Below are 115,343 nucleotides of genomic sequence, written 5' to 3'. Positions count from 1 at the left end.
ATGGTCTAGGTGAAATGGTTGTACAGGGCGCAGTAAACCCTGATGAATTTTATGTTCATAAACCAACACTTGCTAAAGGTAAGCCATCTGTAGTGCGCCGTAATATTGGCTCAAAAGCGATTCAAATGATTTACTCTGCCGATCAAGCGCATGGTAAACAAGTAGAAATCGTAGATGTAGATGCAGCCCTTTCAAATAAATTCTCAATTACCGATGCCGAAGTTCAAGAGCTTGCAAAGCAAGCTGTGATCATCGAAAAACATTATGGCCGCGCGATGGATATCGAGTGGGCAAAAGACGGTAATGACGGCAAGCTATACATTGTACAAGCTCGCCCTGAAACAGTTCGTTCAAACGAAGATACGAATGTTATGGAGCGTTTTCAACTAAATGGCAGCAGTGCTGTTGTCGTTGAAGGACGTGCCATCGGTCATAAAATTGGCTCAGGTGTTGTTCGTGTACTTGATTCGATTAAAGAAATGGATCAAGTTCAACAAGGTGACATTTTAGTAACCGACATGACTGATCCAGATTGGGAACCTATCATGAAACGTGCTGCAGCGATTGTAACTAATCGTGGTGGTCGTACATGTCACGCGGCAATTATTGCCCGTGAGTTAGGTATTCCAGCAGTTGTAGGCTGTGGTAATGCAACTGACCTGATTAAAGCAGGCCAAGAAGTAACCGTATCATGTGCTGAAGGCGACACTGGCTTTATTTATGAAGGTATTTTAGATTTTGAAATCCTCACTTCACGTGTCGATAAAATGCCTGAACTACCAATGAAAATCATGATGAACGTTGGTAACCCAGATCGTGCATTTGATTTTGCACGCTTACCACACTCAGGTGTTGGTCTTGCTCGCGTTGAATTTATTATCAACCGTATGATTGGTGTGCATCCTAAAGCATTGCTAAATTTTGATGCTCAAACAGATGAGTTAAAAGCTGAAATCACACAGATGATTGCAGGTTATGAATCACCGGTTGAATTCTATATTGCTAAATTAGTTGAAGGTATTTCGACCTTAGGCTGTGCATTTGCACCAGAGCGTGTAATTGTTCGTATGTCTGATTTTAAATCAAATGAATATGCTAACTTAGTTGGCGGACAACAATACGAGCCTGAAGAAGAAAACCCAATGATTGGTTTCCGTGGCGCAGCACGTTATATTTCGGAAGATTTCCGTGACTGTTTCGCACTAGAGTGTGAAGCAATCAAACGTGTTCGTAACGACATGGATATGGCCAACATTGAAATCATGATCCCATTCGTACGTACCCTTGAAGAAGGTAAACGTGTTATTGAATTACTTGAAGAACATGGTCTTAAACGTGGCGAAAATGGCTTAAAAGTAATCATGATGTGTGAACTTCCATCAAATGCATTACTTGCTGATGAATTTTTAGAACATTTTGATGGCTTTTCAATCGGTTCAAACGATTTAACGCAACTTACGCTTGGTTTAGACCGTGACTCAGGATTAATTGCCCATTTATTTGATGAGCGTAACCCTGCAATCAAAAAACTACTTTCTATGGCAATTCAAACTGCCAAAGCAAAAGGAAAGTATGTTGGTATTTGTGGTCAAGGTCCATCAGATCATGAAGACTTTGCTGCGTGGTTAGTAGAGCAGGGCATTGATTCTGTTTCACTAAACCCAGATACAGTACTTGAAACTTGGTTATACCTTGCTAAAAAATTAGCAAAATAATCGTTAAAGTATAAAAAATGCCAGCGTTATTGCTGGCATTTTTGTTTACTCAATATGTTATAGCCTATTTATAACTTTTATCGGGCTAACTTCTTATCTAAGAACGCGCAAGATTTTGTCAGCGCTTTTTGGCAAATTGCTAAATAATGGCGTGCTTTAGGGTAATAAAAAGAGAAACACATAAGCCCTGCAATAAAAAAGATCAAAGAAGGGCCTGGTACAATAGCAAAAAATAATCCCAGCAACATAAATAAACTGCCGACTAAAACTAATACACATTTTTTCATTTCAATTCCCTCGCAATTAAGCATCTACTATGAGTATAAGTAATCACAGTCTTTTTACGATAAAAAGAGTGTTACAAACTGTAAAATCTTCAATTTCTATTGCTCTTTAGCATGATATAATCGAACAAATGCCTTAATTTACTACCGTCATGATAGCAACTATTAGCCAACAAGATGCCGCGACCGATTTAGTCGCAAGTTACTTAAAAACTATAATTAAACAAGGGTTTACTGGCGACACTGATGCAAGTTATGCCACTCGTATAACTGCATCAACTGATAACAGTATTTACCAGCAGTTACCGCAAAGTGTTATTTTTCCTAAAACTGAAAAAGATATTCAAATTGCCCTGCAAACTGCTGCACAAGACCCTTATCTATCGCTGACTTTTGGACCTCGCGGCGGTGGTACAGGCACCAACGGTCAATCATTAACTCCCGGGATCGTAGTCGATTTATCACGTTATATGCGAGAAATCCTCGAAATTAATCCTGAAGAAGGTTGGGTTAGAGTGCAAACGGGCGTGATTAAAGATCAACTAAATGATTTTTTACGCCCTTATGGATTTTTCTTTGCACCTGATTTATCAACGAGTAATCGCGCAACAATCGGCGGAATGGTTAATACCGATGCATCAGGACAAGGCTCACTGGTGTATGGTAAAACTAGCGATCATGTTTTAGGACTTACCACTTATTTAGTCGATGGCACACAAATGTCAACGACACCAATAGACATTGATAAAGCCAAACTAATTGCTGAACAAAACACTACAATCGGTAAACTGTACGCAACAGTGCTTGATATTTGTTTGTCTGAGCGTGATGCAATTTTAGCCAAGTTTCCACGTTTAAATCGCTTTTTAACCGGATATGACTTAGAACATGTGCTAAGTGATGACTTACAAACCTTTGATATGAGTAGGCTAATAACAGGCTCAGAAGGTTCGCTTGGTATTGTTACTGAGGCTAAATTAAACATCACACCTATTGCTGAATTCAAAACCTTAATCAACATCAAGTATGATAGCTTTGATTCGGCACTGCGGCATTCACCGTTTTTGGTCGATGCTCGTGCTACCTCAGTTGAAACCGTTGACAGCAAAGTTTTAAATCTTGCACGTGAAGATATAATTTGGCATTCAGTATCGGACTTAATAACCGATGTGCCAAATAAGGATATGCAAGGGCTTAACATGGTTGAGTTTAATGCTGTATCGCCTGATGACATAAAAGACAAAGTTGAATCGCTATGTGCATTACTCGATGATTGCGTTGCACAACAAAAAAATGGCGTAATTGGTTATCAACTTACCAGCAGTAAGGCTGATATTTTAAAAATTTATGCCATGCGTAAGAAATCAGTTGGCTTGTTAGGTAATGTTAAAGGCGCACAAAAACCTTTGGCGTTTGCTGAAGACACCGCCGTACCACCTGAGAATCTTGCAGATTATATTGTTGAATTTAGAGCTTTGCTCGATAGCCATAATTTACAATATGGCATGTTTGGTCATGTTGATGCCGGTGTATTACATGTTAGACCGGCACTTGATATGTGTGATCCCGAACAAGAAAAATTACTGCGAGTGATCTCTGATGAAGTTGTTAAACTCACAGCTAAATACGGTGGTTTAATGTGGGGCGAGCACGGCAAAGGGTATAGAAGTGAATATGGCCCTGAGTTTTTTGGTGAGCATTTATTTAAGCAATTACGACTTATAAAATCAGCTTTTGATCCTAACAATAGGATTAATCCCGGTAAAATATGTACTCCAATTGAAAGTAAGGACTCACTAGTTAGCGTTGACGATCAAAAGCGTTCGTGGTTCGACAGACAAATTTCGGTTGATGTTAAAACTAGTTTTAATAATGCAATGACATGCAATGGTAATGGTATTTGCTTTAACTATGATGAAAACTCTCCAATGTGCCCATCATATAAAGTAACCGGTGATCGTCGTAATTCACCTAAAGGTCGCGCAAGTTTAATGCGCGAATGGTTACGATTACAAGAAGCAAAAGAGATTGATTTAATTGAGGTTGAAAAAGAACTTAATAAAGGTGAAGTGATCACCTGGTGGGAACGTTTTCAACATAGCCGCGATAAAAAGAAAGGCGTATATGATTTTTCTCATGAAGTTAAAGCCTCAATGGATGAGTGTTTAGCGTGTAAAGCATGTACCACAGCGTGCCCAATAAAAGTTGATGTACCTACTTTTAGGTCACGTTTTTTAAATTATTATCACAGTTACTACGCGCGCCCACTTAAAGATTATCTAGTCGGTAATATTGAAGCCAGTGCACCATTAATGGCCAAATTTTCAAATGTAATAAATCCAATTGTAAAAACTAAATTAGTCAGCTCATTAATAAAAAAATCTGTTGGCTATGTTGATACACCCGTGCTTAGTTCACCACGTTTAACAAAACGGATTAATAAAACACACGAATTTAATTTTGCACAACTTTCAGGCTTATCTCCCGAGCAACAAAGTGAGTATGTACTAATTGTGCAAGATCCGTTTACCAGTTTTTATGAAGCTGAGCTGGTAGAAAGTTTTATAAAAATAATTTCCGCACTAGGTAAGAAGCCAATACTGTTACCGTTTAAGCCAAATGGAAAACCGCAACACGTTAAAGGTTTTTTAAATGAATTTAAGATCACAGCAAAAAATGCAGCAACATTTTTAAATTCATTATCTGAAATAAATGCACCACTTGTAGGTTTAGATGCATCATTAGTAATGTGTTATCGGGATGAATATAATTCTATTTTAGGTGATGAACGTGGTGAATTTGAAGTGCTACTTGCTCATGAATGGTTAGCAACACAATCTTTTAAATCATTAGCTAACAAAGTTGATAGCAATATAACATTTACGTTATTAAGTCATTGTACTGAAACAACCGCATTACCAAAAGCGGCGAATGTATGGCAAACAATTTTTACTGACTTAGGCCTAAAACTTAATACAACAGCAACAGGGTGTTGCGGTATGGCAGGTACATATGGCCATGAAGCGCAAAACCAAAAAAACTCTCGAGCATTATATGAAATGAGTTGGCAAGGTGTTGTAGAGAAAAATAAACCTGAGCAATTATTAGCAACCGGTTTTTCTTGTCGTAGCCAAGTTAAACGCTATGAAAAATTCAAACCAAAACACCCAATAGAACTACTAGCAGATAAGCTAAGCAATAACATTTAATATAAAAATGCCGCACGCTTTTAAAAAGGATTGCGGCATTTTTTATATCGTTTTTTTATTTTAAATAACTATCAGCAATAGGCTTGGTGCTCATACCATGAATAAAAACACTAAATAAAATAGTTGTCATAGCAATCGTAGCTATAAGGTATTTATTTTCGATGCCGCTATCGATCACCATTAAAGTAAATACAATAGATGCTAAGCCTCTCGGGCCAAACCAAGCAAAAGTAAAACGTTCTTTCATTTTTAATTTAGTAAATTGTAATGACAACATCACAGGGATAATTCGAATAAGCGTTGTACTCAGTAGTGCAAATACAGTAAGTGCCCATGATAATTCTGGCAAAACTAAATAGCTGCATACAAAACCAAATAAACACCAGATCAACAAACCAGTAAAGTCCGCGATGTGTTCACTATCTTCAACGAGTTTTAAGCGTAAAGCCTGATCGGTAAATCTATCAAAAATTAATCCAGCAACAAACACCGCAATAAAACCACTGCTATGCAAACTTTGTGCGATTGAAAAAATGGCCATTGCCATACCAACCACTAAAAATGGGCTACTATTATTTGAAAAATAATGACGTTGCATGGCAAATTTAATCGAGGGAATGATCAATCCCATTGCAGCAACTGCAACCAGAATAGCCACACCTAATTCACGCGCAAAAACAACGACCGTATCAAAAACCGAAAATGTAGATGCAGGCTCTTTTGCTAACAACATCAAGACTAAAAATATTGGCACACATAAACCATCGTTTAAACCACTTTCAGTATTGATCCCTTCACGAATTTTTTCAGGCACCGCGCTGCTATTTAATAATCCTTTACTAAGCGCTGCATCTGTCGGCGTTAATATTATTGCAACTAGTGCAGCTTGAATAAGTGTCAGCTGGGTAAACATTAAACTCGCAATAATAATTCCAGCAAACAAAGTAAGTGGTAAAGCAATAAAAAGTAATAGGCTAGGGTATTGAAAACTGTGTTTTAAAACCATCAGTTTGGTTTTTGCCGCATCAGTAAATAAAAATATGCTCAGTGTTAATTCTATTAAAGGTAATAAGTGATCTAAGTCTCTGGTTAAATATGCCGTTTTACTTGGTAGCATAAACCCGATCAACGCACCGATAATAACAAAAAACATAGGTCCGGTAATTTCAGCTCGCTCTAATTGATGCATAGATAATGAATAAATTAAAAAGGCTAAACCCACTGCAGCTAATACAACATATTCCATTTAGATTTTCCTTTTAAGTCCAGATTTTGCTCGTTCTTTGATATTTGTCTGAATATATATTTGATCGGTGGTGGCAATTTTTGCATGTCCTAAATCTTCTGATAAATGTTTTAAAGGGCGAGTTTGTGCATCATGCGTAGCACCAGTATGTCTGAGCCAATGCGCTGTTGCCGATTCTAGTTGCTCGGCATCATCAGTAAAGCCATCATCAAGTAAAGATTGTTTGGCTAAATCAAAACTTTGTTGAACTAAGCGACGAATTTGTCGAACGGTCATTCCGCCTTGACCACGAATTTTATGCACCAATGGATCAGATTCATCAACGCGGGGCAGGGCTGGTAAACCTCGGTACAACCTATAACGTTTTAAATAAGTTACAAAATCTTCACTGAGTGTGACATCACGTAATTTATTTCCTTTACCCATAATTCTTAAAAACCAAAAGCCATCATTATCTTGCCAAAAATGAGACATAACAGGCGACCATTGTGGTCGCTCTGATAGTTCAGAGATCCGTAAATAAAGACCTTTTAAACACGCTAAGGTAAATAAATTTCTTTCAAGATCAGGTTGTTGCTCACACTTATCACGTGTGACACCAAATACATATTCCCATTGAATATCACTCAAGGTATCAGGAATTTTTATTTGTGATTGCACAACTAAATAAGGGCTATTCTTTTTTACAACCGGTACAAAGTTAGCAAAGGTTTTTTCTTCTAAAATAGCAAACTTGTAAAATACATTTAAAGCAGTAAACATGGCAGCTAATGTTTGTTGGCTAGCAATAGATTCTTTGAGCATAAAAGGGCGCCAATTTTCGTTTAATCTACGGATCCCTTGCTCATCTTTATAGCGCCATTGCACTGAAGTCATCGCCCAGCTTTTATCGGGTTCGACCATAAAATCGACATAGGCTTCTATGTCTTCACGTTTTAATTCAAATACTGATTTTTCTGCGACTAACCAAGACCATAGGTAAAAGCGTTCGAGTTCGTTCCGAAAACGATTATATGTCGCTTCTGATTTTCGACCATAAACATATAAAAATTGATACAAAAATACTAATTCTTGCTTAGATTCAGCGACAGTCAAGCCAACTTGCTGTATAAAGGTGGCAAGTTCTGGGTATTCTGATTGCATTGTATCATCTTCAAGATGGGCAATTTGATACCGTAATTGTTTTAATGTATCGACCAAAGCAACAAGCATAATATAGTTATTTCTAATAAAATAAAGTAGTTACAGTTTAACTTTAAAGTCCGATACTGTCTAGTATTGGACTTAGTGGATGATTATATTGTTAAGCTGATCAGATAATATCAAAGCAATGTTGCTGGTTTAAGGAAGGCATATGAAAAAGTTAATAGTTTTAAGTTTAGTTGCACTAACATTAGTCCTGTCTGGTTGTGCTACAACAGGTAGTGCTTCTCCAACTGAAAAGCGTAATCTAGTGCAAAATATGCGAGCAGATACACTAAGTAAATTATACAAAGAAAAACCAGATGTTAAAGAGCAAATTAAAAATGCCGCTGGTTATGCAGTATTTGATAATGCTAATGTCAATGTTGTTTTAGCCAGCTTTGGTGGCGGCTATGGTGTGGTTAAAAATAATTTGACGGGTAAATCCACTTATATGAATATGGGTGAAGCTGGTTTAGGACTTGGTTTAGGTGTTAAAGACTTTAACGTTGTAATGGTTTTTCATAATCAAGCTGCGTTAAATCGTTTTATTGAAAATGGTTGGGCCTTCGGTGGCAATGCCGATGCAGCGGCAAAATACCAAGATAAAGGCGGTGCACTTGTTGCCGAAGCCATTGCAGACCAAGTAACTGTTTATTCATTAACCGAAAATGGCCTTGCATTACAAGCCGTACTAAAAGGCACTAAATTCTGGGTAGATTCAGAGCTAAATTAAGACCTCAAAACCCTTCTAAAAGTGGGCTAGTTCGTATGATTACGCCCACTTTAATTTATTTCAGCCTGTTTAACATAACGTAATTTATGGGATATCGCTATTACGCAAATGCGTCCTCAGTTGGAGCGTTTGCTAGTCCTGCAACTAGTGTTAGCGCTACACATGCTGCACTAATCTTTTTTACAATATCAGACCAGATTTGACCTTCTTCCTTCGATTTTGATTTTTCGATAGCAAGTTTCAACAATGCTTCTTTTTGATCCATACCAATCGTATTGGCCATAAAAATACACTGATTCGCGGTTAGATGACGCGTTCCCTTTTTAATTTGGGACATATTACCTGAGTTAAATTCTTCAAAATCAGAAATGACTTGTTTATCCTGACTATAACCCATGAAATTTTTATATTTTTCAATTAGTTCGTAACTAAAGTTCATAGCATTTCTCCTCGCTAAGTTAATTATAACTGTCAATCTTGATAAATAAAAAGTTGACAACTGTCAAGCGTGAAAGCTAGACTCCAAAACATTCAAGAATGACAGTTTGTCACCTTTATGGGATTAAGGATATGACTTTAGAAATAATCCAAGAATTGGATTCCACGTTATCAATGTATCTTTTAGATAATTTTTCTATCTCAATTGCTGACCCTGTGACTATGGTGATTTTTTCTGGCTCATATCTTTTTATGGTTCTAATGGCTTTGTTAGTGATAAACATAATAACTAAAGATACCTATTGTGATGAGGTTTCAAAATGAACTCATTATCTAACGCCCAATATGCTCAAGTTTTCCCACTAAATACAGCAATGAATTTAACGGCAAACTTACACCCTGCGAACACTGCAAAAGACGTTTTTGAGAACCTTTCTAAGCCAATGAAAGAACGTTTTTTTGACTTTGAATCGTGGCGAAATCGTATTTTTGAGCGTCATTCAAACCTTGCTCATATGCTTAGCACCGGTTACTTTTTGGCTGAAAAATTCAACAATTTAGCTGAAGCAAACAAGCGTTTAAAATCTGCTGATACCGCTTTAACTCTAGGAAGTTTTGAATACGGGCATATTAATTTATCATGTTCAGACGATGAATTATGCGAAATTGCTGAGCAAAAAGCGCGTTATTGTGAGCTGAAAATAAGCAAAAATGGCCACACTTTATCTTTATTTAACATCCTGGTTAAATACTTAAATTCCTTTGATATTCAAGAGCCTGAATTAGTTGCACCGTATTGCACACACTTTGCAGCTGACTCTTTAACAGGTATTTTAAATCGCTTTGCTGACCCAATTTTCTGGCGTCGGAAATTACGTAAAATCCAAGCATTTACCATCGAGCAGCTAGCCCGAGATTTAAGGCTCGTACATAAAAAAGCAAGTGCTTATGTATCACAACCAACCATTCAGAACCGCCGAGAACGTAAGCGCAAATCAGCTGAAATAATGTCTGATTTATTTGTTGTTCCAAACGATGCAAACCCGTTTGATGAATTTGAAACATTACAATCAATTATTGAACGTTCCCACACATCAGGCAAACAACAAGCGGCTGAATTAATGGTACGTATTCGAGGTTTTGAAGAACTAGCAGACATGCACGGCCATCGTGGCGAGTTCTATACCTTATCTGCGCCTAGTCGTTTTCATGCAGTTCACCATACTGGTAGACCTAATAATAAATATGATGGTTCAACCCCTCAGGATGCACAGGAATATTTTAACGGTATTTGGAAACGTGCCCGCGCCCTATTCTCAAAACAAAATTTACGCCCGTATGGATTCCGTGTTGTTGAACCACATCATGACGGTTGCCCACACTGGCACATGCTTTTATTCATGGAGAAAGGCGATGCGATACAAGTTCGCGCAATCATGAAAAAGCTGTGTACTGAAGATACACCCACGGAATTTAAAACAAGCACTACCCGCTTTAAGGCCATTACGATTAATAAAAGTAAAGGCTCTGCTGCTGGTTACATTGCTAAGTACATCACAAAAGCGGTGACTGGTGACAGCATAGACAAAGTTATTTGCTCGCAAGCTGGTGAAATGAAAATACTTCCAGCGGATGCCGCAGAACGCGCATCTACTTGGGCGAGCACGTTTGATATTAGACGTTTTCAGCAAATTGGCGGCCCTTCGGTCACTCTTTGGCGTGAACTTAGACGATTAGGCCAAGGTGATACTGGCAAATGTGAGGTTGCAAACGCAATGAATACAACACTAGATACAGTTTCAAAATACGCACTTGAGAAGGTACGCCAAGCCGCTGATTCATCAGATTGGAAAGCGTTTTGTCTTGCTATGGGTGGCGTACAAGTTAAACGTAAAGACCAAACGTTACGCATTCACTACCAATTACCCGATATTGTTGACCGTATTACTGGCGAAGTTAGCCGCAGTGAGTCCAAATCGCCCTACTTTGCTACTAAATACGGTGACCAACCAGCTAATAGAATTTTAGGTGTTGCATGGGATGCTGTTGTTGTAATTACTCGACGCGGTACTACCCAGATACTCACTGAAAAAGATATTAAAGCTCAACGCAAAATCATGTGCGGTGTCTCTGAGCAGATACAAGGCTGGCATGATGATGGCCGTTTATTCGCACCTAGTGATGAAGATATGCAGTTCCTTGAAGCGTGCGTTCTGGAAGATTATCAAAACATGTGTCTATTCATGGACTATGAAGCTTTGGCTGGCAACATTACGAGCGACGAAGTCGTGAGCTTGGACTTGTGTCATTAACTGTAACTATTAATAAAACTAAACCCAATTGGAGAAATTATGAATATTGAAGGCGCTATTACAGACCTAGTAAAAGTTAATCGTACAGATGATAAAGGCGCTCCCCTGCCTACAACTGGTGAATTTAAACTTCACACAAAAAACCCTGCTCAGATTTTATCTGTGAAGGTATCTGCTGACCAATTTAACGATGGTACTTATCAGCAAGTTGAGCATTTACAGTCAGACCCTAACGGCTGGGGCTTAAAGCCTGTTTTACTCAATATTGAATATTACGAAGGTGCTAATGTGGCACGTCAAATGGACTGGAAAGGTTTCCGTCTTCACAGCTTACCTCAAGAAAGTAAGGTTAAGTAATTTATGGCTACTTGTGTACAGCTCGAATATGGCGAACTTAAACCAACGGCACAATCTATTCAAGATTGCACTGGCTTTGTCATGTTAGAGCCTACCGAGTACCAACAGTTTCTACTTGCGTCATCACTTTTTGACCCGAGTGAAATTTCTATCGAAGTAGCACAGGCGCTTTTTGTCAGTGGTTTTTCGTTAGTCATAATCTGCTATATGACCTCATGGGCATACGGCACAGTAATCAACTGGTTTAAACCAGAACATGATAATTAAACTTTAACTTACAAGGAATTCATTATGGATTTTTCAACAATTACAGCAGCTATTGATTCAACAACTGTTGTCGCTGGTATTACTGCTTGCGCCGCTATTAAGTTAGCACCGGGTGTTGCTCGCTGGGGTTACAATCAAGTTATTGGCTGGTTCCGCTAGTAACTTAACAACATACCTAAACGCAATTTAAGCCCTGTTCACCTACAAGTTGCGGGGCTTTTTTAATGGAGAATTATTATGATTTGGGGAATTTATTATGCCGTTCTTGGAATTGCTTGCGCCGCTGCGGTCATTCGTGGTTTTGAAGGTGCGTAAATTTATATCTTGGTTTTGGCGTTTTTTTAAATACGTTTTACGTCATCCAATAAAATCAACCTTTGCTTTCATTAAGCTCTGGTTCTTCCTAATGCTTTTTACCGTTTTTGCATCTGTAGTAATGGCTGAACAACCCGATATGTCAGATTTGCGTTCACCAGATAAACAACCTTTTGGCCGCTGTGCATTTTCTTCACCTCTTCTTGATGTTGATTTATCAACTTGTTTAGCACACGTACATTCACAATATAAAATTTCTCAACAATATTCTTATCAGGTAGGTGATATTAAATCAGAGTTATCTTCATCACCTGATGTTTACTATATATTTGTTCAAACTAGGTCTAAATCTTGGGAGGAATTTTATTATACTTTTGTGGCAACCTTCTATGGTGGTGAATTTGTTGATGCATGTCCACCTTCAACTTCCCCAATACATACCATTTCTGTTCCTATGCCAACATCTCAAGATCCAGATGCTTTTATGTGTGCAAAACCATTACTCCCCGAATCTGATTGCGCTGATTCCATAGGCAATGACCCTGCATTAAATTCAATAACAGTTCCTAATAATTTAACTGCAAATGGTGCTCGGCCTAAGTGTGTCGATAATGGTAAAGGCAAAAAATGTGAGGTTACATCAACCACTTGGATTGACGGTGTATCAAACGAAACGCATACCAATTGGTCACCAGTTGGTGGTGGTAATTTCACTGGTGAAGAATGTTCCGAAGATGGTATGAATGTTAAACCACCACCCGCAGAAGATAAATTTTGCTCAGTCAGCAATTCCTCTGGTATCTACAAAGTTGATTGCCCTGAATCTTCAATTGCTATCAATTGGAATACAGTAACAGGTCTTGCACAAGCCAGCGCTTTAGATAATCAGCGAATCGCAGCTATTGAAGCTAGCTTTTTGAAGCAAGAGGATTTAACGGCTTTGGTAAATTCCGGTCAACTTAAAGGTGACCAAGGTGAAAAAGGAGATAAGGGCGAACAAGGTATTCAAGGTGTTGCTGGTGCTAAAGGTGCAACTGGTGAAAAAGGTGCAACTGGTGAAAAAGGTGCAACTGGTGAAAAAGGTGCAACTGGTGAAAAAGGTGCTGACGGTAAAGACGGTGTTGATGGTACAAATGGTATTGATGGTCAAGACGGCGCTGATGGTGCAACTGGTGAAAAAGGCGCTGATGGTAAAGACGGTGCTGATGGTGCAACTGGTGAAAAAGGTGCTGACGGTAAAGACGGTGTTGATGGTACAAATGGTATTGATGGTCAAGACGGTGCTGATGGCCTAGCGGGTGTTGACGGTAAAGATGGCATTAATGGTAAGGACGGTATAGATGGCGAGGACGGTGTCGGTTGCTCAGTCATTAATACCCCAGACGGCGCATCTATCGCATGTGAAAGTGGAACTGCAAAGTTGGAAAATGGCGATTCATGTACAACGGTTCAATTGCCTAATGGTGATGCTCAAATATCGTGCGAAGATGGCACTATGTCTGAAATAAACGGGGTTGATGAAGATGGCATAATTTCCGCGCTAGATACCCAATTAACAGAAATGAAAAAGCAAACAACCGAACTCGAAAAGCACACCGAGTCATTAAAAAAACTCAGTGAATACGATGGCGATAAACCATTAATTGATTATGAAACTAAACCTGATGCGTACACAGAAATAGCCGAGTTCGATTGGGAAAACAATAATTTTGGAACCGTTATGGAAGAGCATATAGATGCCATGCGCGGCTTACCTTTGTTCTCTGCAATAGATAATTTCTTTGTCACTTCTTTTGGTGGCTCTTGCCCAGTTTGGGAAACAACCGTTACTGTAATGGATGCTAATTTAAATATAAAAATTGACCAATTTTGCACAAGTGCTGTTCAAAATATACTCCCATATATAAGAGCTATTTTAATGCTAGTTGCAGGTCTTTTTGCTTGGAGGATTGCAATTGAATGATTTTATAGACTGGCTAGCTCAGCAATGGCAAGCCTTTATAGATTGGTGCTATGAAATAATTATTTTTATTTTGAATGCTTTTATGTGGTTAGCATTACAAACATTCGAGCGTCTATTAGAGGGGTTTAGATTTGTCTTTGCAATGATAGACCCGCCACAATTTATTCAAAGTGGCATAAGTGCTCTTACTTCTGGAATACCATCAGATATTGGTTATCTATTGGGTGCAACTGGCTTTAGTGATGCGTTGGCTTTAATAGGTTTGGGTTATACGTTTCGTTTAACCCGAAAAGTATTAACCTTATTCCAGTGGTAATAATATGATAATTTTTCACGAAGGGTTACCAGGTTCTGGTAAAAGTTACGAAGCACTTGTTAAGCATATAATTCCAAGCTTAACCAAAGGCCGCAAAGTTTACGCACGTTTAAATGGTTTTAACTTTGAAAAAGTAAGTGAATTAACAGGCAAAACAGTTGATGAACTTAAAGCGCTTTACACAGAAATAACAGAAGAGCAGGTGCATACTGCCTATGACTTGGTTGAAAATGATTGCTTACTTGTTATTGATGAGCTTCAAAACTTCTTCCCCAGTGGCAGGCAAAAGCTTAGTGATGAAATGACACAATTCATTGCTGAGCATCGCCATAGAGGTATGGATATAATCTGCATGGGTCAAGCTCTTGCAGATTGTCACACCACATGGAAACGAAGAATAGAACGCAAAATTTCATTTTTAAAACTATCTATGGTTGGTATGGATAGTAAATATAAATGGGAAATGTACCAAGGTTCTATTAACGGCGTAAAAGGCGATGTCGTTTTTACTAAAATAAAATCTGGTGTTGAAAAGTACGACTCTAAATATTTTGGTTCTTATCTTAGTCACCAACAAACAACTGGCAACACAGATGTTTATTCTGATGACCGTGTTAATGTATTTAAGTCCAAGCAGTTTATTTTCTATTTACCTTTATTTATTTTTCTTGTGGCTTTTTCACTTTATTTTCTAAATGTTTTTTTTGACAGTGAATCAAAGTTAGAAGCTGCAAAAGCTAAAGAACCTAGCAACGGGCCCGTTTCAAAACCCGAAAATAACCAATTAATTTCAACTGGCGACTTGCCACAAAAATCAGCTGAGCAAAAACCAAAACCTAAATCCAGTACAGACCCATATGAAAGGTTGAGGGATTTAATTCAGCAAAACAACTCTATCATTACTTACGAAGAAATTTATAAAGGCCGAATAGTTGACGTTTTATTGGTTGTCGAAAACTCAAATAAGCAAATACTTGATAAATTTACACGTGATGAATTATTGATGCTTGGCTATCGCTTAAAGAAAACTTTATTAGGTATTGAAGCATATCGCGGTGACCATTTGGCCGCAGTTTTTAGATATAGACCAAGAGGACAGATTTTTAATCAAGTACCCGACGAATCATACCATGATTTATATACATCCAATTAAACGCCAGAGCCTACGCTTTTCAACTTGTTGAAACCGTAGGCTGGCGTTTAAATATTTACAAATAAGATACCGTCACTGGTGACACTATGACTAGAAATCAAAAGTACGAACAAAAGCAAAAAGGCAAAGGATTAAAAAAAGTAACCCTTTGGATACCTGATGACTCAGAAGTTGAGATAAAACAAATGATAGAGTTTTTAATCGATAACCCCGACCACATCCCCTTTATGGCTCGCAGTGTCATAACTGGTCGCATGAAAAAGGCAGTTTAGCGTACCTATGGCGCAGCCATGTAGACCGCACACTTTTATTAATTTAGCATCACGGCTTATCGGTCGTAACCAAGCGCAGCGCAACCCATGCCCTTAGTTACTCGATACCGCGCTTGCGCCCTTGATAAACTAATTCGGAATTTCTGGTAATGCTTAAACCGAGATTTACACCTATGCCGAGTTCCTATTGTGATTTTTAATAAAGGAGTAAATCACAATGGGAAATTTTAAAATGCAGTTCTTATCATTATTCGGCTTTGACTATGCAAAAGGCGCTAAAGAACTGGGTGTAAGTGAACGCCAAGTAAGGCGGTATGTGAAAGCAAATAAAGCATCTAAGCCAATCGAAAAGTTGATCTCAATTATGTATCGGGGTTATCTTCCTCCAACTGGCCCATGGGCAGATTGTAGAATTTCCTATCACGACCACACAATGACTACCCCTTGGGGAAAAGTTAAGCCATCCGATGTTCAATTAGTTCATAGGTATAAATGGTCAGCAAGAAAATCTGAAACCATGTACAAAACACTTAAGGAGCAAAATAAAACACAAGATGTGTATTTATCTGACCTACAAAGCCAACTTTTAGATATAATTGGAGATATATCTCTTAGAGTTAATAGTTAATTTTTAAAGGAAATTTATGAATAAATTTTATCTCTTTATTTTGAAGTCATTTGACTTTAATAGATTAAAAACATCTTACTTTTTTTGGTTGTTTTTTATAATTACAATACTAATACATGTCTTATTTGTTATTTCTACTTGCAATTGGAATTACTTAGGTTCACTTGGTGCTTTGTTGACTGTATTTAGTCTATTATGTTCACTTAAAGCCTCATATTACCCTAAGTTCAATTCTGATATTAAGCCTCCTTGCTCTTTTATTAGTGATAAATGGATTAAAATCACCCCTAATGCATCATTTAAGGCGCAAACTGTAAGTAAAGAATATGCTTTAGAGGCTAACAAAGAGCACAATAAAAAAATAGTAAGTGAGTACTCAACTCTTATTACTACAAACATAATATCAACACTAGGCACAGTTATGTGGGCTTATTCAGGCTATATTAGTAGCGGTGATCTTACCAAAGTGTATGCATATCTTAAGGAACTATTATAAGGGGGCTTTTCGCCCTTTTATTTCTATTTAACGGACTAAAAATGAATTTTAATGACCTAAAACTATACCTTATCATAGTCGTTGCTGGTGCTACTCTTTGGTTTGCTAAAGAAGCATACGAATACAATAAACTTCAGAACTACTTAAACAATATTGAAGAAAATCAAAAAACCATTAAAGAAAGCAATGAGCTTACATTTGATCAACAGCTTGAACTTGCTATGGAACGTCAGAGAAAATTACAGATTGAGTCGAATAAAAATAAAGCTGATAAATATATGCGTGAAGTACGCTCTAAATATACAAAAGAAGAGTTTAAGGAAAAGCTTGATGTTTGTAATTATTTTACCGATTTATATCTGAATAATCGTACAAAAGAAAATGAAATAAGATACGTTAAAGCTTGTGACCCTATATATCACTAAAGTCAAACTGTCATAGCTGAAAGCTGCATTAACTACATAATAAAAAAGGGCTTTTTGCCCTTTTCTTTAATATTACGTACCGTAATTTATGAGCTATCAGCTATCAGCTATCAGCTATCAGCTATCAGCTATCAGCTATCAGCTATCAGCTATCAGCTATCAGCTATCAGCTATCAGCTATCAGCTATCAGCTATCAGCTATCAGCTATCAGCTATCAGCCAAAAATAACTTATAGCTTAAATTTTTCAATTAGTTTTAATTCAAATTTTTTATAGCTATACTTTTATCAAACGCGTCAGCTAAAGCAAATTTAAATAATTTATCTAGGCTATTTTCTCCTACTCGCCCATGGGCAGATTATAGAATTTGATATCACGACAACAAAATGACTACGCCTTGGGGTATAGTAAAACCATCTCATTTACAGTTAGTACACCGATATAAATGTTCTGCTAAGAAATCAGAGCAAATGTACCAAAACCTCAAAAGACAGACATCTACACAAGATAAGTATTTATTTGAATTACAGAACCAATTACTAGATATTGTTGGTGATATTTCAGAAAAGACAGGAAGTTAATTTTGCTAGAATCTAAAAAATTAGTACCCAAAAAAAATCATCATTTTGTTTGGCGGCGTTATCTAGAAAATTGGCAGGTTGATAATAAATTAGCTTACTTTGCTACTAAAAAACATATTGCAGCAACTGAAACCGCGCTTGGAGTAGCTAAGCAAGATTTTTTTTATAAATTGGAACATATTGAAAATTATGAAGATCTATATATTAAGATCATTCTTAAGTTTATATCTGATTCTAATTACGAGATAAACCTTCATTACTACAATTCGTTTAAAGCTGCTTTAAAACAATCCGATAGTGTTAATAACTGGAAAATTAACCTTTTAGAGAATTATCATTCTAAAATAGAGGGTAAAATGCTTAAAGTTTTGCCTCAACTAAGTAATGGTGATTTTAATATCCTTGAAAACTCAGATTACTTTAAAGATTTTATGAATTTTCTTGGTCATCAGGCAACTAGGACTAAGGATTTAAAAGATAGTAGTTTTTCTAAGTTAAATTTGTGGCCTAGATTTTCTTTAAATGAGAATTTTAGAGATGAAAAAGATATTGACATTCTATTGAGTGTATTTAGAAAACACTGGTGGTTTTTTAGTTTTGTCTTTGGGCAAAATTACGCTCTTAATCTCTTAACAAATTGTAATATCGATATTCATATCCCATTAATTAACTCTTCAGACATTTCATTTATTACTTCTGATTCACCAGTAGTAAGTCTTAAAAGTATTACTGGTAATGGTAAAGATCTCTATTTTCCAATCTCACCAAAGTTTGGGTATGTAATCTTACGTGATATAAAAACTAAATTTTTTAATGAGTTATGTACAACAGAAGATGTAAAATTATTTAACTCATTAATTGTTCAAAATTCACATCAAACTTATTTTGCAGATTCAGAATCTTCTATAAATGAATACAGAAAGTTATTTATGAAAACTCACTAGTGTCATTATATCTTATTGCTAACATTGTAAATAATTGATAAAAAGGGCTTTCGCCCTTTCCTTTAATATTACGTACGATAATTTATGGATTATTAACTACGACTCATAAAACTACATTACTTGATAGATTAGATCATTCAATTATTTTCAGCTCAACATTTTCACTATTGAGTTTTTTATCAAAATCATCGGCTAATTTTTCAGTCTCGCTAAATACTGTTCGCCAATATTTTATACGTGTATCCGCATCGAGATCTGTAAAGTCGTTTCTGTCGGGGATTTTTCCGTAAGGTAAGCTGGCGATGAATTTTTTAGAGGGAGTGATCATTACTACGTTATCGTAATTTTCAGCGGCGACTTTACGTTTTAAACTTTTATCAAACCACCCTGCTTTTGGATCTGAATTGAAATGTGGATATAGAATAAGTCCAGGATTGTTAATTTTAAAATCAAAGTGGTAATCAACAATACCACCATCGCGATACATGCCTGCAGGCGCGCCGGCAATATTTTTTATACCTTGCATTACTAGCGGTATTGATCCCGATGCCAGTAAGGCATCTTTTAAATTTGTTTGTGTGAGTGCGATATTTTGAGTTTTAAAATTGTAGCTGTCAGTAATACTTAAATTACTATTCGGTGCGCCAAAAATAAAACGCTCATATTGCCCGCCTAATAATTTACGATTAACGCGATTAAACAGATAACTTTTTGATAAACCCAAAAGCTGTATTAATTTATGTTCACTGGCAATTAACCCGTTAGATTTTGCAACGATAAAATGCGCTTTAAATACGGGGTTATTTATAATTTCGGTGACACCGTTATCGCCAAACACATCTTCGAGTAGTGCGCGGGCTTTAGTGGTAATTTCATTAGGAGTGGGTTTATTACTAGAATATCGGGTTTGCGAATACGATTTTGCTAAGCGTTCAATGGCCGCAACGGGATCGTTTTGTGAAAAACATGCAGATCTGAATGCTCCAGCCGATGATCCAATTAAATTGAGTTGCGATGATCGGTTTTTAAAAAACTCACCAAAAATATACTTATCTAAACCAAATAAAGTAAACCATTTAGGGCCACCGGATGCACCTAAAAAGGCATTAAAAAGGTCGGGCTTAAAACCTTGTTCTGTAATTATTTTTGCCGCAGTTTTACCTGCATATATATCAATCATAAAAAATACTTAATCATTTTCAACAACCAGCAAGGTGAATACTTATGCAAAAAACCTCACAACAATAGTCATGTTTAGTGCCAAATACCCTGCTCGGTTTTACCTTGAATGAGCACATTTTTTGCATTAAATTCAGGCTCAATACCTTCAGCTCGTTGCCTATTATAATCGTCTGTGACATTTAAAATAGTCGGGGTGAGCAGTATTATGGCAATTACATTGACAACTGTCATCAAGCCAAGAGCAATATCGGCTAAATCCCATACTTCTTTTAATGTGGCAGACGCCCCCCACATCATCATTGATAGATATAAAAATGTGTAAATGCCGCGCCCTACTTTATTATCGAGCTTAAATAAATGTAGGTTACTTTCGGCGTAAGCGTAATTAGCCACTACCGAGGTAAAGGCAAATAAAGTAATGGCTGCTGCTACAAAGTACACGCCCCCTTGTGCTAAATGTGCGGTCATTGCCGCTTGTGTTAAGCGAATGCCTGCCATCTCACCACTGATATCAATATCAGCCAATAAGATAATCACAGCGGTACAACTACACAACACTATAGTATCAAAAAACACCCCGAGCATTTGAATATACCCTTGCGTTACTGGGTGATTTGGAATAGGCGACGCACTTGCTGATGCATGCGGCACACTACCTGCACCGGCCTCATTAGAATATAAACCACGTTGAATACCGTTTTTGATTGCCGCGCCCATTGCGCCTGCACCGGCTTCTTGCAGCCCAAAAGCAGATAAGAATATATCCTTCAACATAGCAGGTACTTGGGTGAAGTTAATCAAGGTAATAATCACAGCTGCCAGTACAAATACAATGCCCATCACCGGCACTACTCGCTCAGCAAAGCGGGCAATAGCTTTAAAGCCACCGAGTATAATAGAGCCTGCAAGTAGGGTTATGACTATGCCTGAATATAAGGTTGGAATTTCAAAAGCGAAATTAAGCGCATCAGTAATGGTGTTGGTTTGCATCGCGCTAAAAGTAAAGCCATAACCTAAGAACAAACACAACGCAAACGCGATAGCGAGACTACGACTGCCTATTCCTTGTTGAATATAATAAGCGGGGCCACCTCTAAATTCGCCTTGACTATCGCGTACTTTATACACTTGGCCAAGTACGCTTTCTGCAAAACCGGTCGCCATGCCCAGTATGGCAATCACCCACATCCAAAATATGGCGCCACTGCCACCTAATGATATCGCAACAGCAACACCGGCTAAATTGCCAGTTCCAACCCGCGCACTTAATCCGGTGCACAGTGCTTGAAACGAACTAATGTCGTTTTTATTGCATTTGCTACTGCCTTTGAGAAGGCTGAACATGTGTTTAAATTTTAAAATTTGAATCAGTTTTAAGCGTACTGAAAACCAAATACCTGTAAACAGTAAAATGTAGATCAGTATTTGTCCTTCACCCCAAAGCAGGTTATTTATACTGCCTACGATTAAATCAAACATGTTTGCCCTTGTTATTATTTTTCAACCTGCAATAGAATACATATGCTGAATTTAAGAATATTTAGTTGGCAATACTTTATCTTGCTGATATAAATTAGCAAGTATTGAGTGTATTAAAATAACAAAAAGTTATTTACAACACCCTACAATTCCCTTCATGATTGTTTGTCATAGCAATTATTAAATTTAATAGATGAATAGCTTATCGATTCGATACTACACACGAAAAATCCACAGCCACCAGCACCACTATCACCAACTTGTTTTACCACTTTGTGGCTATATAGAACTTGAAATGAATAATTTCGCGGCGCCTGTTGGTGTTGGTCAATGTGTTGTGATCCCTAAAAATACTCTACATGCGTTTAAATCAGATGAAAATGCACGTTTTATAGTGGCCGATTTATTAGAGCTCCCAAATAACTTAACGACGATGAATGCCCCCTGTTTCAGTATTGACGATAAATTAATGAGCTATCTAAGTTTTACCCAAAAGCAGTTGCAAGGTGTAACTAACATAGATGAAGCAGCGTTATGTTTTAATTTATTTTTGGTGTTACTCAGGCAACAAACTACCAATGCGACTATTGATCCGCGGATAAATAACGTTTTGTTATTAATAAAAAAAGATTTATCGATAGACTATACATTGAATGATATGGCTGCGGTTGCATGTTTAAGTGTTACTCAATTCAAAGCGGTTTTTAAGCAATGTATGCACACCAGCCCGGTTAAACATCACACGCAATTAAGAATGGAACATGCACGTTCCTTACTTTGTTACTCTGATTTACCTATAGCAGTAATTGGTGAACAGGTTGGTTATAACGACCCTTCAGCTTTTAGTCGCGCCTTCACTTGCTACTTCAAACAATCCCCCACGAGACTTAAAAAAGCAGCTTTAACGTCAACAATATCGTCTTTTAAGCACAGTGTTAGATAGTAAAATTGATAAACTACCTTTATCAATTAATTTTTAATTAAATGTTTGCTATGTCTACAATTTTCGGCGTATTAGCTATTTTTTTATGGGGTGCATTAGCACTGTTGGGTAATTTAACTAAAGCATTACCGGCTTTTCAATTACTATTTATGTGCTTCTTTGTGTCGTTCTTATTGCTGTTTATTAAACGGCTTGTTACCAAGCAGCCTTTGTTAACTCTGCCTACACTTGGTAAGGCGCAAACAATTATTGGTATAGTTGGCTTATTTGGTTTTCATTTTTGTTATTTTATGGCACTTAAATATGCACCATTGATTGAAGTTAGCCTGATTGTATATTTATGGCCATTGTTATTGGGTGTTTTTGTCGCACGGTCTGAAAACAAAATAAATGCGATTATAGGCGGGCTGGTTGGTTTTATAGGGATCGTGTTTTTAATTAGTGATGGCAGTGGTTTTACTATCAATAGCCAGTACTTTTTAGGCTACCTATTTGCTGCGAGTTGTGCGCTATTATGGTCGAGTTATTCATTGTTCATGACTCGCTTTGATAATCACGTTGATGATATTGGTTGGCTTTCTCTTTATGTAGCTATTTTGGCCTTATTGGCACATATATATTTTGAACAAACAGTCACGCGTTTTTCATTAACGCAGACTGTAGGTATTTTTTTGTTAGGGTTAGGACCTGTCGGTGGCGCATTTTACTTATGGGACATCGCTTTAAAAAGAGGTAATAAAACGTTACTTGCCTCTTTGAGTTTTTTAACACCGTTACTTTCTACCGTGTTACTGGTTATGGCTCAACAAATACATTTTTCATGGGCAATTTTAATTGCATTGGCATTTGTTTTAATTGGCGCAGCGATCAGTAATTATAAATGCAGGCCTCGGAGCGTTAATGCGAGCCATTTATGACTCGCTTATTAATTACAAACTAACAACACCGGATACTTATCCAACTCACACGCAACTGATCGGAATAAATTTATCAATACTAATTAGTTAGCTACAGCAACAGGATGGGTATTGTTTGCTGGGTATTGCTCAGTAAAATAGTTATTACCTGCCAATAAACCTAATTTATAATCACGACGTAGATCATTGGTTGAACTACCAAGTAATTTGCTCGAAAGCTTTTGGTTTGCAAAAATTTGTATTATTTCTACATCTTTAGGAGGATTGGCAATAAATGCTAACTCATCCTCATACGCTTGTTCGTGTTGTAATAAGTAATCTAAGGTTTTTGGGCAATATCCTGATGCACAAACAAACGCTTTTAACTTGTTTACCCATGCCGACTGCGCTTGAAAGTCTTGATCAACTGTGCGGATCACCACAATTTTACGTGCACCACGATTGTAGGCCTCGCGCACTGGTAGTGGCGCAGCAAGGCCACCATCTAGGTAAAAGTCTGACTCAGCGTGTACGTCGGTTTTATCTATTTCATTAGCAGCTAATGCATTTAACCATGGCGTGAGTTTTACACCTTGTTTATATAAAAATGGCAGTGCACTTGACGCTTTTAATAGATCTCGCCATTGCTGGCCTTCACCGGTTGGTGATAAAAAATAAGGTTTTCGATCACGGGCATTAGTGGCGGTAATAAGTAACTCCCGTTCACCCAAACTGGCTTTTGCAGTTTTAAAATCAAGTGCTCTGTTAACTTCGGTAGTTTTATCAAAGTACCAGTCTAAGTCGACTATATGTTTACCTACTAAACCACGGCCTAATTGAAAAAATCGTTTGTGACGCGAAAGCCCTCTTATTAAGCGTTTGGCATACCCTTTTTGGCGAGCTAAATAGCTAGTAAGATTTTGTGAACCTGCTGAAGTACCAATAAATAAATCGAATGGGTCATATTCATGTTCAAGCCATGCATCGAGTACACCTGCGGTGAAGATCCCTCGTTGCCCACCACCTTCCGCGATCAATGCTGTTTTATCGAAAGTATTTGTGATTTTGGGGTCTTGAGGTTTCAAAATATGCCTTCCTTTGTAATTACTTTACTGGTTTATACCTTCATTTTAATGTGTTTAAATCAAACGTTAAAATTGATTATATAAATCGAATTGATTATAAAAACAGAACGCAAGCTTAAATAAGATTAGTGCTGTGTTTTGCACTTTTAAGTAGAGTTCAGAAACTAGTAAACTTTGTGTATTAGCTAGTTTCTGTATTGTAACGGGAGTTAAGTGTACCTTAGCTTAATTTTCAGTGGTTATGCTTTTATTGACCGTAAAATCTCCAACGCGTGATGACGGTCGCTACTTTGGTAAAGATCATTGGTAAAAATGAATTCATCGACACCAAGCTCTTTGACTATCATATTTAGCTTATGAGCAATGGTCACAGGACTCCCTACCACAGATAATCCTAAAAAGTTTTCAACTTGAGCCTGCTCTTGCTCATTCCATAATCCAGCCATGCTTTTAACGGGAGCTTTTAGCCATAAAGGATCACCACGTAACAGTGCTAAGATACGCTGTTTTGACGTGGTTGCTAAAAACTGTGCATGTTCATCGCTATCTGCTGCAACAATCGGTAAGCCAAGCATTACATAAGGTTTGTCTAACACATCAGAAGGTTGAAATTCACGGCGGTATAAAGCGATTGCATCATAAACAAAACGCGGTGCAAAGTGGCCAGCAAACACATAAGGGAGGCCTTTTTTAGCTGCTAGTTGCGCACTATATAAACTGGAACCAAGTAACCAAATAGGTACATTGGTATTCTCGCCAGGAATAGCGCGAACAGGGTGACTACCATCGTAAGGGCCCAATAAAGTTTGCAGTTCAGTGACTTCATCGGCAAAGTTTTCAGCGCGTCGTTCATCTCGGCGCAGAGCACGACTGGTTATATGATCGCTACCTGGTGCGCGACCTAAACCTAAATCAATACGCCCAGGGTATAAACTCTCTAACGTGCCGTATTGCTCTGCAACAATCAGTGGCGGGTGATTTGGTAACATAACGCCACCAGCACCTACTCGTATAGTTTTAGTTTGCCCTGCTATGTGGCCAATTAATACAGAGGTTGCCGCGCAGACAATTCCCGGCATATTATGATGTTCAGCCATCCAAAATCGGTTAAAACCGAGTTCATCAGCTTTTTGTGCATAAGCGACACTATTTGCAAGAGTACTTGAGACGGTGGCATCTTCTTTCATTGGGCTAAGCTCAAGTAAAGAAAACGGTATTGCAGATAACCCAGACATGCGTACTCCTCATTGCCTTTAATAAGTGATAAAGATAGTCGAAATAATTTAACCATCATTACATTAATGGGTCTGCTGGGTGGTTAATTCAATCATTGATTTTAACTACTCAATTGATCCTGTCGATTAAGCTAAGTGCAGAGTGATTATTGCATTAAATGCACTTACACTCATTCAATGCAATTACAATACACTAAATAAACTACACACGTTATTAGCTGTATCAAACATAACAATATGATTTATAAATATTATTTTTATTTTAAATGTTTTGGATCAGGTATGCGTAATTGTTTAACGAGTGGGTGATTTATTTTTTTCATTTCTATTAATACTAATTGAGCAACTTCTCGAGCACCAAGTTCATTGAAATGGGTATTGTCTTCTACGCCCATAGGGTAATTTGGATGCAAGTTAGGTGCTATATGCATAAAACGTAAGCGTGAGTTGATCCCACCAAGCTTTTGAAAATACTGTTGGGTCACTCGTTCCATGTCAATAAAATCGACCTCAGTCTGTTTAGCTACATCTCTTACTATATCAGCGTAAATAGGATGGGTGTCCTTGATCTGACCTTTTTCATCAAAATAACGACGCGTTACCGGGGTCATCAGTAATGGCTGTGCCTGCTTTGCTCTTACTTCAGCAATAAAATTAACTAGGTTTTGCTTATATTGCTCTGGTGTAGTGTAGCGGTCTACTTTCTGTTTTGACTGATCGTTATGACCAAATTGAATGATCACAAAATCACCTTTATTAAGTTCATTTATAATCCCTGCCCACAAGCCTTCACTGATAAAGGTGCGTGTACTACGACCATTTTTAGCACGATTTTTAACGTCGATGCTGTCATTAAAAAAGATACTAAAGGGCATTCCCCAACCTGTTTCAGGGTAATCCTTCACTTCTTTAATTGACATGGTTGAATCCCCTGCCATAAAAAGCTGAACTTTAGTAGTTGCTGACATACTTGAAAAACTCACCATGATAAATATTGCTGCTATTAATTTTCCCATTCTACTCGCTCTTTATTGTTTTTAAAAAATCAGTTTAGCTCGTAATAAAATTATTTTTTGTAGTTTAGTGAAAAATAATTTTATTAAAATGTAGTTCCAGTTATAAACATACCACCAACTGCCACCGGTGGCAAATAACAAGTTAAATCATAGTACTGAATAAAATTGAACCAGTCCTTAATGTACTTTTACTGCAAAAAAAATGTAAATGAACCATGAAAAATGTAATTTCTTAGGTTTGACAATACGCTTTTTTAGATATAGCTTGATTCCTATGCCACCGGTAGCATTTGTATTTAGCTGATATTGCTATCGATTCAAATCATAGTTTTATGACATTTAATCATAGACTTATATTTGACTGGCTAAATAAAGTAATAAAAATAAAAGCTCAAATCAACAGCATAAAAAAGGAACACACAATGAAGACTGCAAATAAGTTCGTTCTCAAGCCACTTAACTGCATTGTTAGTGCCTTACTACTGGGCACAACATCGTATGCAATCGCAGCCGATGAACAGCCACAAACAGATACTAAAGCCCAAAATGACATTGAGTTAATTCAAGTAACTGGATTTAGATCATCATTAAATAAATCGTTAGCAACTAAACGTTTTGAAGTAAATACCACTGAATCTATCGCGGCTGAAGATATTGGTAAATTCCCTGATCTGAATATCGCCGAATCATTACAACGTATTCCTGGGGTAGCTATTTCTCGTGAAGGTGGTGAAGGACGGCAAATTACCTTACGTGGTTTAGGTCCTGCATTTACACGTACTACCTTAAACGGTATGGAAGTACCTGCTAGTACCGATGGCACCGACTCTGGTGGCGGCGTAAATGGTGGCCGTGCATTTGACTTTAATATATTTGCATCCGAACTATTTAATCGTGTTGATATCCAAAAAACGCCCACGGCCGCAACTGAAGAAGGTGGTATAGCGGGCACTGTTGATATGTATTCTGCACGTCCTTTTGACACAACAGGCTTTCATGTTGCAGCGTCTGCGCAAGCCGGTTATAACGACCTCACTGAAGAAGTCGACCCACGGATGGTATTTATGATCAGCAACACATTTGCTGATGATACAATCGGGGCTTTATTCTCTGTCGCAAAATCTGAACGCACCGTGCGCCAAGAAGGCTTTGGTACAGTACGCTGGACCACCCCCGTACTTGATGGTGGCGGTATCTATGCTGACACCTCTAATACTGAAGTTATTGGCACACCCAATACAGGGGACTGTGAGTTCGAAGGTCAAACAGTCGATGCTGTTAACTGTTTATATACGCCACGTCTGCCTCGCCCTGATTTTTTTGGTAATGAACAAGACCGTTTAGGCTTTACCGGTTCATTGCAATATGCTCCTAACGATGATCTGGTCCTTACGCTAGATACATTACATTCAACCCTTGATAATGACCGTACTATGTACAACTTTTTCGAGATGTTTAGAAACACATTCAGCGAAATTACCCCTGAATCGATTACCGTGGCTGAAAATGGCAAACAGATCCAAGCAGCGACATTTAACGGGGTTAAATCTCGAGTAGAAAGCCGTCAGCAGATTTCAAAAACAAAATTTCAACAATACGTATTCTCAGCTAAATATCACTTATCTGATTACCTTCGATTAGACGCTATGGTGGGCACTGCTGAATCGGATGCTCGCTCTGAGCAGTATCGTTATAACATGACTAATAACACACCTCATAGAGTATCGATGGATTTTGGCACCAGCAATAATACCGCTGTGATGAATTACGATTACGATACTCTAGATGCCAACTCTTTTGATTTAGCCGATGGGCGCTTACGTGCAACAGATGTACTGCGCGAAAATGACACCGCTAAAATTGATTTATCATACGAGATGGATATGATGAATATCAAAGGCGGTATAGCCTATAACGACAGAACGGTTAGTTACGATGAATCACAAATAAACGGTTTTCCTGATCAAGATTCTGCAGCTGGATTTTCTCAGTTAATGCCCTACGATGATTTTGGCAGCGGTTATGACGGCACGTTATCACCCTTTATAGTGGCTGATTTTGATGCAATAAATTCACAGCTTTTAGTTAAAGAGTGGGTGCCACGCAGTGCACAAAGCTGGAAAGTTGAAGAAGAAACAATGGCTGCCTATGTGGAAACTAATTTTGAATATGAAATTTCCGATATGCTACTACGCACCAATGCAGGTGTTCGCTATGTAAAAACTGAAACCACATCAACAGGTTTTATTCAAACTGATGCGGTATCAATCGACAATAGCTATGACAATGTTTTACCGGTGCTAAATTTAGCCCTTGATGCAACCGATGATGTGATTGTAAGGCTGGGTTTATCTAAAACCATGACCCGCCCGAGTTTGAGTTCACTCAATCCTGGTAATCCATCGTTTTCTTATTTAAACGGCACTGTTAGTGCGGGTAACCCATTCTTAGACCCTTTCACCTCTACCAATACAGACGTTGGTGTTGAATGGTACTTTGCAGAAGAGTCGCTATTAGCAGCAACAGCGTTTTACAAAGACATTGGCTCTTTTATAAAAAGTGATAGTGAAGAAAAACTCGTCGATCCTGCTTATTTACCCTTTATTGATAATGATCCGCAATATGATCCATCAAGTGCGCTCGATCCTAGAACTACCCCTTACACACATTTCGTCCCTGTAAATGGACAAGGTACTGTGATCAAAGGGCTTGAACTTATTTATCAGCAACCTTTTTCATTCCTACCTGGGTTGTTAAAAAATATGGGGTTAGTGTCTAACTATACGTATGTCTCTGCAGGTGAAATTACCGGCCTTTCTAAAAATTCTTATAACTTTACCCTGTATTATGAAGAAGAAAACTATGGCGCTCGTGCCTCAGTAAATAAACGCGACAATTACATCACAGATTACACGGGTAACAATGGTAATGCCGAAGAAGCGACATCTGGTCCAACACATTTTGACCTATCTGCTTTTTATAATATTAATGAAAATGTCACTGTAACATTTGAAGCTATTAACCTTACCGATGAGTATGAACGCCTATATACAACAGGTGATGGCAGTTTAGATTTACCGCGTGAATATAATCATACCGGCCGACAGTTCTTTTTAGGAATACGCTACAACTTGTAAAACAGTATTTAAATTTTAAACTCCCCTAAGGTAAACAGCTTAATTAACATTTTAATTAAGCTGTTTTTTTACGCACAATACCAACAACTCAATGTTAATTGCCTTTCTTAATTGATAATCAAAAATTACTCACATACTAACAAAAATATTCTTATATTGTTTTTATACGACTAAAGTAGCGCATCCATTATTTATAATTAAAATACAATGCCACCGGTGGCAAATAATCAGTTAAATCATAGTACTTATAGATAATGTTGCACTTGAATGGTATTCGTATGCTGTTCTAAATGTAAATTAATGATGAATAATGTTATGTTTTTCATTTGACTTCGCATCAATAACGCTATATTTTTCATTTTGTGCCACCGGTAGCAAGCCATTTCATAAAACACTTTGCTACTTGCTTTCTCGTTGTTTTTCCCATTATGGATTATGAGGTTAGGTGCAATAAAAATCAGAACAAGGACATGACAAACACTCTCTTTTAAGTCATGTTAACTTAATAACAATAAGTAGAACGTGGAACCACTATGACAACCAGCACACACAATTTTAAACTTAGTAAGTTAATGACCAATTTAATACTCAGTGGCGCATTGACCAGTGGCTTAGCATATGCAGCCCCTCAAGATGAAGCTGTTGCTGATGATCAACTTGAAGTGATCGAAGTAAAAGGTTTTCGCGGTAGTATCAATGCCGCTTTAATGTCTAAGCGTGAAGCCGTAGGCACCCGTGAAACCATCATTGCAGAAGATATTGGTAAATTTCCTGACTTAAATGTGGCAGATTCTCTTTCACGCGTACCTGGTATCTCTATTGAGGAGGATGCGGGTGAAGGTCGTCAAATTACCATTCGCGGTTTAGGTTCTCGTTACGTTAAAACCACAATTAATGGCATGGAATCAGCATCTGCTGGTGCTGCTACTGATGCGGCTGGTGGTTCTAATACCTCTCGTGCTTTTGATTTTAACGTATTCGCATCTGAACTGTTTACCCAAATAGATATTAATAAAACCGTTTCTGCTGAACTTGAAGACGGTGGCATCTCAGGCAATGTTAACTTACAAACGGCGCGTCCATTTCAATATGATGGCTTTAAAGGCGCTTACAATGTCAATGCTCGTTATAGTGATGTTGATGAGGATGTATCGCCTCGTGCTTCTTTTATGCTCAGTAATAACTGGGATAATAAGTTTGGTGTACTTGCCTCTATTGCATACTCTGATGGCACAGTACAAAGTGAAGGCTCTTCAACTGGACGTTGGACTGTAAACAATCCAAGCTTTGTCGAAGATGGTTTACCTGTTGGTCAAGGCGGCTCAAATTATCTTACCGTAGCACCGAAAACATTACTAATGCCAAACGGGAATTACACCAATGAAAATTTAGATGGATTATATTTACCGCGTATTCCTCGCTATTCATTGTATTCAAAACAACAAAAACGTCTTGGTGCAACAATTGCTTTTCAATATGCGCCTACTGATGATCTCTCATTCAACTTAGATGTGTTGCATGCAAGCTTGGATAATGATTCTGAAGAATATCACTACGAAGTATTATTACGAGATCAAAAAGATATCGTCCCTGAAAACATTTATGTCGATGTCAACAACACCATAGTCGCAGGTGCATATTCAAACGCCATTATCCGTTCAGAAACACGCAAAGATACATCTGAATCAACTTTTGATCAAGTTAGCTTTACTGGAAATTGGTTTATTAACGATCGTTTTAAAATGAACTTCCTAATAGGCCAAGGTAAATCAGATTTAGACATTCCGAATATGACCACCTTTGCCCTAGATAGTAATCAATCTACCGTGGCCTATAGTTTTGATAGTAATATAGACCCATTATCATTAATTAATAACCCGGGCGGACAAGCGATTGGTAGCGGTGAGTTAAACACTAATATGCCATCATTTGCATTTGCCGCAGGTCAGGCACCTGGCGGGAATTATAGTAAAGATGAAATAGCGTCGGTGATGACAGATCCAACTAATTACACCGCTGGTTTAGTACGTAATCGCTCGCAAACAATTGAAAGTGAAAACAAAACTATTAGAGTTGATTTTACATACGAGATTAACGATGAATATACGGTTAAGTTTGGTGTTGGTCAGCGTAGTTTTGAAACAGAACAACACTATAATTTAAATAACTGGAAAGACATCAATAGAGAAACAAACAAAACATCAGGCGCAATAGCAGAAGAGCGTGTTATATCGCTAGATGCAGCCCAAATTGATGGCAGCTTGTTTAATACCACTTTAGATAAACAAGGTGTAAGTTTTGGTAACAACGCTTCAATTCCTGGTTCATCAACGCTTAACAGTAGTACTTGGTTAGCACCTGATTATAATGCCATGTACAACGCCTTTGCTGGGGCAGACTTTTTTCAAGCCAAAGAAGATTTTAGACGCACTTATTATATTAAAGAAGAAGTTGCTACAGCATTTGTCCAGTTAGATTTCAGAAACTACATATTTGATAAAGAGCTACGTGGTAATGTTGGTGTGCGTTATGTTGATAACAAAAACACCAGTCGTATCGTAAATTTAGATCATATTTACAAAGATGGTTTCACTGCGGGACGTGGCGACGGTGCAAACTATGCTGCAGGTTATGGTTGGCGTGAGTCTGTGAGTGAAGGAGATGAATGGCTGCCATCATTAAACCTTGCTTACGATATCACTGAGGACTTAGTCGGTCGCTTTAGTTATTCACACGCAATTACTCGCCCAAAATTATCTGATTTACGTTCTTCAATCAGTATTAATACGCCGAGTATTGATGATCCATCAGCGACAATTAAGATGGGTGCAGGCCCGTCACTCAAGCCTTATAAAGCGAAACAATATGATGTTGGTTTAGAGTGGTACTTTGCTGAAGAATCGCTGCTTGCAACATCACTGTTTTATAAAAATATTTCGGGTTTAACAAAAGCAAGTTCTGAGCAAGTTTTATCACAAGCCGATCTTGATAGACTTGGTATCGACCTTGGCGACACAGATCCTAGCACTGTGACTTGGCAAGTATCGCAACTTGTCAATACCGATGCTGAAGGCATGTGGGGCGCAGAATTTATTTATCAACAGCCTTTTACCTTCTTGCCTGAACCATTTAATGCCTTAGGTTTACAAACTAACTACACCTATATTGATTATACACGTGATATAGAAGACCCATTTTATGGCACGCAACTTAACTTAGTAGAAGAAGAAACATCAAAGAACACATACAACATAACCTTGTACTATCAAGTAGACGATTGGTCGGCTCGTTTTTCTTATAACTACCGAAGTGGCTATAACAAACAATATTTAGACGAATATAAAGATGAATCAACCTTTGTGCGTGGTTATGATGCAAAGGCGAAGCTTAATTTCTCTGCCCGCTACAAGTTAACAGAGAAAATGAGTGTTTCATTTGAAGCCGTTAATTTAACAGATGAAAAACAAGATATGTGGAATGATATTTACACGCCACGCCCTTACGAAAACCTTTCATCAGGTCGCCAGTTTTTAGTGGGTGTAAGGGGCACTTTCTAAACTTAATCAACACATAGCCTCGTTAACTGAGGCTATGTCTGCAATATAATACTCTCCCCCGTGCATAATCGATGATTTTTACTATCGATTATTTTATTAGTCACTAATTTTAAATAACTTTTTCAAAAACAATAAGTCTTTGAAAATTTAAACTTTGTAGTAAAATCACATTGCCACCGGTGGCAATAACTGCTAATGTTAACCTATTATAATAATTCCAATTACAGCAGCAGGATACAAGATGAATAATCAACGACGCTATTTTCTTAAAGCATTAGCTTCTAGCACTTTGGTAACAGCAACTTTAATGGGCTGTCAGTCAGCGCCTTTGCTCAATGTTTTTGAAGCGCCTATTAGCGCAGACGATTGGCAAATGGCTGAACATATAAAAGCTAAGATAGTCGTCCCAACCTTCCCTGCTAAGCAATTTAATATTAAAGACTTTGGTGCAAAAGAAAATGGTCAACATGATTGTACACAGGCCATTAAAAACGCCATTGAAGCCTGCCACGCACAAGGAGGTGGTCAGGTCTACATTCCAAATGGCACCTACTTGACCGGTGCCATTCATTTACTTTCTAACGTAAATTTACACTTGGCTGATAAGGCAATATTAAGTTTCAGCACTGATCCTAATCATTACTTACCAGAGGTATTTACTCGCTGGGAAGGCTTAGAAATGATGGGCTACTCACCACTGATTTATGCTTATGAACAAGAAAACATTGCCATCACAGGTAAAGGAACACTGCAAGGAAATGGTGATAACCAAACATGGTGGCCTTGGAAGGGACCACACAAGGAAGGTCATTGGGATTTAATTAAAGATAGCCAAGGTAAAGTATTGCACCAGCGTGAAGCACGTGATCAGTTAATGGTTGATGCCGAAGCTGGTGTGCCTGTCAGCCAACGTATATACAGTACTGGTGCCTATTTACGCCCTCCTTTTATTCAACCGTATAAATGTAAAAATATTTTAATCGAAGGCGTAACAATTAAAAACTCACCTTTTTGGTTAGTGAACCCGGTTTTATGCCAAAGTGTTACAGTTGATAACGTCAATTTTTCAAGCCATGGTCCTAATTCAGACGGCTGTGATCCAGAAAGTTGTGACCACGTGCACATTAAAAACTGTGTCTTTGATACCGGTGATGATTGTATCGCGATCAAATCGGGCCGAAATGCTGATGGTCGCCGTGTTGGGGTAGCATCGCAAAACATTGTTATTGAAAACTGCCATATGAAAGAAGGCCATGGTGGTGTTGTGATCGGCAGTGAGATATCTGGCGGTGTAAATAATGTCTTTGTGCAAAACTGCACCATGGACAGCCCCCACCTAGAGCGCGCTATTCGTATCAAAACTAACTCAGTACGTGGCGGTTTGATCGAGCATATTCGCATACGTAACATCGAAGTTGGCACGGTTAAAAATGCTGTTGTGATCAACTTTTTTTATGAAGAAGGCGATGCGGGACAGTTCGACCCAACAGTTCGTGATATTCAAATTGAAAACCTACATTGTAAAAATGTGTTGAGTAAGGCTTTTTACCTCAATGGCTTTGCACGCGCACCAATGAACGATATCCATTTTATCGACTGTCATTTTGACCAAGTGGGTGATGATTCTATTGTTGCTAATGTGAATAACATGAGCTTAACCAATGTCACTTTAAACAAACAGCCGTTAACTATGGCTCAATTACAAAAATAATAAGTATTAATAGGAAAATTGTATGACCGTGTTTTCAACATTATTAGGCAACCAACCTATATTGCCTATCATCCAAGCAAACAGTAGTGAAGAAGGTGTGGCTATTGCCACTGCAATGCACAAGGCTGGCATTCATTTAGTGGAAGTTGTGCTGCGAACGCCAGCTTCCCTTGACGCATTAATCGCGATTAAAAAAGCACTACCCGATTTATGCGTTGGTGCCGGCACGATTACTGATCAAGCATTACTTGCAAAAAGTCTTGCCGCCGGCAGTGATTTTATTGTTACTCCTGCGGTATCACCACGATTACTCGATGCCCTTAGTCAATCTTCTGTGCCCGTTGTGCCGGGTGTTTCAAACACCGCCGATATTTTACTTGCTAAAGAATATGGCTTTACTGAGCAAAAATTATTTCCTGCCTCTTTGTGTGGTGGCGAGCAGTTTTTAAAAGCAGTCAGCAGCGTATTTGCTGATATTCGCTTTTGCCCAACAGGTGGCATTAATGAACAAAACTTTAAAGACTATTTAGCACTTAATAATGTGATGGCTGTGGGTGGAACCTGGGTTGCACAACCACAATGGGTACAAAGTAAAGACTATGACAAAATCACGCAAGCCTGCCTTCAGGTACTAAAAAACAACTAATTAACATATTGACTGCCATACGTTGTCAGTGTAATTTACCTTTACATGCCACCGGTGGCAATAAACAAGCAGAACAGTTAAGGAATCTTCAATGCCGAGCAATATCGAACCTTTAGAATTGCACCCAGATCGTTTATTTTCAAGCGATCCTAGCGTCGTTGCTATCGCTAGAAAGTTATATGAATCAATTAAAGACTTACCGATAGTTAGTCCGCACGGTCACACTGATCCACGTTGGTTTAATGAAAATGAAAACTTTGGCAATGCTACTGAGCTATTTATAAAACCCGATCACTACGTGTTTAGAATGCTCTACAGTCAAGGTATCCCAATGACTGATTTAGGAGTACCTGAGCATGGGCTGCAAGGCGATATGGCTCGTTCAAAAGCAGCTGATCCTGAAAAAGTATGGCAAATCTTTGCTGATAACTATCACCTGTATGCCGGAACGCCAAGTGGCTATTGGTTAGATGCGGTATTTAGTGATGTGTTTGGGTTTACTGAAAAACTTTGCTCGGAAAATGGTCAGCACTATTATCAAAAAATTACAGCTGCGTTAGCAACACCCGAGTTCAAGCCTCATGCACTGATGGACCGCTTTAATATTGAACTAATTGCCACAACAGAAGGTGCACTTGATCAGCTCCCGCACCACCGCGCAATTGCAGGCTCTGCAATGGCAAAACGTGTGATCACCACCTTTAGACCTGATGATGTGGTTGATGCTAGCCGTGAAGATTTTATCGACAACGTAATTAAACTTGGTGAGATAACCGACCAAGATACAACGACTTGGCAAGGTTATTTAGCGGCAATTCAAATACGTCGTGATTACTTTCGTATTGAAGGACGTGCAACAGCAACCGATCATGGCCACCCTACTGCATTAACTGCTGACTTACCTACCGCAGAATGTGAAGCATTATTTGAAAAATGTCGAACAGGCCATTCAACGGAGCAAGAGCAAGAATTATTCCGTGGCCAAATGCTCACTGAGCTTGCCGGTATGAGCATTAAAGATGGTTTAGTGATGCAAATTCACCCTGGCGCGCATCGTAATCATAACCAAGCGGTATTTGATCAATTTGGCCGTGATAAAGGCTGTGATATTCCAAGCCAAACTGAATACGTTAATGCACTCAAACCACTATTGAGTAAATACGGAAATCACCCTGATCTTAAAATCATCCTATTTACATTAGATGAAACGACCTATAGTCGAGAACTTGCGCCACTAGCGGGTCACTACCCTAGCCTCAAGTTAGGTCCTGCTTGGTGGTTCCATGACAGCCCCGCCGGTATGCTTCGTTTTAGACAGCAAACAACTGAAACAGCTGGTTTTTATAACACGGTTGGCTTTAATGATGACACCCGCGCATTTTTATCAATTCCAGCTCGTCATGATGTTGCACGCCGCGTTGATTGTCGCTATTTAGCAGAGCTTGTAGCAAATCATCAAATTAGCGAAAGTACTGCCCAGACTCTGGCTTATCAACTAACCTATGGGCTAGTGAAAAAAGCATATAATCTCGATAAATAACAATAATAGAGCCACTTAATTTAAGTGGCTCAACCATTGAGGACACACAATGACTTTAAAAACATCACTGTTATCAAAGCGCATTTTGATGGGAACAGCTCTAAGCTCTAGCCTATTATTGATTGCATGCCAAGAACATGCAGATCTTAAAACACCACTGCAAGCGAGCGAAACTAACTCCCTTGGAAGCGCATTAGTTGCTAAAGTGGACATTGTTAATCCATCTTCGTTTAAACGCCCTGACGAGCCAATCTATCTTAGCTATTACGATTTAGGTCTTAGCCAAACTGCTGCTTTAACTGTAAAAACAGCGCAGCAAGTGTTACCTAGCCAAGCAGTAGATATTAACTCGGACGGTGAACTTGATGGTGTGTATTTTATTGTCGATTTAAATGATAAACCGATTGAAGTCACCATTACACAGCAAAGTAGCCCATCAATCACAGCACAAACAAAACGTGTTCAAGCTGATCTTGCCCATAAACAAGGTGGTCAATGGCAGCCTCATTCTCGTCCGCCAAAACACCAAGTTGGCACAGGTAAAAAAGAGTATGTAGGCGGTGAATTTAAAAATGTTGATGAGTTAACACCACCAGATTATTACACCGATCATTCAAATTGGATCCGTTATGAAGGCCCAGGTATTGAGTCGGATAAAGTCGGTTACCGCTTTTATCTAGATTGGCGTAATGGTTTTGATATTTTCGGCAAATTAACAACACAACCTGTGCTACATACTGTCGGCCTTGATGGTTATTCTTCGTATCATGACAAACAAGACTGGGGCATGGATATCCTTAAAGTGGGTAAGTCTTTAGGTGCTGGCGGATTTGGTTTGATGGGTAATAATGATGAGCTGGAACATGTATCTGATGTTAGCAAACGTACAGCGCGGATTATTGAAAATGGCGATTTACGCGCCAGTATACAAATTGAGTATCAAGGCTGGCAAAACAGCTATCAACAGCAAGATTTAATAGCCAATATTAGTATGCACGGCGGCTCACGTTTGGCACATGTAGAACTGAACACTGATAAAGATTTGCCTAATTTAGTAGCCGGTGTGGTCAAACACCCAGATACTGAGTTTATTCAAGGTGATCTGGATGCAATGAGTAATTATGGCTATAGCTATATTGCCAGTTGGGGCAATCAGAGTTTAGATAAATCAGCTTTAGGTATGGCGGTATTTTTTAAAAAAGGTGATGTTATTGATGTACGCCAAGACAAAAATAACTACCTTGCAGTGCTTAAACCTAAAGGGCAAAATACACTGCATGCTGATTACTATTTTGCCTCTGTTTGGCAACCTGAAAGTGGTATTAACGATAAAGAAAGCTTTATTGAGTACCTGAATCAACAAGCTGAAAGATTGACAATTAAACCACGCATTACTTTGCATACCACAGTTACAGCAAAAAAAACGACGCAACCGCTTAATGATAAATTAGCCCTTGAATGGGCCCGCGCCCTTGCCGATTCAGAGCTGAAAAGAAAAACACTAGGCTATCATGCCAATGGCTGGGATGTGAACCGTAAGCGCAGCCCAAAGTTTGAATACGATATTATTGGCTTACAACCGTATGCTTACTACCAATTAGGGATGGCAACTGATGAGCAAACTTATAAGAATGTGATTGCCCAAGTTACTGGTAGCTTTATTGATCAACAAGGCAAAATCACCGCCTATAAACAAAGCAATTTTAACATTGATAACATTCCGCCTGGGCGTAATCTTATCCAGCTATACCAAGATACCCAGCAGCAACAATATTTATCTGCCGCAAAAGCTTTACGTGCACAATTACAGTTACAGCCACGTACATCACAAGGCGCATTTTGGCACAAAAACAAATATCAACATCAAGTGTGGCTAGATGGCGTTTATATGGGTATGCCGTTTTTAGCCCAGTACGGTAGCTTATTTGAAACGGGCCATCAGCAACAAGAAACCTTCGCCGAGGTTGTAAACGAATTTAAGCTCACTCGTGAAGCACTACGCGATCCAAAAACAGGGTTGTACTATCACGGTTGGGATGAATCTAAACAGCAAGCATGGGCAAATAAACAAACGGGTGTTTCTGCAGAATTTTGGGGCCGTGGTATGGGTTGGCTCGCTATGGCGGTGGTTGATGTACTCGATTACATCCCAGCAAAAAACACAGAGCAACGCGATACCTTACTCGCCATAGTAAAAGAGTTAGCCACGGATATAGCCAAAGTTCAAAATACTGATACCGGCACATGGTGGCAAGTTTTAGACAAACCAACGGCTTTAGGTAACTACCAAGAATCAACTGCAACAGCCATGTTTGCTTACTTTTATGCCAAAGCACTTAATAATGGCTATATCGATGCTGATTATCAAGACACTGCCCTTGCAGCGTATCAAGGTTTACTTAACCAATTTACATTAGTACATAGCGATGGCACGGTAAGTATGACAAACCAATGCTATGTTGCAGGCCTTGGCTTTGGTCGTGATGGTAGTTATCACTATTATATGAGCGAGCCGGTCAGCAAAAATGATCCTAAAGGAAATGGTCCCTTCATTCTAGCAAGCCTTGAAGTAGCTAAGCTTCTAGCTGGTAACAACTAAACAGCCATAGATTATTCAGCCGGAAAGCAAAGTCCATCGCATTTTTGCTTACCGGCCAAAACTCACTTCCCTTCAACAACATCATCAGCACACTAAGCTCATAAGGATTTATGATGCGTATAATCAAAATCAATAAAAACAGCGTAAATAAAAATATTTTTTCATTTTTGCTCTGCTGCTTATTCTGCTCAATAATGAATGTGTCTGCGCAAAATAATAACAACTCACTGAGCTATGCCGTGCAAATGGCGAACTCTGAGATGATCCGTAATCCACAGGCCTACACCATTGATTGGCGCACTGAACCGCGCTGGGATTACACCCATGGCTTAGTGTTACTGTCATTTGCCAAGCTCTATCAGCATCAACCAGAACAACGCTATTTCAATTACATTAAAGAATATGTAGACGCGTTAGTAATGGAAGATGGCAGTATTAAAACCTACGTAATGAGCAAATATAATCTCGATATGCTCAATGCCGGCAAGTTACTGTTTTTTATGTTTGATGAAACAAAAGATCGTAAATATCGTCTTGCCCTCGATACTTTATATGCACAGTTCAAATTACAACCTCGCACAATTGATGGTGGCTTTTGGCATAAAAAACGCTATACCTCGCAAATGTGGCTTGATGGTTTATATATGGCAGCGCCCTTTTATGCCGAATATATCCGCCGCTTTGGGACAGTCGATCAGTATGATGATGTTATAAAACAGTTTGAATTAATTGAACAACATACTTATCGCAGTGACACCTCTCTACCTGTACATGGCTGGGATGAATCTAAACAACAGCGTTGGGCTGATAAAAAAACCGGACAATCACCTAATCATTGGTCGCGCTCTATCGGTTGGTACGCCATGGCAATGGTTGATGTATTAGATCAACTACCGAATGATCACCCTAAAAAAGCGTGGCTATCACAGCGCTTTAATACATTGATTGATAACATGTTAAAGCTGCGTTCTGACTCCGGTGTATGGTATCAAGTTACAGATAAAGGTGAATTAGACGGTAATTATTTAGAATCCTCTGGCAGTGCTATGCTCAGCTATGCGATTGCAAGAGGTGTTAATCAAGGTTACTTGCCTGATAGCTACCAAGCAATTGCAAAAACCACCTTTAATGCTGTAGTTAGCAACTTTATTAAACGTGAGGCAGATAACACCTTATCAATAAAACAAGTATGCGAAGTGGCTGGGCTTGGCGGAAAACCATATAGAGATGGCAGCTTTGCTTATTACATCAGTGAAAATGTACGTGCGAACGATCCTAAAGCAGTCGGGCCTTTTATTCTTGCCAGTTTAGAAGTGGAGAAATAACCGATGCTAAACAACAAATACAATTTCTCTTTAGCAGTGTTGGTTGTCTGCTTAAGTAGCAACCCGTGTTATGCAAAAGAGTCGCAATTACTATCGCCAACACACTCTCAAAGTCCGTGGCAAGCAGATCTAGGTAATGGCGAATATAAAAACCCAATCCTGCATGCCGATTATTCCGACCCGGATGTGGTTGCTGTTAATGGTGATTATTACATGACAGCATCTAGCTTCAACTCTGCACCTGGCTTGCCTATTTTACACTCTACCGATTTAGTCAACTGGCAGTTAATTAATTATGCGCTGCCAATACAGCTGCCACAAGCCCACTTTGCAAAAGTACAACATGGCAACGGCGTATGGGCGCCAACAATCCGTTTTCATGATAATAAATTTTGGATTTTTTATCCTGATCCTGATTTTGGTATTTATGTAACTACAACAGATGATCCTGCTGGAGCTTGGTCAACCCCACAGCTTATTTTAGCGGGTAAAGGATTGATCGACCCTGCACCTTTATGGGATGACAATGGTAAAGCCTACTTAATACATGCATGGGCAAAAAGTCGTGCTGGCTTTAATAATGTACTGACGCTGCGTGAAATGAAAGATGACGCAAGTTGGGTAAGTGATAAGTTTACACATATTGTCGATGGTAAAAATCACCCTGGATATCGCACCATTGAAGGTCCTAAATTTTATAAACGTAACGGCTTCTACTATATTTTTGCGCCTGCTGGTGGGGTAGATTTAGGTTGGCAATCGGTATTTAGAGCAAAAGAAATTACCGGTCCCTACGAAGCCAAGGTTGTTATGGCACAAGGTAATTCAGTGATCAACGGTCCTCATCAAGGTGCGTGGGTTCACACCCAATTTAATGAAGACTGGTTTATTCACTTTCAAAGCAAACAAGCGTATGGCCGTATCACCCATTTACAACCTATGCACTGGGACAATGATTGGCCAATCATTGGTATAGATAAAAATGCTAATGGAACTGGGCAGCCGGTTTTACAGCACACCAAGCCTCGAAGCAAAATTAGCCCACAACCCACCAGCATAGTGAACAATGATGAATTCAACAGCGCTAAGCTAAGTTTATTATGGCAATGGAATGCAAATCCAAGTAACAGCTGGTATTCATTGACAGACAACCCCGGCTTTTTACGCTTATACTCGCAGCCATTTACAACCCAGAACAACACTAATTTATGGTCAACGCCTTCTTTGTTACTGCAAAAGATCCCTGCAGAACAGTTTGCTTTTACAACCACATTGCAGGTCAACGAAACAACCTCTGCTAGTTCCTCAGGAGTTATTCTATTTGGTGAAGACTATGCATGGATGGGTATCAAAACATCTTCTACTGGCGAACAACAGCTAGTCTATGTGCACTGTTTTAATGCGAGAAAAGGCTGTACAGAAAGTATCGTAGAGCAACAACCACTGACACAACCCTATCTTGACCTAAAAGTCGTTCTACAACCAGGCGCCACAGCCATTTTTAGTTATAGAACCGCTGCGAGCGCTGAGTTTAAAATTATTGGTGAACACTTCCAAGCTAAAAAAGGCCGCTGGGTAGGTGCTAAGTTAGGCTTATTTAGCCTGTCGCAAACTCCTGGTGCTAGCAACTATGCCGATTTTGACTATGCCCGTTACGACACTTTGGATTAAATGAATATGCTAAAACATCAAACGTTGAACTTTTTTGCCGTATTATTGCTCTGTGTTCAGCCATGCATAGCAGCTGATTACACCGTTGAAAATACTTATAAAAAACTAATCAAACACTATCCACACATGCAGGTGCCCGCAACGACACTTCCTGACTCTGTAATCGCTCATAAAGCACTGGTTTACAAACAAACTAAAACCAGTGCACAGACTTTAGATATTTATCAGCAAACACAGCAAACACAAACGGCGCCTTTGATTATGTTGATCCACGGTGGTGGCTGGCAATCAGGCACCCCCGCATTAATGACAGCACTTGCAATTGCGCTGGTAGAACGTGGTTATGTTGTTGCAACACCCAGTTACCGCCTCAGCGACGAAGCGCCTTATCCTGCAGCAGTTGAGGATTTAGTTAGTGCGTTTCATTGGCTTAATAATAATGCTGCTCAGTATAATATAGACAGCACTAAGATTGCTTTATCGGGCGGCTCTGCAGGTGGCCAATTAGCCGCGCTGTTAGCCTACAGCGGCGGAATTGTTGATAGCAGCGACACTAACTCGAAGCGATTTAATGTCCAAGCGCTGATCAATATAGATGGCTTAAGTGATTTCACGTCTCCAGAAGCACTACCTTTTGAAAACAACTCAGCCAAATCCGTCACTTCAGCCAGCAAGTGGTTTGGGGGTAGGTATGAAACTATCCCACAGCGTTGGCACGACGCATCGCCTATTTTCTATATTGATAAAAACGCGCCTGCAACACTTTTCATTAATAGCTCAGTGCCACGCTTTCGTGCAGGTAGAGACAGCGCAATACAAAAGTTGCAACAGTTGCATATACCCAGTGAAGTTTACCAGTTTGATGATGCGCCGCATTCATTTTGGTTATTCCAGCCGTGGTTAACGCCTACGACCAGTGTTATTGATGACTTTTTAACAGCACAATTTGCTAAAACTCGTTGATCATTATTGTTGTTAAAATTAAAGCCTTGATGAGTTAATGGTTATTTTAAGTCATCAAGGCTTTCTTTGTTAGTCGCTAAGCGAATTTAAGTACTGCTGCAAAACCTGCGCTGTAGTTGCATTTTTTAATTGCAGCTGATGCTGTTTGAACCAATCATCCGCAACACCATCTTCATTAGCATCAACGATTGCAGGAACCCCTGTAAATTCCTGTTTATATGCATCCCAATTACCAATTAACTCAAACTCATGATCAATCAAACCATTTTTCTTTATCGCGACACTATCAGCGAGCTGTTGATAAACAAGCGTATCAATACTGTCATGGAAATAGCCATGTGCATTACGACTTGCTCCTATATGTTGCCCTTTAATGGCATCACTAAATGCTTGCTTTGCACTAACATAAACCATGGTTGTTTGCATGGGTGATGTAATGATTGGTTTATCACTTAACCACTGGCTATTTTCATCACTGATAGTGCGTTTTGCTTTGACTGCTTTGCGATAATTTACACCTAAATAATTATGCTCAGTCAGTTGTGGGTTATTCTCAAGTACATTTCCCATAATATATGCCTGATTTTCTTTGATCTCTGGGGAATACCAAATATCAGCAAACTGCATGATCTTACTTGCTTTACCTGGTTTATAATAATTGTTGATCAAGTTAAAACGACCATTTTCTGATCCATAAACATTATTATGTCCCCAGTTAAAAATAATATTATTGATAAGCTCAACAAACTCTTCATCTTGTGCATACGGTGATTTAAGTCTATGACCATTGAGCCTAGGCGTTCTACTGGCATGATTGGCAATTATATTATTAATAAAGCTCGCATTTGCCCCGCCCCAAATGCCACCATAGCCATGATCGCCTTTAGGGTGAATTGAATGGCTTAAACTATGTGAAATAATTGAATCTTGTAACGTAAAGTTACGGTTATTATAAAAGCTCGCGGTTTCATCCACTGACCAACTCAATGAACAATGATCAATAATGACATTCTCACTGTTACGCACCGTTAATGAATCATCAGCATAACCAAATGTACCTAAGCGAAAGCGTAAGTAGCGAATAATCACATTATCTGCGGATGAAACCGTCACAGGTGCACCAACAATGGCAATCCCACCTGGCGAAGTTTGCCCTGCGATGGTTATATTTCCATGTGAGATTTTAAGTTCCCCTGCCAATTTGATCACACCCGATACCGCAAATACGACAGTGCGAGGATGCTTTTGCACAATTGCATAGCGAAGGCTGCCTGGTTGCGGTTTATCTAAATTATCTTCTAATGTAGTGACTCTATAAAGCGTGCCATTAATGCCCCCAGTTGCGTACTTACCAAACCCTTTTGCCGTTGAAAAAGCCAATGTTGTATTGACTTGTGAAGCGTATAAATTAGTCGAAACAAAAACCGTTAACACAATAATGATGCTTAGTAATACGATATTGAGATAGTTTAAATTATTATTCTTCAGAACTTGCATAATGTTCCTTGGCTATTTCGTTTTTAATGCTGGTTAAAATAAAAAATTGTCAATATGTAAATTGACAGTTTCATTAATACAGTGTTAACTTCATGTTATTCCATTTTGCCACCGGTGGCAAGTTGGAATTTGAATCAACGGGAATCGCATATCTTGCACACACAATTAAAAGCCTGGAAAAGGAACAAAGATGAAGAGCATGAGATTAAGCACGATCGCAGCAGCATTAATGGTAGCTATGCCACTTTATGCGCAAACAGCTGATCCTGTACAGCCAAAGGTAGAAAGTGACAAACCAACAACAAACGCCGAAATAACAGCAGATAAAAAAAACGTAGAAGCTGAAGATGATATTGAAATCATTGCTGTAACAGGCGTTTATCAAGCAGATTTAAAAGCACGTGCTATGGAGCGCGATGCAAAAGCATTTAGCTCAGTGATTGCCACGGATGACATGGGAAACTTTGTTGACCAAAATGTTGCAGAATCACTTCGTCGAATTCCAGGTGTGACACTTGAACGCAGTGAAGGTGAAGGAAAATACATTGCCGTGCGTGGTTTAGGCCCTAAATTCGTATCAGTGAGCATGAATGGTGCAGAACTGTCTGGCGCAGGTGATGACCGTAAAATTGGCCTTGATGGCATCACCAGTGATTCACTCGGTGCAATTGAAGTATTTAAAACCCTTACCCCAGATATGAACCTCAATTCAATTGGTGGTGCAGTCAACGTAAAAGCCATCTCTGCCTATGATCGTGGTAAAAACACATTAAAAATGAAGCTACAAAATTCATACAGTGAATTACGCGAAGAGCAATCGCCTAAATTTAGCATTGATGGTACACAACTATTTTTAGATGAGAAAATAGGGGTTGGTTTTGCTCTATCCTATGAAGACAGAAAAACCCAAGTAGATGAAGTACGCCATCATAGCACCCGCGAATTAAACTTTTTACAAGGGGGAATTGGTCTAAGCGAAGAAGAACTCAGTGTCGCCCCAGAAATTTTGATCCCCGCGCAACTCGAAAACCGCCGTGAAATTGCTGATCGAACACGTACCACCGCAACTTTAAATGTTGAGTTTAAGCCAACCGCAGACAGTTTTTATTACATACGAGGTAACTACTCAAATTACACCGATAATGACGTCGCACAAAGAGAGTTTTATAACTTTTATAACGGCGACCAAGCAGATGAAATTATCTATGTAAATACTGATACAAAAGAGTTTGCGCTGTCTGATATCGATATTTACAACCAATTTTTCATTCAAGAAGGTGAAACGACTACAACCAATTACAGCATCGGTGGTGAAAACTATATTACCGATACTTTACGTGTAGATTATGAATACGCGTATTCTAAAACAGATGATAAATCAGTGGGTGATCGCCGCGTGCAATTTCGTGAGCGCGAAAATATTGTCTACGGTCAAGGTAGTAAAAATAATATTGTTGCGAAAGTGCTAACTCCTGAAGAAGCTGCTGCCCTAGGTGGTTTTGCGTTAGATCCAGATAATGATGTTTTTGCCGGTGAAGCCGATGGTGATATCAGCGATTTATCAAATATGGAATACGACAACTTATTTATGGAAGACAGTGTCCGAACAGACGAAGTCACCAGTATCAAGCTAAACTTACAAAAAGACTTTGATTTTGAGTACCTGAATTTCATTAAAATTGGTGGCACTTATAACGAACGCGAACACTTCCGTGATAAAGATCGCTGGAGCTATGCAATAAATCCACTGGACTGTGGCACAGATGAAACCTGTATTACCGTCGCCAACTCAAATGTTACAGATTATAACTTCGCTGTGCCTGAGGGTGGCTTATTTACCTACCCTTTTGTTAGCAACGAAGATCTTGAGTACATGGTTGACTCAACAAAAATTACACGCGCCAGTGCCACCGGTGGCGAGGTATCAATCGACAGCACCAAAGAAGACTATACCTTATACGAAGATACCTACGCAGCTTATATTATGACTGAGCTGCAGCTATCAGAGCAGGTCAGTGTTATTACCGGTGTACGCTATGCACATACCGAATTTTCATCAACCGGTTATATGTCATTATCAAATGATGATTGGAATTTTGGCGGTGATCACACCTTAGATATTTCGGTACCTTTACCTGAGGCATCCATTACCTACAGTGAATTTTTCCCAAGTATGCATATACGCTACGAACCAAATCCTGAAATGTTGGTTCGTACATCACTGTGGACTAGTTATACCCGCCCTTCGTTTAAGCAAGCGCGTGGTTATGCGCGTTTTGATAGTGATATTAGTTTATGTGATCCAACGACTAATGAATGCTACAACTCACCAGATGGACAAAGCGCAATTGATTTACAAGGCTATATTTTAGGGCCAGACAATGCGTTACAAGTAGGTAACCCAAATTTGGTGGCAATGACTTCGGATAACTTTGACGCTTCGTTTGGCTGGTATCCATCAAAAGAGTTATTTATGGAAGCTGCAGTATTTTACAAAAATATTGATAACTTCATCGTCGATGTCACTGGTATTCAAATGAGCATAGATGAGCTCCCGCTTACTTTACCTGTAAACCAAGTATCTGATTTTGCAATTCCTCAAGATCTTGCTCTAAATCAGGTTGATATCACCCTCAATGGTGATAAAGCCACAGTCTACGGGATTGAGCTTAGTTACAATCAGTTCTTCGAAAATGGCTTATTTTGGCAAAGTAATATGACCTTTGTAAAAAGTGAAGCCGAACTCGACGCCACTATTCGTCAAGACAAAATGCAGCTACCAGGCCAAGCAGATATCACCGGTAACATTGCTGTTGGTTGGGAAGATGAGACTTTCTCGTTACGCCTAATTAGTAATTACCGCTCAGATATCCTTGAAGAGGTTGGCTCTTGTCCAGTATCAGCTTCTGCATCAGACCCCCATACCTGTAAGTCATGGGCTGATATATACCAAGACGATATCTTAACCTTTGATATGAAAGTGAAATATGATTTTACGAAAAGCCTCAGCGTGTATTTTGACGCGATTAACTTAACCGATGAAGCAGATTTACGTTATTTCAAAGGTAATGATTTATCCGGTGGTGAAATCCTCTATCAACGTGAAGATTATGGTCGTACGTTCCAGTTAGGTATGAATTATAAATTTTATTAACAGCTACTAATAATGAAAAACGTTAATTTCACACACAATTAACGCGTTAATGACGCGCTTTCATCCTTGGAGGGATGCATGAATAATACAATAAAAATACCATCGTGTTTGCTGATCACCGCGATCTTAGCAGGCTGCGGTGAAGATAGTTCTATCAATGTCAAAGAAGCCCCGTTACCACCAGTGCAAGGGGTATTTGTTGACAGCCCTGTTGCTGGTTTAACCTACAACAGCCCATCAATAAGCAATGGTGTAACAAACGCAAATGGACAATTCGATTACTTTAGAGGTGAAGCTATCGATTTCTCAATTGGTGCACTTACCTTCCCTACGGTCTCTGCCGCCAATGTATTAACTCCACTTGCTTTATTTTCGACAGATACCGTGTTTCATCCTGCTGTTATTAATAGTTTGCGTTTATTACAGTCACTAGATGTTGATGGTGATCCTAGCAATGGCATCACCATCAGCGAGCAAGCAGCACAAGCAGCCGTTATGACTTTAGCCGAAGGACAAACGATTACGGACTATTTTAGTAGCGATGAGTTTGAGGCAAACGTTAATGCGTGGCTCGCTGATGCAGGCTCAGCTAATAATACATTAATTCCAGCTGATCAAGCGATTGTGCACTTTGTTGATTTTATTTTTAAGCAATACAACAGCACCCAACCTTTAGCATTTAATACTGCCGATTTTAGCGGAACATTGTATAACCCATTAGTACAAGGCAGTGAGGCAAGTATTGCACAGTTGATATTAACACCCGTTGATGAAGCAAACCTTAGTGGCACATTCAGCCAAGTAGTGGATGGTAGCGAAACAGTAACAGGCAATTATTCGTTTTTATTTGGTAATCGCGTACTTGCACTGACCTCAGGTGAAGGCGAATCAGCTACCACAGAGTATATAATTTCTCGTTCCCATAATACGGTTAATAATACCTATAGTGTTTGTGCCACCAGCGATCCAAGTGCATTGGCAACACTGGTGCTTACTTGTGATAGTAATGATGATGCTAAAAACAATATTTTAGTGTTCTCCGAACAACAAGCTCAAGAAGAGTTAATCAAACTCAACGATTTAGCTCAGCAAGCTGGTTTAGCCTTAATTGAAGAGTTTGATACTGACACTGAAACATTTTTCTCATCGAGCTATAAAAGCTTATCGGATGAGCAAGGCAGCGGCCCGTTATATTTTAAAAGTGGCGGTAGTGCAAAAATTGACGATGTAGCAGGCCAACTAATTCTTGAAGGCGACCGTATTACCATCGGTAATACCCTGCCCGGCAAAGAGTCAACAGCGACTGATAGCTCAGGTGTGGGGATTTATAATTTAAGCGAAGGGTTTACCATTAGCTTTGATGTTGTTTCTCATAATAGTGCTGGTGGATTATCGCTTTATGTTGATAATAATACTGCCAGTCAAAGTAATTCAGTGCATGGTGGTGCTTCAAAGTTTTATGGTAAAGACATAAACGAAACCAACACCCCTGCAGGTCAACGGTTTTCATATACCTACATTCCAGGCGAAGATGTAAATACTGGCCCTGATCTGACTCATGTCGATGCCCGCGGTATTTTAAATCCTGAGATTAAAAATTCATATTTCCAAATACGCACTGATTCAGCGGCAATGATTGTCATTGATAACTTAACCATTGAAACAGTGGCAACCGACGTACCAGATGTTGAACCGCCGGTTGAACCACCGATTGATCCTCCTGTGGAAGGTGAGATCCCAACAGTAGAATTACCAATTACCACTGACTTTACCGCACTTACTGCGGATATTTTCTCTGTTGATCATCAAAAAATTATTGATGCAAACGGCGATGGAATCCCCATGTTTAGCAAAACAGGCGGCTCAGTCACTGTGATTGATACTGGATTAGAACTCAATGGAGGTCGTTTCACATTAGGTAACACCACCCCAGGTATTGAAACAGCAGCAACGGATACCACCACCAGTGGAGCGCTGGATTTGTCTCGTCCTTATCAAGTGGTGATGGATATTGTCAGTATAAGTGACCCTGAAGGTGATAATAAATTCCAAATATATGTGGATAACAACTCATCAAGCAGTTCTAAATCAATCCATGGTAATGACTCACGTTTTTATAATGAATTGATCAACTCGCTTACTGCTGGTCAAACTTTAACAGTACCCGGAAAGCTTGCGACTAAAAACTCATTTTTACAGTTACGTACCGAAACAGGCGGCACTGTGGTTATCAATAACCTCAGAGTTGAGTATGTTAAAGATCCATCTGTATTTAGCTGCACGGATGCACCTGAACTGTATTTTTGTGATGACTTTGCCAATGGTGATTTAAATAATTGGCAAATTTTAGCCAAGCCAGATAACACTGAAGCCCCAATGGGTGAGTTTGATGTACTTGATATCATGGGTAATAACATGATGCGATACACCGCAGGCGGTGCTGGGGGCGAGCTAATTTTAGCCACTGAAGAAGCTATGGCAAACGTGCCTTCGACAGGTAACTACTTTGTTGAAGCGAAAATTCGCCCGCGCCAGAACTCTACCACGGCCAATAAGCAGATCTTTTTGATGGCACGCTATTTAAATTCCGGTAATTGGTACGCCGGTGGCTTAAATGTGCAAAACTCATCAAGCAGTACGCAAGTGGAGGTTGCCGTTAGTAGCGAAGGGTCGATTGCGCGTCCAGTGCAAACAAAATCACCAATCTTACTCGGTGAAAAAGGCGCTACAGAAGACGGCGTTTGGTACACCACTCGATTTGAGATGATTGATGATCAACTTACCGTATACTTAGATGGTGAGAAAATGGGCTCTGCGACTGATACCAGCTATACAGCGCGTGGCTTAATTGGTGTGTTTACGAATAATCGTTCGTTTGAAATTGATGATGTAAAAGTGGGCGACCCTAGTATCAAGCCAATTCAGTTAACCCTTGATTACAAAGAGCCTAATTGGGACACAAGTACCAGTATGGATCCATTGTTGATCAACGTTACAGCGATTAAAAACGACGGTATCACAGCCGACACCTACACGGTCACTTCAAGCAATGAAGCAGTGGTGAGCGTTACAATCGATGGAAATGCGATCACCCTTACACCGATTGCTGCAGGCGATGCAACGATCACATTTGTATCGGATTCAGACCCAAGTATTACCCGTACTATTAAAGTCTCTGTTGCAGAAGGCTTTGTTATGCCAACTGCTGACTATGGTGATTTAACAGCTAAAGTAATGCCAGCGATTGCTAGCGATAACCAATTTGTTGATACCCAATTATCGCTTACTTTTGATAACGCCCCTACCTTTGGTAGTTTAGGTGAAGTTCGTATTTATAAGCAAAACGACAACACCCTAGTTGATACCCTCAAAGTGGGTAAAAATGTCGATGTGATAGGCTACACCGGCCAGGATAAAGTCCGCTCTGTGTACTACTACCCGCTCACAATTGAAGGCAATACCTTAACCATTAAACCGCATAATAATGTGCTTGAATATGGCCATACTTATCGTGTTGTCATTGGTGATGATGTGGTATTAGGCGCACAACTCAACGGTACTGATTTTATTGGCCTCGGTGATAATAGCCAATGGACGTTCACCACTAAAGTGACAACGCCGGCAAGCAATCAACTATTGGTTGATGATGACGGTGTAGCTGACTTTAGAACCGTGCAAGGTGCACTTAACTTTGCAATGGCAAATCTTGCTAAAAATGAGCAAACCACCATTTCAGTCAAAGATGGTGTATATAATGAACTGCTATTCTTACGTAATAAAAATAACGTAACTATACAAGGGCAAAGCCAAGACAATACTATTATTCAGTACGAAAACTTCGAAACACTCAATGGTGGCTCAGGTGGCAGTGCGCCTGTAGGTTCTGGCACACCGGGTGGCGGTCGTGGTGTATTCTTAGTTGAAGGTGCGGATATGTTAGTGATCAACAACCTAACATTGAAAAACACGCATTTGCGTAACAAGGTTGATTCAAACCAAGCTGAAACAATTTACTTTAATAGTAATGGTCGTTTAGTGGCTAATAATGCCAGCTTTATTAGCGAACAAGATACCCTATTACTGAAAGGTTATAGCTGGTTCTACAACAGCTTAGTTGCTGGTAATGTTGACTTTATTTGGGGCTACCCAGTTACCGCATTATTTGAAAGCAGTGAAATACGCACTATAGGTGACTCTAAAGACAATGACCCAACGCAAGACACCTCTGGAGGCTATGTATTACAAGCACGCGTACCTGTGCAAACAGATCCTGGCTTTATCTTTTTAAACAGTAGTTTTACTCATGGCCCAGGACCAATTGGCAATGATGTGTTAGATAATTCAACCTATATTGCACGCAGTGGTGGCAGTGACACATATTTCGATAACATAACGCTTATCAATAATAAGTTTGATACCCACATTGCAACCTCAGGTTGGGCTGTGCAAGGTGTTAACAGTCAACCTGCACCAAATCCAGAAATTGCAACGGCTACCAGTGGCTGGCGCGAGTATGGCAGCATGGATTTAGCAGGTAATGCCCTTGATTTAAGTGCCCGTGTTGGCGGTTACATTATGCAAGACAGCGACGTGGTTAACTTACTTGAGCGTAATGCTATTTTTGCAAGCTTTAATGATGGCCAAGGTTGGACACCTGAACCACTAGCAATCCCAATCTTGCCAGATGAGCCAATTGCAATTACACCGGTGAATAATAGTCTGGGTTTTGCTGGTTATAATTTTAACCTAACCGCTGGCGAAGGTGGAACAGTCGTGACCGTTGATAATGGCACAGCGCTTAAATCGGCTTTAGCACAAGCAAAATCATCAGGTGTTCCAGTGACTATTTATGTCGACGGTATCATTACTGATGCAAACAGTGGCGGCGATAATTCTTCTATCGAAATTAAAGATATGGATAATATCTCAATCATTGGTGTGGCAGATCGTGGTGAGCTAAGTGGTATCGGCATTGCTATTCGTCGTGCTAATAACATCATTATCCAAAACTTAAAAATCCATGAAGTACTTACCGGCGGTAAAGATGGTATTTCGATTGAAGGTGATGAAAATAAACCTACCGCGAATATCTGGATTGATCATAACGAACTCTATTCATCGTTAAATGTTGATCAAGATTATTATGATGGTTTAATCGATTCTAAATCGGGTGCTGAAAACATTACCATTTCATATAACTATATTCACGATAGCTGGAAAACGTCACTCCATGGTCACAGTGATGATGACTCGAGCAGCAACAAGAATCGTCATATTACCTTTCACCATAACCGCTTTGAAAACATCATATCGCGTGTTCCGTTGTTTAGATTTGGTCTAGGCCATATATTCAACAACTATTATAACAATATCACCTCTAGCGCGATTAACTCACGAATGGGCGCAGAGCTACATATTGAGAATAACTACTTTGAGCATACTAAAAATCCTGTGGTCTCTTTTTACTCAAAAGTAATTGGTTATTGGAATACCTCTGGTAACTACCTAGGTGAAGGCGTTACTTGGGGTGATGTGGCTGACGGCGATGTGGCAGCAGAGGTTACTGCTACAGGTATGACACCCACCAGCTCATACCAAGCACCTTACGAGTATAAGTTAACTCCAGTAATGGACGTTAAAGCGCATGTTATTGCCCATGCCGGTATTGGTAAAATAGATCAAAGCGATTTAGACATCCCAGACATTGCAGCGCCAAGTGAGCCACCTGTGCAACAGCCGCTTGGTTTACCATTTACTGAAAATTTTGCCGCAGCAAATGCTGACGAATTTTTTAGTAATAGCTACCGCGACCTATCAGGTTTAGCGGGTACGGGGACCCCGCTGTTTCATCGTGTCACTGGCACAATCGATGTATCCGCAGGCCAACTAACCATGACAGGTGCACGTATTAGCATTGCCAATACCACCCCTGCGGTGAATACCACCTCAGCGGATGCAAGCACAACGGGTCTACTTGATTTAAGTAACAACTATCAAGTGAGCTTTAAAGTCGCGGCTGTAGCAGGTAACACCGCAAAAAGCTTCCAAATATATGTAGATAACAATACCTCAGGTAGCGCTAATTCAATCCACGGTGATTCATCGAAGTTCTACTCAATACAGCTTCAAGACTTAGTACCTGGTCAAACGTACACAGTGGATGGATTGATAGCCACAGCTACCTCATTCATCACTCTCAGAACGGAAAGTGAAGCAACTATCACATTGGATGAAATAACCATCCAATAGTTGTAATGAGAGCAGCCAAGCGCTGCTTTCACACAATTTGATAGTTACCAATACCCTTGCCCGCACAGCAAGGGTATTTTTTTTATCCATATCATTCCTTTCTCTTTGTGCAATAAAATCTTTAAGTGAATAATTCACAAAGAGATTAATAGGCGCTGCGGGTAAAGAGCGAGGGCATAAAGTAAACGTTTTAAATTGAGTTAGTAATTTTTCAAGTATGGATGCAGGAGGTGGAGCAATGCAGGAGTAATTGCCGAGAACAACTACATGTCAAAATTCCTGCCTTGTTAGCACTGTATTTATCTGTCGCTATAAATGGTCAGTAACTTAATACGATTAGTATCAAACTTGGAGGAACTTGCAGCGCTCAAAATCTTCCAGATATTAAAAACGAGCGCTATGAATTTTATCCTTTAGGCAGCATATCGGCCGTTTGGTTTAACACCGATATTTGATGCTATTTTATCAAAGGTGCTCCTCAAATTTAATTAACTCATTAATTAAATCAAAAAAGTATATTGGATTACGGATAGAAGTAAGCGCCCTACTGTCAGTTAGGCGCTTTATATGTCTATAACAAAAAGGTTATTATGAGGGGGGTAATCGGTACTATTTAGCGCATCTGTTAGTAGATTCACGCTTCACTAAATAAGGAGTGACTACGTCATCTAATTTAATTTTTTCACTTTGTGTCGATTGGCTTTTATTGATGAGTTTTTGCACCGCTAAACATGCCATATTTTGTACAGGTCTTCGAATAGTCGTTAGCGATGGAATGATCCGTGAAGCCAAAATATTATCATCAAAACCTGCTACTGATAGCTGTTCTGGTACTTTGATGTTTAAATTACTGGCAACCCGTAACACCCCAGCCGCCATTTCGTCGTTGTTAGCAACAATGGCCGTTGGTCTTGGTTCAGTGCTTAACAATGTCATAGCGCACTCAATACCACTTTCGTAACTATTTTTGCCTTCAATAATACGATTTCCAGGCAGTTGCACATTACATTGTTGCAGTTCAGCTAAAAATCCAGCTAAGCGTTCGATTGAAGAACGATAAACTTGCGGTCCAGAAATAAAACCAATGTCTTTATGACCAAGTTCAACCAAGTAGCTGGCCATTTCTTTCATTGCTGCGCGTTCGTCTGAGACCACAATATTATCAGCATCATCTAAATCTACCGATGCTAAGCGCACATAAGGACAACCTGCTTCACGAATTGCTGCAGCCAACTCTTTGTTTTCAGATACTGGCGGTAAAATAATCACGCCATCAAGCTTAGAGCGAGAGATAAATGACAGGCAATCGTCAATAAATTCAGCACTTTTAGAGTAACTAGGATGAACAACCAATTCATAGCCAAGTTCAGAGCAGACGCTTAATGCACCTCGTTGCACCTGATCAATATACAATGCATCGGGGTTATCATAAATTAAACCTAATAAGTAAGAACGACTTGATGCCAGCCCCCGAGCTTGTTTGTCAGGAGAAAAACCAACTTCGCTGATAATTTTAAGCACTCGCTCTCGCGTCGCTTCACCCACAGCGGGAGAGCGGTTGATCACACGTGAAACTGTGCGCTTTGAAACACCACACAGCTTAGCTACATCATTAATCGTTACTGACATAAAAGTTCCTATTTAGGATGATTGCAAAGTTTAACACTAACCGTAGATCCATAGAAGTAGTTAGTCAGCTCTTGTTATACATTGACTACTTTGATTTAAAAGAAAAATGGAGCTGTTGAGCTCCATCACAGATTTGTTTGATTAAGTTGGCCTAAACGCTGGCAAATAAATTATCCCAAGTTCAGGTTAGTTACTCGATTAAACCAAATAAACGCGGTAACGTTTCACTGATCGCCGGTACATATGTAACCAACATCAATACCAGAAACATCACAGCATACAGCGGCATCATTGGCTTAATTATTTTATGTAACGATGTTTTCGCCACCGCACAACTGACAAACAGTACACTCCCAACTGGCGGAGACACCAAGCCAATTGATAAGTTTAATACAATCATAATCCCAAATTGAATCGGCGACATACCAAATTGCTCAGCTACCGGTAAAAAGATCGGTGTAAAAATCAATACCGCAGGCGTCATATCAATAAACGCGCCAACCAAAATTAAAATCAGATTGATTAACAACAAGATTAAAATCGGATTATCACTGAGTGTTAAAAAGAACTCACTGACCAGCTGTGGAATATGTGTGTATGACAATAACCACGACATGCCCGAAGACGCGGCAATGATCAGCATTACAATAGCCGTTGTTTCACAAGCTTTTAGTAATATAGCAGGCATTTCAGCTATATTGATTTCTTTGTAGATAAATACCGACAGTATTAAAGCATAAATAACGGCAATAGCGCCGGCTTCAGTTGCGGTAAATACACCGCCAATAATGCCGCCAATAACAATAAAAATAAGCAACAAGCTTGGCAAAGCTGCGAGTATTTTTTTCATCACAATGTTAAATGGCAGTCTTGCTGTTACTGGGTAGTTGTTTTTAATCGAGTAAATAGCGCAAACAATCATCAATGCCAGCCCTACTAAAATACCCGGTAAGTAGCCGGCAATAAATAATGCCGCAATCGACACCCCACCACTGGCGATGGCATAGATAATTAAAATATTACTCGGTGGTATTAACATGCCCGTAGTGGCTGCACTTGCGGTAACCGCCGCAGCAAAACTGGCACTGTAACCATGTTTTTTCATTTCTGGCACCATAAAACTACCAATCGCCGATGTGGCTGCAACGGCAGAGCCTGATATTGCACCAAATAACATGCACGACATTACATTTACGAGTGCCAGGCCGCCGGGTAAAAAGCCTATCATCGCCATAGCACATTCAATCAGCCGTTTAGCAATGCCGCCTTGACCCATTATCAATCCAGACAAGATAAAAAATGGGATTGCCAATAATGCGAAACTATCAATGCCACCGGCCATTTGTTGGGCTATGGTCGTAGTGGCAGGCGTAAAATCAATGTGCATTAATAGCGCTGCTAATGTTGATAGCGCAATACACAAAGAAATAGGTACATTAATAAATAACAATACAAAAAAACAAACGATTAAAACAATTGCTGTTAAGTCCATTACGCTTCCTCCGTGAATTTTTGCTGTGCATAATTGATCAGGTTTTCAATGCAATTAATCACAATCAACACCCCGCTCAGCGGTAAAACGATATACACATAACCCATGTTGATCTCAAGCGCCGCTGAGGTTTGCTTTAATTCAAAGCTCAGCATCATCAATTGGCTGCCGCCATACACTAAAATACTTAATGCTGTGATCAGCACGCAGATTTCGATTACAAATGAACACTTATACCTAAGTGACGGGATCATTTTTTGATAAAACAGATCAAGTCCTAAATGTGCTTTAGTACGATACGCATACGAAGCGCCCAAGACACCAATCCAAATCAGGATAAAACGCGCTAACTCTTCGGTGTATGAGCTCGGTGCACGTAAAATAAATCGTGAAAATACTTGCCAACAAACAACGGTTACAATTGCTATCATGGCCAAAATCAGTAATCGCTCTATGATGCGATTTAAGTGTGTGTTGAGTTGTCGCATTGTTTGCTCCTACATGCTTTTTATTTTTTTAATGTGAGCTGCAACCGCTGTATCAGCGAACGAAGCATGAAAATCAGCCACTTTATCTTGAAACGCTTGTTTGTCAGGGTAGGTCACTTGTACGCCTTCTGCGATAACTGCTTTAAGCGCCTCATCAGATGCGTTTTGCCACAATGAACGTTGGTACTCAACAGAGTCGGCCATCGCTTGGGTTAACCACTGTTGTTGTTCGTTGTTAAGTGAGTTCCAAACTTCTAAGCTTGCTAAAATTACATCTGGAACAAAGGTATGTTCGTCCAGCGAATAATATTTAGCGATTTCGTAATGACGAGATAAGTAATAGCTTGGCGGATTGTTCTCTGCGCCATCAACTACACCTTGTTGCAGTGCGGCATATAATTCGCCCCATGCAATCGGTGCTGCAGCGCCGCCTAAAGCCTGCACTGTTGCTACTGCTGTAGGGCTATTTAACACGCGAATTTTTTTACCTATTAAATCATCTGGGGTATTAATCGCGCCATTGGTGGTGTAAAAGCTGCGGCTGCCTGCATCGTAATAGCCCAAACCTTTAAGCCTTGCAGTGCTCACTTTATTAAGTAGATCGGTGCCTAAGTCACTTTTAAGTACACGCCAAAAATGTTCACTATCGCGAAACAAATACGGAATGCCAAACACTTTCATCTCAGGTACAAAGCCTTCCAGCGGGCTTGCCGATACTTTAGTGATTGATAAACTTCCAATTTGTAACAACTCAATGAGTTCACGTTCAGACCCCAACTGACCACCTGGATAGATAACAATTTCCATTGTGCCATTTGAATAAAATGCCAAACGTTCAGCCATATATTCCATTGCTTGATGCACCACATGGCGGGTGTCTAATGTATGTGCCAAAGTTAATCGCACTGTTTTTTTGTCATCTGTGCAACTAGTTAGCAAAAATAACGACAAAACTAGCATTATCTTTATGAGAAGATTTCTATTCATTATTATTTCTTCTTATCGCTATATGATCATAAAAGAGCTGATTATCTCAGCTCGCTTGGTTGATATTTATCCATATCATCATAATCGAGGTTTTCACCAGCCATGCCCCAAATAAAACTGTAGTTTTGTGTGCCAGCACCTGAGTGAATTGACCATGGTGGCGATACCACTGCTTGCTCGTTATGTACCCAAATATGGCGAGTTTCAGTCGGCTCGCCCATAAAGTGACACACCGCTTGCTGCTCTGGCACTTCAAAATAAAAATACACTTCGTTGCGACGATCATGCTGATGAGCTGGCATGGTATTCCAGACGCTGCCTGGTTTTAATTCCGTTAGCCCCATTTGTAGTTGGCATGTTTGTACTACGGTATTGATCAGCATCTGATTAATATCGCGCTCATTGGAGGTTTCAAGCGCACCTAAATGCAATACATTGGCATCATTACGTGTCACTAACTTATTTGGATATTTGTGGTGAGCTGGTGCAGAATTAAGATAAAATTTTGCCGGATTGCCACTGTCATGACTAGTAAACAGCACCTCATTGGTATCTTTACCTAAATACAAGGCATCTTTATAGCCAAGCTGAAAATCTTCTCCATCAGCAGTCACCGTGCCGCTGCCGCCAACATTGATCACACCAAGCTCTCTACCCGTTAAAAAGTTTGCTGCTTTTAAGTTGTCTACCGTTTCTAACCTAAGCGGTGCGCTGGTTGGCACCGCACTGCCCACCATAAAACGCTCGTAGTGAGTGTATAACCAATAAATGGTGTTCTCTTGCATGAGTTTGTCGACCAAAAACTCATCTCTTAACTGTTGGGTGTCATAGCCTTTAACTTCATTTGGACCAACGGCATAACGTGACTCTATTTGTGTGCTCATAACATGCTACCTAAAATTAAAAATTATCGTGCTAACCAGCCACCATCAACCGCGAGAATATGGCCATTGACATAGTCACTGGCTGTTGATGATAAAAATATGGCTGAACCAATTAAGTCTTCTGCTTCACCCCAACGCCCCGCAGGGATACGCTTTTCAATTTCACTATTACGAGCGGCATCATCTTGTAATGCTTGGGTGTTATCGGTTCTAAAATAACCTGGCGCAATAGCATTAACCTGAATATTGTGTTGCGCCCATTCGTTTGCCAGCGCTTTAGTAAGACCCGCTACCGCATGTTTGCTCGCGGTATATGCTGGGACTGTCATACCGCCGCTGTATGACAGCATTGAGGCAATATTAATTATTTTGCCAAACCCTTGTTTGATCATGTTTGGCGCAACCGCTTGGGCCAATAAAAAACTGGCATCAAGGTTTACTTTCATCACGTTCTGCCATTGCTCATACGGGTAATCCACCGCAGGGCTGCGAAATATTGTGCCGCCAACATTAACCAAAATATCAATACCGCCATGATTAGCTAAGGCTGTAGCTGCTAAGGCATTCACTGAATCCGTATTACTCAAATCAGCTGCATAATCATACGCCTCACCACCGCGCTCTTTGATCATCTGACACGTTGCTTGGCAGCCGTGCTCTTTACTACTACTGCAAATAACCTTGGCGCCAGCAGCTGCTAAACCCAGTGCAATTTGTTGACCCAGTCCGCGGCTTGCACCGGTGACGAGTGCCGTTTTTGAAGTTAGATCAAACAAAGTGGCTGTCATTTTAAATTCCTGTATAAAGTGTTTATTACGTAATTACTAATTCAATGTAAATTGAATTGACTAAACTTGTTAATACCCATTCTTCGCTACCGGTGGCAATTTGTCAAATATTATTTGCCACCGGTGGCAAATATAGCTAAGATGTAAATATCAATCAGCCCATATAACGTTTATAGGTTCATATTATGCAAGCACTGAATAGAAAAAACTTTAATAAAAACAAATACCCAACAAAAATAATGCAATACGGTGAGGGGAATTTCTTGCGTGCATTTATCGATTGGCAAATTGATAAACTCAATGAAACAAGTGTTCTAAACGCCGGCGTTGCGGTGATCCGCCCTATTGATTATGACGCAATTCCTTTACTTAATGTTCAAGATGGTTTGTATACCACTATTATTCGTGGCTTAAACGAGCAAGGTGAAACCGTCGCCGATCACCGTATTATTAGTTCAATCAATGAAGAAATTCCTGTCTATAAAGATTTTCCGCGTTATATGGCATTAGCTGAGAATCCGGATCTGAAAATTATTTTTTCAAATACCACTGAAGCTGGTATTGAATATATTGATACTGATAGACTCGATGACGCTCCCGCTAAAGCATTCCCAGCTAAATTAACGCAGTGGTTGTTCCATCGCTTTAATCACTTTAACGGCTCAGCTGACAGCGGCATGGTGATCATCCCTTGTGAGTTAATTGACTACAACGGCGAGAAACTCAAAGAAATCGTGTTTCAATACTGCCAACTTTGGCAACTACCTGAGGCGTTTTCAAGCTGGTTGAATGAAGCTAACCACTTTTGCTCAAGCTTAGTTGACCGTATTGTCACTGGCTTCCCCCGTGATGAGCATCAACAACTACAAGAATCGTTAGGTTATTTAGATAACTTTATGGTGACCGCTGAGTACTTTCACTTGTTTGTTATTCAAGGACCGCAGCATCTAGCTGAATTATTATGCTTGCAAGACAGTGATCTAAATATAAAAATTGTTGATGATATTTCACCTTACAAACAACAAAAAGTCGGTATTTTAAATGGTGCTCATACGGCTTTAGTGCCACTAGCTTACATGGCGAACATTGATTCTGTGGGCGATGCGCTGGCCGACCCTCTGTTTGAAAAATACTTAACCCAGTTAATCTTTGCTGAAATTATTCCCACTCTTGATTTACCTGAAGATGAATTAAAGCGCTTTGCCAATGATGTACTGAACCGCTTCAGAAATCCGTATATTTGCCATTTATTACTGGCTATTTCACTCAACAGTATGACTAAATTTAAGACCCGTATTTTGCCGCAGTTGCACACCTATGTGAAAACAAATAACGCCGTACCGAATATGATGGCATTGGCTATTGCAGGGCAAATTTTGATGTATAAAGGCCTACGTAATGAGCAGCAAATTGAATTGAGCGATGCCCCACAATGGTTAGAACTATTTAATACCCTGTGGCATGACTTTGATAACAACACCCTATCCTTAAACACGCTTGTTGAACAAGTACTAGGGGCACAATGGCATTGGGAAAGTGATTTAAATGGACTTCCTGAATTAACTGCCACCGTTACAGCTCACCTACGTAATATGCTCACTGAAGGTGTAGCAACTACGCTTACTAACCAGTTAGGCCAATAATATGAAACCATTAATTAAACTACACCCAACTGATGATGTTGCCATTGCAATGCGTAATATCACCGCTGGTGAAATATTGCCCGTTGATGGCGAAGAGATCTTAGTCAATGAGAACATTGATAAAGGCCATAAAGTGGCGCTGCGCGATATTAATAAACAAGAGAATGTTATTAAATACGGTGCCCCCATTGGCTTTGCCCTAGAGAATATTCAAAAAGGCGGTTGGGTGCATACCCATTGCGTTAAAACCACCCTCAATGATGAACTGGATTATCAGTATGTTCCTGAGTTTATTGAACAAAGTGAAGCGACCCCTTCGCCTGAAGTAAATATTTATCGTAGACAAAACGGTGAAATTGGCATTCGTAATGAAATCTGGCTGATCCCTACGGTAGGCTGCGTCAATGGCATGATCAACCAAATGATCAAAGAGTTTAAACTGCGTCATCCACAATTAGAAATTGATGGCATTTATGCGTTTCCTCACCAGTTTGGCTGCTCTCAGCTCGGTGATGATTTAGATACAACACGGATACTGCTACAAAACATGGCACTGCATCCAAATGCGGGTGGCGCTTTAGTCGTTGGCTTAGGCTGTGAAAATAATCAATTACCGGCATTTCGTGATGGCTTAGGGGATTACGATGAAGGCCGCATTAAGTTTTTAATCACCCAACAAGCCGATGACGAAATTGAAGAAGGCGTTGCGCTACTTGAACAAATTTATGCCCAAGTAAAACAAGATAAACGTCAACCAGGTACTTTATCTGAAGTAAAGTTTGGCCTTGAATGTGGTGGCAGCGATGGTTTGTCTGGTATCACGGCGAATCCGATGCTGGGTTATTTTTCAGATTATTTAATTGCTCAAGGTGGCACAACGGTATTAACCGAAGTACCTGAAATGTTTGGCGCTGAAACTTTATTAATGTCGCGCTGTAAAGACGAGGAAACCTTTAACAAGCTCGTTAACATGGTTAATAACTTTAAAGGTTATTACAAAGCTCATAATCAACCGATTTATGAAAATCCGTCGCCAGGTAATAAAAAAGGCGGGATCACTACCTTAGAAGATAAATCGTTAGGGTGTACGCAAAAAGCCGGCACCAGCAAAGTACAAGCGGTTTTGCACTATGGTGAGCGCCTGCAAATACCTGGATTAAATCTATTGGATGCACCAGGTAACGACCCTATTGCCACCAGCGCACTTGGTGCTGCAGGTTGTCATATGGTGTTATTTACCACTGGTCGCGGTACGCCTTATGGTGGATTTGTGCCAACGTTAAAAATTGCTACTAATTCAGAACTTGCCAATAAGAAAAAACGCTGGATAGATTTTGACGCTGGCGTTTTAATTAACGATGTCTCAATGGAGCAAGTCCACGGGGAGTTTGTTGAACTGCTAGTCAACATCGTAAACGGCCAGCCAACTTGCAATGAAATAAACGACATTCGTGAAGTCGCTATTTGGAAAAAAGGAGTGACGTTATAAATGACAGCTAAGTCCATCGCAATTATTGGCGAATGTATGGTTGAGCTTAGCGGCCAACCATTTACTGCCATGCAACAAAATTATGGCGGCGATAGCATGAATACCGCCATTTACTTAAAAAAACTCGCAGGCAATGAAGTAAACGTCAATTACGTCAGTGCCATGGGCACTGATCCACTAAGTCGTGCACTGATTGAAAAATGGCAAGCTCACCATATTAATACTGACAATGTGCTGCTCAGTCATAACAAACAACCGGGTTTGTATATGATTCAAAACGATGTGTCAGGGGAGCGTACTTTTCAGTATTGGCGTAGCGACTCAGCCGCTAAATATTTATTGCAACATGCTGATTTTAAAAAAGTACTAACCAGTCTTGCCGAAGTTGATGCTATTTATTTATCGGGGATCTCCCTGGCAATTTTAGCAGAGCAAGATTGCCATACTTTACTCAGCCATTTAGCGTTACTAAAACAGCAAGGGATAAAAATTATTTATGATAGCAACTATCGCCCTGCATTATGGTCAAGCAAGATGCACTGCCACCTTGCCAATAATAAAGCATACGCACTAGCCGATTTAGCATTAGTGACTTTTGACGATGAAGCACAATTATGGGGAGATAGTAATGTTGCGCAATGTACCGAGCGTTTGCACCAACAAGGCGCTCACGAGGTCGTTGTAAAACTCGGCGCAGATGGCTGCCAATACAGTAAAAAACACCTTGATAATTCAATTTCAGTCGAGCTGTTTAATACTGTCGCTGTAGAAAAAGTGATCGACACTACCGCCGCAGGTGACTCATTTAACGCCGGCTTTTTAGCCCAGTGGTTAACAGAGCAACCTATAAAACAATGTGCACAAGCGGGTAATTTACTGGCCGCCCAAGTGATCCAAAAGCGTGGAGCAATTGTCGAGATAGACATTGCGACAATCAAACACACAATAAAGGCTTAGCTATTTTTTCTTGCTCTACATCAAAAACTACTAATACAGTGAGCGCTTTATTTAGCCCGCTAGAATGGTTAAATATTTAAATCGATTGGCTAACACTCTTTAACGTCTCGACACCGAACCTGAGTGCATACCTAAGTTTACTTATTCTAAAGTAAGTGCTGTGAGACGCTTATTTTGTTTAAGTAAACTTCCTCTCATGGGTATGCACTCTAATTCCCTTACTTGCTGCTAATAATGTGATTAAACCGTTAGCTTGCCATCTGCATCAACACCTTGCTTCCAATACGCTGAGCAGACAATCTTCTCACGCGGTATTGCATATTTATCAATCGCTAAATCTTTAATGGTGCGCACAATAGCAGCTTCTAGCGCCATGAAAATCAATGGTTTTTGCGTATATTGAGTCAATAGCACTGAAGCCTGATCAACCACATCTATTTGCGGCTGCATTGTAATTAACCAATTTATAGTGTGCTTGCTGTGTGCTTTGATTGTATCGAGCTCGATAACATCCTGCGAGTCAGTAACATGAATGATCACATCAACATCAGCTGTTGCAGGTAGTTGCTGTAAATACCCGTTAATAGCATTAACTGAGGTTAAATCAGCAATCATCAAATACTGCGACTGACTAAAATCATCAAGCTTTTTAGGGCCAGGGCCTGCAATTGCGAGTTTATCACCAGGCTTTGCTTGTTTAGCCCAATCAGTTGCGATACCACGATGCTGATTGACGACAAAATCAAGCGTAATTGTATGGTTAATAGTATCTATAGCTCTGATTGTATATGAGCGCTTAGGTGCAGGGTTAGCTGCTTTGAGGTCAGTTTCAACCTCATCTTGTCCAGCATGTGGTAATAGTACTTTTACGTACGCACCTTGTTGATCCGCAGGAAAATCATGAAACTCATCTGAGCCAACAACCAGACGCTTTAAATGCGGAGCTATCGCTGTTGTACTTATTACGGTTGCACGACGTACTTTTCTACTCATTTTGATCTCCTCAGAAGATTTATTTACGTGTTTAATTGCACAACGCCCCATTGGTTGATAAAATCAACTATAGCAATTTAATTGACTTTGTCAACCATTATGGATTTATTATGAACTCTTCATTGGCCAATACATTATTTGCTTTAATGCAAAATTATCGCGTTACCATACGAGAAGCTATTAATGCAGGTGAGCTTGGGTTAAACGCAATGCATGTGCGTTGCCTACATATTATTGCAGCGACAACTCACTGCACTGCTAACGATATTGTGAATCAAACCCAGCGCGATAAAGCGCAAATTGCACGCTTAGTTAAAGAACTAATTACATTAAAGCTGATTGACAAAGATGCCAGTGAGCACGATAAGCGTTGCTTTATCTTATCGTTTACCTCTGAAGGTCATGCTCTTTATGACAAACTATTAAACGCCGAACAGCATGTTAATGAGCAAATGTGCAAAAACTTAAACTCTCAACAAATCAATGACTTTTTAGATACTGCTCAAAAAATGATTAAAAATATGCAGTGATCGCAACTTCATTACTTGGCATAAGTTAACTAAAACACATATACTGTACACTTATACAGTATATGTGCTTGGTTAATTATTTATGTTTGTTATTCCTATTTATATCGAAGCGGGCGTATGCGGGTTTGAATCACCTGCCGCTCAGTATAAAGAACTTGGTTTATCACTGGATCAGCTATTGATCAAACACCCCGATGCGACGTTTATTGGTGTGGCATCCGGCTGCTCAATGCAAGAGGTCGGTATTTTTGACGGCGATTTATTATTGGTTGATCGCGCCGAAGAAGCTAAAAATGGTGATGTCATTGTAGCTAACTTAAATGGTTTATTTGTTTGTAAATTATTAGATAAAACTAATGCACGGCTACTCTCTGCATCGGACTTATATCCCCCAGTGCAACTGACTGATAGTGATGAATTTCAATTAGAAGGTGTGGTTACTCGTTCGATTCGATTACATCGCTCTAGTGCTGAGCTGCGCCAATGTATTGCTTAGTGGATGCAGTGGCGTTTTACGCCAGCGCTGAAAAAGTATTTGATCCAGCGATCCGCTCAAAACCTGTTGTGGTATTAACCAATAACGATGGCTGCATTTGTGCGATATGTCCTATCGCACGGCGCTTAAATATCCCTAAGTTTCAGCCCTACTTTAAAGTTAAACATTTACTGGCCAAACATAAGGTGGTTATTCGCTCATCTAATTATGAGTTGTACGCGGATCTAAGCGATAAAATGATGAATGTGATCAGCCGTTTTTGCGACACCCAACACGTATATTCGATTGATGAAGCATTTTTGCAGTTTAACGGCTTTACCCCACTCATTAATGACTGGCATCAGTATGGCCAGTTAATTCGTCGCACAGTTTGGCGCGAAACAAAACTCCCTGTTGGAGTTGGCTTTGGCCCTACACCAACATTGGCAAAAGCCGCAAATCATGCTGCTAAAAAGCTCAACGGTTTTAATGGAATTGCAGTGATTGATAGCGAACAAGCACGACAACATATTTTAGCCGCGATGGATGTAGCTGATGTATGGGGCGTTGGCAGACGTTTAGCTAAAAAACTCAAACTACTTAACATTAACAGCGCGCTTGATTTAGCCAAACAAACACCACAACGTATGAAACGTTTATTTAGCGTCGTGCTTGAGCGTACAGTTAATGAGCTAAATGGCATTGTGTGTTTAAATTGGGATGATGTACGCCAAGATAAGCGTGAAATTTTTTCGACCCGTAGTTTTGGTGAACGTTTAACTGATCCGGTTGCATTAAAAACAGCGTTGATCAATCACAGTATTATTGTCGCTCGCAAACTACGTCAGCAACGCTCCTTAACTAAACGCCTGTTACTATTTGTGGCAAGCTCGCCCCATGAGTCACATTACTATAAAAAATCATTAGTGTATGAGTTACCCGTATCTAGCGCAGATAGCCGTGTATTTGCTAAAGCAATTAGCGAAATATTTACGCAGCTATATCAACACAACGTCCGTTTTTATAAATGTGGTGTGGGTGCACTCGAGCTTAGTTCACAACAGTTTCAACAACCCGACCTATTTGCTCCTAGCCAAGACAACATAAAACTAATGGAGTGTTTAGATTCAATTAATAAGCGATACGGCTGCGATACGCTAACTCTGGCAAGTCAACAACAAAGCCAAGCATGGCATATGAAGCGTGCATTTTTATCGCCTCAGTACACAACGCGTTGGCAGCATTTACCGAAAATAAGTTGTGATTTATAAAAAACTCACATTATCGTTAAATTTAAAGTTGTAGTTCAAACTGACAACGAACATTACTGCTCTCTACACTGTACGCAAGCGTTGTAGGCGAAATAAAACGCAGCGTTTGGCTCGTGTCTAAATTATCTGTCTCGTTTTCACAGCGAGTATGGCGTAGTGACATGGTAATGCTTTGCGTGGTGTATTTATACTTAGTAGTGACCAAACAAAAGTTAGCGACTTTATTCGTTTGTGTGCCATGGTGTAAGTTATTAAAAATAATTTCATCACCGAGCTTAAAGCCAAGATCAGGCTCATTTGCATCAAGCCATGCTAACTGTCCACCAGCACACATTTTAGCCTCACCTGATACCAATTGATAACTACCAACCTTAGTATTGAATAAATTAATAAACTGACTTTTATTACTTGGCAGCTCAGTTTTAGCACTGACAACTGTAGTTAAACAAACCGACACTAAACACAGTAATACTTTACGATAGCGCATTAAATACCTGACATTTATTGATTTATATACTCAGCATAGCATAGCTACGGTGATTAAAATAAAAACCAGCCAGTATACTGAGTCATGGTTGGTTTTTAATATTATGTTACTGCCAATATTTAGCAAATAGTTGCGGATATGCCAACTTTAAAAATTTAGGCTTATCTTTAAAGCGCTTACCTTTGGGTTGATCAAGGCCTGAAGGAGCAAAGGGTAATTCGTCTTCATTACGCTGTTCATATAATAAACCAGCGATCAAGTCATACTCATCTAAGTAAGGATAAGGCTGCTCGTTTAAATGATAAACAGGTGTGCAATCAGCCAAAGAATCAGCATTTTCAAGCGCAGTATTAAAAGCTGCTTCACCACGAGAAATTAACCAACAACGAAATTCTGAGAAACCGTATTCATCATTGCAACCGGCCATTACAAACGCAGCACCGAATAGCTCCCAAGTATAACTTTGGCGCATACAAATGCTAAATTGCTTATCAAATTCAATGAGCTGTGCATCGCTTAAATCTGTAAGTAAACCTTTTAAACGTTCACTGACTGATTCTGGCTCTGCGGTTCTATCTGCAACGGTAACTAATTGCCAGAATTCGCTTAAAGTAAGTGCACTCATGACAAAATCTCTTTCACTCGCCCTACTTGACCATCCTCTAAGCGCACTTTAATACCATGCGGATGATTGGGTGATTTAGTCAAAAGGCGCTCAACAACACCTTGCGTTAATGTGCCGCTACGCTGATCTTGTTTTAAAACGATATTAACTTCGGTGCCAGGGGTGATTTGTGAACGAGTAGGAACTGCCATAATGGATCTCTTTTACTATTTTTGTTGGATTATAGCTGTATGTCATCTTGATACCAAACTAAAGCACCGTAATCATCATTTTTTCAGGTTTAGTTGCACTGATAATAACCGCAAAATCATGCTGGTAAATTTATAGGTATCACTTAAGCCTAAGTTCATCTAAGCAGTTCAAGCGCCTGTTCAAATTTAACTGGTTTACTAAATAAATAACCTTGATAGCTATCAACTTCTAAACCTTTTAATAAAGCTAACTGATCGTTACGCTCCACACCTTCCGCTATCACTTTACAACCAATCATATGCGACATTTTAGTCACTGCTGAAACAATACTTTTATCTTTTGAGTGCTCACAAATATTATCAACATAAGATTTATCTATCTTTATATAATCAACAGAAAGTTCTTTTAAAACAGAAATCGAGGAAAACCCAGTGCCAAAGTCATCAATAGAAATACGTACGCCAATGCTTTTTAATTGTGTGATAACTTTAGATAAATAGACTAAATTTTTAATCATTATAGTTTCTGTAATTTCTAAATGTATGTTATTTGTGTTAACACAATACCGATTTAATAAATTCTTTAAAAATATAATAAAATCATGACTTTCAAGTTGCAGTACAGATACGTTGATTGATAGTGCAATCGTATTGTCGAGTTTGTTTAACTTACTCAAACTTGCAATCGCTTGCTCTAAAACAAACTCCCCTAAAAAGTTAATTTGGCCATAGCGTTCTGCTATGTCGATAAATTCTGAAGGGGGAATAAATTCATCATTTAAATGCCAACGTAACAGCACTTCGAAAGTAATTATTTTATTATCGATTATATCAACAATAGGCTGATAACAAAGATGAAAGCCTCCTTGTTCAACACTCTCTTTAATTGATCTACGTAACATCTCTTCTCTATTAAGAGCTTGCATCATACGTTCATCAAATATTGAAATTTCATTGCGATTTTTTTTACCTTCGTACATTGCAACATCAGCATATTTGATAGCTTGAGTAAGGTCAAAGTTTGTGCGAGTGTAAAACAAGCCCACTTTAAAGGAGGGTCTAATATTCAGGTTATCTTTAACGACAGGCTGGGTTAAATTATCAACAAGCTTTGTCGTGTTACTTATCAGCTCAGCTTTACTCGCGTGACACGAATAAAGAATAAATTCGTCCCCTCCCCACCTACAAGCAATCATTTCCCGTTTTTTTTCTATCGATAATAAACGTTTTCCAGTTTCAGCAAGAACAAAATCTCCAAACTCATGACCATATTTATCATTAAGTATTTTAAAGTCATCCATATCTAAAAATAGAACAGCTTTAATGTTATTGATATTTTGAGCTAAATCGAGATCGACATTAGAGAAAAAGCTCCCCCGGTTAAATAATTGAGTTAAATTATCACGTTGCTCTAAATTAATTATTTTCTCAGTACGAACTTGCACTTCTTTTTCTAGATTATGGATAAATAAATCGAGCTTAATTTCATTATTAATTGAGGTTTTTACATCTTTAGCTGCGCGTATTGCACTGACAAAACACAAAATAAACCACAATACAATTCCCAATATGCCTAAAACATTTTCATTATCGTCTGGTTGAAATAAAAGCAATATACTAAATGGGATAAGCAAAAAAGTAATATAGCTGAAGGCTGAGCGAATATCGGAGGACAGAACATTGACAGCTCCCCCTGCTAATGAGCTAAAAACAACCAGCGTGACAAATTTCTCTGACATCTGCATATCTTCAAAAAATAATATTGGGAACACAGCCCAAGTCAAACCAGTTAAAAATACACCAATAAAGTAACAATGGTACTTTATATTATTGTCATTACTTAAAAAAACATGATTTAAAATGCGCAGTGAAAATACGAAAATAAGAATACAAAACCAATACAACTTTCCTACAGAGTCACTTTGATTAATGCCACTAAAAATAACAAAAACAGCAACTATAAGATTTATAATAATAGCTGAATTGAAATAGGAACTAACGAAACTAAGTCGTTTAGCTATAAAATTTTTTGAATAAGTAGCCATTACACTAAATCACATACCCTGTCTAAACTGAGCATTCTACTTAAAATAACCAATCAATACAGTATTAATAAATCAATCGAGAGCGAAAAATACGCGCTGAGTTATTGTCTTTTTTGCAACTATTGACATGTCATTTCACATCATCGCTTAGCTCTTAAGTGAACTCTGTTAATGATCAAATAGTTACACAAATGAAAAGCCTGAATTTCAAGTGCGTCATCGCTACTATCGGTTATTTCTTAACGCAAAGCAGTGTTTAAAAAACTTATTTTACCTTAAAAACGAAACTATGATGAAAAATTAATTGCTTGTGGCTTGATGTTTATAAGCGCAAGCTGCTGCTTAATTTGCGCTTCAATTAAAGGCAATTGTTGCTCATTGTTTGCCTCTAATAGTGCTAATTCATCAATAAAAAAACAACTTATATGCAAGCTATTACTTGGTTTTTTTAAATTGACTGTATGCGTTAAGTAACTAAAACCAGCGTGCTTGTCTTTTATATTTTCACAAGCGATGGTTAGAGTATTACGAAGTGCTTTATCTAACAATTTTTCTGTTCTAGTCATTTTTACTGGTGTGCTCTTGGCTTGAGTCGTTTTCTGGAACTATGTCTTGCTGCTTTTTAAATTTTTTGTAACCGTCTTCTTGGCGCTTTATACATTCATGATATTCTTTATCTGCCATGTAGCTGCATTCACCTAAACGGGCAGCTTGAATTTCGTGATAGCGTGCATCTGAACTACAGCCGGTTAAAAACAGTACCGCTGAGGCACTTACAACCCATTTTAGCCTATTGAAAAGCATTAAAAATTCCTTACATTTTAAGCTGGAAAAGTAATTCATCCATGACGATTTTGCTGTATATTGCAAACGTTTTATATCTATAACCGTTAAGGGCTAATTATGATGTTGTCGCAGTTACAAAAGCTGTTCCAGCGTATCGATAAAAGTAAAATATTTCAATCATTTGTTATCGCCGTTATTGTTGTATCAGCGCTCACCGTTGGTGCACACACCTATTCGTTACACCCCACTGTTGAATTTGCTTTACATTGGATGGACGTGGGCATCACGGTGTTTTTCTTAATAGAACTAATTATCCGCTATGTTGCAAGTAAAGGCTTAAAAGACTTTTTTAGCAAAGGCTGGAATATCTTTGACTTTATAATCGTCATTGGCAGTTTATATCCTGCTGCAGGTTCGACCATTTTTATAGCCCGTTTACTACGAATATTCCGCGTACTACGTTTAGTCTCTATGGTGCCAGAACTACGTTTGTTGGTTAATTCACTATTAAAAGCCATACCGCAAATGGGTTATATTGCGCTGTTAATGTTTGTTATTTTCTATATTTATGCCGCAACTGGCAGCATGTTATTTTCTGAGATAAATCCATTTCTGTGGGGAGATGTATCAATCTCAATGTTGACTCTGTTCAGAATAGCAACCTTTGAAGATTGGACCGACGTCATGTACGAAACCATGGCTGTCTATAAGCTAAGTTGGATTTACTACCTTACCTTTATATTCTTAACTGCTTTCGTATTTTTAAACATGATGGTAGGCGCTATTCTAGAAGTTATGTCACAGGAACATCGTAATGCTCGGGAAGAGCAAGCTGATGTAGATTCCTTGCCGGCAACCCAAGGACAAATCAATGAGCTGAAGGCACAAATAGCAGAACTAAAAACACTATTAAAGCCCAAAAACTAAGTATTGATAAACTAGCACCTAAGAATATAAAAGCTTAGGTGCTAGTGCAATTATAACTAAGTTCATCTGTAGTCAGCCGATAAACCAAGCATTTATTCCTAGTGTAAAATCTAAAACTAATAAATTATTGCTTTTAGCTATTTATCAATGGTCTAATAAAAATATGATAAATTTAAACCAATTATAATGCATTACTTCAGAAGATACTTTTTATTATCAGATCACGTTAATTCAAATGTTAGAATACCTAACTGGCGTATCAGTGCATTACGCATTATTTTAGCAGCTGGTGTTATTCTATGTTTTGCAGTGCTTTGCGATACTTTAAACGCCGCAATTGAGTTCAACTTAATCCATGTAATTGTGCTTTGCGCGAGCTTTTTTGTCACAATGGCTATCTTACTTCTAGCTAGCCGTAAATGCTTTACTTTATGTGCCCATGCGCTGCTACTCAGTATTGTTGCTGCAACAATCTCAATTAATCTCTTTTTAACAGATATCAACCTTGCAAAAATAGGCTCTATGTATATGTATGCCTGTCCTATCATTGCGTTGATGCTATTAGGTGTGAGAACCGCGCTAAGTTATGCGATTCTAAATATCGTGCCTTTTTATTTTATAATATACAACATTGATATTTCATCTCTTACCTCCATAAATACGCAACTACCAAATTCAGACTGGTATATATCAGGATTATTATTCTTAATCTTTAATATCTGTATTCCGCTTGCGGTTGCACGCACCATAGTTGCAGCTAAACGTTTAAATCAAACCATGGCAGAATCAAATAGTCATCTAGCAGCAAAAAATGAGCTTTATAGAACATTTTTTACTGAATCAAGTATTGCAAAAATAATTATCGATAGTGAAAACACCGTTATAGATTTTAACAGTCAAGCGAAAATGTTATTTGATTTCAAAGCAACAGTTAAACTCGATAAATTATTACCTAATCTTGTGATTGCAGCTAACCCACAAAAGAACCAAGTATTTAAATATAAAAACACCTATAAAACTGTACATTACCAGCAAGTTACTGACTCTGATTATTGTGTGCTGCGCTTTGATGACTGCACTGAACAACATCAAATAAAACAAAACTTATTAGCAATGGAGCAAGAAAACAAACGTTTACGTTACAGCGATGGTCAAACACACCTTCCCAATAGAGAATGGTTTGAGCTTCAGTGTGAAAGATTTGTAGCAAAGTACCAAGGTGATTTCTATATTGTGATCACCCAGAGTGCAAATAATGAATATTTAAATCTCAAATACAGTAAAGCTGATGCAAAAGCACATTTAGTATCAGCTTATAAGCGCTTAAAAGACTCTAATGAAGACCTCGTTCTGTGCGCTCATGTAGGTAATAATAAATTAGCATTTATAATAACTACAAGCTCAGCTAACAAAATAGAGTATAAGCTTTTAAACGAAGTTAAACATGCGCTTGATGAACCTTATATAATGCGGGGCAGAAAATACCAACAGTCGTTTTTATTTGGTTTTTCTAACTTTCCAAGACAAGGAAAAAGCAGTGCTACTGTATTGAACAACGCAATAGAGGCATTAAAACTTGCTGATAATCATCGCCCTATTAATGGTTATGATGAGAAACGCTCACAAGCATTTTTAGAAAAACATGAAATATCAATGTTATTAGACGAAGCACTTCATAACGCCGAGTTAGAGTTACACTATCAACCTAAAGTAACACATGACGGCAAGTGCATTGGACTTGAAGCATTAGCACGCTGGAACAGTAAAACTCTTGGTGTTGTATCACCTGCGGTGTTTATTCCTATCGCAGAGGAATACCGGATGATCAGCCGACTCACAGATCTCATAATTCAAAAAGTCTGTACTCAAATTGCAACTTGGAGCAAAGATGAAATTCCACTAGTGCCTGTTGCAATAAATATATCATTGCTTGATTTTGGCCAAAGCGATTTCATGTCAAAATTAGTAAAATACTTAGCGGACTTTAATGTCAAACCAAGTCAAATTGAATTAGAACTGACCGAAACGTCATTAGAAGCAAACCAAGAATATTCCTTGGCGCTAATGCAAAACCTACAATCATGGGGATTCACAATTTCTGTTGATGACTTTGGTGTGGGCTATTCAAATATTGCGCGCTTAGCCGAATATCCTATAAATAAGCTAAAACTTGATCGCTCGCTAATAAGCCAAGTTACAAGCTCAACAAGGCAAAAGAGCTTAGTAAAAGCAATTCACGTCATGTGTGATGAGCTAGGTATAAAATGCGTATCTGAGGGAGTTGAAACACAACAGCAAGTTGAAATTATGGCAAATATGGGATGTAAAGAATTTCAAGGCTTTTATTTTTCAAAACCATTATCGGCCTACCACTATACCGAGCATATAAAACAACAAGGTTTGAATTTTAATCCGCAAAAAATACCAACAAGTTAATACCGGAAAAAAATAGAATCGGCTATTAAGCTGACTGGAGTATTCGCATTGAAGACTAATGAGCGGTATTGTCAGCTTGTATTTTATTCTTAGCCACTGTTATTACTACACTTTAAATTTTCCAACTAGATCAGTAAGAACGTGTGATAAGGTTTTTAATTTATCGCCATTATTACTGGTATTGGCAGCAATTTCACTAACATCATCAGCCGCATTTTTGATTTCTATAACATTGCGATTTATATCTTCAGCGACATGCTGCTGCTCTTCTGCAGCGGTTGCTATCTGCGTATTTAAGTCACTAATATTAACAATAGACGCTGTTATTTCCGTAAATTGCAGCTGTGCAGCATGGGATAGTTCAACCGTTTTATTAGTGCTGTCTAAACTGCGTTTCATTTCAGTAGTGACTTGGCCAGACATGCTACGTAATTTGTCTAATTGCGTAGCAATCTCTTCAGTGGATTCAGACGTACGTTTCGACAATGCACGTACTTCATCTGCAACGACAGCAAAACCACGACCATGATCCCCCGCTCTAGCAGCTTCTATTGCAGCATTTAAAGCAAGCAAATTAGTTTGCTCAGCAATGCCTCTTATAACGCCTAAAATTGACATGATATTTTCACTTTCAGTGTCAAGTTGCGATATATCATCCGTTGCTTTACTTATCACTTCGCTCAAAACAACCACGCTTTGAACGGTCTCTGTGATCACTGTTTGACCTATCTCTGATGCCTGTTGCGTTTGCATAGCCAGATCTGCCGCATTAGCACAACTTGAAGCTACTTCGTTGGCTGTCGCAGCCATTTGATTAATTGCAGTTGCCGCCATTTCCAGTGCTTGTTGTTGTTGGGAGGTAGAACGAGTTAATTGCGATGCTTGTGTAGAAGTTTGCTCTGATGTACCGCTTACATCTAATGCACACTCGTTGATTTGTCTTACTAAATCAGCAATCAAGTTTAAAAATAGGTTAAAACTATTGGCAAGCTTTGCCGTCTCATCTTTAGTTTTTATCGTGAGCCGTCGAGTTAGGTCACCACCGCCTTGCGCAATTTCAGCCAGGCCATCACTGACTTCAACTATAGGTGAAGAAATTACTTTTGAGATATAACTTGCGATTAAAATGAATACAATAATTAGCACCGCACTAATAATTAAAATTGTAACGGTCATGGTGTTTGCGGCGCTCATCACCTCTGACTTTTCAACTAAGCCAATAAATTTCCAGCCTAACTTAGCTGAAGTATAAATATTGGCAATAAAATCTTTGTCATTAATAACAATTTCGAACTGACCTTGGGTATTAGCCGCTAACTGCTTGTATTTCCCACCCGCAATATCAGTTAAACGTTTAAAACGAAAATCTTCATTTTTAACATCAACAAGTATGTTTCCCGTATCTTCGATCAGCATTAAGTAACCAGTTTCACCCAGCTTAATATTAGCAATAATTTCTGTCAGTCCTTGCAAAGAAACATCCATTCCCTGTACACCGATAATTTGTCCATTATCTTTTATTGCTTTTACAGTAGAGACTATAACCATGTCGTCAGCTGCCCAATAATAAGCACTAGTGCGAACCGTTTTACCACTTGCAGATTTACCTGTTAAATACCAAGGTCGAGATCGTGGGTCATAATTAGCATTAACTTCTCCCGCTGGCCACTGAATATAACCACCTTGTTCATTACCCATATAAATATAAGCAAGCCCTGGGTGAGTTTGGCCGAAGTGATCAAACTGTTGAAATGCGGCACGTTCAACACTGCTGCCTTGGAGATGTTTTAGCATCACCGAATTATTTGTATCTACATGAGTTTTGACATCTTGCTTGGCAGCTAAGACCATTTGATGGGAAGCTAGATAATCAACATTTTTTTCTATTTCGGCAAAAAATATAGCGATACCATTATCTATTTGCCGTGCTTCTCTTTCGCTCATTTGCGCAAAATTATCAATAGCTTGCTCTCTTGTTTGCGTGATAACAAGTGCTGCAATAATAAAAAGAGGTAAGGCGATGGCGGAGGCAAAAGATAGTTTTAATTTTTTTGATATATTCATATATAGGAGGCCAAATAGATACTCCCATAAAGATAGTAAGCTATTGAGTATCCAGCAAGAAACAATCTCACTAAATTAACTAAGCAGTGACAAAACTAAAGCGGTGCAAAAAGACAACAGTAAAAGGGCTGGCACATTGCCAGCCCTCCATATTAACTGTAATAAATGGCAGCCAATAAACTAATATTTATTATCAACAATAATGCGTAGCATACGACGCAGTGGCTCTGCAGCACCCCATAATAACTGATCGCCAACGGTAAAAGCACTAATATATTTAGGCCCCATCGCTAATTTACGAATACGCCCTACAGGAATACTTAATGTACCAGTTACTTTAACTGGGGTTAAATCTGTAGCAGTGATATCACGCTCATTAGGGATAACTTTAACCCACTCATTGTGTGAGGCTAAAATCTGTTCTATTTTCTCGACGCTAATATCTTCACGTAGTTTAATCGTCATTGCTTGTGAGTGACAACGCATTGCACCAATGCGTACACATAAACCGTCAATAGGCACAGGCTGTTTAGATGAACCTAAAATTTTGTTCGCTTCAACTTGCGCTTTCCATTCTTCTTTAGATTGACCTGATGGCATTGGCACATCAATCCATGGGATAAGACTGCCTGCTAACGGCACACCAAATTGCTCTTGCGGTAAATCGCTTGAGGCAATCTGCTGCGTGACTAGTTTATCAATTTCTAAAATAGCGGCCTGTGGATCAGCGAGCTTGTCAGCCACACTTGCATGAATAGAGCCCATTTGCGCGATTAGCTCTTTCATATTGCGAGCACCGGCACCTGAGGCTGCTTGATAAGTCATTGGGCTAACCCACTCAATCAAATCTTGCTCAAATAAACCACCCAGCGCTAATAACATCAATGAAACTGTGCAGTTACCACCCACATAAGTTTTAACGCCTTGCTCAAGGCCTTGTTCAATCACATCTTTATTGACCGGATCAAGTACAATAATACTGTCATCGCTCATACGCAGTGCTGATGCCGCATCAATCCAATAGCCGTCCCAACCTGCTTCACGTAATTGTGGATATACAGCTTTGGTATAATCGCCACCTTGACAGGTAATAATAATATCCATGTTTGCCAGCGATTCAAAATCCATTGCATTAAGTAATGGTTTTGCAGGACCTGCTAAATTAGGGCCAAGCTTACCGGTTTGCGAGGTAGTAAAAAAAGTAGTATCGATATGAGCAAAATCATTTTCTTGTTGCATACGCTCTAATAACACTGAGCCAACCATGCCCCGCCATCCGACCAATCCTACTTTTTTCATTGTTTGTTCCACTGTTTGAGTCATAAGAAATACCTAATACGTTAAAAATTAAAATTCATTGCGTGAGATTTAATTTTTAGAACGAACAATCTAGCACTGTGATCGAGGCAACACCAGTGTTACTCATAGAACATAAAATTTTTTCATCTTGAGTCAATAATCATATTTCTAATAGTTATGATTATTGTGCATCATTGTAAAAGACCGGTGTTTTTGACATCCAACTGATTCATCTGTTGCTATTTTTTTGCAATATGAAACTGACTATCTGTACATAAGTAAGTTAATAAGAATGCAATAAACAAGATTTATAATCATTTCGCACTTTGTAGTCAGATGTATTGTGTATTATTTTATTCATTAAAAGGAATCAAACAAATGAAAAAATTATACTTTTCTAGCCTAATTGCAACTTTTCTATCTTTAGGAGTATCTGCAAATGTTAACGAAATCAATGTAGAATCGAATACTTCTTTTGCCAGTTCAACAACTAGTGTTGAACACACATCGGGCTCAACAAAAAGCTTATCTACATCAACCCTACCGTAATAGTTGATAGTAGTTATAGCAACTTCTTTGTCAGTTTTATATCGGGAAATCAATTCTGTAAAGAGCGAGGTCATAAGCGAGAAATCACTGGCAGCACAGTGTGGTGAGGATGAATATGAGTATGCGGAATATGACTGGTATGGTAGCGCATGGGTTTCAAAAAATACTGGTAGTAAAAATCAGTGTTATCCATTGTACGCTAGTATAAAGTGCGGTAGCGGTAACTAACGTAAACAAACAGCTCAGTAACAACTGAGCTCTTATTCCATGGCGCAAAAATTCCTCCAATTAATATCAACATAGTTCAACTCATCATTAATCACATATCATCATTAAAATAATAGCCTTATATCAATTTGCATTAAATGATCACTTCTTTAATAACACAGATATTACACAACCATTAGTTTTACAAATAGCAGATATTAAAAAGCCCTGCATTTGGCAGGGCTGAGATAATAAAGACTTATGTAATTTGCCTTTATTAGATGACTTTAAAACTCGTAGCTAAAGCTCACGCTTAATTCTCTAGGCGTTTCTTGAGAACGAATTAGCACATCATTTTGATTAACTTCAAAGTTTTGTCCCAACATATTTTTCACTTTAAGTGTTAATGTGGTATTAAACGTTGGGTAATAACTATAAACCATGTCTAACGAGTTTAAAGGTTGTTCGTAAGCGTCATCAAAGTTATTAACACCCGCAGCTAAAATACGATCACCAAATACATTGTAGATAACAGATGCTTGATGCATGCCATCATGTGAATCGTAATTCAGTTGCAAGTTGGCAACATACTTTGAATGGCCCGTCATACGTCGCTTTAGGTTCGTGAGATCGCCACGCTGTTCTTCTGCAATTTCAACTTCTGAATCACTGAGCGTTATATTTCCAGAAGTAAAAAAAGCGCCCCCTAATAAATCACTGTGCAACTCAGTTAACCATTCAGCTTCAATACCGTAAACATAGGCTGTTTCTGCATTGTCAAACTGCAGAGTAAAACGGCCGTCGCTTTCTGTTAATAGTGCTTCGATTGGTTTATCGATATCTTTATAGAATGCGCCAACTGAGTAATTATCGCCATTGTCCATATAAAACTCGATACGTGCATCAAAGTTATCTAGGTAACTAGATTCTAAGAATGGATTACCAAGCGTTCGATAACCTGTCAGCGGATCTTGGAATTGAACAGGGCTTAGCTCTCGCAAATCAGGGCGTACAACCGTGTTGCCATAACCAAAACGAACTTGATACGATTGCTGACTATATGTCATAGATAACGAAGTAAAATACTCATCTTCCATCACACTTGCTTGTTCTATCGCATCTGCACTTAATTTATCAGCCAATAAAGCAGGATCGAATGCTGAGCGAGAAAAAGCAAGCGCAACTTGGCGGAAGTCCTCGTAACGCACACCACCGCTTAAACGCCAATCTTGAGCAAACGTTACGTCAAAAGAGCCGTAATAAGCATCAATCATTTGCGCTGCTAAGTAATCATCAGCTGTTGGTTCTTGGAACAATAACTCGACATCCGTTGAATCAACAACAGCATCGTTAGCAAAAAAACTACCAATTGACAGTGCTTCTTCTTCACTTTGTGCTAGATCTAAAGACTGAGTTTGGTTAAAACGATAGTTAAAAAAGTCAGTGCGGTAATCACGTGTTTTTTCAACAAAATAACCACCACCCGCAATTTCTACTTCGGCGTTATCAAAGTAAAAAACTTTGTTTACATTAACGCCCCAGTTTTCTACATCGTCTTCAAGCTCTACAAATCGATACAAATAAGGATTACCACCTAAGCTACCATTGTAAAAAGTACGTTGATATTTGCCATCTAAGTACTCATCACGAACCGTTACTTTAAGCTCACCAGGTATACTTGTAGTCGCTGTTGAGTCAGTATACTGCCAATCTACACCAACACCTTCAAGAAAACCCCAATCTAAATTGTGCATTCCACGAAGCTGAAGTATTTCAAGTTCTCGTTCCTCAAAAGAGGTTAAGTGACTACGCTGCAACTGCCCAGCATCAATACTTAATGACTTTGAAGGTTCTTGGTAAAGCGCAACAGAGGCTTCATCTTCAGAATCTCGTAACATCATATAAGTTGCTGTTAAATCGTGACCTCCAATTTTATAACCTAAATTTAGAGAGCTATTTAACTTTATATTATGCTTGGTTGACACTTCTTTCTCTGTTGCAGAGTAACAAGTAAAGTCATCTTGTGAACATGAGGACTCAGATGCGTCAACAGAAGAAAGTACAGCGCTAAACTTCTCAGCATTAGACCATTCATTTTCATAGGCAACTGACGCTAAGAAACCAAACGAGCCGTCTAAGCCAAATAAGTTATCAAAACGGTCGCCATACACAGCTTTAATACCGGCATCAGGATTTAAACTTTCTTTTTCCAAGCCAAAATCTCTTGGCAATGCTTTTGCTAAACTTTTATTTAAGTCTATCGCGGCAGCTTGGCCAATATCAGCCCCCTGACGTCTTGACTCTACATCCCTGATATTTCTATACGAAATATCAGACAGGCCATTGATATAGGTATTTAACGCAGTCTTAACTGAACCAGGTAATGCGCGTGTACCATCATCTTTACCTAACCAATCATCACTGCCACCATTATATGTATAGCCTTCGTCGTTTGTATCTTTATAACTGGCACCAATTTCGACTTTAAATAAAGTATCATTTGGAATGCTCTTGGTTCTGATATTAACGTCACCACCACCAAAAGCCGCAGGCATATTTGGTGAATAGGCTTTTTGTACAGCCAAGGATTCAATAATACTTGATGGGAAGATATCAAGTGGAATTACATTTCGTGTTAGATCCGGGCTTGGAACTACCGCGCCATTTAAACGTACGCTAGAGTAACGCTCACCTAAGCCACGGACATAGATAAACTTATCGTTAACTAATGATAAGCCTGTAACACGGCGAAGTGCCGAAGCTGCATCACTATCACCCGTTCTAGATATTTGCTCTGAACCCATTATATCAGCGACAAATGCCTGATTTTTACGCTCATCAATTACGGCACTAGCACTGCCTTTAAGGCGCGTACCTGTTGCAACAACTTCTTCTATCGCTTCTTCATTTATTATTTCTTGTGCCTGATCAGCGAAAGAATGAAATGAAGAAAAAAGGGAGAGCAGAGATAAAGTTATTAGATTGGTTTTAAACTGCTTTTGATGTTTCATATTTATATCCTCTAAACCTAAAATTCCCTTAAAAAAGGCGCCGTAGCGCCTTATAATTAGAGCCGGTCTAGATTAATTACTAGCGCGTTGTAAAGATGCGGCAACAAAATCAGCCCACTCACTTGATTCACCGTCTTTAAGTGCACCAATATAGCCTGCGTTAGTAAAGAAAGAGTTAACTTCACTCATGTCTTTAGCTGTTGTAGCTACTGCAGTGCCTTGTGAATCAGTAATAGTTGCAGCTGTTGAAACACCATCAGCACCAAGTACATTTGCAAAATCAGCAAAACCAATTAACTGGTTATTCTCGCCACCAGTAAACCAAGAAGCAATATCAAAACTTGCTAATGCGCCAGTTAAAGGTGTATTTACGTCTTCAAAATTCTTACCACAAGCAAATATTGAGCTCATAAATGCGATATCGCCATTATTTGCATTCGCATGCACACCAGCATCCCCTGATTGGTCTTTTTCATTATATAAATCAAGACAACCAGCACCATCTACAGATGAAGAGTTTACAAATAGCATATTAGCTAATTGCGCTTTACCCCATTCTTTCATTTCCATACCAGCACCAGTACGACGCCCTTCAGCACCTTGGTCGCCAGTAGTTACAACCGTTGCATTAGCAATTGTTGGATTAGAAACAGTTGTTACTAAATCTTGTGCATCTGCTGATAATGGATCTACCTTAGCGCCATCTGTTTCAAAGCCATGGTTTCCATATTCATTTGAACGTACAAGAATAAATTGTCCATAGCCTTTCCAGCCTTCATCCCAATCAATACCATCATCACCTGTATCAGTAATAACAATATGTTTAAGGTTAACGCTACCACCAAAAAGCTCTATACCATCATCAAAACCATTATGAACATGCACGTAATCAATCGTTGTGCCTGAGCCTACAGCATTAAGGGTTAAACCATTAAGCTCATCGCCTTCAACACCAAAACCCGCATATTTTATAACTATATGCTTAAGGATACCGCTGCTATCTTGCGGATCATTACCACCATAATACGATACAATACCTTCAGCAGCGTGGTTACACATATCTTGCGCCGCAGCCGCAGCCGTACAACGAATAGAATGGCCTCGACCATTTACCTGAACGCCACCCCAATCACCAATTTGTGCGGTTGTTGCATCATCGCCATCAACTTCTTTGATGCTTGTGAAAATAATTGGCTTATCTACTTCACCAATTGCTTCAATATTTGCACCACGTGCAATACGAATAAAACTCTCAGGCTTAGTAAAAGCTATCGTCGCGCCAGCTTCAATAGACAATGTAGGACCATTGCCATCAATTGTAGCGCCTGTTGATGTGTCTACATCATCACCAATAAATAATGCACCTTCAAATACATGTGCGCCGCCACTGCTTAATGCAGGGATAACAAAAGAGCTGGTAATTTCTTTCGCATTACTTGCAAATGCTTGACTGTAAACACAGTTAACACCCTTTGCTTCACCTGTAAATGTAGCTCCATCTAATGTATATGTAGCGCAACTTAATGTATCACCACCATTATCACCACCTGGGTTAGTCACTGAGTTGTCTACACTATTATCTACACTGTTATCAACTGTTGTAGGTGTAACATTAATATCACCACCGCCACAGCCAGCGAGTGTAATTGCAGTAGCCACAAGGCTGACTTTAAATAAACCAGATAATTTCATTGTTCACTCCGTTAAAGTATTTAATTATTTTGTTAGCGCATTAAGTAAAACTCAAGTCACTTTAAAACACGAAAAACATGCTTTAAGGTCACTTGAGCTTTAGAACGAGGACTACAATACGGGAGGTGTATGACAATACAGTTACACTTTAATAAACATAAAGTGACAATATAATTTATTTAAATAACAATTTGTTAGGAATATTTAGAACGAAAAAAACCGCCCTGAGGCGGTTTTGGTGTTGCGATTATAAAACGAGTTTTTTAATAAAATCGTTGAAGTTAAAATGGCATTTTTTAACGCCATATTTACTTATAACAAAGCGGTGCGTAATGTTTCAGCATGCAATTTTTCACGCTTCACGTATTTGATCCATTGTTCAGCTAATCGCTGCGATTTTTTATGCTTCTCGGCTTGTTCGAATGCTAAAATAGACGCATCAAAGTTTTGTAAACTATATTGCGCCATACCTAAAGCAACATAAGCATTTGATTCAAAATCGAGTGAGCCTTTATCAAGCGCCGTTCGGGCTGCATCAGCGGCATCTTCAAATTGCTCTAAGTTAACAAGTACTTCAGCCATACGTTGATCGTACTTACCGTGATCCGAAAGCTCTGCCGCTTTAGCAAAGTAAGTAACTGATTTATTATCTTCTTTTGCTTGGACCATGGCTTCTGCGATGAATGCATAATTCTTCGCAGACTTTTCAGCAACGCCTGATTCAATCGCTTTACTCATCACATCAGCCGCTTTAAACGCTAAACCGTTGTATAAGTAAACTTGGGCAAGTTGACGTAAATCTGATTTTGACGTTAAAAAACCTTGCTGGTAAGCGGCTTCAAGTACGGCTAGTTGTTGTTTTTCTTTACCCGTTTCACCGTACATACCGCCAAGTTGCACCCAGTATTCAGGCTTGTTATAAAGCTTTACCATACGCTCAAGTACAGCAACTACATTCTCAGTTTGATTAAGTGAGTAATACATGGCGCGTTGCAGTACTAACCAGTTTTCTTTTGGCACCTTGCCTTCACTATCACTTTGGGCAATCGCTAAGTTAATATTATCAATGCCTTTTTGGTAATCTTTCAACTGATAATACGCTTGTGATTTAAGGACATAATAGGCATCAGTTTTAGGCTTAGTGTTAATTGCATCCCACTTAGCTAAAAAATCAATGACTTTATTATAATCACTGTTTGCCATCGCTAATTGCGCTAAGCTAAAAGTAGTGCTAACACGTAATGTTTCTGGAATACCTTCTTCTGCTATCACCTTTTCAAATGATGCAATTGCTTTAGGCAAATCATTTTCGTTGTAATAAATAAAGCCATAAAAATTATGCATCATGGCAATTTCATAGGAGTTCATGCTAGAAGAACGTTCTTTGATGCTATCAAGCGCCTCAAGTCCTGCTTTAGCGTCGCCATCATCGGCTAACTTTTGTGCACGAGCCAATTGGCTATACACTTTTTCACGTAGCGCAGGCACTTTCGTGGTTTTTTGCTCTTGTGCGTAAACGCTCGCAAGCGTGACTCCTGGTAACATGGAGACTAAACTTGGCAGCGCAACACTGGCTCCTATCGCAAAAGTACACACTAATGCTGTTTTTAATAATTTCATAATCGCAATCCTCTGTTTCTAGCCGTTAATTTGGAAAGAAATTTTGTTCTGTACACCCGCAACTTCAACCGCTTCACCATCGATCACGCGTGGTTTATATTTAAATTTAAGTGCCGCATCCATAGCTGCTTGATCAAACAATGATTCAGGCTCAGCTTTTACTACCTTTGCATCACGAACAGTACCTTGCTTAGTCACTGTAAACTCAACAATCACATAGCCTTCAATGCCCCGTGACAATGCTCGACGCGGGTAAACAGGTGCTACTTTTACAATCGGTAGATATTCACCATCACTAGAGTCAAGAGCTAGACCACCACTGAGACTCACGTCAGCATCAACACTGGCACCAAAGTCAAAGTTAGACGCTGCTGCATTTGGATCACTATTTTGCATTTGCGGTGAATCCATTGGCGGCGGAGGCTCTTTCGGCGTTGGCGGCTTTTGTGGTTTACGTTCTTTCTTTTGTACCGTTTCTTCTTTTTTAAGCCTTACAAAATCAAGTACATTGCCTTTAGCTGGCTCAGTCATCGCCCCTTCACCACCGGTGATAAGCGCTTGCATGCCCAAAAACAACATAAAGGTCACAACACCGGCAACTAATAATGCTACTAAATAACGCATTATGGCTTCCTTAGGCTTCTTGTGCCGCGATAGACACATCAAATACACCTGCGGCGCGTGCTGCATCCATCACTTTAATAAGGGTATCTGTAGTGGCTTTTTTGTCAGCCTGAATAACCACACTACCTTGTGGATTTTCTGCTTTTAAACGCTCAATGTTTGCTTGCACAGCACGCACATCGATTTGACGTTTATTGATCCAAATTTCACCTTGATCTGAAATCGCAACTAGAATATTTGCACGCTCTTTCTTAACGGCTGTTGCCGCTTCTGGGCGATTTACATCGATACCTGACTCTTTAACAAAAGAGGCGGTTACAATGAAGAAAATAAGCATGATGAACACAACATCAAGCATCGGGGTCATGTTTATTTCTTCAGCTTCATCTTCTTGAAAAAGGCTTCCTAATGGGGCTCTCATTTTATTCTCCTGATTGTATGTGGCTTTCGCCACATACTAAAAATTGTTGTTTAATGGTCTAAAACCATGCTGTCTTCAAGTAGGGCTACTTCGCGCTTTGCTTTGCGTTGTAAGTACGTAGAAGCAAATACACCAGATAACGCACCAACCATGCCTGCCATTGTCGGGATAGTCGCTTTCGATACACCTGATGCCATTGAACGCGCACTGCCCGTTCCGGTAATCGCCATCACATCAAACACTTCTATCATACCTGTTACCGTACCGAGTAACCCCAGCAGCGGACACAAGGCAACCATCACATTGATCAGCGCTAAGTTGTTGTTTAACTTCATCCCAGCGCGTGAAATAGTTGCTTGGCGTATTTGCTCAGCGTTCCAGCTATTACGCTCATCGCGCCCTGTCCAACTACTTTTAATGGCATGTTTGTAACTACGAAAACCATTAAAAAAATAAATAAATCGCTCGAGTATCAATAACCACATCGCGAAGATTAACACTCCGATGACCAACAGAACTTGGCCACCAGTGTCGAGAAAATCACGGATAGCATTGATTGAGTCAATCAATAGCACCATGGGTTATGCTCCCTTTTCGCTACGCTCAGCGATAATACCTGCGCTTTGTTCTTGCAAAATAAGCAGCAAGTTTTTAGAGCGAGTATTCAATAAGGTGTATAAAAATACCGTTGGGATTGCCACAACTAGGCCAAGTACCGTAGTAACAAGCGCTTGTGAAATACCACCAGCCATTAATTTAGGGTCACCTGTACCAAACAAGGTGATTGCTTGGAAGGTATTGATCATACCGGTTACCGTACCAAGTAGACCTAACAATGGAGCAACGACCGAGATAATCTTAATGAGCGTTAAGTTGCGGGTGATTTTTGGCATTTCACGTAAAATCGCTTCACTTAATTTAAGCTCTAAGGTGTCGTATGCTACATCTGGGTATTGATCTTTGACTTTCATTACACGACCAAGTGGATTGTCATCACGTGGCACCGAGTCTTTAAGCTGACGACGGATTTTGCTGCCCATTAGCATCAATGAAACAAATCGTTCAATAGCGATAATTAAAGCAAGTAAGCCAACGCCTAAAATAACGTAACCTACCGCACCACCTTGATGTACTTGCTCTGAAGTATCAGGTGCTTGTACCAATAAACCAAGGATAGAGCCACCGGTTGGGTCAAGCGCAAATTGTACAGTGCCTGATTTAGCTTGTTGTAAATCACTCGCCGTTGAGGTGTAACGGCCAACAGGCTGACGGGTAAGCTCACTTAACGTATTGGTGCTGGTGTTATAATCAAGGTACTTACCTTCTGAAATTAAGTTAAAAGCACCCACTCGCATAACTTCTTGCTTAGCTTTGTTGCCGCCTTCTACAATTACATCTGTTGTAAAACGTGACACTTTACCTTGCTCAGTCATTTCGCGTTGCAGTTCAAACCATACTTTTTCAATGTCTTCGATTGATGCAAGTTTAGAGGTCGAGCCCATTTTTTGAGCCAATTCATCCATAAAAGCACCACGACCAGGTAGCTGTGCAGACACTACTGACGTTGCAAATTTATTACTTGAATCGCCAGCCACTTGTTGCAGCACACCAAAAAGTTCTTTCAATGAACCCATACGCTTAGATAATGTATCGGTTAGGTTAGCAAGTTTTACTTCATTTTCTTCGAACTGTGTTTCAAGACGCTCAGACTCAACCAGCATTTGATTACGTTTTGCTTGAGTGTTTTTAAGCATTTGCACTTGTTCATTTTGACGTGCAGCAAATTCTTGCTCACGTTGTTTATTTTGTGCTGATTGCTGTGTTTTACCTTGCTCAAGTGTTTTTAATAACGAGTCTAAATCCATAGCTTCAGCAGCAAAGCTGTTGCCCGCAAAACCAAGGGTGGCACCAAATAAAGCAATTTTGGTCATTTTTGTAAAAAGTTTCATTTTAACCTCTTAATCCGCAGCGTGTACTGGCAGTGTTAACATATCTGGGGCAAGTTGCTTACGTGCAATACGTAAACCTTTACTAATTTGGCTGATTGTTGAGTCATCCAGGGCTACAAACTGTTTGCTTGTTGTATCCCATGAGCCTGCTTTTTTACCATCGCGAGTAAGGTAAATAAGTTCTAAACGACCAATGCGTAAGAAATCGACTTCACGCTCTTGACCATCAACATCTAATAACGCGGTATAGGCTTCGATGGTACGGCCGTAATCAACTTCAACTTGGTACGCTTCTAAAACACGGCGGAATTTTTCACTTGAATTAATGTCAGCACGGTTCATCATGTCTTTTAATGACGCTAAACGCTTTTCACGTTCATCGGTTAGAAACGGCACATCAAGAGCAACAAATTGCTCAAGCCCTGTGATCATGCGTAGCATTAATGGGGTAATTTGACGTTCAATAATAGACACTTGATCCATAGATAAGTTAATGGCTTCCATTTCACTCATTTGGTTACTAAGCTGTTTACTTAGTTGTGCGTTATAAACCGTTAAACCATCAATTTCTTTATTGAGGGTTTTAAACTGTTGTAAACGACCCTGCATAGAGTCTGCAATCTTGTCTATTTTTGTTTGTGATTGCGCAGCTGATTGGTTAATTTCACTGCTTTTATCGATAACCTTATTTAAATCATTTGCTTGCACTGTTGCACTCATGGCTACAATACTAGCTAATATCAATGGTTTAACGCCTTTCATCGCATACACCTTTACTCGTTAAATTAGCGGATTTGCTAGTTGCTTAATATCAATGAACGAGATTCTATAGGTGAAAAATGACAGAGGTGTTGCGCTAAAAAGTCCTTTTTATGACAACTGCCATAAATACAGCTTTTTACCTTAGATAAAACAATAGTTTTTAATATTTAACAAGCGTGTACGCTTTAATGATGAGTGAAGTGAGATTAAATAAATTAATCAGCAAGTATGCAATGAATGGTACTGATCACAGCATTTGCGTTGGTATAGTTTACGGTAATAGCAAAGTACTGCTGTTTATGACAAAGAACTAACGATGGAAAACCCTGCACAGGTAACTGCTGAACATACGCTAACTCTTGTTGAAATGCCTGTTCAAGTTGTTCACTTTGCAATATAGCTAAAAACTCATCAGCAGCAATACCTATTTGCTGTGCACAGCTAACGAGTGTATTAAGATCCGATGGGTTTTGTGCCGATAAATAATAACCCTGCTGAATTGCACCAAGCATAACCCGCTCTTTATTAAAATAACGTGCTGCAATCACCGCCCGACATGCAGGGTAAGTGCTGCGGCGTGGTTGACAGTTTTGCCAAAAATCAAAGTTAAATTTAGCACCGGTTTGCTGGCCAATACGCTGCCAAGTTTGTTGTAAAAACTGTTGCATACTTACTGGCATTGGCTGTTCGGAATCAGCAGCAAGGCCACCTACTTTATAAATAATATCAACTTCATTCGCTAAGGCGTCTTGGATTTTTTGCCAGCACTTTTGAAAACCCCAACACCAACTGCACATTGGGTCGTACACATATATAAGCTGACTATTATTCATTATTGGCCTGTTACTGTTCACTGGAAACAACGTTATTTAGCCCTTCATCCTTGGCTTACAGGTGATTCCGGCATCATTTATTTTATCTTTTTAGTTATCGCTGATTGCATTTAGACTTTAAAACGTAGCACCATTTTTTCAAGTTCATCAAATTGCAGTTTTAAACGAGTACACTCAGCTAAAGTGTTATTTAAGTTTAGCTGACCTTGTTGAGATAACTCACTAATTGTATGAATATCATTATCTAAAGAGTGTATTACCTGATTTTGTTCAGTGGTCGCATTTGCAACACTATGATTTACATCATCAATTGCTTTTATAGCTTTGGTTACTCCTGCCATTTGCTCACCGGCTGCTTGCGCTTGTTTTACAGTATTTTCGCTTTCAACTAAACTGGCTTTCATAACCGCAACGGCACTGCCTGAACCTTGCTGTAATTGGCTAACGGTATTTTCAATTTCTTGGGTTGATTGCTGAGTACGGTGAGCTAACTGGCGCACTTCATCTGCAACAACGGCAAACCCACGACCAGCCTCTCCGGCACGAGCGGCTTCAATTGCGGCATTAAGTGCAAGTAAATTCGTTTGCTCGCTGACTCCTTTAATAACTTCGAGTACTTGACCAATACTTGCAGAGTGTTCAGCAACACTACTAATAATTTGTTGTGCTTGTTCCATATTTTGCGATAACACACCAATGGCATTGATATTATCATTTAACGTACTTTGACTTTGTACTGACTGTGTATTCGCATCAGTAGCAAGGGTTGATGCATGACTTGCGCTGCTTGATATTTCAATCGCACTTGATGACAGCTGATTAATCGCTGTTGCAACGCTGTCTGTGCGTTTAGTTTGGTCACTGTACATCGTTAGCGTTGACTCTGTTTGCTCAACTAAGCTTTCCACTGAACGTTCCAGTTCAACCGTGGTCGTTTTTACTTGGTCAATTGAGGTATGAATTTTATCTATAAAGGCATTAAAATAACCTGACAGTTCACCAAATTCGTCATCGTTTTCAATCTCTAAACGACGAGTTAAATCCCCCTCACCTTGGGCTATATCTTTAATTGCATCGTTTAAACGCTGCATAGGCCGCATCAAATAACGCAATGAAAATTGCATCATTAATATCGTCGCGATAACTCCCAAACACATATATATCGCAGCCATATTTCTAAATGAAGCCACTGATGAATAAGCAATATCTTTGTTGATCACCACACCTAAATACCAATCTACATTTTCAATACCTTTGATATGTGTAAATGATACAAGATGATCAATACCAGCGATTTCTTGCTCCACAAACTCAGCTTTTAAAGCAAGGTTTTTACCAAACAGCTTCGCCATACTCTGATCGTTTAATTTGATATCTGGATGGCTTAGAATACGACCGTCACTGTCTAATAGAAAACCATAACCAAAACCTAAAAAATCAATTTCGTTGACTATTTGAGTGATGGTTTGCATATCGATATCGGCGCCGGCGACGCCACTAAAACGGCCATTATTTAAAATGGGCGCAACCGCTGAAATAGTTAGCTCATTGGTGGTTACGTCGATATAAGGAGTCGTAAACGCTGTGGTGGTTTTATTTTCTACCAGCTTATACCAAGGACGGATTGTGGCATCATAATCAGCAGGTAATACAACTGTTTGATCATTAAGTACAAAAGTACCATCAGGTTTGCCTATATAGGTGTTTTTAAACTTACCTGCCATTTCTGCGCTATTGAGTTGGCTAAGAGTTAATTCCTTAGTGTCATTTTGCTGATGCGTTTTCGCTACAGACTGAACGATTGCTAATTTATTATTGAGCCAATTAGCAATATTTTGTGAAACCGATTGAGAGCTTTCTTGTAATATTAGAGACAGTTGCTGCTGCGTTTGTGAGCGCATTGAAATAAAGTTATTGATGGTAAATAACCCCAGCACCAACACTAATACCACAGATGCTGCGATAGTTACCTTAGTGGTAAATTTTAGCGAGCTTTGCATGACACACCTATTTATTTTTTTTATCGTTGTTAGCTAACTACTTTTTAACAAAAATAACGCTATTTGTCTTATCTTATCGCCAACAGTTGCTATGTTATAGCCAAAAACAATAATAAAGCATGGTAAAAAAATTAGTTTAGCGCTTACTCCTATAACAAATTCATAAAGTAATTAATCGATAAGTAAAGACAGTCAATGTCGTAATTGCACCGAAAAAATAACAAACTCAAAATTGGAAGGTTCCAGTGATTTTTATAAACAATAGCTATTGAATACGTATTCAGTGCATATCCGTCGTTATTTTGTAATGAACTAAACTGCGAGGTTTTACTTTAGAGTGCGATTGATTCATTGAGAATAATAAGAAAATAAATGCATTTACAGTGCTGCAAATGCATTTATCTAAAGAGGTTTTACTATTAGCTTAGTTTATTTTTTGTTGCCACTTGCTCGCAAGTTTTACAACATTCAACCCGTACCAAGCGATAAAACAATAGCAAAGTGCTGGGATAATAAAACTAACTTGAATATTCATTGCATCAGCAACAACGCCTTGAATTAACGGTACTAATGCACCACCAACAATCGCTAAACAAAGCCAACCAGATCCTTTACTGGTTAATGAACCTAGCCCTTGAATAGCGACTGAGAAAATTGTCGGAAACAAAATAGAATTAAATAAACCAATCGACAGCACAGCATACAAAGCAACGTCACCTTCAGTGAAGATTGTAATTAAAAGTAACGCAATGACCGCAAATGCATTAAAAGCAATTGCTTTTGATGGTGCAATTTTTTGTAATGCAGCAGAGCCAATAAAGCGCCCTACCATCGCCCCGCCCCAATAATAGGCAATTAATGCGGCAGCGGTATGCTCTTCGAGCCCTGCAATATGAGCTTCACCGAAAAAGTTAACTAAAAAGCTACCTATTGCCACTTCACCACCAACATAACAAAAGATACCTAACACCCCCATAACTAAATGCGGGGCTTGCGTTAAAGAATGACCTTTTGCTTTGCAATCGAGTTCTTCTTTGTGTGATTTGATTTCAGGTAATTTTAAAAATGCAAACACAACAGCAATAGTAAGCAGTGCTGCAGCAAGCATTAAATAAGGAATTTTTACCGATTCTGCTGTCGCCGCAGATGCAGTCAATGAGCCTGCTGCGCCAAAGAACAAAATGCCACCAACATAGGGCCCAATAGTCGTTCCTAATGAATTAAGTGCTTGCGCTAAATTTAACCGTGACGAAGCTGTTTTTTCAGGCCCAAGCGCCACAACATAAGGGTTAGCCGATACTTGTAAAATGGTGACACCACCGGCTAGTACAAATAATGCGGTTAAAAATAGCCAATATTCATGTACGACCACTGCAGGATAAAATAACATACAGCCGATAGAAGCCACGATAAGACCGCTAAGCACACCATTTTTATAACCAAATTTCTTAACCAATATCCCCGCGGGTAAAGAAACAATAAAGTAAGCACCAAAGAAGCAGAACTGCACTAACATCGCTTCCGTATAACTAAGATCAAACACCCCTTTTAAACGCGGGATCAGTACATCATTTAGTACTGTGATAAAACCCCATAAAAAAAATAGAGTTGTCATTGCAGTCAAAGGTAACAGGTAATTATTATTTTGCTGCGGCTGCTCAGTGACAAACGTTTTATTTATATTTATTTCACTCACGTGATTTTCACTCCATTAACAAGTTGTGTGTGATTCTACACATTAGTATAAAAAAATCACAAAAATTAAATTGGAACGATCCACGCATTGATTTACAACCGTAACAAATAGTTACTAACGTGACACGTATTTTTGAAACACATAACAGCAGAGTTACTCACGACGATTGATACCACAGTAAATATCAATTTACTGTGGTATCAATCGCAAAGTATTAATCCTGCTTTTTGTTACATTTAGAAATAATAGGTAAGTAACGAAGAACCTTCATATCAGGATCAACGACTACGTGATCACCTGGATTGATATTTAAAATAATTTTTCCGTCTTGCGGATAATAAACATCCTCTTTACCATTGATAGAGATAGGTAAAGGCATAGGAAAAGGCTTATTATTTAAAGATTTCACATCCCAGTTAAGTGTAATAACTCCATCCACTTGTCGTTTATTTAAGATTGGTAGCTCAGCTTGCTTTAAATAAATATCGAATAGCCAATTATAATTATCACCTGTTAGTTTGTTTACAATATCAATAAAATGTTCTGTATTACGATATCGTGGTTTTATTGGATACTTTATGTCTGAGGTATTATCGATACCATACAATAATTCTCGTGTTGCACGCCAGAATAACTGCTCTCCAATTAACCAACGTAATGTATGTAACGTCCAGCCACCTTTACCATAAATATCCGAGTTAAATGCTTCATCAGAAGTAACTTCTCCTTCACGAACAACTGGCTGACAATTTTTTAACCCCAAATACGATTTGTACATCGTATAGCTATATGCGGCATTGCCAAATTTATTTAAGCTGTAAGCAGGCTGCATGTAAAAACCAAAGCCCTCATGAAGCCAGGCATCATTTAATCTCTCATGGGTCATTAAGTTCCCAAACCACTCATGTGCTAACTCATGCTGTAGTAGCCAATCATAGCCATTTTCATCACGTTTATACTTTTTTCCATAAGCATTAATCGTTTGATGTTCCATACCTAAATGAGGTGTTTCAACAAAGCCTAGCTTTTCATTCCCCCATGGATAAGGACCTAAATGACTTTCAAAAAATTGTATTTGATTGATCAAATCAAAATCGATCAAATCCTCTGCTTTTTGTTTGTTTTCAGGTAAGACCCAAAACTCAATAGGTACCTGTGTACCATTAATACTGGTATATGATTTTTGAATACGTTCGTAGTTACCAATATTTAAGGCTATATTATAATCACTGGCGGGAACAGATAACAGCCAATCAAATTGTACCTTATCATTTTGCAGCTTTTTGACATCTTGCAGCACACCATTAGTCACGGCACTAAGACCGTTAGGAACAGTTAAACGAATACGCATTGAATCCGCTTTATCACTAAAATGATCTTTGCAGGGCCAAAATAAATCGCACCCTTCTCCTTGTACTGCCGTTGCAATCCATGGTTTTCCATCAGACGACTTATCAAATACAAAGCCACCTTCCCATGGCGCATTGTTCGCAATATGTGGCTTCCCTGAATATTGAACTGCAACATCAACCAATTCACCCGGCGTTTTAACTTCCCCTAAGTTAATCGTAATAATACCACCTAGCCTTTTATAACTTGCGCTCTTTCCAGCTACAGTTACATCACTGATATTAAATCGACTGTCTAATTTTAGTTCTACATATTGGTTTGCTTTAAGCATTAAAAATGAGGTTTTACCAATACCGGCTATTTTTTTATCCGTAGGAAAAACTTCTAACTCTAAATCATAAAACTTCACATCACTACTTAACGCAATATCTGACAAAACTTGCCCCGTGTCTCCTACAATAGGATCTAATGGCACTTCGCTTGAGGTGCAAGCAGCTAATGAAACTGAACTTATAAGTACTGCAATATAATTAATTATACTTTTTCGAGAAAAAAGATTATTCATGCTAATCCCATCTATCTTTATTATGAAGTAAGATAGTCACATAACAACAAACAACATTCGATAATTTTGCGTTTAAACAACAAAGTATTTATATAAAATTAATAATTTTATATAAATACCGCGCCTTCACTAAAACCAACACTAATAGTGCTTTTCCTCGCTAGGCTACGCACTTTTATGATATCGTTTTACAAAACATAAATACTACAGAACGTACCGCTTGGTACTGATACAAAAAAGGAATTTCCAAATGAACACCAAACTACTTGCTGGTTGCGCAGTTGCTGTAGCGGCGGGTGCAATAATCTATACACAAACTGACAGTTCAACAGCCTCATTAGAACTTGCTCAACTTGATTACGTCCCTGCTGATACTGCTTTATTTTATGGTCAGCTAAAACCATTTCCCTATAGTAAATATTTCAATTTGATTCCAGATCAAATGAAAGGTGCTGACGATTTTACGCCATTGATCGAAAATTTAGCGGCAAGTAACGATAACAATGCACAGTTTTTAGCGTCTCTATTAGATCAATATCAAACATCATTGTCATCTTATGAAACACTAAAAGCAGCCTGGGGATTCGCCGATGATTATAAAGCTCTAGCCTATACAATTGGTCTAATGCCAGTATTACGCTATCAACTTGAAGATGAAACAGCTTTATTTAATACAATTAATAGCTCAGCTGATAAAGCGGGAATTAACTTCACAACACAAACCATCGAAGGTGTTGACTACAACACGTACCCTTTAGTACTTGAAAATGACATTACATTAAACTTAATTGTGTCTGTTAAAGATAACTGGGCTACCATCACGTTTGATACAAAACTTAATACAATTAAAGATTTACGTCTTGCTTTAGCAATTGATAAACCAACAAAATCATTAACGCAAACCGCTAAACTTGAAAACTATATTACTAATTATTCATTTGATGGCCACTCTATTGCGTATATAGACCATGTTGAGATTGCTAATGCTATTACCGCTAGAACACCATCACGCCTAGGTGAAATGCTTGATGAACTATTAAAAGAATTGGGTGATCCAAATGCTTTAGAGGTAGCTAGAACACCACAGTGCCAAAATGACATTACCAATATTGTTAGTTATTGGCCTGCATCAGTAACCGGTAGCACGTACATACAAGTAACAAACTCTGATGCTCATTTTAAAGCAGATGCTATTTTCCAAAGCACTGCTACAGATATTATTAAAACATTAAAATCTGTGCGGGGTTTTGTTCCTGAGCATACAACTAAACTTGACGGGCAAATGCTAAGCGTTGCTTATGGTGCGGATATTTCAAAAATTCCACCGCTTTTAAATATACTCTCAAGTACATTTAAAAAAGCTGAATTTGAGTGTGCACCTCTTGTTGCTTTACAGCAACAAACTCAAGACTCAAATTTAGCTGCACTATCAATGATGACCGCTATGGCTAATGGTATTCAAGGTGTCAGTGTAAGTATTCAAGATCTTGCTTTAGGAGCCGATGCAAATCAACTGCCACAACTAAAAGCTTTAGACGCGCTAATCACACTTTCTGCGACAGATCCTGATAATTTACTTTTTACTGCTAAAGGATTTTTACCCGCATTAGCGGAGCTTGAAATACCAGAAAACGGCGATGCAATTAGTGTCAATGCTGCAATTCCTTATCCTTTACCTGCTGGCCTTGATATAAGGTTAGCTAAAAAAGGAAAGCATATTGTTTTATTCACTGGTGAAAAATCAGCGGCTATTGCAAATACATTATCAGAACAAGCACTTGAAAAAAATGGATTTTTAAATACCGCAGTTGATCTGAAATCATTAATGACTCCTGTCATCGAAGTATTTAAAATGACAGGGCAAGCACTACCGGAAGAACTTGAACAATTAAAAAATCAAACAATGTCTGTGTATTTTGCAACAGATATAAAAGATGAAGGGATTGTTATTAATTCAGAGATCAAAATTACTAAAAAGTAATAACTTTTTTGGAATTAAACGAAAAAAGGGGCATTAATTGCCCCTTTTTCAATTGTTCAATTCAGTTTGTACTATTTCTGCCATATCATTTTATTATTGGTGTCGCGGCTTTTAATAATCGTTTGATCAGAACTTTCTACACCACCGAGTTTAGCTTGTCGATCGTAAAGAACCACATTACAGGTAGCTGCTAAATTCATACAACCGATTGTGGGGATATACACCACTTCATCGCACCAGTTCAGTACATCTTTGCTAATAGAGCCATCTTCAGGGCCAAAAATATAAAATGCGTTTTCAGGATGAACAAACTCAGGCAAAGGTGTTGCACCTTCTATTAGTTCAATCACCACCACAGTCGCACCTGCGGGCTTTGCTGTTGCTAAATCGTCAACGCAAGTCAGTGGGATGCGTTCAACAACATTTTTTGTGTCGGTATGAAACTTTTTAGCATTTAAATAACGCGTGCCTGTAAAAAATACTTGTTCAGCCCCATAGCAACCCGCAGCTCTTAACACTGCGCCAACGTTAGAGGGACTTTTAGGATTGATCAAACCAATCTTCGCAGTCATTAATCGCAATCCTTAGTTGGCCAATCTGCTTCATACAGATCAAAGTCATCTAGAGCTACATCACAATCTTTTACTGTTTTGTCTTTTACAGAAATACCCAATGTATGCATTAGTTCTTTGCTGCCACCGTTATTTAATGGATGCCAAGACGCTAAACCACGGCCTTCGTGCAAACGGCGGTAACTACAACTTTGCGGCATGAAGAAAATGCTGTCGAGGTTTTCTTTGGTTAATTTTACACATGACGGGACTAATGTTTGTCGATTTTCATACTCACTACAACCACACGTATTATTATCTAAGTATTGGCAAACAATATTAGTAAAAATGAGTTCTTCACCATCGCGAAGTTGATCTGTGGCGGTAAACTCATCTTCATCTTCGCTGTCTATAAAGGTATTTAAACAGCATTTTCCACAGCCATCACAAATGGCTTCCCACTCATTTTGTGACATTTGCTCAAGTGATTTCTCAAGCCAAAATTGGTTTTCAAACATGGTATAACTCGGTGCCCCTAATAGCGCGCATTTTAGCTTAATTGAGCACCGCGCGCAAAGCTACATTCAGCTTTGCGCTATTTCAAGTTTAAAAGTTAGCGCTGCGTATCAACCCAGCGTTTAATTTTCGCTTCTAGTATTGGCATCGGCAAAGCACCATCAATTAAAATTTGCGTATGAAACTCTTTAATATCAAATTTATCACCTAATGCTTGTTTACAATAATCTCGCAGTTCTTGAATTTTAAATTGCCCTAATTTATACGACAATGCTTGTCCTGGCCAAGCTATATAGCGCTCAACTTCTGCGGTTACATCACTTAAAGCCATTGAGGAATTAGCCAGCATGTAATCAATACCTTGTTGACGAGTCCAGCCTTTAGCATGAAAACCTGTATCGAGCACTAATCGCATAGCGCGTAATTGCTCATCAGATAAACGGCCATACCACATATATGGGTCGGTAAATAAACCCAATTCTTTACCTAGACTTTCAGCATATAATGCCCAACCTTCGGCGAACACTGTGTAACCACCAAATTTTCGAAACTCAGGTAATGACTGAACTTCTTGCTGTAAGGCGATTTGAAAATGGTGTCCTGGGGCTGCTTCATGGATTGACAATGTTTCGAGTAGAAACTTAGGCTGCGCTTTTAAATTAAAGGTATTAATATAAAAAATTCCCGGACGAGAGCCATCCGGTGCTGGTGATTGATAAGATGCTCCTGCCGCAGACTCAGCACGAAAATCTTCAACCGCTTTTACAACGTAATCAGCTTTGGGGACAATGTTAAATAATTTAGGTACACGCGCATCAATTTTTAACTTTACGGCTTCATAGGCCGCAATTAATTGCTCAGGTGTATCAAAATAAAACTCATCAGAATCTCGTAAATGAGTAAAAAACTCACTTAAACTGCCTTTAAAACCAACGGTTTCCTTTACTTTTTTCATTTCATTAAGGATACGCGATACTTCTTTTAGACCAATTTCATGAATTTCATCAGCAGATAAACTTAAGGTGGTGTTTTTCTTTATTTGGTATTCATACCATGCTTTACCATTTGGTAAATCGCTATAACCTACTGTTGCACGGCTATTTGGTATATAAGTGGTCGCTAAAAACTCGCTCATTTTTGTATACGCTGGGACCAACTTATCCATAATAAGTGCACTATATTGGTCAGTGAGTTGTTGCTTTTGCGCTGCTGTGAATTGCTCTGGAAGCTGCTTTATCGGACTATAAAATAAAGATTGTTCTGCACTGGTAACTATATGCGCTTGAAATTGCGGTAATAACTTTTCAGCTAATGGCTTTGGTAAAACAATGCCTTCATTTACCCCTTGCTGCATAGCATCTTGCACACTGCTTAACCAAGTTACAAAACCTTCAGCTCGCGCGACGAAATTTTCATAATCTTGGTAGCTTGCAAATGGCTGCGCACTTTGCGCCGATCCAAAGCCTGCAAACGTATTGTGAGCGCCAGACATTTGGTTAATTGGTAATAAGTAACTCGGGAATTGAAAACCTTCGATTGTTAATGCTAAATCCCGTGCCAGTATTTCATAACTTAATAAGGCTTGACCGGTTAACTGCTGCTGGTCAATCGCCGCTAAACGTTGCTGATAATCTTTATAAAAAGCAAGCTGCTGAGCTCGGTTTTGCTCGGTAATCGGTGCTGTAAATTGGTTGTTGTATTGGTTATAGCCAATATAAGTGGCATCAAGAGGGCTAAATTGCAACGAATCCACAAAGTACTGCTCAACCAAGCTATTTAATTGTTGTGTTGTTGCGCTGGCAGTTTCACTTGTTAATGCTGATTGTGGCTTATTTAAATTATTATTAGCCGTATTTGAACACGCAGACAAAGCGCTGAGTACACCAGCGACAAGCAAGGTTAACTTAAATTTTTTCATAATGATCCCTGAGTATAAGAAGTTAGCGCAAGTATGCAGCTTTCAAATCGCTAAATAAAGAAAATACGATACTTATCGCGTTTTGTTTACAGCCTAAAAACTGCTTGCTACATTGCTATATAAAATAATCAAAAATTAGAAAATAAATGAATAAATTATCACTTTCTGTCCCTTTGGGCTTACTGTGTGTCAGCGCTTTTAGCGCACAAGCAACAACGTACGTTAGTGCTAAAGCAATGCTAGACGTAAATAATGGCAAGCTTATTAATGCACCGCTTATTCAAATCGATGACGGTATTATTACTAAAATCAGTAGTGGCACCATGCCACCCCTACAACAAGGTGATGACCATATTAAGTTGCCCGAGTTAACCATTCTGCCTGGCCTGATGGATATGCACGTACACTTAACCAGCGATCCAACAGTCCCTCGTAGTGAACGTATCGGTCAGTCAGTGCCACGTAAAGCGATTAAAGCGGCCTATTTTGCAGAAAAAACCTTAAAAGCGGGCTTTACAACTTTACGTAACGTGGGCGCCGAAGGTTACAGTGTCATTGCAGTACGTGACGGCATTAATGCAGGCGATATTATTGGCCCTCGCATCTGGGCTGCTGGCCCCTCTTTGAGTGTAACGGGTGGTCACTGTGACAACAACCGTCTACCTCCTGAAATGAAATACACTGCCGAAGGTGTGGCTGATGGCCCATGGGCTGTTCGTGCAAAAGTACGCGAAAACATTAAGTACGGTGCCAATGTTATTAAGTTTTGCGCCACTGGCGGAGTATTTTCTAAGGGCACAAAAGTAGGTATTCAACAGTATTCATTAGAAGAAATAACTGCCATTGTTGATGAAGCACATATGCGCGGTTTAACGGTTGCTGCACATGCACATGGTACCAGTGGTATTACCGCAGCCATTAAAGCCGGTGTAGACAGTGTTGAACATGTCAGTTTTGTTGACGATGAAGCAATTAAACTGGCAAAAAAACACGGCACTTGGTTTTCAATGGATATTTATAACACTGAGTATACCCTCACGTTTGGTGAGCAAAATGGTGTAGCCGAAGAAAACCTAGCAAAAGAGCGCCAAGTTTCTAAAAAACAGCGTGATAGTTTTAGCCGAGCAGTAAAGGCTGGCGTAAATATGGTGTTTGGTACCGATGCCGCAATTTACCCACATGGTGATAATGCAAAACAGTTTTCGAGAATGGTTGAGTTTGGCATGACGCCACTACAGGCAATTCAAGCAGCAACGATTAATGGCGCAAAACTGTTAAAAGTTGAAAATCAACTAGGGCAAATTAAAACAGGCTTTGCAGCAGATATCATTGCCGTTAAAGGCAATCCACTGCAAGACATAACCTTGCTAGAAAATGTAGCATTTGTGATGAAAGCAGGTGTTGCTTATAAATAAATGTGTGGAGTTAGCGTTAAGCTAACTCAATCATTAAGCAAGGGTTAAACTAACAGCTAACTAAATACGTTGTTAATATATTAATATTTTGAAAGCAAAAGGTAAGCAGCTTGGGGTAGGTTTAAATAATTGCCTTTTTTAGATAATTAAAACTTGAAATACAAATGCCACACATTATCATTACGAAAATTTTTTAATGGTAATGACTATGACAACGCATAAATTCTCTCTAATTACCCTAGCCTGTTTAACAGCATATAATGCAACTGCGGCCGAACAATCCGATCTTGAACGCATCACGGTTTATCAAAAGCAAAATCATGTTGTATTAAATTCGGGTTTAGCAACAAAGTCTGATATGTCGTTAATGGAAACACCTGCGCCTATTGTTATCGTCGATCAAGAGCTTATCAACTCGCAAGGCGTTGATAACTTACAAGACTTAGCCCGTAATATCAGTGGTGTAACCCAAGCAGGTAATAACTACGGAATTGGCGACAATTTAGTGATCCGTGGCCTTGGTGCAAATTATACTTATGATGGTATGTATGGCGGTGCGGGCCTAGGAAACACATTCAATCCAACTCGATCACTAACCAATGTGGAGGCCGTAGAAGTATTAAAAGGCCCCGCCACTGGTTTATATGGCATGGGCAGCGCAGGTGGCGTAATTAACTTGATTGAAAAAAAGCCACAGTTTACCGAGCAGCACAACGTACAAGCGGAAATTGGTCAATGGAATACCTATTCATTATCAATTGATAGCACCAATGCAATTACCGAAAATCTAGCATACCGAGTTAATGCAAAAACAGCACGTAGTGATGGCTACCGTGATTTAAAAGATGACCGCGATGAAATCTACGGCGCATTAAAATATGTGTTTAATGACCGCCAAAATATTATGATCTCAGCCGCTTATATTAAAGATGCCATTGCAGTTGATTCAATTGGCCACCCTATCCGTATTTATAATGCGCAGTCGGTAAATGGCAAAACCGCCGGCCAAGTGACTGCGGATGATTTAGTCAATGATCCAACCACTGCTGGGCTGCAATTATCTGATGCGCAGCGCCAACAATTAGCGAATTCACTTGCAGCGTCTGATGGTTTAACACCGTATAAATTTGGTCATCGCGGTATTATCTCACCCATGGCAAAAGACAACGAAGGTGAAGAGTTACGCTTTAAACTCACTCATAATTACTATATAACTGACAATTTATTTTTAAACCAACAACTGCAATACCGTAATTATGAGTCAAGTTTTGCACGTCAAACAGGCGCCTATAATTATGTTTATTGGCGGCAAAAAAATGGCGTCATAAATCAAGACCCTCGTGCGCCATTGGTAGTTGATGATGTACTTTATCCATTTGCTGCACGCCGTCAAGAATATCGCCAAGTAGAGGCCGATGAAAAGTCATGGCAATACTTTGCAGATTTACGCTATGACTTTAGTTTAGGTGATATAGAAAACGAATTTTTGGTCAATGCTAATTATGAAGACCGCGATATACGCTTCACGCAGTATTCTATTTGGGATAAAGACTATATTCTCAAAGATAAAAATGGCGATATAACCTATCAAGGCTCTTTACCCTATATTCTAGATATTCGTACACCGGTTTGGTCAGACGGGCAATTTAGCGACTATGATCCGCTTAAAACCAGTAACTATAGTAAAAAAGTGCAAGCATGGGGCTTAGGACTGCAACATGTTGCTTATATCAATGACAGCTTCACAACTCGTATTGGTGTTGCATACAACGAAATTACTCAAAAATATGAACATTTAGGTGTTGATGCACGTTACCGGGCCAGTGCCGCTGCTGCGACGCCAGAAGCAAGTACCTCGGATAATGGTTTAACCTATAATTTAGGCGCGACATACAAACCGACTGATGACCTGTCTATATTTATAAATCATTCGAAGGGTCGCACTGCGTATAGCGTTTTAGGCTCTGTTTCAGGCAATGAAGCTGACCGTGATGATGCGCAATCTCTTAGTACTGATTTAGGTATAAGAGTAAAAGCCTTTGATGATCAGGTACTCGCCTCATTAGTGGTATTTGACACTGCACGTACTAACTTAGAATATGTAAACCCTGCCTATGATGATACAAAGCCAGATCCATCGGTACCAAAAAATTACTTTGATGGTGAAGAAAAAACCCGTGGTATTGAGCTTGATTTAAATGCCTATTTAAATGATCAATGGAAGGTCAATATCAATGGTGTTTATCAAGATGCACGTGATCAGAAAAATCCTAATGTGAGCACATTTGCTGCGCGTCAAAAAGGTGTGCCTTATGTAACAGCAAGCACATGGTTAACATACAGTGCTCAGTGGTTTGAACTAGCACAGCCACTAAAATTAAGTGCGGGCGTAAAGTATGTTGATGATCGCAGTACCAATGCATCATCATTTGGCATTCCTGATGGTTATGTACCAAGCTATACTATTTATGATGCAGCGTTAATTTATAACACTGATAAATGGGGCTTACAGCTAAACTTAAACAACCTGTTTAATAAAGTTTATTACTCAAAAGCAATGTTTTTAGGTGGTATGCCAGGCGAAGAACGCAATGCGAAACTAACTTTGAGCTATAAGCTTTAAGTTATAAGCTGTAAAAGCGCACAAAATGCTTGTGCGCTTTTTTAACTTTACATAGTGACTACTATACGGCCATTAATTTCACCTTTGAGCATATCGTCAAATATGTCATTGATATCTTCAAGACGTTTTTCTTCAATAATTGCTTTAACTTTGCCCTGTGCAGCAAACTCTAAACATTCTTGTAAATCTCTACGTGTGCCAACAATTGAGCCAACAACAGAAACGCCATTGAGTACAGTATCAAAAATAGGCAACGGCATATCCTCTGGAGGCAGACCAACTAACACGCATTTTCCACCACGGCGAACACTCTTATAAGCTTGCTCAAACCCCGGCTTGGATACAGCGGTACATACCACAGCATGTGCGCCCCCTACCTGCTCAAATATAGCCTCACTAGGCACACATTCTTTAAAGTCCAGTGTGATATCTGCACCTAACTCTTTTGCTAAAGCCAGTTTTTCAACACCAGTATCCACTGCAATTACATTAAAGCCCATTGCCTTTGCATATTGCACCGCAAGATGCCCAAGCCCACCTACACCAACAATAGCGACCCATTGTCCTGGCTTAGCACCTGACACTTTTAGCGCTTTATAGGTTGTAACACCGGCACAAAATAATGGCGCAGCTTCTGAAAAACCTAAGCCTTCAGGGATCTTTACAACATAGTTCCCATCAGCTAAGCAATATTCTGCGTAACTACCATCAACTGAGTAACCCGTATTATGCTGTGAAAGACATAAGGTCTCTTTACCTTCTAAACAAAATTCACAATGACCACATGCACTGTATAGCCAAGGAATGCCAACACGATCACCAATTTCCAAATGAGTAATATTACTACCCAGCTGTTCGATCACTCCAACACCTTCATGCCCTGGAACTAACGGCATTTTAGGCTTTACTGGCCAATCACCATGACAGGCATGTAAATCAGTATGACACACACCACATGCGGCTATTTTAACTAAAACATCATTGACTCCAACGGTTGGAATGGGTAAGTCTGAAATTTCTAATTTGCCTTTGTAAGTACTATTAACGGCTGCTTTCATTGCTCGTTCCTTGTTGTTGCGAAGTTGTTATTGAGTAGTTGTTAAGAAATTAGTTGTCGTAAATTAGTGTACACCTTACGCGACTCTAGATGAGCAAAAATTAATCTAAATCAAACTTTAGTGATATAACTTGTTCTGAACGACTAAGAACGACTATTAGTACCAACACATAATCCCATAGGCTTGATTCAGCCAAGGAAAATTCAGCGTATTGCTCAGTAAATCTTGCTAAACATATTCAGCGTGCTAGCATTAATTTCATTATTTATTGAAACTTGAGAAGCAATGACGTTATCAGATAAGAACTTTGCCTTTGTAATGCACTGTGGCGAAATGGGCAGTCGTTGGGGTTTTAATCGCACAATCGGCCAAATGTGTGGTTTATTGATCATAACCAAAGAGCCAATGACAGCGAACGAAATCGCCGACGCCCTGAGTATATCTCGCGGTAATGTCAGTATGGGTATCAAAGAATTACAATCTTGGCGCTTAATTAAAGTGCAGCATATTCCAGGTGACAGAAAAGAATACTACGCACCCGCTGGCAGTATTTGGGATATGGCAAACCGCGTATTTGAAGAGCGTAAAAAGCGTGAGATTGACCCTACTCTCAGTTTACTCAGAGATAATTTGCTAGAGCCTGCAACCAACGACGATGAAAAGTTTGCCCAGCAACAAATGCATGAAATTCATGATCTACTCGAAACCGTCACTAAGTGGTCTTCAGAACTACAGCGCTTAAGCCCTGAACAGCTACAAAGCTTAATGAAGCTAGGCTCAGGTATTGGTAAAGTACTCGACTTTAAAGATAAGATATTGAAAAAATCGTAGCAGCGATTTTATATCGCGACTGAGGTTCTAGGTTCTAGGTTCTAGGTTCTAGGTTCTAGGTTCTAGGTTCTAGGTTCTAGGTTCTAAAAAATTTAACCACAGAATTCACTGAAAAGTAAATAAAATCAAAAAAGATTACTCTGTGCAGCGCGAAGCGCCTTTGTGTTCTCTGTGGTGAATAAAAAGATAAGTTGTGCCACATAAAAAGCGCAGATAAGTACTGTACTTTATACACGTTCTGTTGACGGAGTTATTTGAGCAAATTATAGTCATTGATATTGGCTAAGAGTAATAATTAATTGACTGCTCACATATTCAAGGATATGAGCGACGCGCGTATATTGTTCCACTTAGCTTTGTTTAAAAGATATTAGAAAACTTAATGATAGTAATATCTTAGTTAATTTGTTAAAAATATATAAAGTATAAATATAAGTGTGGTCGGAGCAGAAATATCCGCCCTTCGCGCACTATAAAATTGTTATACAAAAAGGCTAATTCATGGATTGTGTTGTTAAGCTGAACATAAGCTATATATTAAAAGTATTGATCGGTAAGCTTGTGAGTGATTCAGATTCATGGATGGATTTAAAAACATCTGAAGAATTTAACTTATGGATAATGTTAGAAGATGGTCTCAAAGATAGAATAATATGTGAAAAACAATGCATGGGCTGTTTAGATTATCATTTAGTTAACCGTATTTTTTATGACTTCATTGAAAATATTAAAATCATCAATAATAAAAATACAGATCTTATCAATTGCTTATCAGATAAGTTCTCTTTAAAAAATGAAGAAGATCCTGTAAGTCTTGCTTTTGAATTGATATCAAACCCAGTATATGTCGAGAGACAACTTGATGAAAAAGCTCACCATCTGTACAAGCAGTACGTAAAAGGAGTCGAGCAAGTTCACTCTGCTTTAGCGGTAGGGTACTGTCAGCAAAGAATGACAGAGTTGCATAATATCTAATTCCCATTTTGGTGAGATGCAATCTTTAAGCTATGAAGATTTTGAAGTTAGTCCTACTCTGAATACTTTCTATTTGGATCAAAATTTCGTTAGCAAGTGTGTTAACGACAAGAATTTTATGCTCCAAGTGGAAAACTATAAGAAAAGATCAAAATCCATTTTCTTATCTAGTGCATACTTGATTGAAGATGGCATAAAAATGAATAGGGTATTCCTTAAAAGTTATTTTGAACTGTTATTTGAATTAACTAACAACATATTAATTGCAAAGCAGGATCGACATCTTAAGTTTTTTAAAGAACAGATTGATTCAACCGTCGAAAGAGTTATTCTTTGGCTAGAAACTACTCGGGCGGCTGAAGGTTTAAAACTATACAAATCTTTATATAATAATTATGCATATCCTATGTTTAATCGTAAAAGTAATATTACAAAAACCTTAAATAAGGACATAAAAGTATTTTTTGCAGATATTGATGATGATTTTCATCCAGAGTCTTTTGATATGGAGTTTAATAGTCATAATATCATTCATGGGATAATGATAAGTAAAAGTTATCAATTTACAATTCAAGATATCAAAAAAGGGCATGTTACTTTTGATAGTGATTTCGATTGTATGAATAAGATTGAACAATTATCCGAATTAATGGATCTTATAAACTTTGAAACAGAATCAATTAAAGATATCAAAAAAATAAAAAGTAGCTATCAAGATACGGAACACTTAAAACATGCTTGGAAAGCTGATTATTTCATAACTGATGATGTCAAGTTAATAAAACGAGGCGAATATATTTATGCTTTGCTAGGTATTAAAACCAAGTTTTTAAAGATTAGTGACTTTAAAAAAACGATGGTAGAGTTTTACGCACATTGATTTTGCATAATCGGGTAGCCGGAGGTTTCTAACCTTCAGCCCCCAAACCACCCATAATGCACTTTTTATTAACAGGAAGTGCAATGGGCGGTTCATCTCCCGTAATAAATATTATCCAAATATCTCTCAATGACACTAAATCTTGTAAAGCTAAGTACTCATTGCCCAGCGCAATGTTAATTCCTTTTTTTAGCCCTTACTCACTCAAATAAGCCACGCAAACACCTGTAATACCTTTGTAAAATGCAATCAAAACAGCACCAAGCACTCTTTTTATATTTAACATGAAAATTAGTTATCGATTGAATCAAAATAGCAACTCGGCTATGGTTAATGCATCAATAAAAATAAATTTTAAACGAGTAATTCTACAGGCTCGTTAACCATGATAAGGATCTATGATGAGCCTGAAAAATCACTTTGAATTGCTGGCGGCCTATAATCAGCGGATGAATTTAAAGGTGTATGAGGCTTCGAGTCAGCTCTGTGCAACTAATCTGGCCCAAGACCGTGGGGCCTTTTTTGGATCCATTCTCGGAACTCTTAATCACATCATTGTTGGTGATACTATCTGGCTAAAACGGTTTGCTACCCATCCAGCCTGCTTGCGGTCTTTACAGGAGGTAGCTGATATTCCAAATCCAAAGAGCCTGGATCACATAACCTTCAATGACATTGGTAGCCTATCGGAGCACCGGTTCTGGTTGGATCGGATAATTATCAACTGGACAGCCGAGCTATCTGAAAGTGATCTGGATTTCATTCTCAGCTACCAAAACACCAAGGGGATCTCCGCTACCAAACGATATTCGAGTCTAGTTCTTCATTTTTTTAACCATCAGACTCATCATCGTGGCCAAGTTTCTACATTGCTATCGCAGGCAGGCGTGGATATTGGGGTTACTGACCTGTTGGCTGAGATTCAGGAGGAAACGCATGCATAACAAAGCGAACATGCTTTTGAGATCACCGCAATGAATCAAGAATTAAGACTATTGGAAGAAATCCTAAAGAGAAATAGCGAAGATCCTGACTCAATTGATATTGAAAATGAGGTCGATCATTATTTCTTCTTTGATGGAATTAAGAATGAAGAAGATCTCGATGAAGCATGGAGAGTTTTTGATGAACACGAAGAGATAAGGAATAGGCTTTTAAATATAGTAAGTGAAACTGACTCTATATCTAGGTGGGGTTACAGAGTACCAAAGAGTGAGCAGATTAGGTGTGATGATCAGGAACTCAAGAATTTAGTCTCCTTACACATATCGAGTCTTCGACCAATCCTTTTAGAGGAAGACTATAATGCCGAAATTATTGCCTTTATTGATAGCGGCTTTCAAGTTGAAATTGCTCCATCAGGTATAGAATTCCCTGATACATCGGATAACGAACTATTTGGTGTCCTTTATGAAGCGATTGGTGAGTATTGGATTGATAACTTCCCCTATGACAGGGAGCATTATGAAGTCTTAAAAAACTGGGCAATCTACCTTACTAAGTGTGACGAAGTTGCAACTTATTTAATGTGGCCTTTTTTGTCGAACGAAAAAGACCTAGCCCCTTGCACAATGGATGCTGGTGCTAAATTATGGAAGCTTGGTTGTAGAGATCGATTTTGGGTTAAAGATTTAGACTACGTAAGTAAAGTAGTTTATGTAAGGCCACCATGGCTAGACGAATAACCGCACATAATCGGTTAGCCGGAGGTCTCTAACCTCTAGACCACTCGATTCTAAACGCCTATTTTTGGTACTGGTGATATCACATGCTATGGCGAGTCGTTGGCTGATAAGCATTGGCTATTAGGTAATAATATCCCCAACTTCGTGAGTCTAGAATCTGTGTTACTCTAAAGCGGAGTTTTTCAAGTTAGTTGTCGCCTCAAGTTAGAGGCGACAACATTCTGACACAGGGGGCTACTAACGTCTTGATAATTATGTATGTGAGAATGCAGTATAGATAAAAGCCCAGATATAATTTCAAATGAGCTTTATTGTGTGAGTCTGTTAAAAAACGAGAACGAATTTATTCAGAATACGCTTTAATTAATTTATACAAAGTTACTTTTGTTTTAAATATGCTGGCATCATCGTGACGAAAAATACACAGCGTTTTACTATTGTGTCTATCTAAAAATAGCAAATCACCTTCGGTATTTTTACCAATAGTGAGACTTGCAGATAACATCAACATGGACCAACCGTGCCCTTTTTGATCATAAACAGTCGGACCTAAAACATCTTTTAATGTGTTTGCATATGCTTTTAAGGCGCGAACTTCGCTAACTTCCATGTCATTTATGTTAGTTAACTCAATCATCTTCTCAAAACTTAACAGTTCAAACTCTTCACCTTCTACGGTAACGGTTCTCTCTTTTTCTTTAATGAAGTTACAGTAATTTTTTGCAAATAAATTCTGCGCCAGATCAACTGTTTGTAAGATTAAATTTTCATCCATATATATCCTTATTGAATATTTTTAGAGTTTTGCTTTGGGGTGTTAGCTGATTTTGCAAAAGTATTGATAGCCTAAAAGAACAAAAGACGTCAAATATTATCTTCAGACATCAAAATAATTGACCCAGCCCTTATTGCACAAAACGTTTAATATCTTATCTATAGCGCAGTGTCTCTTAACTTCGATGTGAATAATTCACTTAAAAATATTTTGCATTGATGTTTTTTACAAACGCAAGCGCGAGATAAACTCGCGCTTTCTGTAAACGCCCTAGTACCTAATTACCTAGAGCCTAGCACCTAATTACTTATTAAATCGCTGGGTAACCAATGCGATCAGACAAGTAACCAACACTGGTGGCAAAGTAATATGAGCGATTCCAATGCATTAACGCTTTGTAATTATCATAAGCTAAATACATACGGCCATTCATATCATCAGGCATAACCAATGCCGCCGTTACATCTACGGCTGGTAAATCAGTACCATCCATTTTACGTACACCTAAAGCTTGCCAATCAGCTAACGAACGCTCTGAATCAGCCCAAAACTCTAACCATTGAGTACGTGTTTTAGTTCCACGTTGCAATACATAGCTAGGTTCGAAGCTCTGTGGTAACTTAATTTGACGACCCCAAGTAAGATCACTATTCCAGCCAGCTTGCTTTAAATAGTTAGCTATTGATGCAAAGGCATCAACTTGGGTGGTCCAAATATCTTTTCGACCATCTTTATCATAATCTACCGCGTAGGCATTAAATGAGGTTGGCATAAATTGCGTTTGCCCCATTGCACCTGCCCATGAACCATTGAATTTATCTAAAGTAATGTGCCCTTCCTTTAAAATATCAAGCGCGGCCCATAGTTGGTTTTTATACATAGTTTCGCGACGGCCATCAAAAGCCAGCGTGACTACAGATGAAATAACGTTGTGACCACCTTGGATTTTACCAAAATTACTTTCAAGGCCCCATAACGCAACAATAAAGCGTGCCTGCACGCCGTACTCGGCTGCAATTTGTTCTAAAATATCTTTATTTTCAGCGTATAGCTTTCGTGCACGGTCAATTTTCCATTGTGGCACACGCTTTGGTAAGTAAGTCTCTAAGGTTTCTTTAACTTCAGGCTGATTTTTATCAGCAGAAATTACCTTTTCTTTAAAGTGTGCTGTAGCGAAGGCATCTTCAATTAATTGACTATCGTAGCCTTTTTGTGCTGCTTCTTGTTTTAAACCTGCAACATATTCATCAAATTGTGCTTGGGTCTTGGCCAGTGCCGATGTACTGATACAGGCACTACATAAAATTGCAGCCAATTTAGTCATTATATGTTTAGTCACTATCAACTCCATTTTGTTTTCTATGCTCAGCTAGTAAGTTAGCTTCAGGTGGCGGTAACTGGAGATAAAACCCGACATCAGTTAATGATTTCTCAACTAAACTTAAATCAGCCCCGCCTAAATGCGTTCGTTTTGCTAAATTAATTAACATTACGTAATGAGGTTGACCGAACATAGCCATTAAAGGTTCCGGTACCTTGCTAAAATCATCTCTTTTTTCTACAAAAAGGAAGGTATCCGCTTTTTTCTTACTTTTATATACCGCAGTCAGCATTATGACCCTATAAAATCTTGCTTAACAGTGCTGCACACTATAACATGAGAGTCATAATAAGTTAGAAAAATTAGATTAGAAATTTCACCTTATCCATATAAACACAGGCCTTATTCAGCCTGCGTTTATCTAAAATTGATTTCTGATCACACTATTCAATTGAGCGTGTATGTCGGACCAAACTTTTGAGCTAAAAGGGAATCTTTTTACGTTATCAGTTTTACATCTTTATAGTACTGATATAAACCTGTTAGCTGAGCAACTGTATATAAAAATTGCCCAAGCCCCTCGTTTTTTTGAGGGTGCTCCTATTGTTGTTAATTTAATTGAGATAAAAAATAATCTTGTTGATTTTGTTCATCTAAAGTCTTTATTAGAACGAATGAACTTTAATGCTGTTGGAGTCTGTAATGGCTCTGATGAGCAACATACGCAAGCCAAAGCCGCTGGGCTCTCAGTTTTAAATTATTCACAAGACGTTAAGAGTGAACCTGTTACAAAGCAGAGTAATACTTCAATTGTTGAGAAAACAGTTTACTTACCTGCCCAAGTTATCAATGGCACAGTGCGCTCTGGTCAACAAGTGTATGCTAAAGACCGTGACCTAATCGTTATTGGTGCGGTAAGCCATGGTGCAGAAGTGATTGCTGATGGCAATGTACATATTTATGGCACATTACGTGGTCGCGCAATAGCAGGCGCACAAGGTTACAACGAAGCACGTATTTTTTGCCAAAAATTAGAAGCAGAACTTGTTTCTATCAATGGCAACTACTGGATCAGCGATTCTCTGCAAGGTGAGTTCTGGGGCAACGCTGCACAAATCCAACAAAAAAATGAATCATTAGAAATTTCAGCTTTGGTTAAAGGATAAATCTTATGGCAAAAGTCATTGTCGTTACGTCAGGTAAAGGTGGTGTAGGTAAAACTACATCAAGTGCTGCAATTGGCACAGGTTTAGCACTTAAGGGCTATAAAACAGTCATTATAGATTTTGATATCGGTTTACGTAACCTTGATTTGATCATGGGCTGTGAACGTCGTGTTGTCTATGATTTTGTTAACGTTATAAACGGTGAAGCAAATTTAAATCAAGCACTTATCAAAGATAAACGGGTAGATAAATTATTTTTATTACCTGCTTCACAAACCCGTGATAAAGATGCTTTAACTCGCGAAGGTGTTGAACGCGTATTAAACGAGCTGAAAAAAGACTTTGATTATATCGTCTGTGATTCGCCAGCAGGGATTGAAGCCGGCGCTATGATGGCGATGTACTTTGCTGATGAAGCAATTGTAACAACGAACCCTGAAGTATCATCAGTTCGCGATTCAGACCGTATTTTAGGTATTTTGCATAGCAAATCTAAACGTGCTGAAGAAGGACTTGAAAACATAAAAGAACATTTATTACTGACTCGTTATAACCCAGAGCGAGTAGCTAAAGGTGAAATGCTGTCAGTTGAAGATGTGCAAGATATTCTTTCTATCGAATTGTTAGGTGTAATACCTGAATCACAAGCGGTATTAAGTGCATCAAACTCAGGCCAGCCAGTTATATTAGATACAGAGTCTGATGCTGGACAAGCTTATGCCGATGCAATTAATCGCTTATTAGGTGAAACAGTCGAATTTCGCTTCTTAGATGTAGAAAAGAAAGGTTTGTTCAAACGGATATTTGGAGGTTAACGTGTCACTACTTGACTACTTCCGCTCAGAAAAGAAAAATACAGCGTCACTAGCAAAAGAGCGATTGCAGATCATTGTTGCGCATGAGCGCTCACAGCGTGGTACACCTGATTACTTGCCACAATTGAAACAGGATATTCTTGATGTTATCCGTAAATACGTCAACATCAGTAATGACGCGGTTCAAGTCCAATTCGATCAAAACGAAGATGACTTAGCGGTATTAGAACTCAACGTCACTTTACCTGACGAAGAGAAAGAAAAGAAATAACTAAAAGGGCGCTATTACAGCGCCCTTTTCACATTTTAATAGCATAAAAAATCTAATGTTTATTTTAACTACT

General features: G+C 39.0%; 93 protein-coding genes (1 of these 93 running past the window's edge). 48 read left to right on the top strand and 45 right to left on the bottom strand.

Translation table 11 applies throughout. The annotated features are described in order from the left end of the window. On the top strand, nucleotides 1-1,715 hold the 3' portion of the coding sequence (ppsA, locus tag FW757_RS05545) for a phosphoenolpyruvate synthase (RefSeq protein WP_149980298.1). The gene continues 661 nt to the left of window position 1, outside the view; 1,715 of the gene's 2,376 nt are visible here — the last part of the coding sequence; the start codon falls outside the window, past its left edge; the stop codon is at nucleotides 1,713-1,715. Between the two features lie 77 nt (nucleotides 1,716-1,792). On the opposite strand, the gene FW757_RS05540 is transcribed toward ppsA, so the two are convergent. Beyond that, the gene (locus tag FW757_RS05540) at nucleotides 1,793-2,002 is read right to left on the bottom strand and encodes a PGPGW domain-containing protein (protein WP_145239030.1); all 210 of its coding nucleotides are present in this window, start codon (nucleotides 2,000-2,002) and stop codon (nucleotides 1,793-1,795) included. Between the two features lie 149 nt (nucleotides 2,003-2,151). On the opposite strand from FW757_RS05540, the gene ydiJ reads away from it, so the two are divergent. After that, complete coding sequence (ydiJ, locus tag FW757_RS05535; RefSeq protein ID WP_446440962.1) at nucleotides 2,152-5,208, top strand: D-2-hydroxyglutarate dehydrogenase YdiJ; 3,057 nt, start codon at nucleotides 2,152-2,154, stop codon at nucleotides 5,206-5,208. Between the two features lie 55 nt (nucleotides 5,209-5,263). Here ydiJ and FW757_RS05530 read toward each other — a convergent pair whose 3' ends face one another. After that, entirely contained in the window at nucleotides 5,264-6,454 is a 1,191-nt protein-coding gene (locus tag FW757_RS05530; RefSeq protein ID WP_446440961.1) for a cation:proton antiporter, read from the bottom strand. Beyond that, nucleotides 6,455-7,666: a tyrosine-type recombinase/integrase gene (locus FW757_RS05525; RefSeq protein WP_149980295.1), complete on the bottom strand. Its 1,212-nt coding sequence runs from the start codon at nucleotides 7,664-7,666 to the stop codon at nucleotides 6,455-6,457. It abuts the gene before it with no gap. A 142-nt stretch (nucleotides 7,667-7,808) separates the two neighbouring features. On the opposite strand from FW757_RS05525, the gene FW757_RS05520 reads away from it, so the two are divergent. Then, nucleotides 7,809-8,372, top strand: a complete 564-nt coding sequence (locus tag FW757_RS05520; RefSeq protein WP_145239042.1) for a lipid-binding SYLF domain-containing protein — start codon at nucleotides 7,809-7,811, stop codon at nucleotides 8,370-8,372. Between the two features lie 100 nt (nucleotides 8,373-8,472). Here the strand turns inward: FW757_RS05520 and FW757_RS05515 are convergent, their stop codons facing one another. After that, nucleotides 8,473-8,811 carry a DUF3693 domain-containing protein gene (locus FW757_RS05515; protein WP_169017723.1) on the bottom strand — a complete coding sequence of 113 codons (339 nt, stop codon included), beginning with the start codon at nucleotides 8,809-8,811 and terminating at the stop codon, nucleotides 8,473-8,475. A 131-nt stretch (nucleotides 8,812-8,942) separates the two neighbouring features. On the opposite strand from FW757_RS05515, the gene FW757_RS05510 reads away from it, so the two are divergent. From FW757_RS05510 to FW757_RS05450, 13 genes are all read left to right on the top strand, one after another. Continuing rightward, the gene (locus tag FW757_RS05510; protein ID WP_446440960.1) at nucleotides 8,943-9,134 is read left to right on the top strand and encodes a hypothetical protein; all 192 of its coding nucleotides are present in this window, start codon (nucleotides 8,943-8,945) and stop codon (nucleotides 9,132-9,134) included. After that, on the top strand, nucleotides 9,131-11,122 hold the full coding sequence (locus FW757_RS05505; protein ID WP_446440959.1) for a replication endonuclease: 1,992 nt from the start codon (nucleotides 9,131-9,133) through the stop codon (nucleotides 11,120-11,122). The genes FW757_RS05510 and FW757_RS05505 overlap by 4 nt, the downstream gene beginning before the upstream one ends. 39 nt (nucleotides 11,123-11,161) lie before the next feature. Next, nucleotides 11,162-11,479 carry a hypothetical protein gene (locus FW757_RS05500; protein WP_446440958.1) on the top strand — a complete coding sequence of 106 codons (318 nt, stop codon included), beginning with the start codon at nucleotides 11,162-11,164 and terminating at the stop codon, nucleotides 11,477-11,479. A gap of 3 nt (nucleotides 11,480-11,482) precedes the next feature. Further along, entirely contained in the window at nucleotides 11,483-11,746 is a 264-nt protein-coding gene (locus tag FW757_RS05495) for a hypothetical protein (protein ID WP_446440957.1), read from the top strand. A 24-nt stretch (nucleotides 11,747-11,770) separates the two neighbouring features. Beyond that, nucleotides 11,771-11,905, top strand: coding sequence for a hypothetical protein (locus FW757_RS05490; protein ID WP_282435187.1), 135 nt, complete (start codon nucleotides 11,771-11,773; stop codon nucleotides 11,903-11,905). Between the two features lie 247 nt (nucleotides 11,906-12,152). After that, nucleotides 12,153-14,024, top strand: a complete 1,872-nt coding sequence (locus FW757_RS05485) for a hypothetical protein (protein ID WP_446440956.1) — start codon at nucleotides 12,153-12,155, stop codon at nucleotides 14,022-14,024. Continuing rightward, complete coding sequence (locus tag FW757_RS05480) at nucleotides 14,017-14,340, top strand: hypothetical protein (protein WP_446440955.1); 324 nt, start codon at nucleotides 14,017-14,019, stop codon at nucleotides 14,338-14,340. Before FW757_RS05485 ends, FW757_RS05480 begins: the two co-directional genes overlap by 8 nt. Nucleotides 14,341-14,344: 4 nt before the next feature. Further along, on the top strand, nucleotides 14,345-15,493 hold the full coding sequence (locus FW757_RS05475; RefSeq protein ID WP_446440954.1) for a zonular occludens toxin domain-containing protein: 1,149 nt from the start codon (nucleotides 14,345-14,347) through the stop codon (nucleotides 15,491-15,493). 86 nt (nucleotides 15,494-15,579) lie between these two features. After that, on the top strand, nucleotides 15,580-15,765 hold the full coding sequence (locus FW757_RS05470) for a hypothetical protein (RefSeq protein ID WP_339691066.1): 186 nt from the start codon (nucleotides 15,580-15,582) through the stop codon (nucleotides 15,763-15,765). Between the two features lie 217 nt (nucleotides 15,766-15,982). Beyond that, the gene (locus tag FW757_RS05465) at nucleotides 15,983-16,393 is read left to right on the top strand and encodes a hypothetical protein (RefSeq protein ID WP_446440953.1); all 411 of its coding nucleotides are present in this window, start codon (nucleotides 15,983-15,985) and stop codon (nucleotides 16,391-16,393) included. 16 nt (nucleotides 16,394-16,409) lie between these two features. Then, nucleotides 16,410-16,889 (top strand): hypothetical protein, encoded by a 480-nt coding sequence (locus tag FW757_RS05460; RefSeq protein WP_446440952.1) that lies wholly within the window; start codon nucleotides 16,410-16,412, stop codon nucleotides 16,887-16,889. Nucleotides 16,890-16,930: 41 nt separating this feature from the next. Next, nucleotides 16,931-17,314: a hypothetical protein gene (locus FW757_RS05455; protein ID WP_446440951.1), complete on the top strand. Its 384-nt coding sequence runs from the start codon at nucleotides 16,931-16,933 to the stop codon at nucleotides 17,312-17,314. 583 nt (nucleotides 17,315-17,897) lie between these two features. Continuing rightward, on the top strand, nucleotides 17,898-18,839 hold the full coding sequence (locus FW757_RS05450) for a DUF4238 domain-containing protein (protein WP_446440950.1): 942 nt from the start codon (nucleotides 17,898-17,900) through the stop codon (nucleotides 18,837-18,839). 133 nt (nucleotides 18,840-18,972) lie between these two features. Here the strand turns inward: FW757_RS05450 and FW757_RS05445 are convergent, their stop codons facing one another. Beyond that, nucleotides 18,973-20,019, bottom strand: a complete 1,047-nt coding sequence (locus FW757_RS05445) for a patatin-like phospholipase family protein (RefSeq protein WP_446440949.1) — start codon at nucleotides 20,017-20,019, stop codon at nucleotides 18,973-18,975. A 74-nt stretch (nucleotides 20,020-20,093) separates the two neighbouring features. After that, nucleotides 20,094-21,500 carry an alanine/glycine:cation symporter family protein gene (locus FW757_RS05440; protein ID WP_182717275.1) on the bottom strand — a complete coding sequence of 469 codons (1,407 nt, stop codon included), beginning with the start codon at nucleotides 21,498-21,500 and terminating at the stop codon, nucleotides 20,094-20,096. Between the two features lie 295 nt (nucleotides 21,501-21,795). On the opposite strand from FW757_RS05440, the gene FW757_RS05435 reads away from it, so the two are divergent. After that, nucleotides 21,796-22,443, top strand: coding sequence for a helix-turn-helix domain-containing protein (locus tag FW757_RS05435; RefSeq protein WP_259398438.1), 648 nt, complete (start codon nucleotides 21,796-21,798; stop codon nucleotides 22,441-22,443). A 50-nt stretch (nucleotides 22,444-22,493) separates the two neighbouring features. Further along, nucleotides 22,494-23,360 carry a DMT family transporter gene (locus tag FW757_RS05430; RefSeq protein ID WP_182717273.1) on the top strand — a complete coding sequence of 289 codons (867 nt, stop codon included), beginning with the start codon at nucleotides 22,494-22,496 and terminating at the stop codon, nucleotides 23,358-23,360. 83 nt (nucleotides 23,361-23,443) lie between these two features. On the opposite strand, the gene FW757_RS05425 is transcribed toward FW757_RS05430, so the two are convergent. The 3 genes from FW757_RS05425 to FW757_RS05415 all read right to left on the bottom strand — a co-directional run bounded on the left by FW757_RS05425 (nucleotide 23,444) and on the right by FW757_RS05415 (nucleotide 26,675). Then, entirely contained in the window at nucleotides 23,444-24,424 is a 981-nt protein-coding gene (locus FW757_RS05425; protein ID WP_145239058.1) for a patatin-like phospholipase family protein, read from the bottom strand. Nucleotides 24,425-24,663: 239 nt separating this feature from the next. Beyond that, nucleotides 24,664-25,659, bottom strand: coding sequence for an LLM class flavin-dependent oxidoreductase (locus FW757_RS05420; RefSeq protein ID WP_182759763.1), 996 nt, complete (start codon nucleotides 25,657-25,659; stop codon nucleotides 24,664-24,666). Between the two features lie 257 nt (nucleotides 25,660-25,916). Then, complete coding sequence (locus tag FW757_RS05415) at nucleotides 25,917-26,675, bottom strand: rhamnogalacturonan acetylesterase (protein WP_446440948.1); 759 nt, start codon at nucleotides 26,673-26,675, stop codon at nucleotides 25,917-25,919. 422 nt (nucleotides 26,676-27,097) lie between these two features. On the opposite strand from FW757_RS05415, the gene FW757_RS05410 reads away from it, so the two are divergent. From FW757_RS05410 to FW757_RS05370, 9 genes are all read left to right on the top strand, one after another. Next, the gene (locus tag FW757_RS05410; RefSeq protein ID WP_446440947.1) at nucleotides 27,098-29,812 is read left to right on the top strand and encodes a TonB-dependent receptor; all 2,715 of its coding nucleotides are present in this window, start codon (nucleotides 27,098-27,100) and stop codon (nucleotides 29,810-29,812) included. Nucleotides 29,813-30,345: 533 nt separating this feature from the next. After that, nucleotides 30,346-33,369, top strand: a complete 3,024-nt coding sequence (locus FW757_RS05405) for a TonB-dependent receptor (protein WP_446440946.1) — start codon at nucleotides 30,346-30,348, stop codon at nucleotides 33,367-33,369. A 241-nt stretch (nucleotides 33,370-33,610) separates the two neighbouring features. After that, nucleotides 33,611-35,080 carry a glycoside hydrolase family 28 protein gene (locus tag FW757_RS05400; RefSeq protein WP_182731219.1) on the top strand — a complete coding sequence of 490 codons (1,470 nt, stop codon included), beginning with the start codon at nucleotides 33,611-33,613 and terminating at the stop codon, nucleotides 35,078-35,080. 22 nt (nucleotides 35,081-35,102) lie between these two features. After that, on the top strand, nucleotides 35,103-35,726 hold the full coding sequence (gene eda / locus FW757_RS05395; RefSeq protein WP_446440945.1) for a bifunctional 4-hydroxy-2-oxoglutarate aldolase/2-dehydro-3-deoxy-phosphogluconate aldolase: 624 nt from the start codon (nucleotides 35,103-35,105) through the stop codon (nucleotides 35,724-35,726). A gap of 91 nt (nucleotides 35,727-35,817) precedes the next feature. Further along, entirely contained in the window at nucleotides 35,818-37,266 is a 1,449-nt protein-coding gene (gene uxaC / locus FW757_RS05390) for a glucuronate isomerase (protein ID WP_182739305.1), read from the top strand. Nucleotides 37,267-37,315: 49 nt separating this feature from the next. Further along, nucleotides 37,316-39,865: a glycoside hydrolase family 88 protein gene (locus FW757_RS05385; protein ID WP_446440944.1), complete on the top strand. Its 2,550-nt coding sequence runs from the start codon at nucleotides 37,316-37,318 to the stop codon at nucleotides 39,863-39,865. A gap of 110 nt (nucleotides 39,866-39,975) precedes the next feature. Then, entirely contained in the window at nucleotides 39,976-41,190 is a 1,215-nt protein-coding gene (locus FW757_RS05380) for a glycoside hydrolase family 88/105 protein (RefSeq protein WP_446440943.1), read from the top strand. 3 nt (nucleotides 41,191-41,193) lie between these two features. Beyond that, nucleotides 41,194-42,861 (top strand): glycoside hydrolase family 43 protein, encoded by a 1,668-nt coding sequence (locus FW757_RS05375; RefSeq protein ID WP_446440942.1) that lies wholly within the window; start codon nucleotides 41,194-41,196, stop codon nucleotides 42,859-42,861. A 6-nt stretch (nucleotides 42,862-42,867) separates the two neighbouring features. Beyond that, a complete protein-coding gene (locus FW757_RS05370; RefSeq protein WP_182717264.1) occupies nucleotides 42,868-43,824 on the top strand; it encodes an alpha/beta hydrolase in 957 nt (318 codons plus the stop codon). A gap of 69 nt (nucleotides 43,825-43,893) precedes the next feature. On the opposite strand, the gene FW757_RS05365 is transcribed toward FW757_RS05370, so the two are convergent. Next, on the bottom strand, nucleotides 43,894-45,321 hold the full coding sequence (locus FW757_RS05365; RefSeq protein WP_446440941.1) for a pectate lyase family protein: 1,428 nt from the start codon (nucleotides 45,319-45,321) through the stop codon (nucleotides 43,894-43,896). A gap of 190 nt (nucleotides 45,322-45,511) precedes the next feature. On the opposite strand from FW757_RS05365, the gene FW757_RS05360 reads away from it, so the two are divergent. Beyond that, complete coding sequence (locus FW757_RS05360) at nucleotides 45,512-48,475, top strand: TonB-dependent receptor (RefSeq protein WP_446440940.1); 2,964 nt, start codon at nucleotides 45,512-45,514, stop codon at nucleotides 48,473-48,475. A gap of 78 nt (nucleotides 48,476-48,553) precedes the next feature. Beyond that, the gene (locus FW757_RS05355; protein ID WP_446440939.1) at nucleotides 48,554-54,724 is read left to right on the top strand and encodes a pectinesterase family protein; all 6,171 of its coding nucleotides are present in this window, start codon (nucleotides 48,554-48,556) and stop codon (nucleotides 54,722-54,724) included. Nucleotides 54,725-55,333: 609 nt separating this feature from the next. Here the strand turns inward: FW757_RS05355 and FW757_RS05350 are convergent. From FW757_RS05350 to FW757_RS05325, 6 genes are all read right to left on the bottom strand, one after another. After that, a complete protein-coding gene (locus FW757_RS05350; RefSeq protein WP_145239108.1) occupies nucleotides 55,334-56,353 on the bottom strand; it encodes a LacI family DNA-binding transcriptional regulator in 1,020 nt (339 codons plus the stop codon). A 190-nt stretch (nucleotides 56,354-56,543) separates the two neighbouring features. Then, on the bottom strand, nucleotides 56,544-57,845 hold the full coding sequence (locus FW757_RS05345) for a TRAP transporter large permease (protein WP_145239111.1): 1,302 nt from the start codon (nucleotides 57,843-57,845) through the stop codon (nucleotides 56,544-56,546). Beyond that, a complete protein-coding gene (locus FW757_RS05340; protein ID WP_145239113.1) occupies nucleotides 57,845-58,333 on the bottom strand; it encodes a TRAP transporter small permease in 489 nt (162 codons plus the stop codon). Before FW757_RS05340 ends, FW757_RS05345 begins: the two co-directional genes overlap by 1 nt. 9 nt (nucleotides 58,334-58,342) lie before the next feature. Then, nucleotides 58,343-59,320, bottom strand: a complete 978-nt coding sequence (locus tag FW757_RS05335) for a TRAP transporter substrate-binding protein (RefSeq protein WP_259397119.1) — start codon at nucleotides 59,318-59,320, stop codon at nucleotides 58,343-58,345. A 41-nt stretch (nucleotides 59,321-59,361) separates the two neighbouring features. Next, a complete protein-coding gene (gene kduI / locus FW757_RS05330) occupies nucleotides 59,362-60,204 on the bottom strand; it encodes a 5-dehydro-4-deoxy-D-glucuronate isomerase (RefSeq protein WP_145239116.1) in 843 nt (280 codons plus the stop codon). A 23-nt stretch (nucleotides 60,205-60,227) separates the two neighbouring features. Next, nucleotides 60,228-60,992: an SDR family oxidoreductase gene (locus FW757_RS05325; RefSeq protein ID WP_145239119.1), complete on the bottom strand. Its 765-nt coding sequence runs from the start codon at nucleotides 60,990-60,992 to the stop codon at nucleotides 60,228-60,230. A 185-nt stretch (nucleotides 60,993-61,177) separates the two neighbouring features. Here FW757_RS05325 and FW757_RS05320 point away from each other — a divergent pair, with 185 nt between their 5' ends. The 3 genes from FW757_RS05320 to FW757_RS05310 are packed head-to-tail and all read left to right on the top strand — an operon-like array spanning nucleotide 61,178 to nucleotide 65,081. Then, complete coding sequence (locus tag FW757_RS05320; RefSeq protein WP_404698809.1) at nucleotides 61,178-62,635, top strand: tagaturonate reductase; 1,458 nt, start codon at nucleotides 61,178-61,180, stop codon at nucleotides 62,633-62,635. A 1-nt stretch (nucleotide 62,636) separates the two neighbouring features. Beyond that, nucleotides 62,637-64,124, top strand: a complete 1,488-nt coding sequence (locus FW757_RS05315; RefSeq protein ID WP_182717259.1) for a UxaA family hydrolase — start codon at nucleotides 62,637-62,639, stop codon at nucleotides 64,122-64,124. After that, nucleotides 64,125-65,081, top strand: coding sequence for a sugar kinase (locus FW757_RS05310; RefSeq protein WP_182757742.1), 957 nt, complete (start codon nucleotides 64,125-64,127; stop codon nucleotides 65,079-65,081). 240 nt (nucleotides 65,082-65,321) lie between these two features. Here FW757_RS05310 and FW757_RS05305 read toward each other — a convergent pair whose 3' ends face one another. Continuing rightward, nucleotides 65,322-66,074, bottom strand: coding sequence for a siderophore-interacting protein (locus tag FW757_RS05305; protein WP_182739295.1), 753 nt, complete (start codon nucleotides 66,072-66,074; stop codon nucleotides 65,322-65,324). A gap of 110 nt (nucleotides 66,075-66,184) precedes the next feature. On the opposite strand from FW757_RS05305, the gene FW757_RS05300 reads away from it, so the two are divergent. The 3 genes from FW757_RS05300 (at nucleotide 66,185) to FW757_RS05290 (ending at nucleotide 68,350) form a co-directional block, all read left to right on the top strand. Further along, entirely contained in the window at nucleotides 66,185-66,604 is a 420-nt protein-coding gene (locus FW757_RS05300) for a MarR family winged helix-turn-helix transcriptional regulator (RefSeq protein ID WP_145239134.1), read from the top strand. Between the two features lie 82 nt (nucleotides 66,605-66,686). Beyond that, entirely contained in the window at nucleotides 66,687-67,100 is a 414-nt protein-coding gene (locus FW757_RS05295) for a LexA family protein (protein ID WP_145239137.1), read from the top strand. After that, on the top strand, nucleotides 67,088-68,350 hold the full coding sequence (locus FW757_RS05290; RefSeq protein WP_182717255.1) for a Y-family DNA polymerase: 1,263 nt from the start codon (nucleotides 67,088-67,090) through the stop codon (nucleotides 68,348-68,350). Before FW757_RS05295 ends, FW757_RS05290 begins: the two co-directional genes overlap by 13 nt. A gap of 22 nt (nucleotides 68,351-68,372) precedes the next feature. On the opposite strand, the gene FW757_RS05285 is transcribed toward FW757_RS05290, so the two are convergent. The 6 genes from FW757_RS05285 to FW757_RS05260 form a co-directional block, all read right to left on the bottom strand. Then, complete coding sequence (locus FW757_RS05285) at nucleotides 68,373-68,837, bottom strand: hypothetical protein (RefSeq protein WP_145239144.1); 465 nt, start codon at nucleotides 68,835-68,837, stop codon at nucleotides 68,373-68,375. 106 nt (nucleotides 68,838-68,943) lie between these two features. After that, on the bottom strand, nucleotides 68,944-69,462 hold the full coding sequence (locus tag FW757_RS05280) for a DUF4240 domain-containing protein (protein ID WP_182717254.1): 519 nt from the start codon (nucleotides 69,460-69,462) through the stop codon (nucleotides 68,944-68,946). Next, nucleotides 69,459-69,653, bottom strand: coding sequence for a YwbE family protein (locus tag FW757_RS05275; RefSeq protein ID WP_145239148.1), 195 nt, complete (start codon nucleotides 69,651-69,653; stop codon nucleotides 69,459-69,461). The genes FW757_RS05280 and FW757_RS05275 overlap by 4 nt, the downstream gene beginning before the upstream one ends. 155 nt (nucleotides 69,654-69,808) lie before the next feature. Further along, the gene (locus tag FW757_RS05270) at nucleotides 69,809-71,698 is read right to left on the bottom strand and encodes a putative bifunctional diguanylate cyclase/phosphodiesterase (RefSeq protein ID WP_182717253.1); all 1,890 of its coding nucleotides are present in this window, start codon (nucleotides 71,696-71,698) and stop codon (nucleotides 69,809-69,811) included. 287 nt (nucleotides 71,699-71,985) lie between these two features. Beyond that, entirely contained in the window at nucleotides 71,986-72,264 is a 279-nt protein-coding gene (locus FW757_RS05265; RefSeq protein WP_182767346.1) for a hypothetical protein, read from the bottom strand. After that, nucleotides 72,257-72,502, bottom strand: a complete 246-nt coding sequence (locus FW757_RS05260; RefSeq protein WP_182717251.1) for a hypothetical protein — start codon at nucleotides 72,500-72,502, stop codon at nucleotides 72,257-72,259. Before FW757_RS05260 ends, FW757_RS05265 begins: the two co-directional genes overlap by 8 nt. 102 nt (nucleotides 72,503-72,604) lie before the next feature. Between FW757_RS05260 and FW757_RS05255 the strand changes: the two genes are divergently transcribed. Next, nucleotides 72,605-73,411 carry an ion transporter gene (locus FW757_RS05255; protein WP_182717347.1) on the top strand — a complete coding sequence of 269 codons (807 nt, stop codon included), beginning with the start codon at nucleotides 72,605-72,607 and terminating at the stop codon, nucleotides 73,409-73,411. Nucleotides 73,412-73,597: 186 nt separating this feature from the next. After that, nucleotides 73,598-75,847, top strand: coding sequence for a putative bifunctional diguanylate cyclase/phosphodiesterase (locus tag FW757_RS05250; RefSeq protein WP_182767345.1), 2,250 nt, complete (start codon nucleotides 73,598-73,600; stop codon nucleotides 75,845-75,847). Between the two features lie 105 nt (nucleotides 75,848-75,952). Here FW757_RS05250 and FW757_RS05245 read toward each other — a convergent pair whose 3' ends face one another. The 15 genes from FW757_RS05245 to FW757_RS05175 all read right to left on the bottom strand — a co-directional run bounded on the left by FW757_RS05245 (nucleotide 75,953) and on the right by FW757_RS05175 (nucleotide 96,489). Further along, nucleotides 75,953-77,911, bottom strand: coding sequence for a methyl-accepting chemotaxis protein (locus FW757_RS05245; RefSeq protein WP_149980254.1), 1,959 nt, complete (start codon nucleotides 77,909-77,911; stop codon nucleotides 75,953-75,955). A gap of 180 nt (nucleotides 77,912-78,091) precedes the next feature. Further along, nucleotides 78,092-79,234, bottom strand: coding sequence for an aspartate-semialdehyde dehydrogenase (gene asd, locus FW757_RS05240; RefSeq protein WP_446440938.1), 1,143 nt, complete (start codon nucleotides 79,232-79,234; stop codon nucleotides 78,092-78,094). A 329-nt stretch (nucleotides 79,235-79,563) separates the two neighbouring features. Further along, complete coding sequence (locus tag FW757_RS05235) at nucleotides 79,564-79,833, bottom strand: hypothetical protein (RefSeq protein ID WP_446440937.1); 270 nt, start codon at nucleotides 79,831-79,833, stop codon at nucleotides 79,564-79,566. Between the two features lie 420 nt (nucleotides 79,834-80,253). Next, nucleotides 80,254-82,977 carry a TonB-dependent receptor plug domain-containing protein gene (locus FW757_RS05230; protein ID WP_182767342.1) on the bottom strand — a complete coding sequence of 908 codons (2,724 nt, stop codon included), beginning with the start codon at nucleotides 82,975-82,977 and terminating at the stop codon, nucleotides 80,254-80,256. 72 nt (nucleotides 82,978-83,049) lie between these two features. Then, entirely contained in the window at nucleotides 83,050-84,669 is a 1,620-nt protein-coding gene (locus FW757_RS05225; RefSeq protein WP_182717245.1) for a hypothetical protein, read from the bottom strand. A gap of 312 nt (nucleotides 84,670-84,981) precedes the next feature. Then, nucleotides 84,982-86,289, bottom strand: coding sequence for a tetratricopeptide repeat protein (locus FW757_RS05220; RefSeq protein ID WP_182717244.1), 1,308 nt, complete (start codon nucleotides 86,287-86,289; stop codon nucleotides 84,982-84,984). 18 nt (nucleotides 86,290-86,307) lie between these two features. Continuing rightward, on the bottom strand, nucleotides 86,308-86,913 hold the full coding sequence (locus FW757_RS05215) for an energy transducer TonB (RefSeq protein WP_182717243.1): 606 nt from the start codon (nucleotides 86,911-86,913) through the stop codon (nucleotides 86,308-86,310). 10 nt (nucleotides 86,914-86,923) lie between these two features. Continuing rightward, nucleotides 86,924-87,334, bottom strand: a complete 411-nt coding sequence (locus FW757_RS05210) for an ExbD/TolR family protein (protein ID WP_145235576.1) — start codon at nucleotides 87,332-87,334, stop codon at nucleotides 86,924-86,926. A gap of 50 nt (nucleotides 87,335-87,384) precedes the next feature. Further along, nucleotides 87,385-87,912 (bottom strand): MotA/TolQ/ExbB proton channel family protein, encoded by a 528-nt coding sequence (locus tag FW757_RS05205; protein ID WP_145235579.1) that lies wholly within the window; start codon nucleotides 87,910-87,912, stop codon nucleotides 87,385-87,387. Nucleotides 87,913-87,915: 3 nt separating this feature from the next. Beyond that, the gene (locus tag FW757_RS05200) at nucleotides 87,916-89,283 is read right to left on the bottom strand and encodes a MotA/TolQ/ExbB proton channel family protein (RefSeq protein WP_182739287.1); all 1,368 of its coding nucleotides are present in this window, start codon (nucleotides 89,281-89,283) and stop codon (nucleotides 87,916-87,918) included. Between the two features lie 9 nt (nucleotides 89,284-89,292). Then, on the bottom strand, nucleotides 89,293-90,045 hold the full coding sequence (locus FW757_RS05195; protein WP_149980246.1) for a DUF3450 domain-containing protein: 753 nt from the start codon (nucleotides 90,043-90,045) through the stop codon (nucleotides 89,293-89,295). Nucleotides 90,046-90,260: 215 nt separating this feature from the next. Further along, nucleotides 90,261-90,878 carry a DsbA family protein gene (locus tag FW757_RS05190; protein WP_182767341.1) on the bottom strand — a complete coding sequence of 206 codons (618 nt, stop codon included), beginning with the start codon at nucleotides 90,876-90,878 and terminating at the stop codon, nucleotides 90,261-90,263. A 110-nt stretch (nucleotides 90,879-90,988) separates the two neighbouring features. Beyond that, nucleotides 90,989-92,878 (bottom strand): methyl-accepting chemotaxis protein, encoded by a 1,890-nt coding sequence (locus FW757_RS05185; protein WP_149980244.1) that lies wholly within the window; start codon nucleotides 92,876-92,878, stop codon nucleotides 90,989-90,991. 424 nt (nucleotides 92,879-93,302) lie between these two features. Then, nucleotides 93,303-94,574: a sugar MFS transporter gene (locus tag FW757_RS05180; RefSeq protein ID WP_149980243.1), complete on the bottom strand. Its 1,272-nt coding sequence runs from the start codon at nucleotides 94,572-94,574 to the stop codon at nucleotides 93,303-93,305. A 214-nt stretch (nucleotides 94,575-94,788) separates the two neighbouring features. Continuing rightward, a complete protein-coding gene (locus FW757_RS05175) occupies nucleotides 94,789-96,489 on the bottom strand; it encodes a M1 family metallopeptidase (protein ID WP_182767338.1) in 1,701 nt (566 codons plus the stop codon). Nucleotides 96,490-96,739: 250 nt separating this feature from the next. On the opposite strand from FW757_RS05175, the gene FW757_RS05170 reads away from it, so the two are divergent. After that, complete coding sequence (locus tag FW757_RS05170; RefSeq protein WP_446440936.1) at nucleotides 96,740-98,470, top strand: hypothetical protein; 1,731 nt, start codon at nucleotides 96,740-96,742, stop codon at nucleotides 98,468-98,470. A 71-nt stretch (nucleotides 98,471-98,541) separates the two neighbouring features. Here the strand turns inward: FW757_RS05170 and FW757_RS05165 are convergent, their stop codons facing one another. The 3 genes from FW757_RS05165 to FW757_RS05155 form a co-directional block, all read right to left on the bottom strand. Continuing rightward, nucleotides 98,542-99,042, bottom strand: coding sequence for an RNA methyltransferase (locus tag FW757_RS05165; RefSeq protein ID WP_182797849.1), 501 nt, complete (start codon nucleotides 99,040-99,042; stop codon nucleotides 98,542-98,544). Further along, on the bottom strand, nucleotides 99,042-99,539 hold the full coding sequence (locus FW757_RS05160) for a YcgN family cysteine cluster protein (protein WP_182761046.1): 498 nt from the start codon (nucleotides 99,537-99,539) through the stop codon (nucleotides 99,042-99,044). Before FW757_RS05160 ends, FW757_RS05165 begins: the two co-directional genes overlap by 1 nt. A 95-nt stretch (nucleotides 99,540-99,634) precedes the next feature. Continuing rightward, complete coding sequence (locus FW757_RS05155) at nucleotides 99,635-101,455, bottom strand: DUF885 domain-containing protein (RefSeq protein ID WP_182761047.1); 1,821 nt, start codon at nucleotides 101,453-101,455, stop codon at nucleotides 99,635-99,637. A 146-nt stretch (nucleotides 101,456-101,601) separates the two neighbouring features. On the opposite strand from FW757_RS05155, the gene FW757_RS05150 reads away from it, so the two are divergent. Continuing rightward, a complete protein-coding gene (locus FW757_RS05150; RefSeq protein WP_446440935.1) occupies nucleotides 101,602-102,870 on the top strand; it encodes a Xaa-Pro dipeptidase in 1,269 nt (422 codons plus the stop codon). Between the two features lie 208 nt (nucleotides 102,871-103,078). Further along, complete coding sequence (locus FW757_RS05145; protein WP_446440934.1) at nucleotides 103,079-105,493, top strand: TonB-dependent receptor; 2,415 nt, start codon at nucleotides 103,079-103,081, stop codon at nucleotides 105,491-105,493. 47 nt (nucleotides 105,494-105,540) lie between these two features. On the opposite strand, the gene adhP is transcribed toward FW757_RS05145, so the two are convergent. Continuing rightward, a complete protein-coding gene (gene adhP, locus FW757_RS05140) occupies nucleotides 105,541-106,551 on the bottom strand; it encodes an alcohol dehydrogenase AdhP (protein WP_149980237.1) in 1,011 nt (336 codons plus the stop codon). 285 nt (nucleotides 106,552-106,836) lie between these two features. Here adhP and FW757_RS05135 point away from each other — a divergent pair, with 285 nt between their 5' ends. The 5 genes from FW757_RS05135 to FW757_RS05115 all read left to right on the top strand — a co-directional run bounded on the left by FW757_RS05135 (nucleotide 106,837) and on the right by FW757_RS05115 (nucleotide 110,922). Next, complete coding sequence (locus tag FW757_RS05135) at nucleotides 106,837-107,382, top strand: GbsR/MarR family transcriptional regulator (RefSeq protein WP_169018523.1); 546 nt, start codon at nucleotides 106,837-106,839, stop codon at nucleotides 107,380-107,382. Nucleotides 107,383-107,883: 501 nt separating this feature from the next. Continuing rightward, nucleotides 107,884-108,357: a hypothetical protein gene (locus tag FW757_RS05130; RefSeq protein ID WP_446440933.1), complete on the top strand. Its 474-nt coding sequence runs from the start codon at nucleotides 107,884-107,886 to the stop codon at nucleotides 108,355-108,357. A 16-nt stretch (nucleotides 108,358-108,373) separates the two neighbouring features. Further along, nucleotides 108,374-109,237 (top strand): hypothetical protein, encoded by an 864-nt coding sequence (locus tag FW757_RS05125; protein WP_446440932.1) that lies wholly within the window; start codon nucleotides 108,374-108,376, stop codon nucleotides 109,235-109,237. Between the two features lie 398 nt (nucleotides 109,238-109,635). After that, on the top strand, nucleotides 109,636-110,181 hold the full coding sequence (locus FW757_RS05120; RefSeq protein WP_310736619.1) for a DinB family protein: 546 nt from the start codon (nucleotides 109,636-109,638) through the stop codon (nucleotides 110,179-110,181). Nucleotides 110,182-110,211: 30 nt separating this feature from the next. Further along, on the top strand, nucleotides 110,212-110,922 hold the full coding sequence (locus tag FW757_RS05115; RefSeq protein ID WP_182767950.1) for a hypothetical protein: 711 nt from the start codon (nucleotides 110,212-110,214) through the stop codon (nucleotides 110,920-110,922). A gap of 343 nt (nucleotides 110,923-111,265) precedes the next feature. On the opposite strand, the gene FW757_RS05110 is transcribed toward FW757_RS05115, so the two are convergent. The 3 genes from FW757_RS05110 to FW757_RS05100 form a co-directional block, all read right to left on the bottom strand. Beyond that, a complete protein-coding gene (locus tag FW757_RS05110) occupies nucleotides 111,266-111,697 on the bottom strand; it encodes a hypothetical protein (RefSeq protein WP_182718794.1) in 432 nt (143 codons plus the stop codon). A gap of 310 nt (nucleotides 111,698-112,007) precedes the next feature. Next, on the bottom strand, nucleotides 112,008-113,024 hold the full coding sequence (locus FW757_RS05105; RefSeq protein ID WP_149980391.1) for a lytic murein transglycosylase: 1,017 nt from the start codon (nucleotides 113,022-113,024) through the stop codon (nucleotides 112,008-112,010). Between the two features lie 4 nt (nucleotides 113,025-113,028). After that, nucleotides 113,029-113,310, bottom strand: a complete 282-nt coding sequence (locus FW757_RS05100; RefSeq protein ID WP_145235637.1) for a YcgL domain-containing protein — start codon at nucleotides 113,308-113,310, stop codon at nucleotides 113,029-113,031. Nucleotides 113,311-113,479: 169 nt separating this feature from the next. Between FW757_RS05100 and minC the strand changes: the two genes are divergently transcribed. The 3 genes from minC to minE are packed head-to-tail and all read left to right on the top strand — an operon-like array spanning nucleotide 113,480 to nucleotide 115,270. After that, nucleotides 113,480-114,184: a septum site-determining protein MinC gene (gene minC, locus FW757_RS05095; RefSeq protein WP_145235640.1), complete on the top strand. Its 705-nt coding sequence runs from the start codon at nucleotides 113,480-113,482 to the stop codon at nucleotides 114,182-114,184. A gap of 5 nt (nucleotides 114,185-114,189) precedes the next feature. Then, nucleotides 114,190-114,999, top strand: a complete 810-nt coding sequence (gene minD / locus FW757_RS05090; protein WP_145235643.1) for a septum site-determining protein MinD — start codon at nucleotides 114,190-114,192, stop codon at nucleotides 114,997-114,999. A gap of 1 nt (nucleotide 115,000) precedes the next feature. Continuing rightward, complete coding sequence (minE, locus tag FW757_RS05085; RefSeq protein WP_145235646.1) at nucleotides 115,001-115,270, top strand: cell division topological specificity factor MinE; 270 nt, start codon at nucleotides 115,001-115,003, stop codon at nucleotides 115,268-115,270. Nucleotides 115,271-115,343 lie beyond the last annotated feature (73 nt).

Source organism: Pseudoalteromonas sp. 1181_04 (assembly GCF_052850545.1).
This window is presented reverse-complemented; position numbering and strand designations above follow the sequence as displayed.

Bases quoted from the DNA above. Each gene is read 5' to 3' on its own strand.
- FW757_RS05205 (WP_145235579.1), bottom strand. From the start codon at position 87,912: ATGGTGCTATTGATTGACTCAATCAATGCTATCCGTGATTTTCTCGAC.
- FW757_RS05210 (WP_145235576.1), bottom strand. From the start codon at position 87,334: ATGAGAGCCCCATTAGGAAGCCTTTTTCAAGAAGATGAAGCTGAAGAA.
- FW757_RS05190 (WP_182767341.1), bottom strand. From the start codon at position 90,878: ATGAATAATAGTCAGCTTATATATGTGTACGACCCAATGTGCAGTTGG.
- FW757_RS05300 (WP_145239134.1), top strand. From the start codon at position 66,185: ATGAACTCTTCATTGGCCAATACATTATTTGCTTTAATGCAAAATTAT.
- FW757_RS05315 (WP_182717259.1), top strand. From the start codon at position 62,637: ATGAAACCATTAATTAAACTACACCCAACTGATGATGTTGCCATTGCA.
- FW757_RS05160 (WP_182761046.1), bottom strand. From the start codon at position 99,539: ATGTTTGAAAACCAATTTTGGCTTGAGAAATCACTTGAGCAAATGTCA.
- FW757_RS05195 (WP_149980246.1), bottom strand. From the start codon at position 90,045: ATGAAAGGCGTTAAACCATTGATATTAGCTAGTATTGTAGCCATGAGT.
- FW757_RS05515 (WP_169017723.1), bottom strand. From the start codon at position 8,811: ATGAACTTTAGTTACGAACTAATTGAAAAATATAAAAATTTCATGGGT.
- FW757_RS05485 (WP_446440956.1), top strand. From the start codon at position 12,153: ATGCTTTTTACCGTTTTTGCATCTGTAGTAATGGCTGAACAACCCGAT.
- FW757_RS05275 (WP_145239148.1), bottom strand. From the start codon at position 69,653: ATGGCAGTTCCTACTCGTTCACAAATCACCCCTGGCACCGAAGTTAAT.
- FW757_RS05175 (WP_182767338.1), bottom strand. From the start codon at position 96,489: ATGAATAATCTTTTTTCTCGAAAAAGTATAATTAATTATATTGCAGTA.
- FW757_RS05100 (WP_145235637.1), bottom strand. From the start codon at position 113,310: ATGCTGACTGCGGTATATAAAAGTAAGAAAAAAGCGGATACCTTCCTT.
- FW757_RS05355 (WP_446440939.1), top strand. From the start codon at position 48,554: ATGAATAATACAATAAAAATACCATCGTGTTTGCTGATCACCGCGATC.
- FW757_RS05400 (WP_182731219.1), top strand. From the start codon at position 33,611: ATGAATAATCAACGACGCTATTTTCTTAAAGCATTAGCTTCTAGCACT.
- FW757_RS05410 (WP_446440947.1), top strand. From the start codon at position 27,098: ATGAAGACTGCAAATAAGTTCGTTCTCAAGCCACTTAACTGCATTGTT.
- FW757_RS05505 (WP_446440959.1), top strand. From the start codon at position 9,131: ATGAACTCATTATCTAACGCCCAATATGCTCAAGTTTTCCCACTAAAT.
- FW757_RS05125 (WP_446440932.1), top strand. From the start codon at position 108,374: ATGCAATCTTTAAGCTATGAAGATTTTGAAGTTAGTCCTACTCTGAAT.
- FW757_RS05110 (WP_182718794.1), bottom strand. From the start codon at position 111,697: ATGGATGAAAATTTAATCTTACAAACAGTTGATCTGGCGCAGAATTTA.
- FW757_RS05380 (WP_446440943.1), top strand. From the start codon at position 39,976: ATGATGCGTATAATCAAAATCAATAAAAACAGCGTAAATAAAAATATT.
- FW757_RS05250 (WP_182767345.1), top strand. From the start codon at position 73,598: ATGCATTACTTCAGAAGATACTTTTTATTATCAGATCACGTTAATTCA.
- kduI (WP_145239116.1), bottom strand. From the start codon at position 60,204: ATGAGCACACAAATAGAGTCACGTTATGCCGTTGGTCCAAATGAAGTT.
- FW757_RS05200 (WP_182739287.1), bottom strand. From the start codon at position 89,283: ATGAAACTTTTTACAAAAATGACCAAAATTGCTTTATTTGGTGCCACC.
- FW757_RS05415 (WP_446440948.1), bottom strand. From the start codon at position 26,675: ATGGGAAAATTAATAGCAGCAATATTTATCATGGTGAGTTTTTCAAGT.
- FW757_RS05120 (WP_310736619.1), top strand. From the start codon at position 109,636: ATGATGAGCCTGAAAAATCACTTTGAATTGCTGGCGGCCTATAATCAG.
- FW757_RS05525 (WP_149980295.1), bottom strand. From the start codon at position 7,666: ATGCTTGTTGCTTTGGTCGATACATTAAAACAATTACGGTATCAAATT.
- FW757_RS05145 (WP_446440934.1), top strand. From the start codon at position 103,079: ATGACAACGCATAAATTCTCTCTAATTACCCTAGCCTGTTTAACAGCA.
- FW757_RS05465 (WP_446440953.1), top strand. From the start codon at position 15,983: ATGGGAAATTTTAAAATGCAGTTCTTATCATTATTCGGCTTTGACTAT.
- FW757_RS05115 (WP_182767950.1), top strand. From the start codon at position 110,212: ATGAATCAAGAATTAAGACTATTGGAAGAAATCCTAAAGAGAAATAGC.
- FW757_RS05220 (WP_182717244.1), bottom strand. From the start codon at position 86,289: ATGAAATTATTAAAAACAGCATTAGTGTGTACTTTTGCGATAGGAGCC.
- FW757_RS05370 (WP_182717264.1), top strand. From the start codon at position 42,868: ATGCTAAAACATCAAACGTTGAACTTTTTTGCCGTATTATTGCTCTGT.
- FW757_RS05495 (WP_446440957.1), top strand. From the start codon at position 11,483: ATGGCTACTTGTGTACAGCTCGAATATGGCGAACTTAAACCAACGGCA.
- FW757_RS05310 (WP_182757742.1), top strand. From the start codon at position 64,125: ATGACAGCTAAGTCCATCGCAATTATTGGCGAATGTATGGTTGAGCTT.
- FW757_RS05455 (WP_446440951.1), top strand. From the start codon at position 16,931: ATGAATTTTAATGACCTAAAACTATACCTTATCATAGTCGTTGCTGGT.
- FW757_RS05470 (WP_339691066.1), top strand. From the start codon at position 15,580: ATGACTAGAAATCAAAAGTACGAACAAAAGCAAAAAGGCAAAGGATTA.
- FW757_RS05215 (WP_182717243.1), bottom strand. From the start codon at position 86,913: ATGCGTTATTTAGTAGCATTATTAGTTGCCGGTGTTGTGACCTTTATG.
- FW757_RS05335 (WP_259397119.1), bottom strand. From the start codon at position 59,320: ATGAATAGAAATCTTCTCATAAAGATAATGCTAGTTTTGTCGTTATTT.
- FW757_RS05150 (WP_446440935.1), top strand. From the start codon at position 101,602: ATGAATAAATTATCACTTTCTGTCCCTTTGGGCTTACTGTGTGTCAGC.
- FW757_RS05430 (WP_182717273.1), top strand. From the start codon at position 22,494: ATGTCTACAATTTTCGGCGTATTAGCTATTTTTTTATGGGGTGCATTA.
- FW757_RS05170 (WP_446440936.1), top strand. From the start codon at position 96,740: ATGAACACCAAACTACTTGCTGGTTGCGCAGTTGCTGTAGCGGCGGGT.
- FW757_RS05360 (WP_446440940.1), top strand. From the start codon at position 45,512: ATGAAGAGCATGAGATTAAGCACGATCGCAGCAGCATTAATGGTAGCT.
- FW757_RS05385 (WP_446440944.1), top strand. From the start codon at position 37,316: ATGACTTTAAAAACATCACTGTTATCAAAGCGCATTTTGATGGGAACA.
- FW757_RS05280 (WP_182717254.1), bottom strand. From the start codon at position 69,462: ATGAGTGCACTTACTTTAAGCGAATTCTGGCAATTAGTTACCGTTGCA.
- minC (WP_145235640.1), top strand. From the start codon at position 113,480: ATGTCGGACCAAACTTTTGAGCTAAAAGGGAATCTTTTTACGTTATCA.
- FW757_RS05490 (WP_282435187.1), top strand. From the start codon at position 11,771: ATGGATTTTTCAACAATTACAGCAGCTATTGATTCAACAACTGTTGTC.
- FW757_RS05165 (WP_182797849.1), bottom strand. From the start codon at position 99,042: ATGACTGCGAAGATTGGTTTGATCAATCCTAAAAGTCCCTCTAACGTT.
- FW757_RS05305 (WP_182739295.1), bottom strand. From the start codon at position 66,074: ATGAGTAGAAAAGTACGTCGTGCAACCGTAATAAGTACAACAGCGATA.
- minD (WP_145235643.1), top strand. From the start codon at position 114,190: ATGGCAAAAGTCATTGTCGTTACGTCAGGTAAAGGTGGTGTAGGTAAA.
- FW757_RS05445 (WP_446440949.1), bottom strand. From the start codon at position 20,019: ATGATTGATATATATGCAGGTAAAACTGCGGCAAAAATAATTACAGAA.
- FW757_RS05270 (WP_182717253.1), bottom strand. From the start codon at position 71,698: ATGGCTACTTATTCAAAAAATTTTATAGCTAAACGACTTAGTTTCGTT.
- FW757_RS05345 (WP_145239111.1), bottom strand. From the start codon at position 57,845: ATGGACTTAACAGCAATTGTTTTAATCGTTTGTTTTTTTGTATTGTTA.
- ydiJ (WP_446440962.1), top strand. From the start codon at position 2,152: ATGATAGCAACTATTAGCCAACAAGATGCCGCGACCGATTTAGTCGCA.
- FW757_RS05320 (WP_404698809.1), top strand. From the start codon at position 61,178: ATGCAAGCACTGAATAGAAAAAACTTTAATAAAAACAAATACCCAACA.
- uxaC (WP_182739305.1), top strand. From the start codon at position 35,818: ATGCCGAGCAATATCGAACCTTTAGAATTGCACCCAGATCGTTTATTT.
- FW757_RS05420 (WP_182759763.1), bottom strand. From the start codon at position 25,659: ATGTCTGGGTTATCTGCAATACCGTTTTCTTTACTTGAGCTTAGCCCA.
- FW757_RS05460 (WP_446440952.1), top strand. From the start codon at position 16,410: ATGAATAAATTTTATCTCTTTATTTTGAAGTCATTTGACTTTAATAGA.
- FW757_RS05540 (WP_145239030.1), bottom strand. From the start codon at position 2,002: ATGAAAAAATGTGTATTAGTTTTAGTCGGCAGTTTATTTATGTTGCTG.
- FW757_RS05235 (WP_446440937.1), bottom strand. From the start codon at position 79,833: ATGACCTCGCTCTTTACAGAATTGATTTCCCGATATAAAACTGACAAA.
- eda (WP_446440945.1), top strand. From the start codon at position 35,103: ATGACCGTGTTTTCAACATTATTAGGCAACCAACCTATATTGCCTATC.
- FW757_RS05155 (WP_182761047.1), bottom strand. From the start codon at position 101,455: ATGAAAAAATTTAAGTTAACCTTGCTTGTCGCTGGTGTACTCAGCGCT.
- FW757_RS05245 (WP_149980254.1), bottom strand. From the start codon at position 77,911: ATGAATATATCAAAAAAATTAAAACTATCTTTTGCCTCCGCCATCGCC.
- FW757_RS05365 (WP_446440941.1), bottom strand. From the start codon at position 45,321: ATGCAAGTTCTGAAGAATAATAATTTAAACTATCTCAATATCGTATTA.
- FW757_RS05255 (WP_182717347.1), top strand. From the start codon at position 72,605: ATGTTGTCGCAGTTACAAAAGCTGTTCCAGCGTATCGATAAAAGTAAA.
- FW757_RS05520 (WP_145239042.1), top strand. From the start codon at position 7,809: ATGAAAAAGTTAATAGTTTTAAGTTTAGTTGCACTAACATTAGTCCTG.
- FW757_RS05230 (WP_182767342.1), bottom strand. From the start codon at position 82,977: ATGAAACATCAAAAGCAGTTTAAAACCAATCTAATAACTTTATCTCTG.
- FW757_RS05350 (WP_145239108.1), bottom strand. From the start codon at position 56,353: ATGTCAGTAACGATTAATGATGTAGCTAAGCTGTGTGGTGTTTCAAAG.
- FW757_RS05225 (WP_182717245.1), bottom strand. From the start codon at position 84,669: ATGAAATTATCTGGTTTATTTAAAGTCAGCCTTGTGGCTACTGCAATT.
- FW757_RS05265 (WP_182767346.1), bottom strand. From the start codon at position 72,264: ATGACTAGAACAGAAAAATTGTTAGATAAAGCACTTCGTAATACTCTA.
- FW757_RS05510 (WP_446440960.1), top strand. From the start codon at position 8,943: ATGACTTTAGAAATAATCCAAGAATTGGATTCCACGTTATCAATGTAT.
- FW757_RS05440 (WP_182717275.1), bottom strand. From the start codon at position 21,500: ATGTTTGATTTAATCGTAGGCAGTATAAATAACCTGCTTTGGGGTGAA.
- FW757_RS05405 (WP_446440946.1), top strand. From the start codon at position 30,346: ATGACAACCAGCACACACAATTTTAAACTTAGTAAGTTAATGACCAAT.
- FW757_RS05185 (WP_149980244.1), bottom strand. From the start codon at position 92,878: ATGCAAAGCTCGCTAAAATTTACCACTAAGGTAACTATCGCAGCATCT.
- FW757_RS05295 (WP_145239137.1), top strand. From the start codon at position 66,687: ATGTTTGTTATTCCTATTTATATCGAAGCGGGCGTATGCGGGTTTGAA.
- FW757_RS05135 (WP_169018523.1), top strand. From the start codon at position 106,837: ATGACGTTATCAGATAAGAACTTTGCCTTTGTAATGCACTGTGGCGAA.
- adhP (WP_149980237.1), bottom strand. From the start codon at position 106,551: ATGAAAGCAGCCGTTAATAGTACTTACAAAGGCAAATTAGAAATTTCA.
- asd (WP_446440938.1), bottom strand. From the start codon at position 79,234: ATGACTCAAACAGTGGAACAAACAATGAAAAAAGTAGGATTGGTCGGA.
- FW757_RS05435 (WP_259398438.1), top strand. From the start codon at position 21,796: ATGAATAATTTCGCGGCGCCTGTTGGTGTTGGTCAATGTGTTGTGATC.
- FW757_RS05130 (WP_446440933.1), top strand. From the start codon at position 107,884: ATGGATTGTGTTGTTAAGCTGAACATAAGCTATATATTAAAAGTATTG.
- FW757_RS05325 (WP_145239119.1), bottom strand. From the start codon at position 60,992: ATGACAGCCACTTTGTTTGATCTAACTTCAAAAACGGCACTCGTCACC.
- FW757_RS05290 (WP_182717255.1), top strand. From the start codon at position 67,088: ATGTATTGCTTAGTGGATGCAGTGGCGTTTTACGCCAGCGCTGAAAAA.
- FW757_RS05285 (WP_145239144.1), bottom strand. From the start codon at position 68,837: ATGCGCTATCGTAAAGTATTACTGTGTTTAGTGTCGGTTTGTTTAACT.
- FW757_RS05475 (WP_446440954.1), top strand. From the start codon at position 14,345: ATGATAATTTTTCACGAAGGGTTACCAGGTTCTGGTAAAAGTTACGAA.
- FW757_RS05260 (WP_182717251.1), bottom strand. From the start codon at position 72,502: ATGCTTTTCAATAGGCTAAAATGGGTTGTAAGTGCCTCAGCGGTACTG.
- FW757_RS05530 (WP_446440961.1), bottom strand. From the start codon at position 6,454: ATGGAATATGTTGTATTAGCTGCAGTGGGTTTAGCCTTTTTAATTTAT.
- FW757_RS05375 (WP_446440942.1), top strand. From the start codon at position 41,194: ATGCTAAACAACAAATACAATTTCTCTTTAGCAGTGTTGGTTGTCTGC.
- FW757_RS05340 (WP_145239113.1), bottom strand. From the start codon at position 58,333: ATGCGACAACTCAACACACACTTAAATCGCATCATAGAGCGATTACTG.
- FW757_RS05500 (WP_446440958.1), top strand. From the start codon at position 11,162: ATGAATATTGAAGGCGCTATTACAGACCTAGTAAAAGTTAATCGTACA.